Here is a 113,322-nt window from a genome sequence, read left to right on the forward strand (position 1 = left end):
GCTGGCCACCGGCGACTGGTCGAGCCTCGCCTTCGAGGTCGCGGGCATCGACGGCCTCGGGCCGCGCGCCTTCGGTCCGCTGGTGCCCAGCGGCCAGACCATGGGCCGGCTGCGCGCCGCCGAGGCGGCGCTGTGCGGCCTGCCGGCGGGCATTCCGGTGGCCATGGGCGCCATCGACCTGCTCGCCTCGATGACCGCCATCGGCGCCGAAGACCGCGGCCGCGCCGTGTCGGTGCTGGGCACGTGGTGCGTCAATGCCGTCATCGGCCCGGTGATCGAGCCGCAGCCCGAGGTCGCCGCGCTCGTCAACTTCGGCCGCACCCGCGAGCGCCTGTACATGGAGAACAGCCCCTCGTCGATGGCCAACATCGCATGGCTGGCCGGCGCGCTCGGGCTGCCCGATGCGCGCGCCGTGGTCGACCTGGCCATGGGCGTGCCGCTCGGCGCGAACGGGCTGCGCTTCCTGCCCTTCATCAACGGCGGGGGCGGCATCACGGCCGGCTTCGTCGGGCTCAAGAGCCACCACACGCCGGCCGACATGGCACGCGCCGTGGTCGATGCCGTGGCCGCGCTGCATGCGCGCCACACCGCGCGCCTGGCGTCGCAGGGCCTGCCGGTGTCGGCCTCCAGCGTGCTGGGCGGCGGTGCCAGCGATGCGCGCCTGGTGCGCCTGCTCGCGGCGCTGCTGGGCCACCCGGTCGAGCGCTGCGCCGACGACGAAACCGGCGCGCGCGGCGCCGCCCTCTATGCCGCGATGTCGCAGGACCTCGACGACGCGGGGCCTGCCAGCCCGCTGCGCGCGCCCTGCGAACTCATCGAACCCGACGCGCGCGACGCGCGGGCCCATGCCGATTTCAACGCCGAATTCAACGAACTGATCGATCGCATGTCTCCTGTCTTCAACCATCTTTCGGGCGGTGCGTCATGAGTGCCTGGCAACTGCCTTTCGTCCGTCCGGCTTCGCTGGAGGGCCGCCACTTTTCGACGGTGATCGTCGGCGCCGGCATCAACGGCGTGGGCGTGTTCCGCGACCTGTCGCTGCAGCGCGTCGATTGCCTCATCGTCGACAAGGGCGACTTCGGCGCCGGCGCCAGCAGCGCGCCCTCGCGCATGATCCACGGCGGCCTGCGCTACCTCGAAAACGGCAGCTTCTCGCTGGTGGCCGAGGCCACGCGTGAGCGCAACCTGCTGCTGCGCAACGCGCCGCACCTGGTGCAGCCGCTGAAGACCGTGGTGCCGCTGTCGAGCTTCTTCGGCGGGCTGCTGAGCAGCGCGCTCAAGTTCTTCGGCCGCACGCCGCCGCAGCGCACGCGCGGCCTGCTGGCCGTGGCCGCGGGCCTGCGCCTGTACGACCTGCTGGGCCGTCGCCAGCGCGTGATGCCGGGCCACCGCATCAGCCGCGTGCCGACCAACGACCGCCGCCTCTTCCGCGCCGCCATCCGCTGGACCGCCACCTTCTTCGACGCCTGGATCAGCCATCCCGAGTGGCTGATCCTCGAGCTGATCGGCGACGCCTGCCGCGACCAGCCGCGCTCGGCCGCCGCCAACTACTGCCGCGTGACGGGCTGCGCGGGCAACATCCTCACGCTGCGCGACGAGATCACCGGCGCGCTGGTGCGCGTCACGGCCGACACCGTGGTGAACGCCACCGGCGCCTGGCTCGACCGCAGCGCGGCCGTGCTCGGCGGCGCCGGCCCGCGCGTGATGGGCACCAAGGGCTCGCACCTCGTGCTCGACCACCCGGCGCTGCGCGATGCGCTCGAAGGCCGCATGGCCTACTTCGAGGCGGTGGACGGGCGCGTGTGCATCGTCTATCCGTTTCTCGACCGCGTGCTGGTGGGCTCCACCGACATCCCGGTGGAAGACCCCGACCAGATCGTCACCGAGCCGGCCGAGATCGACTACCTGATCGACGTGCTGCGCGAGGTGTTCCCCAACATGGCCTTCGACCGCCAGCACGTGATCTACACCTACGTCGGCGTGCGCCCGCTGGCGCGCTCCGACGCCGACAAGCCGGGCCAGATCTCGCGCGACCACTCGGTGGTGGTCGACCCGCCGAGCGCCACGCGCGACGTGCCCATCGTCGGCCTCGTGGGCGGCAAGTGGACCACCTTCCGCGCCCTGGCCGAAGAGGCCACCGACCACGTGCTGCGCCACCTGGGCCGCTCGCGCACCGCCTCGACCGAGTCGCTGCCCATCGGCGGCGGCGCCGAGCTGCCGGCCGACGCGGCCGCCACCGAGCGCTTCATCGACAAGATGACGGCCGGCTCGGGCCTGGGCCGCGCGCGCGCGCTGGGCCTGCTGCGCCGCTACGGCTCGAAGGCGCTGCCGCTGGCGCAGCGCCTCGCGGCCTCGGGCGACACGCCGCTGCGCCACGCGCCCGAGTACTCGGCGGCCGAACTCTCGTACCTGTGCATGGAGACCGGCGTCGTGCACCTGGACGACCTCGTGATCCGCCGCACGCTGCTGGCCATCCGCGGGCTGGTCACCGACGACGCGCTCGCCGAGATCGCCGGCGTGGCCGCCGAAGCCCTCGGCTGGGACGCGGCCCGCGCCCACCAGGAACTCAGCGCCTGCGCCGCCGCATTGCGCGAGCGCCACGGCGTGCGCCTGCAGCCGGTGGCGGCCCACGAGCCGGCACCTTCCGCTTTCGATGCATCATTGATGGCCAGCCCCGTCCTCGGCCCGACCTAACGTGACCCTTTCCACCGCCCCCGACACCGTGTCGACGACCTCGCTCGACCGCAACTCCGAATCGCCGCTGTGGGCGCAGTTCCGCGACGCCATCCGGCTGCAGATCCTGCAGGGCGTGCTGCCCATCGGCGCCAAGCTGCCGTCCGAGGCCGAGCTGGGCGAGCAGTTCGGCATCTCGCGCATCGTGGTGCGCGAGGCGCTCGCCGACCTGGTGCGCAACAACCTCATCTACAAGATCAAGGGCCGCGGCGCCTTCGTGTCGGCGCGCGAGCGCGACGAAGACTTCGTCTCCACCGTGCTGGGCTTTTCTGACGAGATGGAACGCAAGGGCCGCTCGGTGCGCACGCAGATCCTCGTGCAGGAACTGCGCGCCGCCACCGCGCAGGAAGCCGCCGCGCTCGGCCTCACCGAAGACGCGCAAGTGGTCGGCCTCAAGCGCCTGCGCAGCGTCGACGGCGAACTGCGCCTGCTGGTCGAGACGGCGGTGCCGGCCGACCTCGCGCCGGGCCTGCACCGCACGCGGCTGGACGACCGCTCGCTGTACGACGTGCTGCGCCGCCAGTACGGCGTGCGGCTGGTGCGCGCTGAACGCTGGATCGACGCCGTGCTGCCCGACGCCGAGACCTGCCGCCTGCTCGACCTGCCGCAGCCCGAGCCGCTGCTGCGCATCGAATCGATCGCCTACGGCGCCAACGGCCGGCCGCTGGAACACTACCGCGCGCTGCACCGCTGCAAGACCAGCCGCCTGCACGTGCAGACGACGACCTGAGCTCAGGCCTTCGCGCTGCTGCTGCTGCGTGAAGGCAAGAGAACCGAGGCGATGGCGACCATCATCAGCGCCACCGCCACCCAGTCCTGCCAGTGCACGACCTCGCCGAGCCACACGGCGCCGCTGAACACGCCGAGCACGGGGATGAACATCACGCTCAGGGTCGAGGCCACCGGCGGCAGGCCGCGTGCCAGGTAGAACCAGGCCGCGTGCGCGAAGCCGAAGATCAGCACCGCGTTGTAGGCGATCGATCCCCAGGTCACGGCGCCCGGCGAGCGCCATTGGTCGCGTTCGAACAGCAGCGACAGCACCGTCATCACCACGGCCGTCATGGCCGTCATCCAGAACGAGAGCGTGAGCGTGGGCAGGCCGATGCGCGTGTGGCGCAGCAGCTGCGTGCCCAGCGCCCAGGTGGCCGCAGCCACCAGCGCCAGCGCCACGTAGCCGGGGCGGCCGGCGAAGTCGGTGAGCTCGTGCCACAGCAGCAGCCCGACGCCGATGGCGCAGGCACCCACGCCGGTCCATGCGCGGCGCGTGAGCACGGCCGAGAACAGCAGCGCGCCGATGACCGCGGAGAACACCGGCATCGTGTAGCCCAGGATCGCGGCGCGTCCACCCGACAGCGCCTTCACCGCGAGGATGATGCAGGCGTGCCAGACGAACATGTTGGTCGCGCCCAGCCACACCAGCTCGGGCCACGCGCTGCGCGGCACGCGGAACGGCACCTTCATCACCACCAGCGCGATCGCCAGCACGGGCACGCCCAGCCAGATCGAAATCGCGCGGAAAGCCAGCGGCGGGTAGTCGGCCACGCCGAGCTTCATCACCGGCCAGTTGAAGCCCCACGCGAGGGTGAGGAGCACGAGAAGAACGAACTGGCGCGGCGTGAAGGAAGGCATGGGCCGCGATTGTGGCGCGGCCCGTGCATTCGTGCTGGCGGTGCGGCTACAGCAGGCGCTTGAGGTAGCGGCCCGTGTGGCTCGCCTCGTTCGCCGCGATGTCTTCGGGCGTGCCTTCGCCCACCACCGTGCCGCCGCCGGCGCCGCCCTCGGGGCCCATGTCGATGAGCCAGTCGGCGGTCTTGATAACGTCCAGGTTGTGCTCGATGACGACGATGGTGTTGCCCGCGTCGCGCAGCTGGTGCAGCACCTTGAGCAGCAGCTCGATGTCCGCGAAGTGCAGGCCGGTGGTCGGCTCGTCGAGGATGTACAGCGTGCGGCCCGTGTCGCGCTTGCTCAGTTCGAGTGCGAGCTTCACGCGCTGCGCCTCGCCGCCCGAGAGCGTGGTGGCCGACTGGCCGAGTTTGATGTAGCTCAGGCCCACGTCCAGCAGCGTGCGCAGCTTGCGCTCGATGGTCGGCACGGCCTTCAAAAATTCGTGCGCCACCTCGACCGTCATCTCGAGGATCTGCGCGATGTTCCGGCCCTTGTACTGGACCTCGAGCGTCTCGCGGTTGTAGCGCTGGCCATGGCAGACCTCGCAGGGCACGTACACGTCGGGCAGGAAGTGCATCTCGACCTTCACCACGCCGTCGCCCTGGCAGGCCTCGCAGCGGCCGCCGGCCACGTTGAAGCTGAAGCGGCCCGGGCCGTAGCCGCGCTCGCGCGCGGTGTTGGTCTCGGCCATCAGCTCGCGGATCGGCGTGAACAGGCCCGTGTAGGTGGCCGGGTTGCTGCGCGGCGTGCGGCCGATGGGGCTCTGGTCGACGTTGATGACCTTGTCGAAGTACTCGATGCCTTCCACCGATTCGTGCGCGGCCGGCTCTTCGTGCGCGCGGTACAGCGTGCGCGCCACGGCGGTGTAGAGCGTGTCGTTCACCAGCGTCGACTTGCCCGAGCCCGAGACGCCGGTCACGCAGGTCAAGAGGCCCACGGGGAAGGCCACGCTCACGTTCTTCAGGTTGTTGCCGGTGGCGCCGACCACGCGGATCTCCTGCAGGTCGGTCTGCGAAGCCAGATGGGCCGCCTCGCGCGCGGCGCGGCGTTCGGCCGCGGGGCTCTGCGGAAAGCGTGAGGGCTTCTTGCCTTCGTTGAAGGCCGGCTTCTTCACGGCCGGCAGCCACGCGGTGCGGTGCTTGGGCACCTCGATTTTCTTCACGCCCGAGAGGTACTGGCCGGTGAGCGAATCGGGGTTGGCCGACACCTGGGCATACGTGCCCTGGGCCATCACGCGCCCGCCGTGCACGCCGGCGCCGGGGCCCATGTCGATCACATGGTCGGCGGCGTGGATCATGTCCTCGTCGTGCTCGACCACGATCACGCTGTTGCCGATGTCGCGCAGGTGTTTGAGCGTGCCGATGAGGCGGTCGTTGTCGCGCTGGTGCAGGCCGATGCTGGGCTCGTCGAGCACGTACATCACGCCCGTGAGGCCCGAACCGATTTGCGACGCGAGGCGGATGCGTTGCGCCTCGCCGCCCGACAGGGTTTCGGCGCTGCGGTCCAGGCTCAGGTAGTTGAGGCCCACGTCGTTGAGGAATTTCAGGCGCAGGCCGATCTCGCGCACCACCTTGTCGGCGATGTCGGCCTTGGCACCGCGCAGCTTCAGCGTGCTGAACCAGGCGTAGGCGTCGCGCAGCGTCAGGTGGCTGAGTTCGAAGATGGCCATGCGCGGCGGCTCGCCGCCGTTCGCGCCCACGTGCCCGGCGTCGTCCACCAGGAACACGTTGCGCGCCTCGCGCCGCAGCCGCGAGCCGCCGCAGTCGGGGCAGGGCTGCTGGTTGCGAAAGCGCGCGAGGTCTTCGCGCACCATCACCGAGTCGGTCTCGCGGTAGCGCCGCGTCATGTTCGGGATGATCCCCTCGAAGGGGTGCTTCTTCGTGAGCTTCTTGCCCGCGAAGTTGCCCGACTCCATGGTGTAGTTGAACTTGATCTCTTCGCCGCCCGAGCCGTGCAGCAGCGTCTGCTGCACCGAGGCTGGCAGCGATTCGAAGGGCGCGTCGACGTCGAACTTGTAATGCTTGGCGACGCTCTCGACCATGCTGAAGTAGTAGCCGTTGCGGCGGTCCCAGCCCTTGATGGCGCCGCTGGCGATCGACAGCGACGGAAACGCCACCACGCGCACCGGGTCGAACACCTCGCGGTGGCCCAGGCCGTCGCAGCTCGGGCAGGCGCCCACGGGCGAGTTGAACGAGAACAGGCGCGGTTCGAGCTCCGACAGCGAGTAGTGGCAGATCGGGCAGGCGAACTTGGCGTTGAACAGGTGTTCCTTGTCGGGCGACCCCTCGGCGCCCAGCTCCAGCGCAATGGCGCGGCCCTCGGCCAGGCGCAGCGCGGCCTCGAAGCTCTCGGCCAGGCGCTGCTGCATGTCGGGGCGTGCGCGCAGGCGGTCGATGACCACGTCGATGTCGTGCTTCTCGGTCTTCTTGAGCTTGGGCAGGTCGTTGTATTCGTAGGTCTGCCCGTCGACACGAAAGCGCACGTAGCCGGCGGCCTGCATCTCGGTGAAGAGCTCGAGGAATTCGCCCTTTTTCTCGCGCGCCACGGGCGCCAGGATCATCAGCCGGGGCTCGTCGGGCAGGGCCAGCACCGCGTCGACCATCTGCGACACCGTCTGCGCCTGCAGCGGCAGGTGGTGGTCGGGGCAGAAGGGCGTGCCGGCGCGGGCGTACAAGAGGCGCAGGTAGTCGTGGATCTCGGTCACCGTGCCCACGGTGGAGCGCGGGTTGTGGCTGGTGGCCTTCTGCTCGATGCTGATGGCGGGCGACAGGCCCTCGATCACGTCGACGTCGGGCTTGTCCATGAGCTGCAGGAACTGCCGCGCATAGGCCGAGAGGCTTTCCACGTAGCGCCGCTGCCCCTCGGCATACAGCGTGTCGAACGCCAGGCTCGACTTGCCCGAGCCCGACAGGCCGGTGATCACCACCAGCTTGTTGCGCGGGATGTCGAGATCGACGTTCTTCAGGTTGTGGGTGCGCGCGCCGCGGATGCTGATGCGCTGCTGGGCGAGCAGGGCGCCAAGGTAGGCGTCACGCTCCGGGGTGTCTTCAGTGGTGGGTGAATTCAAGGGGTGCGGTCGTCCGAGGGCAACCGGACATGATAGAGGCGCCGGCTCCGCCTGTCATGACCAGGGGATGGACGGCGGCGGGCGGGCCCTCCCAGGCCGGGCCGGTTGCGGCTCAGGCAGAATGGAGGGTTCCTCTCAACCTCCTCCTTCATCTACTTATCAGGGGCAGTGCATATGGCATCGGTCAATAAAGTCATCGTCGTCGGCAACCTGGGGCGCGACCCCGAAATGCGGACCTTCCCGAGCGGCGATCAGGTCGCAAACGTCACCGTGGCCACCACCGATCGCTGGAAAGACAAGCAAAGCGGTGAGATGCGCGAAGCCACCGAATGGCACCGCATCGTGTTCAACGGCCGCCTGGCCGAAATCGCCGGCCAGTACCTGCGCAAGGGCTCGCAGGTGTACGTCGAAGGCTCGCTGCGCACGCGCAAGTGGACCGACAAGGACGGCATCGAAAAGTACACCACCGAAATCCGCGCCGACCAGATGCAAATGCTGGGCAGCCGCCAGGGCCAGGGCGGCCCGTCGGGTCCGAGCGACGACGACGGCGGCTACTCGCAAGGCGGGGGCGGCGGCGGTGGTTATTCGCAAGGTGGTGGCGGTGGCGGCGGTGGCGGTGGCGGTGGCGGTTACGCCCCGCGTGCGCCCGCAGCCGCACCGCGTGCCCCGGCACCGGCGCCGCGCCAGGCGCCGGCCAAGTCGTCGTCGGGCTTCGACGACATGGACGACGACATTCCATTCTGAAACCGGCTCCTCGAGCTTTTCAATGAAGGCCTGCCTTTTCGAAGGCAGGCCTTTTTTTTGCACTTTTTATTTCGAATTCTCTCCATGGGCGGTCGTCCCCGGGAGAGTGCTGTTTTGCCAAGGAAATGCAGCCTCCTTGTTCGTCTGGCCGTTGAGCGCAGGGGAAGCGTGTTACGTGAGCCCCTTTTCGACGGCAATGACTGTGTTCAGAGGGGCAATTCCCGGCGGCAATCAACCCATTGGCTCCGGCCGTTCTGCTGAATAGCGCCGTGCAGCAGCGCATCGCTGTCGGCCGGTTCGCCGCGATTGGTCCGCCTCGGCGCACGGAATTGGTCCTTGTCCCGCACCGTGCGGCGTCGGAGCATGCAGGCCATAGAACACCGAGACAAGCACGACATGCAGAGCGCCGCCTCCCACTGCCCGCCATCGACCGTCGCACGCGCCGAAGTCCAGGCCCTGCGGTCCTCGAAGATCCGCGAGGTCGCCAATGCGGGCATGGACCGCAAGGACATCCTGCCTTTCTGGTTCGGCGAGCCCGACGAGGAAACGCCGGACGAGATCTGTGGCGCTGCGATCGCCGCACTCGAGAACAGGCGCACCTTCTACGTCCAGACGCTGGGCGAGCCCGCGTTGCGCGAGGAGATCGCCCGGTACCTGTCGCGCTGGCATGGCCCGATCGGCGTCGAACGGGTGGCGGTGACGAGTTCGGGCACGCATGCGCTGATGCTGGCCCTGCAGGCACTGCTGAACCCCGGCGACCGCGTCGTGGCCGTGACGCCGTTGTGGCCCAACCTGGTGGAGATGCCCAAGGTGCTGGGCGCGCACGTCGAGACCGTCGCATTGCAGTTCACCGCGGCGGGGTGGGTGCTCGACGAGCAGCGCCTTCTGGAAGCGCTTCGACCGGGCACCCGCGCGCTGCTGCTGAACGCGCCCAACAACCCGACGGGCTGGACCCTTTCGCGCGAGTCGCAGGAAGCCATCCTCGCGCACTGCCGGCGCCTGGGCATCTGGATCGTCAGCGACGATGTCTACCAGCGCATCAGCTTCGATGCGCCGTGCGCGCCGTCCTTCCTGGACATCGCGAGGCCCGAGGACAGGGTCATCAGCTGCAACTCCTTCTCCAAGGCCTGGCGCATGACCGGATGGCGCCTGGGCTGGATCGTCGTGCCGCCGGCGATGCTGGGCGACATCGGCAAGCTGATCGAGTACAGCAGCACCTGCGCGCCGCCCTTCGTGCAGGCGGCGGGGGTGGTCGCCCTGGCGCGCGGGGAGGATGCCATTGCCCGGACGGTCGAGCGGCTGCGCCAGGGCAGGGACCACCTGGCGGCGCGCCTGGGGAGCGTGCCGGGGGTCGAACTCGCCGCGCCCGCCCGCGGCGCGATGTACACCTTCTTCCGTGTCGAAGGCGTGACGGACAGCCTCGCGTTCTGCAAGCAGCTCGTGGCCGAGGCCGGGCTGGGGCTGGCGCCCGGCGTGGCCTTCGGCCCCGAGGGCGAAGGCTACCTGCGCTGGTGCTATGCCAGCGGCACGGCGCGCCTGGACGACGGCGTTCGCCGCCTGGCCGCCTACCTGGAACACCACCCAACCACACGATGAGGATGCGATGAACACCCAAGACATTGCGGGCGCCCTTTGGCAAGCCATGGAGGACGGACGCCACATGCCGTCGGAATGGGCCGGGAAGTTTTCCCTGCAGCAGGGCTACGAGGTGCAGCTGGCCTTGTTGCACGAGCGCCTGGCCAGGGGCGAGCGGCAGACGGGCTGGAAGGTCGGCCTCACCGCCGAGGCCATGCGCGTGCAGCAGCAGGTGCACGAGCCCTGCTTCGGCTATCTGCTGGAAAGCGGCCGGCATGCGAGCGGCCAGGCCTATCGCTTTTCCGATCTGATCGCGCCCGGCTTCGAGAACGAGCTGTGCCTGACCATCGGCAAGACGCTGCGCGGACCCGGCGTGAGCCTGGAGGAGGTCGCTGCCGCCGTGACGCATGCGGCACCGGCCCTGGAGATCGTGGAGGTCCGCGGTCCGTTCGCCGGCAACCTGGCGCTGGCCATGGCGGACAACGCGCAGCAGAAGGCCTATGTGACGGGGGCGGCCGTGCCGCTGACGGCAGACAACCGCGACCTGGCCGGCGCCAGCGTGGCGGTGCAGGTCGACGGCGCCGTCAGCGAGACGGCCTCCGGCTCGGCGGTCATGCAGGGCGGCGGGCTGCTCTCGGTGCTGTGGCTGGCGAACAAGCTGGCCGAATTCGGGCTGGCGCTGGAGGCGGGGATGCAGGTGATGTCCGGCTCCTTCACGCGGCAGTACCGCGCCTCGCAGGGCATGCGGGTGCAATCCTCGTTCGACCGCTTCGGCACGGTCGCCGCGAACTTCATCTGAGGCAAGAGGTCTCCATGGATCTGGGAATCAAGGGCAAGACGGCGCTGGTGTGCGCCGCGAGCAAGGGGCTGGGCCGGGCGTGCGCGTTCGCACTGGCGGAAGACGGCGCATCGCTCACCATCGTGGCGCGCGGCGCACAGGCGCTCGAGGCCACCGCCGACGACATCCGCGAGGCCACCGGCGTGCACGTGCGCACGGTGGCCGCCGACGTCACCACGGTGCAGGGGCGGGCGCTCGTCCTCGAGGCCTGCCCCGCGCCGGACATCCTGGTGACCAATGCCGCAGGCCCCAAGCCGGGCGACTTCCGCCAATGGACGTGCGACGACTGGATGGTGGCGCTCAACGCCAACATGCTGACACCCATCGAGCTGATCAAGGCGACGGTGGACGGCATGATGGATCGCGGCTTCGGCCGCATCGTCAACATCACCTCGTCCTCGGTGAAGGCGCCCATCGACATCCTGGGGCTGTCCAACGGCGCGCGCAGCGGGCTCACCGGTTTCGTGGCGGGCCTGGCGCGGCGCACGGCGCATCGCAACGTCACCATCAACAACCTGCTGCCCGGCTCGTTCGCCACCGACCGCCTGCGCGCCACGGTGGAGGCTGCGGCGGTCGGGTCAGGTCGCTCGTTCGAGGCCGAGCAGGCCGAATGGCAGGGCCGCAGCCCGGCCGCGCGCTTCGGCGATCCGATGGAGTTCGGCCGCGCCTGCGCCTTCCTGTGCAGCGCCCATGCCGGCTACATCAACGCACAGAATCTGCTGCTCGACGGCGGGGCCTATCCCGGGACCTTCTAGGCGAAGCGCCAGCACCGTTCAAAAGGAACTCACTTGAGCGACCCCCAACGACAACAGGGCAGGCAGATCGTGTCTGCCACCGGCATCGAGAAACGCTTCGGCGCGCTGGACGTGCTGCGCGGCATCGACCTGTGCGCCCACGAGCACGACGTGGTCACGCTGATCGGCGCCAGCGGCTCGGGCAAGAGCACCTTCCTGCGCTGCCTCAACCTGCTCGAAGTGCCCGACGCCGGCACCGTCGCCATCGATGGCGAGGAGATCCGCATGCGCCGGTCGTCGGCAGGGCAGGCGAGTCCCGCCAGCAAGAGCCAGGTGAACCGGTTGCGCGCGGGCATCGGCATGGTGTTCCAGAACTTCAACCTGTGGAGCCACATGACCGTGCTGGAAAACGTGGCCATGCCGCCCATGAAGGTGCTGGGGCTGTCGCGCCGCGAAGCGACGGAACGGGCCGAAGCGCTGCTGGCGAAGGTCGGGCTCGGCGACCGGCTGCGGCACTACCCGGCCCACATCTCGGGCGGCCAGCAGCAGCGCTGCGCCATCGCCCGCGCGCTGGCGATGGAGCCCAAGCTGCTGCTGTTCGACGAGCCCACGTCCGCGCTCGACCCCGAGCTCGTGGGCGAGGTGCTGAAGGTGATCCGCCTGCTCGCCGAGGAGGGCCGGACCATGGTGATGGTCACCCACGAGATGGCGTTCGCACGCGAGGTCTCGACCGAGGTCGCCTTCCTGCACAAGGGAAAGATCGAGGAGCGCGGGGCCCCGGCCGACGTGTTCGGCAACCCGCGCAGCGAGCGTTGCCGCAAGTTCCTCGACAGCGTTCTGTAGCCACGACATCACGAACCAAGAACTGGAGACGAAATGAAGAAATGGTTGTTCGCAGGCCTGCTGGCCGCGTGCTCCGTCGCCGCCATGGGCCGCGAGATCAAGGCCGGGGTGCAGTGCACCTATCCGCCCTTCAACTACCGCGATGCGTCGGGCGAGCTGAAGGGTTTCGAGATCGACATCGCCCGCGAGATCGGGCGGCGGATGAACGCCAACGTGCAGTTCGTCTGCCTGGGGTTCGACGGGCTGATTCCCGCGCTGCTTTCCAGGAAGATCGACGTCGTCACGTCGAGCCTGTCGATCACCGAGGCGCGCAAGAAGAGCATCGACTTCTCCGTTCCCTACCGGGCCTCCACGGCGCGCTTCGTGGGCCGCAAGAACGGGGGGCTGCTCCCGATGAAGCCCGACAACACGCCCAACGCAGGCGCGCTCAAGGGCAAGGTGGTGGGCGTGCAGCGGGCCACCACGAACGACAGCTACCTTGCGGGCGAGTTCTCCGGCGTCGAGATCACGCGCTACGACTCGGCCGAGAACATGCTGCTGGACCTCGTGGCCGGCCGCATCGACCTCATGCTCGTGAGTCCGATGAAGGTTCGCACCGACTTCCTGGAGAAGCCGGAAGGGCGCAACTACGAGTTCGTCAGCCCCGAGATCGAGGCGCCCAAGTACCTGGGCGAAGGCGTGGCCGTCGGCTTGCCCAAGGGGGCCACGGCGCTGCGCGACGAGATCAACGCGGCGCTCAAGGGCATGTTTGCCGACGGGACCTTCAAGGCGATCAACCAGAAGTACTGGAGCTTCAGTGTGCTGCCCGCGGTCTGGCACTGACGCCGTCGCGCCACCGAATCCGCTCACTGATTGCTGACGACACCATGGACATGTTCAACGGCTGGGGGCCGACCATCGCGCAGGGCGCCTGGACGACCGTGGAGGTGGCGCTGGTGTCGTCGGTGTTCGGCATCGCGCTGGGGCTTCTGGGCGCGGCGGCGTGCCTGTCCCGCTTCAAGGCGGTGCGCTGGCTGGCCGAGGCCTACATCACGGCGATACGGGGCATCCCGCAACTGCTGCTGATCCTGATGGTGTACTTCGGCAGCACGGTGGTCTTGAGCCGGCTGCTCGCGCTGGTCAGGCCCGACGCGGGCATGGTCGAGATTCCGCCGTATCCGGCGGGTGTCTTTGCACTGGCACTGATCTTCGGCGGCTACGCCTCGGAGGTGTTCCGCGGCGCGCTCACGGCCATTCCCCGCGGGCAGGTGGAGGCCGGCATGGCCGTGGGCATGGGCACCCTGCAGATCTTCTTCGTGATCCAGTGCCCGCAGATGCTGCGGCTGGCGCTGCCGGGCCTGGGCAACATCTGGATCTCGACGCTCAAGGACACCTCGCTGATCTCCATCGTGGGGCTGAGCGAGCTGATGAAGGCCTCCGAACTGGCCACCAGCGACACACGCCGCGCCCTGTTCTTCTACCTCAGTGCCGGCGCCATCTACCTCACGCTGACCGTGCTGAGTTCGCTCGTGCTGCATCAGCTCGAGCGTCGTGGCGCCCGTGGTGAAAGGACGGCCTGACCATGGATGTCGAACTCATTGTCGAGAGCCTTCCGGTGCTCTGGCAGGGCGCGCTGCTCACGCTGGAACTCTTCGCGATCACGATGGTGCTCGCGACGCTGCTGGCGGTGCCGCTGGCCATCGTGCGCGTCCAGAAGGCCTGGTGGCTGCGCTGGCCCGTCGAGGTGTTCTCGCAGGTCTTCCGGGGCACGCCGCTGCTGGTGCAGATCTTCATCGTGTACTACGGCATTGCCCAGATCGATGCGGTGCGCGACAGCTGGGCCTGGCCCTACCTGCGCAAGCCGTACTGGTGCGCCGTCATCACCTTCGTGCTGAACACGACGGCCTACGCCGTGCACATCTTCCGCGGGGCGATCCAGGCGGTGCCGCACGGGGAGGTCGAGGCCGGCCAGGCCTTCGGGCTGTCCTTCGGTGCGCTGTACCGCCACGTCATCCTTCCGCGGGCGATGCTGCTGGCGCTGCCGGCCTATGGCAACGAGGTGATCAAGACGATCAAGCGCACGTCGCTGGCCAGCGCCATCACGCTCTCGGAGCTGACGGGCGTGGCCAACACCCTGGTGGCGCGCACCTTCGCCCCCTACGAGATCTTCATTGCGGCCGGGTTGATCTACCTTGCCTTCGCGTTCGCCGCCAACCACCTGGTGCGGCGGCTGGAGCACCGCATGTCTCGCCATCTTCGCCACTTGCCGGCGCAGCACGGCACCGGGCCCATGCCCACTTGATCCAGGAGACCGCGTGTCCACTTCTTCCGTTCCAGAGTCGGCGATGGCCGAATTCCTCGCCTTCGCCCATGGGCTGGCCGACGCCAGCGGCGCCATCCTGCGCGAGAACCTGTACAGCCGCAGGGGCTTCGAGTCCAAGGAGGACGACAGCCCCGTCACCGTCGTGGACAAGCATGTCGAGCAGACGCTGCGCACGCTGATCCGCCACCGCTATCCCTCGCACGGCATCCTCGGTGAGGAGTTCGAGGGCCAGGACCTCGATGCCGAGTACGTCTGGGTGCTCGACCCGATCGACGGCACCAAGGCCTTCATCACGGGCATTCCCATCTACGGGACGCTGATTTCGCTGGCGCGCCACGGCACGCCGATCATCGGCGTGATCGACCACCCCATCACCAACGACCGATGGGCCGGGGCGCAGGGCCAGCCGTCCACCTTCAATGGCCAGCGCATCCGCAGCCGCGAGTGCCCGTCGCTGGCCGATGCGCTGGTGTCGTGCAGCAACCCGGAGCCCTTCGGGCCGCGCGAGCGCGAGGCGTTCGAGACGCTGCGCAGCGCCGCCAAATGGTGCGTGTACGGATCGAGCTGCTATGCGTACGGCTGCATCGCCAACGGAACGATCGACATCGGCATCGACTGCGGCCGCCACCGCGAGGTCGACTACTGCGCGCTGGTGCCGGTGATCGAGGGCGCCGGCGGCGTCATCACCGATTGGGAGGGGCGTCCGCTCACCATCCATTCCGGCAATCGGCTGGTCGCGTCGGGCAACCCCCGCCGCCACGAGGAGGTCCTGCGCATGCTTGCGGGCGCCTAGCGCGGGCGACCGGGCCGTATATTCGAAGGCCGCCGCAGCCCTGTCCGGCATGGGCGGCATGGAGATCTCGTATGCCGCGGCACTTCAACTACCCGACCTGGAGTTCGCTCTCGCTGGACCGCAGCGGCTCCGATCCGCTGCACGTCCAGGTGTTCGAGCAGATCCGCCAGGCCATCGTGCAGGGGCGGATCTCCAAGAACTCGCGGCTGCCGCCCACCCGCCAGCTGGCCGCGGAACTCGGCGTGTCGCGCAACACCGTGGTCCTGGTCTACGAACGGCTGCTGGCCGAGGGCTATGTCAGCGGCCGCGTCGGGGCGGGCACCTACATTGCCGCCGTGCTGCCCGAGGAGCGCAGCGCGCCGGCCGGGGCACCGTCGAACGCCCCTGTCGCCGCGCCGGCACCCCGGCACATCTCGCGGCGCGCGCAGGCGATGTCCGAACTGGCGCTGCCGCCCGAGCGCAATGCCACGTTCGACCTCAGCCCGACCGTGCCCGCGCTCGACCAGCTGCCCTTCGAGCAGTTCGCCAAGGTCTCCTCGCAGTACTGGCGCTCGGCGCCGGCCGCGGAGCTGGGCTACGGCTCGCCGATGGGGCTGCCCGAACTGCGCCAGCAGATCGCGGACTATGTGGGCGAGGCACACGGCATTTCCTGCCTGCCGGACCAGGTGCTCGTGGTCGACGGCACGACGCAGGGCTTCGTGCTGGCAGGCCAGGTGCTGACCGACCACGGCGATCGCATCATCGTGGAAGACCCGGGCTACATCACGCGGCTTGCCGCCTTGTTGGGCTTCGGCGCGGACCTGGTGCCCGTGCCCATCGACCTGCAGGGCCTGGACAGCAGCCGGTTCGACAGCCATGCGCCCGACGCGCGGCTGATCGTGGCGTCACCCACTAACCAGTTCCCCTTCGGCAGCACGATGCCGCTGGAGCGGCGCCTCTCGCTCCTGCAGTGGGCGCACGAGCGCAATGCCTGGGTGATCGAGTACGACTTCAACAACGCCTTCCATTTCCGCGGCAGGCCGCTGCCTCCGCTGGCGGCGCTGGACCACGGGGGGCGGGTGATCTACATCGGGAACTTCAACCGTTCCATCTCGCCCGCGCTCAACCTGGCCTACCTGGTGGTCCCGCCCGACCTGGCGGACGCTTTCGCCTGCGCCACGCAGATCTTCTCGTTCAAGGCCTCCATGCCGACCCAGGGCGTGGTGGCCGACTTCATGGCGAGCGGGCAACTGGCGGCCCACATCCGGCGCATGGGCGTGCGCTATCGCGAACGCGCGCAGCTCATGGAGCACTGCTTCAGGACGCTGGTGGGGCGCGATTTCGAGCTGTCGACCACCGGCTCGGGGCTGCACCTGTCGGCCATCTCGCGCACGCCGATCGACGATGCGGCGGTCTCCCAGGCGCTGCTGGCGCACCGCATCGACGTGCCCGCGATCTCCGCCTACTGCCTGAGCGAGCAGGTCCGCACCGGCTTCGTCTTCGGGTTCGGCAACACGCCCGCCGAGCGGATCGCCCCGGCGTTGGCGCTCTTCGGCAGTGCGGTCGCGAACGCCTGAGGCTCGCTCACTGCCCTTCAATTGTTTCGAATCCGTGAACACCGCGGTTCGTTTTGCTACGGGTTTTTACCTAGATCGAGGCGCACAATTCATCTCACGGACCAGCCCTCAAAGCTGATCTGGGTGAACAGGGCCCCGAGCGAGGTGGCCGCCCTCCGAAAAAGAACAGAGGGGCGGTGACCCACCCAAGACCGGTTCGACATCCGAAGCAAGAACTTGAACTGAATTGAAGAAGGAAGAAATCCAAATGACCGCCTCGAAGATCCTCTCCGCCGTTGCTGTTGCCCTGATGGCCGTTGCCGGCGCCGCCCATGCCGAAAGCTATGAAGGCGTGCATCAACTGACCTCGGCCGCCAGCCGCGCCGATGTCGCCGCCCAAGCCGTCGTGGCCGCGCACAGCGCCAACCCCTACGCCACCGGCGCCAACGCAGGTCCCGCGCAAGTGATCGTGTCGACCGCCAGCCGCGCCGCCGTGCGTGCCGACGCTGTCGCCGCCGCACACAGCGCCGACCCGTACGCCGAAGGCGCTTCGTCGGGCGTGGCCCCGATCGTCGCCAGCACCGTCGACCGCGCTGCGGTTCGTGCCGCAGCCCGCGCTGCCGCCCACGGCGACGCACTGCCGCTGTAAGCAACAGCCAGAACGCTTCGCCGACGGGATCGGCGAGCGTTCCAGGTCTTCATGAAAGCCGGCCCTGCCAACGCAGGGCCGGCTTTTTTCATGGGCCATGACCGTGAATTCTTGGCCGAAAGTCACATTGCCTTGGCCTTGCGCATCCCTCATGATTTGGGCGCGGGAGGGATGGCCGCCAGAGCGCATGCTTTCGCATTAATGCATCGCCGTGGTGCGGACACGCGAGAATCGAGCGTCGTTCCGACCGCGAAAAAATGAAAGCACATCCGTCGCCGACCAAGCGACGACCCACTACGCATGGCCCTCACTCTCGACCCCGAAGACACGCGCGGACGCATCCACGACCTGGTGTGGAGCGGCTTCCATGCCGATGCCGACATCGGCTGGATGATCACCGACGAGTACCTCGATCCGGATGAGCTCACGCCCGAGGACCGCGCCTGGATCAAGGCCGAAACCACGCGCGCCTGCGCCGCCAAGCGCGCCGCCGAGGCGCAGTGGCCCGCGCAGACCGAGTACGACCGGCTCGAGGCCGTGTTCGCGCAGCTGCGCAGCGAGAAGATCATCGCCCTGCACCGCGCGGGCAACACGCTGTCCGACGGGCACGACGACGTGCGCGAGCAGTGGCGCGCGGCGGGCCGGCTCGAGTCGGGCATCCGCGGCTGCTGCTTCTATCACGCACAGGACCTGGACGGCGCCGTGCGCTCCGGCCGCCTGTACCTCGCCTTCAGCGGCGGCATGATCCCCGAGATCGCGCAGCGCGAAGCCAACACCGTCGTGGTCGGCCGCCGCATCGTCGAGCTGCTGCGCGACGCCGGCTTCGGCGCGCAATGGAGCGGCAACATCAACGAGCGCATCGAAGCCGACCTCGGCCAATGGCGCAAGCGAGGCCCCGCCGCGTGAGTGCGCAGGCCTGGCAGCCGCCGCGCCGCATCGACGCGATCGACTTCTGGCTGCGCTCGCGGCTGCTCGCCACGGCCCACGCCCTGCGCGAAACCCTGCGGCCCTCGGCCCGGCGCTGGCCCAGCGGCCAACACGCACTGGCCGACGCGCCGGTGCTCGCGCAGCACCGAACCCCCTTGTGGTCCGACGGCCGGGCCGATGAATTTCCGCTGGTCGCCGGCAAGGTGCACAACCTGCGCGTGGCGCGGCCGGCCTTCGACGCCATCGAGGTGCCGGCCGGCGAAGTGCTGAGCTTCTGGCGCCAGCTGGGGCGCCCGGGTGCCGGGCGCGGCTTCGTGGTCGGGCGCGAGGTGCGCGGCGGCTGCGTGGTGCCGACGCTGGCCGGCGGGCTGTGCCAGCTGTCGAACGCCCTGGCCACCGTGGCGGTGCGCGCGGGCTTCGAGCTGGTCGAGCGCCACGGCCACACGGCGCGCATCGAGCAGGCCGACACGCCGGACGGCGACGCCGTCGATGCGACGGTGTTCTGGAACTACGTCGACGTCAAGCTGCGCGCCCGGCACGCCTGGCGGCTCGAGGTGGCGCTGACTGATACGGAGCTCGTGGTGCGCATTCGTGCGCGCACGCCGCGGGCGGTGCCGGCCGAGCCCGTCACGCTGCGGCGCACGAACGACGACACGCCCACCGCGCTGCCGCTGGCGCGCGGCTGCCTGAGCTGCGACCAGACGGCGTGCTTTCGCCACCGTCCGCCGGTCGATGTCGGCGCCGAAGGGCGCACCGCCGTGCTCGTCGATGGCTGGACGCCGGAGTTCGCACGCCACCTGCGCGAGGCGCATCCGCAGACGCAGCGCATGCAGCCCGTGCCGATGCGGCTCGCGTTCTGGCGCCTGCCTGCTGCGGGCTGGCATCGTGAGCCCGCGACGAACGCAGCGGTGACCACCGCATGGGCCGCGAGCCTGCGCCGTGCCGCGTGGCAGCGGCTCTGGGCGCGGCAGGCGGGCCGGCGCCAGGCCAGCCTGATCGACGGCCAGCGCTGGCTCGCGCAGGCCTTTGCCGCGCGGCTGGTGCCTGCGCACACGCACCTGGTGGTCGAGCAGTCGCTGCTGCCGCACCTGCAGCGCCTCGGCGCGCTCGACGGGCGCCGGATCACCGTGCTGGCCAGCGCACTGCCGATGGCCGACATTGAAAAGAAGCTCGATGCCGCATCGCAGCGCTGGCCCGGCGACGCCACCTTGCGCGACTTCCGCGCCGATGCATCGCTGGTGCGCGACGAAACCTTGGCGCTCGCGCGCGCGGCAGTCGTCGTCACGCCGCATGCCGCGGTGGCGCAGGCCATGGCGCAGTACGCGCCGCAGGCCACGTTGCAGCGGCTCGACTGGGCGTTGCCGCAGGTGAAGGTCGCGCACAGCAAGTGCGAAGAACCGCCGCTCGTCGTGTTCGCCGCGAGCGCACTGGCGCGCAAGGGCGCGCGTGAACTTGCTGCCGCGCTGCAAGGCTGGCCGTGCCGCCTGCGCGTGCTGGGCGCGCCCTCGGACGACGCGCGGCTCTGGCAGGGCATCGAACCCATTGAACACATGAACTGGCAGGGCGACTGGCTGGCCGATGCCAGCGTCGTCGTGCTGCCCGCGCACGTCGAGCACGCGCCGCGCGCATTGCTGCGCGCCGTGGCGGCCGGCGTGCCCGTGGTGGCATCGACGGCCTGCGGCCTGGCCGGCGTGCCGGGCGTGCACGAGGTCGCACCCGGCGACATCGACGCACTGCGCACCGCATTGCAGCAGGCCGCCTGCCTGACCTGAACGGAGAACAACCCCCGTGGCATCGATCGAACAGGCCCGCGCGGCCCTGGCTTCCCATGGCGCGCTGGCGCCGCAATCCGCCGCCGAGCACTGGCATGGCGAGCTGGCCTTGCCCGCCGCCCTCGTCACCTTCTACGAACAGGTCGGCCCGCTCGGCGAGTGGGTCAACGAGCGCGTGGGCTACGCCGGCCTCACGGTGCCGACCACCGGCAACCCGTTCAGCATTCCCGCGCTCTCGCGCCTGTGGCAGCTGCAGGCGGGCTACCGCTGGCACGGCATCACCGGCGAGCGCATCGCCGACTGGCCCGAGCATTGGCTGGTGGTGGCCGACCAGGGCGCCGATCCGTTCATCTTCGACCTGCGCACCGGCGCGATCCAGTTCGCGATGCATGGCACGGGCGCCTGGGAGGAAGACGAACCGCTCTTCGCCGACATCTTCGAGATGGCCGCCTGCCTGGGCACCATCGGCCAGGTGTGGGACGAAGCGGGCGACGCCATCTTCACCGACGAGGACGACTGCGAGGTCGACCCGGTGCACCGCGCGCGCCTGGTCGAGCGCCTCGTGCCGCTGCTGGGGAGCGCCGCGGCGGCCGAAGGCATCGTCGACGTGTTCGGCTGGTAAGACAAAAAAGAAGACACATGAGCATCGACCTGCAGACCCTCAAATGCGGCGAGTGCGGCAGCAGCGCGCTGCGCCGCACCGGCCTGAACGAATACACCTGCGCGCACTGCGGCTCGATGTCGCTGGTGGAAGACGACGTGTCCGACCGCCTGGAGCGCGTGCTGCAGCAGGTCAAGCACCACGCAGGCCAGCAGATCGCGGCCGAACAGGCGCTTCGCCAGAAGCAGATGGTGCGCACGATCGGCTTCGTCGTGATCGGCTTTCTCGGCGTGGCGGTAGCCGTCCAGGTCGCGATGCTGCTGTTCGGTTCGGGCCAACGCAGCGATGCGCCTTCGGTGGCGCGCACGCTCGTCGAGCGCACCATCGCGACCGACGGCCTGAAGCTCTCCGAGCCGCGCCAGGTGCTGGTCGGTGAGCGGCCGAAGCTGCTGGTGCTGGCGCGCAACGAGACCGGCCGGCCGCTCGAGCGGCCTGGCCTGAAGGTGGTGTTCCACGACGGCGACACGCGGCTGAACGAGCGCAACGAATCCCTGCCGATCGACGTGCTGATGCCCGGCGAGTCCGCGTCCGTGCTGGTCGACCTGCCCTCGGGCCAGAACGTCACGCGGCAGGACGTGACGGTCGAGAAGCTGTCCGAACCGCGCAGCGCCGCCGAGGGGCCGCGCCTGGCGTTCTCGCGCGTGCGGCTGGTGCAGCAGGGCGAGCGCGTGCGCCTGGTCGGGCGCCTCGTGCATGCGGGCGCGCCCGGCACGCCGGCGTTCGGCAGCATCGAGGCACTGGTCACGCTGTACGACGACGCCGGCCAGGTGATCGGCGTCGGTCGCGGCCATGCGCCGGGGTCCGAGCTGGCGCCCGGCGCACGCACGGCGATCGATGTCGACCTCAGCCGCTTCGGCCGCGCCGCAGCCATCGCGGCCTGGGACTACCGCATCGGCTACCGCACGGTCACGCCCTCGGGCGCGCGCACGACGGTGCTGAGCGCCGACCGCGTGATCCGCACGGCCGGCGCGCCGGAGGCTTTCCACCCCGACCTGCGGCTGGGCACCGAAGACCTGCTGGCCGACGACAGCGAGCGCTTCGACCCGCGGCAGCTCGAACTGCTGCCGCTGGTGGCGGGGCGCAGCACGATCCAGCGGCCGCTGTTCATGACCGAGCTGGTGAACCGCAGCAACGACGCCATCGCCATTTCGCCCGGCGCCGTGATCTCGCGCTTCGGCGGCAGCACGGCCGACGGCACCACGCGCCTCGATGCGCTGGCCTCCCTGTACCCGGGCGAGCGCTTTCCGATCCTGCTGGAGCCCAAGGCCGTGGACCGCATCACGCAGACCCGCGTCGAGTGGAAGCCGATGCGCCGCGCCGCACTGCCCGGCCCGCGCAAGCCGCTGGAGGTGCAGGTGACGGGCACCCAGGCTGGCACCGGCAGCGTGCTGCTCAACTTCAGCCAGCGCTTCAGCTACAAGAGCGTCGAGGTCACGGGCACGGTGAAGAACCCCGGCACGGCCATCGCGGCCAAGGTGCGGCTGTGGGTGAGCCTGCGCGACCGCAACGACCAGCTGACCGGCTTCAAGCTGATCGAGAACCTGCCGGCCATCGCGCCGGGCGAGAGCGTGCCCTTCCAGGTCCACGTGACGCAGCACGGGCGCGATTTCGCGAGCGTCGCGACGCTATACCAAACCGAATAGCCCCGCGCGTGACGGCATCGGGCGGTTCGCGCCATGATCGCGCCATGATTCCGCTTTCGATCCTCGACCTTTCCCCGATCACCGAAGGCAGCGATGCCGCGCAGTCGTTCCGCAACTCGCTGTCGCTGGCGCAGCACGGCGAGAAGCTGGGCTACACGCGCTACTGGCTGGCCGAGCACCACGGCATGCCGGGCATCGCGAGCGCGGCCACGGCCGTGCTGCTGTCGCACGTGGGCGCGGGCACTTCCACCATCCGCATCGGCGCCGGCGGCGTGATGCTGCCGAACCACTCGCCGCTGGTGATCGCCGAGCAGTTCGGCACGCTGGAGTCGTTGTACCCGGGGCGCGTCGACCTGGGCCTGGGCCGCGCGCCCGGCTCCGACCAGCGCACCGCGCGCGCGCTGCGGCGCAACCTGGAGTCGGACGCCGATCAGTTCCCGCAGGACGTGATGGAGCTCATGGACTTCATGTCGAAGAACCCGCAGCAGGCCGTGCGCGCCGTGCCCGGCGCGGGGCTCGAGGTGCCGGTGTGGATCCTGGGCTCGAGCACCTTCGGCGCGCAGCTGGCGGCGCACCTGGGCCTGCCGTATGCCTTTGCCTCGCACTTCGCGCCGCAGCAGATCATGCAGGCCATCCAGATCTACCGCGAGACCTTCAAGCCTTCGGCGCAGCTGCAGAAGCCGTACGTGATGCTGGGCTTCAACGTGTTCGCGGCCGACACCGACGCCGAGGCCGAGTTCCGCGCCACCTCGTGGCAGCAGGCCTTCGTGAACCTGCGCAGCGGCCGCCCGGGGCGCCTGCCGCCGCCGGTGGAAAACTACCGCCAGAAGGTCGGGCCGGCCGAGAACGCGCTGCTCGACTCGGTGCTGTCGTGCTCGGCGGTGGGCTCGGTCGAGACCGTGAAGCAGGGCGTGGAAGCGTTCGTGGCGCGCACCGGCGCCGACGAACTCATGATCACCTCGCAGGTGTTCGACCACGCGGCCCGGCTGCGCTCGTACGAGCTGCTCGCCGAGGCCTTCGGTCAGAAGAAGTCGTAAAGCCTAGGCCCGCTTGCGGGCTTCCTCGTCCACGAGGTCTTTCTTCGAGAGCTTGCCCACGGCGGTCTTGGGCAGCTCGGCGCGGATCTCGAGCGCGCCGATCATCTCGTGCTTGCCCAGGCGGTTCTTCAGGAAGCTCTTGAGCGCGTCGAGCGTGAGCTCGTCCGCGCCGTCCTTCAGTTTCACGAAGGCCTTCGGCGACTGGCCGCGGTACTCGTCGGGCACGCCGATCACGCAGACCTCGGCCACCGACGGGTGTTCGTACACCGCCTCCTCGAGCACGCGCGGGTACACGTTGTAGCCGCCGCACAGCAGCATGTCCTTGGTGCGGTCGACGATGTACAGGTAGCCGTCGGCGTCCATCTTCGCGACGTCGCCGCTGCGGAAGTAGCCGTCGGCCGTCATCGACTCGGCGGTGGCCTTCGGGTTGTTCCAGTAGCCCTTCATGACGTTCGGGCCCTGCACGCACAGCTCGCCGGGCTCGCCGAACGCGGTCACGTCCTTCGTCGGGTCGTCCAGGCTCACGAGCTTGATGCGCACGCGCGGCAGCGGCATGCCGCACGAGCCGGCCTTGCGCACGCCGCGCGCAGGCGTGAAGGTGCCCACGGGCGAGGTCTCGGTCATGCCCCAGCCTTCGTTGAGGTGGCAGCCGGTGAGTTCGAAAAAGCGCTGCTCCACCTCCACCGGCAGCGGCGCGCCGCCCGAGCCGCAGAACTTCAGCGAACGCAGGTCCATCTCTTTCGCCTTGGGGTGCGAAAGGATGGCGGTGTACATGGTCGGCACGCCGGGGAACACGCTGATCCGGCTGGCCGCGAGCTCGTTCATCACCGCGTCGACATCGAAGCGCGTGTGCAGCACCAGCGCCGCCCCAAGGCGCACGCCCAGCAGCATCGCGGCGCTGAGCGCGAAGATGTGGAATAGCGGCAGCACGACCAGGAAGCGTTCCTTGCCTTCGTCCAGGATGGGCGGATCGCCCTTGGTCGATTCGTAGTACTGCGCGGAGGCCGACGTGAGGTTGGCGTGCGTGAGCATCGCGCCCTTGGGCAGGCCGGTGGTGCCGCCGGTGTACTGCAGCACGACGATCTCTTCGGCGAGGTCGCCCAGCGGGTAGGTCTGGTGCGTGCCTTCGCTCTTGAGCAGGTCGGTGAAGCGCACGTGGCGTGCGTCGGTGGGCACCGGTGCGATCTGGCCGGCACCCTGCAGCTGGGCCTGCACCTTGTCGCCCGCCGCGCCGTAGTCACCAAGGCTGCCGACCACCAGCGTCTTCAGGCGCGAGCTGTCGAGCAGGCGCGCCATCAGCGGGTACAGGTTCACGAGGTCGAGCGTGACGAGGATGTCGGTGCGGCTGTCCTCGATCTTGTGGGCCAGCACGCGCTCGGCGTCCAGCGGCGAGTAGTTCACCACCGTGCCGCCGGCCTTGAGCACGGCGAAGAAGGCGATCGGATAGTGCGGCGTGTTCGGCAGGTACAGGCCGACATGCACGCCCGGCTTCACGCCCAGGTCCTGCAGGCCCTTGGCGGCGCGGTCGACCGCCGCGCCGAGCTGGGCGTAGGTGAGGACCTGGCCCATGAACTCCACGGCCGAATGGTCGGGCCAGCGCGCGACCGCTTCGTCGAGCATCTGCTGCACCGGCTTGACGGGCAGCTCGGCGTCCCAGCGCATGCCGGGCGGGTAGTTGCGCGTCCAGGGGGTGGGGTCGCCAGAGAGGGAAGGGGTCGCCATGCGTGTTGTCTCCGCTGTGTTTCGGGGCACTGTAGCGCCGGCCTTTCGCATCGTGGAGTGGCGGCTGACAAGCCGGCGACACGGGTTTTCCCGATTTCCCACACGCCGGATGCCCCTGTCGCCGGGCTGGGACAATGGCGGGCTTATGGCAAAACAACGGATCGTGGTCGGGCTGAGCGGCGGGGTGGACTCCGCGGTCACCGCGCACCTGCTCAAGCAGCAGGGGCACGAGGTGGTCGGCATCTTCATGAAGAACTGGGAAGACGACGACGACAGCGAGTACTGCTCGTCGAACATCGACTTCGTGGACGCCGCCAGCGTGGCCGACGTGCTGGGCATCGAGATCGAGCACGTCAACTTCGCCGCCGACTACAAGGACCGCGTCTTCGCCGAGTTCCTGTGCGAGTACAAGGCCGGCCGCACGCCCAACCCCGACGTGCTGTGCAACGCCGAGATCAAGTTCAAGGCCTTTCTCGACCACGCCATGCGGCTGGGCGCCGAGAAGATCGCCACCGGCCACTACGCCCGCGTGCGCCTCGACGAAGCCACGGGCCGGCACGAGCTGCTCAAGGGGCTCGACAACTCGAAGGACCAGAGCTACTTCCTGCACCGCCTGAACCAGGCGCAGCTGTCGAAGACGCTGTTCCCGGTCGGCGAGCTGCACAAGACCGAGGTGCGCCGCATCGCCGAAGAAATCGGCCTGCCCAACGCGAAAAAGAAGGACTCGACCGGCATCTGCTTCATCGGCGAGCGGCCATTCCGCGACTTCCTGAACCGCTACATCTCCAAGGAGCCGGGCCCGATCAAGGACGACCGCGGCCGCAAGCTCGGCGAGCACCAGGGCCTGAGCTTCTACACGCTGGGCCAGCGCCAGGGGCTGGGCATCGGCGGCGTGAAGGAGAAGGGCGCCCAGCGCGGCGCGGGCGACCATTCGCCCTGGTTCGTCGCGCGCAAGGACGTCGAGAAGAACACGCTGTGGGTGGTGCAGGGGCACGACCATCCGTGGCTGCTGTCGTCCGAACTGAAGGCGGACGACGCGAGCTGGGTGGCCGGCGAGGCGCCCACCGCGGGCGCCTACGGTTCGAAGGCGCGCTACCGGCAGGCCGATGCAGCCTGCGAATTGGGCGAGGGCGCCAACGGCGCCTTCAGCCTGCGCTTCGGTGCGCCGCAATGGGCGGTCACGCCGGGGCAGTCGGCCGTGCTGTACGACGGCGAGCGCTGCCTCGGGGGCGGCGTCATCGTCTGAGCCGGCCTCAGCGGGGCTGCCGCACGCCGTCTTCGGTGTGGATCAGCGCGAGCGGATGCCGCTTGCCGGCCAGGTAGTCCTCGATGCAGCGCAGCAGCAGCGGGCTGCGATGGCGCGCCACGCTGGCACGGATCTCGTCCACGGTCATCCACAGCGTGCGCACGATGCCTTCGTCGAGCGCACGGCCTTCCTCGCGCGCGCCCAGTTCGCCGGTGAAGGCAAAGCGCATGTAGGTCACGTCGGGCTGCTCGGCCGAGCGCGCCATGTACACGCCGAGCAGCGCGGTCGGCGTGAAGGCGTGGGCTGTTTCCTCGAGCGTTTCGCGGATGCAGCCGTCCTCGGGCGACTCGCCGGGGTCGAGGTGGCCGGCGGGGTTGTTGAGCTTCAGGCCGTCGTCGGTCTGCTCTTCGACGAGCAGGAAGCGGCCGTCTTGCTCGATCACCGCGGCCACGGTGACATTGGGTTTCCAGCGTGTGGGCATCGTGGGCGCGAGTCTATCGGCATCTCGCCTATCGCACGATATAGCCGCTGAAGCGCCAGATGCGGTCGGCGTCGAGCCGGAAGCTCACCAACTCGCGCAGCGTGCGGTGGGGTTGATTGCCGAAGCGGGTCTCGTACTCGACGCTGACGTACTGGCCGGCCGCATCGGCGTCCGGGTCGGTCACGACCTGCCGGTGCACGGCCACCCAGGTGCGCTGCTGCGGCCCGCCGAGCGGGGCGCGGCTCCTGGCCACCTTGCTGGCGAAGTCGGTGCGGGTGATGCGCTTGCGGGTGGCGGGCGTGGCGCCGTCCCACAGCTCGCCGGCCTCGTTCCGGTCGATCATCTGGATCGCCTGCAGGCCGCCGCGCACCATGTCGCTGGCCTCGACGTCTTCGGCGAGGGCGGGGAACAGGCCGCTGCACAGCAAGAGCAGTGCGGCCAGGAGGAGCCGGGGCATGGGGAAGGGCACTTGTTCAGACGGAACAAGTTGGAGGCCGACGGGGAGGAGGGGTTCCCCGCCCGGCCTGCCGGGGCGTGCGCTCAGCGCGCGTTGGAAGCTGCAGCGGCGGGCCGCGTGTCGACCTCGATGGTTTCCAGCCGGTAGCCCAGGCCGTACACCGCCAGCAGCAGGAAGCCGTTCGACGGACGCAGCTCGAGCTTGGTGCGCAGGCGCGACACGTGGGTGTCGAGCGAGCGCGACAGCGCCTCGACCCCCAGCCCCCAGACCGCCTCGTGCAGGTGCTCGCGCGACAGCAGGCGCCCCAGGTTCTGGAACAGGAAGAGCGCGAGTTCGTACTCGCGGTTCTTCAGCTCGACCAGCTCGCCGTGGACCCGGATGGTGCGCGAGGGCGGAAAGAAGTGGTACGGGCCGAACACCATTTCGGGCTCGTTGCGCGAGGGGTAGGCGCGGCGCAGCAGCGCGTTGATGCGGGCTTCGAACTCGATCGGGCGCAGCGGCTTGGCCATGAAGTCGTCGGCGCCGACATTGAGGCCTTCGACCATGTCGCTGTCGTCGTGGCGCTCGGTCACGAACAGGATCGGCATGCGGCTCTTGTAGTCCTGCCGGATCGTCTTGACGACGTCCGGGCCGTTCATGTCCGGCAGGCGCCAGTCGAGGACCAGCAGGTCGAAGGTTTCGCGGCGCATGGCGTGCAGCAGCGCCTTGCCGGCGGCGTACGTGTGGCACTCGTGACCGAGGCTCGCCATGGATTGGTTGATCAACCGGAGTTGGTCCGGCTCGGTGTCGAGTACTGCAATGCGCATTCCATTCCCTTGTTCCGCCCTGTGTGGACCTCTATGTGTCCGCAATATGAATCGAAGTGTATCTATCTGCGTCTGAAATCATTGCTGTGAATTGCTATTAATTCACGCAAATTGATTTTATGTATGTGGTTCAATTGCCAATTGAATCCAATTGGTGTTAGTTGATTGCAATCTAGAGCCAGAGAGAGCGAAGGCGCCACAAGCGCTTCTGCGGCGGTCACCCGTGTTTCCCCCGGGGTCGGACCGGCCGCCAAATTGCTATCAATTAAGTAGCTTCATGTGCAGTGCCTGCGGGCGTTGAGCGGCAAAAAGAACGCGGCATTCTGGCGACAGGTGCGCTTGTAATCTTGCTGTAAGCTCTGCCCGCAATCCGTGCTGCCCCTTCCCCCCTGAGGAGAACTCTATGTTGATAGGCGTGCCTGCCGAGACAGCGGCTGGCGAAACCCGAGTGGCCGTTACACCCGAAACGGTGAAGAAACTGGTGGCCTCCGGGCACACCGTGCGCGTGCAGGCAGGTGCCGGCATTGCAGCCAGCGTCACCGACGCCGGCTACCAGTCGGCAGGGGCCGAGATCACCGATGCGGCTGGGGCGTTCTCCGCCGACATGGTGCTCAAGGTGCGCACGCCCAGCGACGCCGAGGCGGCGCAGTTGAAGGCCGGCGCGGTCGTCATCGGCATGCTCAATCCTTTCGACGCGGCTGGCCTGCAGCGCCTGGCCGCCGCGGGTGTCACGGGCTTCGCGCTCGAAGCCGCGCCGCGCACCACCCGTGCCCAGAGCATGGACGTGCTCAGCTCGCAGGCCAACATCGCCGGCTACAAGGCCGTGATGATCGCGGCCGACAGGTACCAGCGCTTCTTCCCCATGCTGATGACCGCCGCCGGCACCGTGAAGGCCGCGCGCGTCGTCATCCTGGGCGTCGGCGTGGCCGGCCTGCAGGCCATCGCCACGGCCAAGCGCCTGGGCGCCGTCATCGAGGCTTCGGACGTGCGTCCGAGTGTCAAGGAACAGATCGAGTCGCTGGGCGGCAAGTTCATCGACGTGCCCTACGAGACGCAGGAAGAGAAGGACGCGGCCGAAGGCGTCGGCGGCTACGCCCGCCCGATGCCCGCCAGCTGGCTCACGCGCCAGCAGGCCGAGGTCGCCAAGCGCGTCGCGCTGGCCGATGTGGTCATCAGCACCGCGCTCATCCCGGGCCGCGCCGCGCCCACCCTCGTCACCGAGGACATGGTCAAGTCGATGAAGCCGGGTTCGGTGATCGTCGACATCGCGGCCGGCAAGGGCGCCGACGGCATCGGCGGCAACTGCCCGCTGTCGGAGGCCGACAAGACCGTGGTCAAGCACGGCGTGACCATCGTCGGCGAAACCAACCTCGCGGCGCTGGTGGCGGCCGACGCGTCGGCGCTGTATGCGCGCAACGTGCTCGACTTCCTCAAGCTCGTCGTCACGAAGGAAGGCGCGCTGAAGATCGACCTCGAGGACGACATCGTCGCCGCCTGCCGCGTCACGCAGGACGGCCAGGTCACGCGCAAGTAAGAGCAGGCTGCCTTCCATGAACCGCACCATGCTCCGCGCGAAGCTGCATCGCGCCACCGTGACCGAAGCCGACCTGCACTACGAAGGCTCGTGCGGCATCGACGAGGACCTGCTCGACGCGGCCGACATGCGCGAGTACGAAAAGATCGAGCTGTACAACGTCAACAACGGCGAGCGCTTCTCGACCTACATCATCAAGGCGGCGCGCGGTTCGGGCGCCATCTCGCTCAACGGCGCGGCGGCGCGCAAGGCGCATGTGGGCGACCTGCTCATCATCTGCACCTACGCCCCCATGACCGAGGCCGAAGCCGCCGACTACAAGCCCAAGGTGGTGCTGCTTGGCGATGCCAACCGCATCAACGAAGTCAAGAAGCTCTGACAGGGCACGAAAGACCGAACGAGGAGAACACAACACCATGGAAATCGTTTCGCACACCGTCATCAACCTGACCATCTTCGTGCTGGCCATCTACGTCGGCTACCACGTGGTCTGGACCGTCACGCCCGCGCTGCACACGCCGCTCATGGCCGTGACCAACGCCATCTCGGCCATCGTGATCGTGGGCGCCATGCTGGCCGCCGCGCTCACCACCACGCCGCTGGGCAAGACCATGGGCGTGCTCGCCGTGGCGCTGGCCGCGGTGAACGTCTTCGGCGGCTTCCTGGTCACGCGCCGGATGCTCGAGATGTTCAAGAAGAAAGACAAGAAGGCCGCCCCCAAGGCCGCAGAGGGAGCCGCCAAGTGAGCATGAACCTCGTCACGCTGCTGTACCTCGTTGCCAGCGTCTGCTTCATCCAGGCCCTGAAGGGCCTGTCCCATCCCACCACCTCGATCCGCGGCAACATCTTCGGCATGACCGGCATGGCGATCGCCGTGCTGACCACCATCGCGCTGGTCCACGGACAGGCGCGCGCCCTCAACGTCGACTTCACCACCGGCATCGCCTGGGTGCTGGCCGCCGTCGTGGTCGGTGGCGGCCTCGGCGCGTTCATGGCCAACAAGGTCGAGATGACCAAGATGCCCGAGCTGGTCGCCTTCATGCACAGCATGATCGGCCTGGCCGCGGTGTTCATCGGCGTGGCCGCGGTGGCCGAGCCCTGGGCCTTCGGCATCACCGCCGCGCCCGTGGCGGCGGTCGTCGGTGCGCGCACGCCCGATGGCGCGGTCCTCTTCGAGGGCTTCGTGCGCCATGCCATTCCTTATGGCAACCGACTCGAGCTGTTCCTGGGTGCGGCCATCGGCGCCATCACCTTCAGCGGCTCGGTCATCGCCTTCGGCAAGCTCTCGGGCAAGTACAAGTTCCGCCTGTTCCAGGGCGCGCCGGTGCAGTTCTCGGGCCAGCACATGCTGAACCTGGTGCTGGGCCTGGCGACCATCGGCCTGGGCCTGGTGTTCGTGGCCACCGAAAGCTGGCCGGCGTTCTTCGCGATGCTGGCGCTGGCCTTCGTGATGGGCGTGCTCATCATCATCCCGATCGGCGGCGCCGACATGCCGGTGGTGGTGTCGATGCTCAACAGCTACTCGGGCTGGGCGGCGGCCGGCATCGGCTTCAGCCTGAACAACGCGATGCTGATCGTGGCCGGTTCGCTGGTGGGCTCTTCGGGTGCGATCCTGAGCTACATCATGTGCAAGGCCATGAACCGCTCGTTCTTCAACGTGATCCTGGGCGGCTTCGGCGGTGAGGCAACCACCGCCACCGACGGCGCCAAGGAACAGCGCCCCGTGAAGAGCGGCAGCGCGGACGATGCGGCCTACATGCTGTCCAACGCCGAGACGGTGATCATCGTTCCGGGCTACGGCCTGGCCGTGGCGCGCGCCCAGCACGCCGTGAACGAACTGGCCGAGAAGCTCACGCACAAGGGCGTCAAGGTGAAGTACGCCATCCACCCCGTGGCCGGCCGCATGCCGGGCCACATGAACGTGCTGCTGGCCGAGGCCGAGGTGCCCTACGACCAGGTGTTCGAGATGGAGGACATCAATGGCGAGTTCGCGCAGGCCGACGTGGCGATCATCCTGGGCGCCAACGACGTGGTGAACCCGGCCGCGCTCACCAAGGGCACGCCGATCTACGGCATGCCGATCCTGGAAGCCTACAAGGCCAAGACCGTCATCGTGAACAAGCGCTCCATGGCCGCCGGCTACGCGGGCCTGGACAACGAGCTCTTCTACATGGACAAGACCATGATGGTCTTTGGCGATGCGAAAAAAGTAGTGGAAGATATGGGCAAGGCCATCGAATAGGCCGAAGGTCCGTGCCCGCGATGCGGGCCTGATCGTCGCGGCGCCTCACGTGCGCCGTTTTCGTTTTTAAAAACTCATCCGACTCCGAGGAGACACATCCATGACCGAACGCCCCTGGCTCAGCAGCTACCCGCAAGGCGTGCCCGCCGACATCGACGCGTCGCACTACCCGTCGCTGGTGGCGCTCATGGAGGAGAGCTTCACCAAGTACGCCGACCGCACGGCCTACAGCTTCATGGGCAAGGACGTGAGCTACGGCGAGACCGACAAGCTCAGCAAGGCCTTCGCGGCCTACCTGCAGGGCCTGGGCCTCGTGAAGGGCGACCGCGTCGCCGCGATGATGCCCAACTGCCCGCAGTACCCGATCGCGGTGGCGGCCATCCTGCGTGCCGGCCTGATCCTGGTGAACGTGAACCCGCTGTACACGCCGCGCGAACTCGAGCACCAGCTCAAGGACTCGGGCGCCAAGGCGATCGTCATCATGGAGAACTTCGGCACCACGCTGCAGCAGTGCATCGCGAGCACGCCCATCAAGCACATCGTGCTGGCCTCCATGGGCGACCGGCTCGGCTTCCTGAAGGGCGCGCTGGTCAACTACGTGGTGCGCAACGTCAAGAAGCTGGTGCCGCACTTCAGCCTGCCGGGCGCCGTGCGCTTCAACGACGCGCTCGACAAGGGCGCGGGCGGTTCGCTCAAGCCCGTGGCCACCGGCCCCGACGACGTGGCCGTGCTGCAGTACACCGGCGGCACCACCGGCGTGTCCAAGGGCGCGGTGCTGCTGCATCGCAACGTGATCGCCAACGTGCTGCAGTCCGAAGCCTGGAACGAGCCCGTCATGGCCAAGGTGCCGGCCAACGAGCAGCCCACCAGCGTGTGCGCGCTGCCGCTGTATCACATCTTCGCGTTCACGGTCGGCATGATGCTGAGCATGCGCACGGGCGGCAAGCTGATCCTGATCCCGAACCCGCGCGACATTCCCGGCGTGCTCAAGGAACTGTCCAAGCACACCATCCACAGCTTCCCGGCCGTCAACACGCTGTTCAACGGGCTGGCGAACCATCCCGACTTCAACACCGTCAACTGGAAGAACCTGAAGGTCTCGGTCGGCGGCGGCATGGCGGTGCAGGCCGCGGTGGCCAAGCTCTGGCTCGAGAAAACCGGCTGTCCCATCTGCGAAGGCTACGGCCTCTCGGAAACCTCGCCCTCGACCACCTGCAACCCGACCAACAGCACGGCCTACACCGGCACCATCGGCCTGCCGCTGCCGAGCACCTGGCTCAAGCTGCTCGACGACGACGGCAACGAAGTGCCCACCGGCGAGCGCGGCGAGATCGCCATCAAGGGCCCGCAGGTCATGGCCGGCTACTGGCAGCGCCCCGACGAGACCGCCAAGGTCATGACGCCCGACGGCTACTTCAAGAGCGGCGACATCGGCGTGGTCGACGAGCGCGGCTACTTCAAGGTGGTCGACCGCAAGAAGGACATGATCCTGGTGTCGGGCTTCAACGTGTACCCGAACGAGATCGAGGACGTGGTGGCGATGCTGCCCGGCGTGCTCGAATGCGCCGCGGTGGGCGTGCCCGACGACAAGACCGGCGAGGCCGTGAAGCTCGTCATCGTCAAGAAGGACGAGTCGCTCACCGAAGCGCAGGTGCGCGAGTACTGCCGCGCCAACCTCACGGGCTACAAGCAGCCGCGCGTGATCGAGTTCCGCACCGACATGCCCAAGACCCCGGTGGGCAAGATCCTGCGGCGCGAGCTGCGGGATAGCAAGAAGTAGTAAGGGTTCCGCCCGGGTGGGGCCGGGGCATCGATCTTGCATATTCGCGGGTCGATGCTCAGATTCATTTACGTTCGCCTAGGCTTGCTCGTGCCGACCTTCATCGGCATGACGCTGCTGGCCTTCTTTCTCATCCGGCTGGTGCCGGGTGACCCCATCGAGACGATGGCCGGCGAGCGCGGGATCGACCCCGCGCGCCACGCCGAACTGCGCACCGCCATGGGCCTGGACAAGCCCCTGCTCGTGCAATACGGCATCTACATCGGCCGCGTGCTGCAGGGCGACCTGGGCAAGTCGCTCATCACGCAAGACACCGTGATGAGCGAGTTCCTCGCGCTCTTTCCGGCCACCGTCGAGCTCGGTGTGTGCGCGATTCTCTTCGCGCTGCTGCTCGGGCTGCCGGCCGGCATCCTCGCGGCGGTGCGACGCAACTCCATCTTCGACCACGGCGTGATGGCCACGTCGCTCACCGGCTACTCGATGCCGATCTTCTGGTGGGGCCTGCTGCTCATCCTGTTCTTCTCGGTGCAGCTGGGATGGACGCCGGTGTCGGGCCGCATCTCGGTGCAGTACTTCGTCGAGCCGCAGACCGGCTTCTTGCTGATCGACGCGCTTCGCGCCGGCGAGACCGAGGCCTTCTGGTCGGCGCTGCACCACCTCATTCTTCCGGCCATCGTGCTGGGCACCGTGCCGCTGGCCGTCATTGCGCGCATGACGCGCTCGGCCATGCTCGAGGTGCTGGGCGAGGACTACATCCGCACCGCGCGCGCCAAGGGCCTGTCGCGCTTTCGCGTGGTGGGCTTGCATGCGCTGCGCAACGCGCTGATCCCGGTCGTCACGGTGATCGGCCTGCAGATCGGCGTGCTCTTCACCGGCGCGATCCTCACCGAGACCATCTTCTCCTGGCCCGGCGTCGGCAAGTGGCTCATCGAGGCCATCGGGCGGCGCGACTACCCGGTGCTGCAGGGCGGCATGCTGCTGCTGGGCGGCATCGTGATGCTGCTCAACCTGCTGGTGGACATCGCCTACGGCGTCATCAACCCGCGGATCAGGCACTGAGTCGATGACGAGCAACACCCACGCAGTCCCCCCCGGCTCGCAGGCCTCGGCGCCTCCCGGCCCCTGGCGCGAGTTCTGGACCGCCTTCTCGGCGAACCGGGGCGCGGTCATCGGTCTCGTCACCATCGTGGTGCTGTTGCTGGTGGCGCTGTTCGCACCGTGGATCGCGCCGCATGCACCGAACGAAACCAACGCCGCCGCGTTCCTCAAGCCGCCGGCCTGGCAGGAAGGCGGCTCGTGGACCTACCTGCTGGGAACGGACGCCATCGGGCGCGACATCCTGTCGCGGCTCATGCACGGCGCGCGGCTGTCGCTGTCGATCGGCGTCGCGGTGGTGGCGTTGTCGGTGGTGGTGGGCGTGGTGCTCGGGCTCGTCGCCGGCTTCTTCCGCGGCGCGCTGGAGATCGCGATCATGCGCATGATGGACATCATCCTCACGATGCCCAGCCTGCTGATGGCTATCGTGATCGTCGCGATCCTCGGGCCGGGGCTCGTCAACGCCATGCTCGCGGTGGCCATCGTCGTGCTGCCGCACTACGTGCGCATCACGCGCGCCACGGTCATCGCCGAGGTCTCGCGCGACTACGTGACCGCGGCGCGCGTGAGCGGCGCCAGCACGCTGCGCCTGATGTTCCGCGAGGTGCTGCCCAACTGTTCGGCGCCGCTGATCGTGCAGGCCTCGCTGGGCGTCTCGACCGCCATCCTCGATGCGGCGGCGCTCGGCTTCATCGGCCTGGGCGCACAGCCGCCGTCGCCCGAGTGGGGAACGATGCTGGCCGATGCGCGCGAGTTCGTGCTGCGCGCGTGGTGGGTCGTGACCTTCCCGGGCCTCGCCATCCTTGCGGCCGTGCTGGCCTTCAACCTGCTGGGCGACGGGCTGCGCGATGCGCTCGACCCCAAGCTCAAGCGCTGACGCAAAGGAGAGCACAGATGCCTTTGCTGGACATCAAGGATCTGCACGTCGAGTTCCCCACGCAAGGCGGCGTGCTGCATGCCGTCGACGGCGTGAGCCTCACGCTCGAAGAAGGCGAGGTGCTCGGCATCGTCGGCGAATCGGGCTCGGGCAAGAGCGTCACGATGATGGCGCTCATGGGCCTCGTCGGCTTCCCGGGCCGCGTGCGCGCGGACCACATGCGCTTTGCAGGCAAGGACTTGCTCGGCATCTCCGACAAGGCGCGCCGCACGCTGGTCGGCAAGGAGGTCGCGATGATCTTCCAGGAGCCGACCACCAGCCTCAACCCCTGCTTCACCATCGGCTTCCAGCTGATGGAAACGCTGCGCCTGCACCTGAAGCTCGACAAGCGCGAAGCGAAGAAGCGCGCCACCGAACTGCTCGAGCAGGTGGGCATTCCCGCCGCCTCGTCGCGCCTGGGCAGCTACCCGCACCAGCTCTCGGGCGGCATGAACCAGCGCGTGATGATCGCCATGGCCATTGCCTGCAACCCGCGCCTGTTGATCGCCGACGAGCCGACCACCGCGCTCGACGTGACCATCCAGGCGCAGATCCTCGACCTGCTGCGCGACCTGCAGAAGGAGCGCGGCATGGCGTTGGTGCTCATCACGCACAACATGGGCGTGGTCAGCGAGATGGCGCAGCGCATCGCCGTGATGTACGCGGGGCAGGTGATGGAGCACCAGCGCGTCGACCGCTTGTTCGCATCGCCACAGCATCCCTACACCGAGGCGCTGCTCGCGGCGCTGCCCGAGCGCGCCGCGCCCGAGGGCCGGCTCGCCACCATCAGCGGCGTGGTGCCCGGCGTGCACGACCGGCCCGCGGGCTGCCTGTTCGCGCCGCGCTGCGGCTACGTCACCGAGCGCGCCTGCCAGGTGCGCCCGGCGCTGCGTGCGTGGCAGGGCGCCGAGGTGCGTTGCCACTTTCCGCTCGGCGAGCCGGGGCGCGCAGACGCCATTGCGCAAGACCCGCCGCGCGCTGCCATCGCGGAGGTGCTGCCATGAGCGACGCATCGCCACCGGAGATCGTCGCCGAGGCGCGCAACCTGCAGCGCACCTACGCCGTGCGGCGCGGGCTGTTCCGCGCGCCGGCGCAGCTGCGCGCCGTGGGCGACATCTCGTTCCGCCTCGAACGCGGGCGCACGCTCGCGGTGGTAGGCGAATCGGGCTGCGGCAAGTCGACGCTCGCGCGCATGGTCGCGCTGATCGAGAAACCCACGGCCGGGCAGCTGACGCTGATCGGCGCCGATGCCGTGAGCCCGCCGCATGAGCGCAGGCGCGAGCTGCGCCAGGCGGTGCAGCTGGTGTTCCAGAACCCGTACGGCTCGCTCAACCCGCGCAAGAAGATCTCGGCGGTGCTCGAAGACCCGCTGGCCATCAACACCACGCTGAGCAAGCCGGAGCGCGCAGAGAAAGCACGCGAGATGCTGGCCCGCGTCGGCCTGCGCCCCGAGTACGCCAACCGCTACCCGCACATGTTCTCCGGCGGCCAGCGCCAGCGCATCGCCATCGCACGCGCGCTCATGCTGTCGCCGCGCCTGCTGGTGGCCGACGAGCCGGTGTCGGCGCTCGACGTGTCGATCCAGGCGCAGGTGCTGAACCTGCTGGCCGACCTGCAGGCCGAGCTGGGGCTGGCCTACCTCTTCATCTCGCACGACCTGGGCGTGGTGCGCCACATCGCGCACGACGTGCTCGTGATGTACCTGGGCCATGCGGTGGAGCAGGGCCCCAAGTCGCGCATCTTCGCGCGGCCGCTGCATCCGTACACGCAGGCGCTGCTGGCCTCGACGCCGGGCCTGAGCAGCCAGCGCATCGTGCTCAAGGGCGAGCTGCCGTCGCCGCTGGACCCGCCTTCGGGCTGCGTCTTCAGCACGCGCTGCCCGCACGTGCAGCCGCGCTGCCGCGAGGAGCGCCCCGCGCTGCGCGCGCTCGACGAACGGCTGGTGGCCTGCCACTACGCCGAGCAGTTTCTCGATGGCGCGCCTGCCGTGCGCGCCGATGGTCCCGTGCTCGCCGCGTCCTGAAGAAGAGTGGAGTGGCGATTTTTTCAACCCTGTCTCGAGGAGTCCCCATGAAGACCCAGTCCTCCGTTTCGCGCCGCTCACAAAAGCTGGCGCTCCTGGCACCGGCAGCGCTCACGGCCCTTACCCTGGCCTGCGGCGCCGTGTCAGCCAAGACGTTGGTGTACTGCTCCGAAGGAAGCCCGGAAAACTTCTATCCGGGCATGAACACCACCGGCACGTCCTTCGACGTGACCACGCAGGTCTACAACACCATCGTCGAGTTCGAGCGCGGCGGCACCAAGGTGATGCCGGGCCTGGCCGAAAAATGGGACATCTCGGCCGACGGCACGGTCTACACCTTCCACCTGCGCAAGGGCGTGAAGTGGCACACCACGAGCAAGAGCTTCAAGCCCACGCGCGACTTCAACGCCGACGACTTCATCTTCATGCTCGAGCGCCAGTGGAAGGAGAGCGACCCCTTCTTCAAGGTCACGAGCCAGAACCACTCCTACTTCAACGACATGGGCATGCCCAAGCTGCTGAAGTCGGTGGACCGCATCGACGACCACACGGTGAAGATCACGCTCAACCAGGCCGAAGCACCGTTCCTCGCGAACCTGGCGATGCAGTACGCGGGCATCCAGTCGAAGGAGTACGCCATCGCGATGCTCAAGGCCGGCACGCCCGAGAAGGTCGACCAGGACCCGGTCGGCACCGGCCCGTTCTACCTCGTGCAGTACCAGAAGGACGCGATCATCCGCTTCAAGGCCTTCCCGCAGTACTGGGGCGGCAAGGCCAAGATCGACGACCTCGTGTTCGCAATCACGCCCGATGCCTCGGTGCGCTGGGCCAAGCTGCAAAAGGGCGAGTGCCACGTCATGCCGTACCCGAATCCGGCCGACCTCGACGCGATCCGCAAGGACCCGAACGTGCAGGTGCTGGAGCAGCCGGGACTGAACGTGGGCTACCTCTCGTACAACACGACGAAGAAGCCCTTCGACGACGTGCGCGTGCGCAAGGCCATCAACATGGCGATCAACAAGAAGGCCATCATCGACGGCGTGTACCTCACGACCGGCGTGGCCGCGAAGAACCCGATTCCGCCGACGCTGTGGTCCTACAACGATGCCGTGAAGGACGACCCGTACGACCCCGAAGCGGCCAAGAAGCTGCTGGCGCAGGCCGGCTTCCCCGACGGCTTCAGCACCGACCTGTGGGCCATGCCGGTGCAGCGCCCGTACAACCCGAACGCCAAGCGCATCGCCGAGCTGATGCAGGCCGACCTGGCCAAGATCAACGTCAAGGCCGAGATCAAGAGCTTCGAGTGGGGCGAGTACCGCAAGCGCCTGCAGGCCGGCGAGCACCAGATGGGCATGCTGGGCTGGACCGGCGACAACGGCGACCCGGACAACTTCATGTACACGCTGCTGGGCTGCGCCTCGGCCAAGTCGGCCAGCGGCAGCAACATCTCGAAGTTCTGCTACCAGCCGTATGAAGACCTCGTGGTGAAGGCCAAGAGCGCGACCAAGCAGTCGGAGCGCGATGCGCTCTACAAGAAGGCGCAGGTCATCTTCAAGGAGCAGGCGCCGTGGTTCACCATCGCGCATGCGGTGCAGCTGAAGCCGGTGCGCAAGGAGGTCGTCGACTTCAAATTGAGCCCGTTCGGCCGCCACACGTTCTACGGCGTGGACATCAAGTAAGCCATGGCCGCTGCGCCCATCGCCATCGTCGCGGCCATGCACGAGGAGCTGAGCGCGCTCCTCGCGCGCATGCCCGACGAGCAGCGCATGCGCATCGCCGGCCGCGACTTCTGGGTCGGTCACCTGCAGGGCCAGCCCGTGGTCGCGGTGCTGTCGCGCATCGGCAAGGTCGCGGCGGCGGTCACGGCCACGGTGCTGCTCGAGCGCTTCGGCGTGCGGGCGATCGTGTTCACGGGCGTGGCGGGCGGGCTGGCACCGGGCGTGAATGTCGGCGACGTGGTCGTGGCGACCGAGCTGCTGCAGCACGACATGGACGCCTCGCCGATCTTTCCGAAGTACGAGGTGCCGCTGATGGGGCGTTCGCGCTTCGCGGCCGATGCGGCCATCGGCGATGCGCTGGCGGCGGTGGCCGAAAGCACGCTGCGCGATCCGGTGGGCCTGGTGGGGCAGAAGGCGGTCGATGAGTTCCATCTGCGTTCACCGAAAGTGCATCGCGGCCTGCTGATCAGCGGCGACCGCTTCGTGTCGACCACCGCGGAGTGTGGGGCCCTGCAGCGTTCGCTGCCCGACGCGCTCGCGGTCGAGATGGAAGGCGCTGCGATGGCGCAGGCCTGCCACGACTACGGCGTGCCCTTCGCGGCGCTGCGGACCATCTCGGACCGCGCCGACGATGCCGCGCACGGCGACTTCACGCGCTTCGTGGCCGAGGTGGCGAGCCGCTACAGCCTCGCGCTCGTCGACGCCTGGCTCGCCTCCCTGCCGCGCGACGCGGCCTGAAGCACCTGCCTACGGTGCGAGCCGGCGCAGTTGCGGCAGGTCGCGCAGCAGCGGCGGGATCGACAGCGCCAGCAGCAGCGCGGCCAGCGGCACGACGCAGATGAAGCCCACGTGCTTGAAGCCCAGCGCGCCCACGGCGCCGCCGAGCACGAACATGGCGACCAGCCCGCCGCAGCGGCGCAGTCGGCTGCGGTCGTGGCGCACCGGCAGCGGCGTGGACGGCGCGCGCCGGTTCCAGTAGAGCATCTTGCCCAGCTCGATCCCCACGTCGGTGATGTTGCCGGTCATGTGGGTGGTGCGCGTGCTGCCGCCCGAGGTCTTCGATGCCACGGCGTTCTGCAGGCCCATGATGAACGACAGCAGCAGCACCGTGAGCGGCACCGCGAACGGCGTGGCCCAGGTCAGCGTGATGGCGCCGGCGAGCCCGAACGGGAACATCAGCGCGGCCTCCAGCAGCAGCGGCAGCGCATACACGCCATGCAGCCGGTGCTGCCGCGCCCAGTTCACCAACACCGCGCAGGCCGCGGCGCCGCTCACGAACGCCAGGATCGCGCCCAGCGCGTTCAGCAGCAGCGTGAGGTTGCCCAGCACCATGCCGTCCGCCAGCTGCGAGGCGAAGCCGGTCATGTGCGAGGTGTACATGTGCAGCACGAGGAAACCGCCCGCATTGATGGCGCCGGCGTTGAAGGCCAGCAGCAGTCCGAGCGCGGTGTTCGTCGACGGCGCGCGGTGGCGGTTGGTGAGAAAACGAAGTCTGCGCACGGGGGCTCTCCAGGTCAGCTGCCTGCCGACAGCCACTCTAGCACCCGATGCGCGGCGTTACTTGAGCCAGCCGCGCCGGCGGAAGTACCACATCGGCACCAGCGCGCTCGCTGCCATCAGCGCGATGGCGTAGGGGTAGCCCATGGCCCAGTCGAGTTCGGGCATGAACTTGAAGTTCATGCCGTAGATGCTCGCGATCAGCGTGGGCGGCAGCAGCGCGACGCTGGCCACCGAGAAGATCTTGATGGTCTTGTTCTGGTTGATGTTGATGAAACCGACGGTCGCATCCATCAGGAAGTTGATCTTGTCGAAGAGGAAGGCCGTGTGGTTGTCCAGCGATTCGATGTCGCGCAGGATCTGGCGCGCCTCCTCGAACTGCTCGGCGTTGAGCATCTTGCTGCGCATCATGAAGCTCACGGCGCGGCGCGTGTCCATCACGTTGCGGCGGATGCGGCCGTTCAAGTCTTCCTGCCGTGCGATGGCGCCGAGCACCTCGCCGGCCAGCTCGTCGCTGACGTTGCCCGACAGCACCTTCTTGCCCGCCACCTCGAGCTCGTCGTAGATGTTCTCCAGCGTGTCGGCCGAGTATTCGGCGTCGGCGTCGAAGAGCTTGAGCATCACTTCCTTCGCGTCTTCGATCAGCCCCGGCGCGCGGCGTGCGCGCATGCGCAGCAGGCGGAACACGGGCACGTCTTCGTCGTGGATCGAGAACAGCACGCCGCGGCTGCGCAGGTCGGTGTTGTGCTGGTTGAGGATGAAGGCGACGCGCACCGTGCGCGGGTCTTCGTCGTCGTCGATCAAGAAGTCGGAGCGGATGTGCAGCTCGCCGTTGTCTTCCTCGTAGAAGCGCGCCGACTCCTCGATGTCCTCGTCCATCGCGTCTTCGGGAATCGAGAGGCCGTAGTACTGCTTGATCCAGCGCTTTTCCTCGAGCGTGGGCGACTCGAGGTCGACCCAGATCGGCTGGAACTTGGAGAGCTCTTCGAGCGACTCGATCTCTTCCTGGACGAGGCGGCCGTTGGCGAGCGTAAAGATGTTGAGCATGGGCTCACTCCCGGGGGTGACTGAACGATGGGCGAGGGCGGGGCGCTTTCAATTCCCGCGGACCCGGCGTCAGTACATCACGCGCAGCGTCGCCAGGGAGTTGAAAGCTGCCGAGACGGGGCGGTTTCCAAGGGGAGTCTCCGGTTGCAGCGAGGCGCGATTATGTCACCGGCCACAGGGCGACAAGGCACTCGAACTGGACGGACATACAGTAAAGTCGTGCCCATGCAGACCCCTGCGTCCCCCGTTCTTTCCACCCCCCCGAAGACGCAAGCCGAGCGCCTGGCCGCGGCGCTCGCCGCGCTCAACGACGACCAGCGCGCGGCGGTCGAGCACGGCGTGGGCGCAGCGGTCGGCGCCGACCACCGGCCGCTGCTCGTGATCGCCGGTGCCGGCTCGGGCAAGACCAGCACGCTGGCGCACCGCGTGGCGCACCTGATCGCGGACGGGGTCGATCCGCAGCGCCTGCTGCTGCTCACCTTCTCGCGCCGCGCCGCGCAGGAAATGGAGCGCCGCGCGGGCCAGGTGCTGGCGCGCGTGCTGGGCCTGAAGTCGGAGCGCCCGCCGGCGCTGCCCTGGGCCGGCACCTTCCACGGCATCGGCGCGCGGCTGCTGCGCGAGTACGCCGCGCAGATCGGGCTGGACGAGAACTTCACCATCCACGACCGCGGCGACGCCGAAGACCTCATGGGGCTGGTGCGGCATGAGCTGGGCCTGTCGTCCACGGTCAACCGCTTCCCGCGCAAGGGCACCTGCCTGTCGATCTACTCGCGCTGCGTGAACACGCGCGCGCCGCTGGCCGTTGTGCTGAAAGACAGCTTTCCCTGGTGCGCCGAGTGGGAGGCCCAGCTCAAGACGCTGTTCGGCGCCTACGTCGAGGCCAAGCAGCAGCAGAACGTGCTCGACTACGACGACCTCTTGCTCTACTGGGCCGAGATGGTCGCCGAGCCCGCGCTGGCCGCGCACGTCGGCGCGCGCTTCGACCACGTGCTGGTCGACGAGTACCAGGACACCAACCTGCTGCAGGCCGAGATCCTGCGCGCGATGAAGCCCGACGGGCGCGGCGTGACGGTGGTGGGCGACGACGCGCAGTCGATCTACTCGTTCCGCGGCGCCACGGTGCGCAACATCCTCGACTTTCCGTCGCAGTTCTCGCAAGAGGCGCGCATCGTCACGCTGGAGCGCAACTACCGCTCGACGCAGCCGATCCTCGACGTGTCGAACCGCGTCATCGCGCAGGCCGCCGAGCGGCACGCCAAGACGCTGTGGACCGACAAGCCCTCGGCCGGCAAGCCGGTGCTGGTGCTCGTGCCCGACGAGGCCGGGCAGGCACGCTGGGTGGCCGACAAGATCCTGGCGCACCGCGAGGGCGGGCTGGCGCTGAAGTCGCAGGCGGTGCTGTTTCGCACTTCGTCGCACAGCGCGGCGCTGGAGCTGGAGCTGGCGCGGCGCAACATCCCGTTCGTGAAGTTCGGCGGGCTCAAGTTCCTCGAGGCCTCGCACGTGAAGGACCTGCTCGCCGTGCTGCGTTTCGCGCAGAATCCGCGCGGGCGCATGGCGGGCTTCCGGGTCACGCAGCTCATTCCCGGCGTGGGGCCGGCCACCGGCACGCGCCTGCTCGACGCGATGGACCAGGCGGGCGACCCGGCCGCGGCGGTGCGCGACTTCGTGCCGCCGTCGGCCGCGCGTGAACAGTGGGCCGACTTCGCCCAGGCCTACGCCGCCTTGCGCGCGCCGTCGCTGCAGTGGCCGGCCGACGTGGAGGTGGCCATGCAGTGGTACCAGCCGCACCTGGAGCGGCTGTACGAAGACACCTCGGGCGTGCGACGCGCCGACGTCGAGCAGCTGGCGCGGCTGGCGGCCGGCTATGGCTCGCGCGAGCGCTTTCTCACCGAGCTCACGCTCGACCCGCCCGAAGCCACCAGCGACCGGCCCGGCCCGCCCTCACTCGACGAGGACTACCTGATCCTGTCGACCATCCATTCGGCCAAGGGGCAGGAGTGGAACTCGGTGCACGTCATCAACGTGGTCGACGGCTGCATGCCGGCCGACGTGGCGCAGGGCGCGCATGAGCTGGAAGAAGAACGGCGCCTGCTCTACGTGGCGATGACGCGGGCCCGCGACCACCTGCACCTGGTGATGCCGCAGCGCTTCCACATCACGCAGCAGGCGGCGCGCGGCGACCGGCACCTGTACGCCAACCGCACCCGCTTCATCACGGAGTCCGACCTGGCGGGCTTCGAGCTGCAGACCTGGCCGCCGCCGCCGGTGCTGCCGCCCGCTGTGCCGCCGCCGGCGGCGGTGATCGACCTGCGCAACCGCATGCGCGCCGCCTGGCGCTGAACGGGCCGGCCCTTCGGGCGGGAGGGGCACTGCGCGCTGCACATGGAAACACTTGCTTCCAATGTGCCGCAACGGCATGCCACTGCACGGGGGCAGCTATGGAATCAATAGCGGATTAGGGCATGCAATACACCGGCTCGTCACTCGGGCAAGCCCCGGTATTGCAATACCGTGACAGCTTGGGCATAGTGAATCCGACCGCCCCCTTTCTTCATCTCCCTTCCTCTTCCCCCTCTCTCCCAACCTCACCTGTTTCGCCGGCCACGCTTCATCCCGGAGCGCGGTCATTTCCCCAACCGTCAATTCTCAGGAGGTCATTCATGAATTTGACGATCAGCGGTCATCACCTCGACGTCACACCTGCCTTGCGCACCTACGTCACGAGCAAGCTGGACCGGATCACGCGACATTTCGACCAGGTGGTCGATGTCAAGGTGATCCTCACGGTGGAAAAGCAGAAGGAAAAGGAACGCCGCCAAAGGGCGGAGTGCAACATTCACGTCAAGGGCAATGACATGTTCGCGGAATCGAGCCACGCTGATCTGTACGCCGCGGTTGATGAGCTGGTCGACAAGCTCGACCGCCAGGTGGTCCGCCACAAGGATCGCCTGCAGGACCACCATCACGTGGCGCCCAAGCGCGTGATGTAAACGCCGGGCCCCGCGCCCCGCATCTCAGGCCGCCTTCGGGCGGCCTTTTGTTTGTCCGACCACATTGGTGGGGCTTTGCAAGGGCCTCCAGAGGAAGCGACGCCTCACGGCAACACATGTAGACGAAAGTAATTAGGGGGACTGGGGGTTTTTACCGAGGAGGTGCATAATCGCCCCCGCTCTGACCCCACCATGAATCGCCTCGCGTCCATCCTGCCGCCCGCTCAAGTGCTCGTGAGCGTTGACGCCACCAGCAAGAAACGTGCTTTCGAAGAAGCCGGCCTGCTGTTCGAGAGCCTTCACGGTCTGGGCCGTGCCCTCATCACCGACAGCCTGTTCGCGCGCGAGCGCCTCGGCTCCACCGGCCTGGGCCACGGAGTCGCCATTCCACATGGCCGCATCAAGGGCCTCAAGGCGCCGATGGCTGCGGTGTTCCAGCTGGCGAACCCCATCGGCTTCGACGCTCCCGACGAGCAGCCCGTGGCGCTGCTGATCTTCCTGCTGGTGCCCGAAGCGGCCACGCAGAAGCACCTCGAAATCCTGTCCGAAATTGCCGAGTTGCTGAGCGACGCCGGCCTGCGCGAGCAGATCAAGTCCAGCACCGACGCCGCTGCGCTGCACGGCCTCATTGCCGGCTGGCAGTCGACCCAGGTCGCCTGAGCGCCCGTGCCGGGCCTGCCGCTGCTGATAAGCTGCGGCGACGCTTTTCTCTCCCTCCATCCTGACCAGAATGCCGGCGCCCCGCGCCGGCCGCCGCACGCATGAAGCCGACCGTCATCAGCGCCGATGCCATGTTCGAGGAGTTCCGCGGGTCGCTCCGCTGGGAATGGCTCGCGGGCCTGGGCGCCTCGGAGCGCCAGTTCGACCCCGACGTCATCAGCCGCGCACAGTCGGCCGCCGACCTGGTCGGCTACCTGAACTACATCCACCCGTACCGCGTGCAGATCCTCGGCGCGCGCGAGGTGGCCTACCTCACGCGCGGCAGCAAGGAAGACTGCGTGCGCCGCATCGGGCGCATCGTCACGCTGGAGCCGCCGATGCTGGTGCTGGCCGACGGTCAGGCCGCGCCCGACGAGCTGCTGTCGATCTGCGAGCGCGCCCAGCTGCCGCTGTTTGCCACGCGCGAGTCGTCGGCCTTCGTGATCGACCTGCTGCGCGCCTACCTGTCCAAGCACTTTGCCGAGCGCACCTCGATGCACGGCGTGTTCATGGACATCCTGGGCATGGGCGTGATGATCACGGGCGAGTCGGGCCTGGGCAAAAGCGAGCTCGGCCTGGAGCTGATCTCGCGCGGCAACGGCCTGGTGGCCGACGACGCGGTCGACCTGTACCGCATCAACCAGAACACCATCGAAGGGCGCTGCCCCGACCTGCTGCTGAACCTGTTGGAGGTGCGCGGCATCGGCCTCCTGGACATCCGCGCGATCTTCGGCGAGACGGCCGTGCGCCGGAAGATGCGCCTGAAGCTCATCGTGCACCTCGTGCGGCGCGACAGCTTCGAGCGCGACTACGAGCGCATGCCCTCGGCGCCGCTCACGCAGGACGTGCTGGGCATCCCGGTGCGCAAGGTCATCATCCAGGTGGTGGCGGGGCGCAACATCGCCGTGCTGGTGGAGGCGGCGGTGCGCAACTCGATCCTGCAGCTGCGCGGCATCGACACCTATGCCGACTTCGTGGCGCGCCACCACAAGGCGATGGAAAGCGGGCGCGACCCGGACTGAGACAGGCAAGAAAAAAGCCCTTCGAAACGAAGGGCTGCTTTCTGCTTTCGCGGGGTGGCTGGCGTCAGCGCTTCTTGACGCAGTCGCCGCACAGGCCGTACAGCGACATGGCGTGGTCCTGCAGGACCCAGCCCTTGTCCTTGGCGATCATCTGCTGGCGCCGTTCGATCTCGGCGTCGTAGAACTCCTCGACCTTGCCGCACGAGGTGCAGACCAGGTGGTCGTGGTGCGTGCCTTCGTTCAGTTCGTAGACTGCCTTGCCGCTTTCGAAGTGGCTGCGTTCCAGGATGCCGGCCTGCTCGAACTGCGTGAGCACGCGGTACACCGTGGCCAGGCCGATGTCGGAGTGTTCGTTGAGCAGCACGCGGAAGACGTCTTCCGCGGTCATGTGCCGCTGGCTGCCGGTCTGGAAGATCTCGAGGATCTTCAGCCGCGGCAAGGTGGCCTTGAGGCCGGTGTTCTTGAGTTCGTCGATGTTGGCCATGATGGTTCCTGCGCCCTGGGCTGAGGCCGGGCCTTCAGGCTCGGCCGCTACAATGTTCGATCATATCGCTACCCCCTCTTCTCCCATGCCTGCCATCCTCCAACGCCGGCCCTGGTTGCTGGTCGCTGCCATTGCGGCGACGCTCGCCCTTGGTGCCTGCAGCGGTTTCAGCGAACGCACGCGTGGCGCGCTGTCTGCCGTCACCCCCTACAAAGTCGAAGTGGTGCAGGGCAATTTCGTGTCGAAGGAACAGGTCGCGGCACTCAAGCCCGGCATGTCGCGCCAACAGGTGCGCGAGATCCTCGGCACCTCGCTGCTGAACGACGTCTTCCACGCCAACCGCTGGGACTACGTCTTCACGATCCGCCGCCAGGGCGTCGATCCGCAGGAGCGCCGCCTGACCGTGTTCTTCAACGGCGAACTCATGGACCGCTTCGAGGGCGACGAAATGCCCAGCGAAGAAGAATTCGTCGCCACGCTCGACACCCGCCGCAAGAGCGGCAAGGTGCCGCAGCTCGAGGCCACCGAAGAAGAGCTCAAGAAATTCGCGCCCAAGGCCGACAAGAAAGCCGACACCACCGGCACCCCGGCAGCCCCCATGCCCGCGCTGCCGGCCGCCTACCCCCCGCTCGAAGCCGCGCGCTGAGCGCGCGCGGCAGGGCTCCGGCGGCGGCCACCCCTCCTGCGGGCGGTGCCCGCCGGACCGGTGGGGTGGCTTTTGTCGGTGTCCATGGCTCCCGTAGGGACTTTTCAACGACCGAATCCCCGTGACTGAACCGACCACCCCCCCCACTTCCGATTCTTCTTTCGCTCCCGCGCTGCGCCGGGTGGCGATCGCCGGCGCCTCGGGCCGCATGGGCCACATGCTCATCGAAGCCGTGCGCAACGCGCCCGACTGCCGCCTGGCCGGCGCGCTCGACATCGCCGGCAGCGCCGCCCTCGGCGCCGATGCCGCGGCCTTCCTGGGCTTCACCAGCGGCGTGCCCATCGTGGCCGACCTGCGCACCGGCCTGCAGGACGCGCAGGTGCTGATCGACTTCACCCGCCCCGAAGGCACGATGGCGCACTTGGCCGTGTGTCGCGAGCTGGGCGTGCAGGCCGTGATCGGCACCACCGGCTTCAGCGATGCGCAGAAGGCCGAGATCGCCGAGATCGCCAAAGACATCGCCATCATGATGGCGCCCAACATGAGCGTGGGCGTCAACGTCACGCTCAAGCTGCTCGACATGGCCGCCCGTGCGATGGCCACCGGCTACGACATCGAGATCGTCGAGGCCCATCACCGCTTCAAGGTCGACGCGCCCTCGGGCACCGCGCTCAAGATGGGCGAGGTGATCGCCGACGCGCTGGGCCGCGACCTCAAGGACTGCGCCGTGTACGGCCGCGAAGGCATCACGGGCGAGCGCGACCCGTCGACCATCGGCTTCGCCACCATCCGCGGCGGCGACATCGTGGGCGACCACACCGTGCTGTTCGCGGGCATCGGCGAGCGCATCGAAATCTCCCACAAGTCGTCCAGCCGCGTGACCTACGCGCAGGGCGCGCTGCGTGCGGTGCGCTTCCTGAGCGGCCAGCGCAGCGGCCTGTTCGACATGTTCGACGTACTCGGCCTGCGTTAAGCCAGGCGCACAAAACCAAGGACGCGGATGAGCGTGCTCGAACTGCTGACCCACGGTGACGGCGTCAGCCGTTCGGTGGCCGCGCTGCTGCTCGCGATGTCGATCGCCAGCTGGGTCGTGATCCTCTGGAAAGCCTGGCTGCTGCGCGGCGGCACGCGCGACGTGCTGCGCAGCATCGCCGCCTTCTGGCAGTCGGCCACCCTGGTCGAGGCCGAGCAGAAGCTGCAAGCCTTCGACCGCGCCGAACTCGTGCGTCCCGCCGTGGCCGCGTTGCGCCAGGCCGCCACCGAAGCGCCCGGCGGCACGCTGGGCGCCACGGTCGACCGCAACCAGCGCCTCACGCGCGTGCTGCGTGGCGCGCTGCACGGCGCGCTGCGGCGCCTGCAAGCCGGGCAGATCCTGCTGGCCACCGTGGGCGCCACCGCGCCCTTCGTCGGCCTGCTCGGCACCGTCTGGGGCATCTATGGCGCGCTCGCGGGCATCGCGGGCCAGACCGGCGGCTTCACCATCGACAAGGTGGCCGGGCCGGTCGGCGAGGCGCTCGTCATGACGGCCTTCGGCCTCGCGGTCGCCATTCCGGCCGTGCTGGCCTACAACGTCTTCGGCCGTGTCGTGGGCCGCGTCGAGGCCGAGCTCGAAGGCTTCGCGCACGATCTGCTCGGCAGCTTCGGCGAAGCGCCGGCACCCGCTGCACCGCCGCCCGCGCGACCAATGCCCGTCTAAGGAACGACGCACACCATGGCCTTCGGACGCACCTCACTGGGCAGCAGCGCCGCAGGCGGCGGGCGGGCCATGGGCGCGGGCGGGCAGCGGCCGCTGTCCGACATCAACGTCACGCCGCTGGTCGACGTGATGCTGGTGCTGCTGGTGATCTTCATCATCACCGCACCGCTGATGGCCAGCTCGATCAAGCTCGACCTGCCGCAGACCGACGCGGGCCAGCCCAACGACACGCCGAAGTTCGTGAGCCTGTCGGTCGATGCCTCGGGCAAGGTCTTCCTGAACGACAAGCCGGTGACCGACGACGAGCTGACCGCCCAGCTCGAAAAAGCCGCCGCCGACAGCAAGGACACCGAGGTGCAATTGCGCGCCGACCAGACCGTGCCCTACGGCAAGGTGGTGGCGCTCATGGGCATCGCGAACAAGGCCGGGCTGAGCCGCATCGGGTTCGTGACCGAGGCCGAGGCGGCGCCCGCCAAGCCGCGCTGACCTTGCGGGCCCGGCCCGCTCGCCTCAGCTGAGCACCACGGGCTTCGTGTGCCAGATCTCGTGGGCGTATTCGGCGATCGTCCGGTCCGACGAGAACGCCCCCATCCCCGCCACGTTGAGGATCGCCATGCGCGTCCACGCCTCCGCGTCGCGGTACAGCGCATCGACCTCGGCCTGCTTCGCGACATAGCTCGCGTAGTCGGCCAGCAGCAGGTAGTGGTCGCCCCAGTTCACGAGCGCGTCGTAGATGCCCTGGTAGCGCGCCGGCTCGCCCGGCGAGAACGCGCCGTCGCGAATGGCATCGAGCACGCGTTTCAGTTCGGCGTTCTCCTCGTAGATCTCGCGCGGCTGGTAGCCGCGGGCGCGGATGTCGGCCACCTCGGGCGTAGTGTGGCCGAAGATGAAGATGTTCTCGGGGCCGACGTTCTCGCGCATCTCGACATTGGCGCCGTCGAGCGTGCCGATGGTGAGCGCGCCGTTGAGTGCGAACTTCATGTTGCCGGTGCCCGAGGCTTCCGTGCCCGCGGTGGAAATCTGCTCCGACAGGTCGGCCGCCGGCATGATGATCTCGGCCAGGCTCACGCTGTAGTTCGGCAGGAACACCACCTTCAGCAGCTTGCCGACACGCGCGTCGGCGTTCACGGTGGCCGCCACGTCGTTGATGAGCCGGATCACCTGCTTGGCCATCGCATAGGCCGAGGCCGCCTTGCCCGCGAACACGACCACGCGCGGCACGATGTCGGCCGGCGTGCCGCTGGCCTGCGCATCGAGGATGCGGTGATAGCGCGCGATCACGTGCAGCACGTTGAGCAGCTGCCGCTTGTACTCGTGGATGCGCTTGACCTGCACGTCGAACATCGCGTCGGTGTCCAGGTCGAGCTTCAGGTGCTCGCCGACCCAGTTGGCCAGCCGCAGCTTGTTCTCGCGCTTGGCATGGCGAAAGGCGCGCACGAAGGCGGGCTGCGCGACCATCGGGCGCAGCGCTTCGAGCTGCGACAGGTCGCGCCGCCAGCCCTTGCCGATGCGCTGGTCGAGCAGTGCGGCCAGCGGCGGGTTGGCCTGCGCGAGCCAGCGGCGCGGCGTGACGCCGTTGGTCTTGTTGTTGAAGCGCTCGGGAAAGATCTTCGCGAAGTCGGCAAAGATCGACTGCTTCATCAGCTCCGAGTGCAGCCCCGACACGCCGTTCACCGAATGGCTGGCGAGCACCGCCACGTAGGCCATGCGCACGCGGCGTTCGCCGGTCTCGTCGATCAGCGAGAGGCGGCGCACCAGCTCGACGTCCTGGCCGTGCGTCTGCGTCACGGCGGCCAGGAACTTCGCGTTGATGTCGTACAGGATCTGCAGGTGGCGCGGCAGGATGCGCCCCAGCATCTCGACCGGCCAGGTTTCCAGGGCCTCGTGCATCAGCGTGTGGTTGGTGTAGCTGAATACCTTCTGCGTGTGGCCCCAGGCCACGTCCCACGCCAGGCCGTGCTCGTCGAGCAGCAGGCGCATGAGCTCGGGCACGGCCAGCACCGGGTGCGTGTCGTTCAGGTGGATGCTGACCTTGTCGGACAGCTGGTCGAAGCTCGTGTGGTTGCGCAGGTAGCGGCGCAGCAGGTCTTGCACGCTGGCGCTGCAGAAGAAGTACTCCTGGTGCAGCCGCAGCTCGCGGCCCGAGGGCGTGGAGTCGTCGGGGTAGAGCACGCGCGAGACGTTCTCGGAGTGGTTCTTGCTCTCCACCGCCGCCATGTAGTTGCCGCGGTTGAAGGCCGACAGGTCGATCTCCTCGGTGGCGCGCGCCGACCACAGGCGCAAGGTGTTGGTGGCCTGCGTGCCGTAGCCGGGAATGATGGTGTCGTAGGCCACGGCGAGCACGTCGTGCGTGTCGACCCAGTCGGCTGCGCCGTAGGGCGCGTTCTTGCCTTCGCGCTTTTGCACGTGGCCGCCGAAGCGCACGCGGTAGTTCACCTCGGGCCGCTGGAACTCCCACGGGTTGCCGCGCGTGAGCCAGTAGTCGGGCGTTTCGACCTGCTGGCCGTCGACGATGCGCTGGCGGAACATGCCGTACTCGTAGCGGATGCCGTAGCCCATGCCGGGCACGCCGAGCGTGGCCATCGAATCGAGGAAGCAGGCCGCGAGTCGCCCCAGGCCGCCGTTGCCGAGCGCCGCATCGGGCTCGCGCTCGGCCAGTGCCGCCATGTCGACGCCGAAGTCGGCCAGCGCCTCGCGCACGGTGCCGTACAGGTCAACGGCGAGCAGCGCGTTGGTGAAGGTGCGCCCGATGAGGAACTCCATCGAGAGGTAATACACGCGCTTGAGGTCCTGCGCGTAGTTGGCGCGCGTGGTCGTCATCCAGCGCTCGACGAGCTGGTCGCGCACGGCCAGCGCGGTGGCGTGCAGCCAGTCGTCGGGGCTGGCGGCCACGGGGTCCTTGCCGACGGCGTAGATCAGCTTGTTGGCCACCGCGCGCTTGAAGGCGGCAACGTCGCGGTCGGGGTGGTCGTAGGCGAAGTCCTTGATCGTCATGGAGGCGTTCCCGGAGTGGGTGGTGGGGTGTGGGGCGGGGGCTTCAGGCCAACGCCCGTTGGTACACATCGATGTACTGCGCCGCCGCCGTGCCCCAGTCGGCCGGGCGCCGCATGGCGTTGCCGCGCACGCGGCGCCAGTCGGCGGCGCGCTCGTACAGCGCGAAGGCGCGGCGCAGGGCGCGGTCGTAGTCGGCGTCCTCGAAGCGGTCGAACACGAAGCCGGTGGCGGCGCCGCTGGCCATGTCTTCCAGCGTGCAGTCGACGACGGTGTCGGCCAGCCCGCCGACGCGGCGCACCAGCGGCAGGCTGCCGTACTTCAGTCCGTACATCTGCGTGAGGCCGCAGGGCTCGAACAGCGAAGGCACGATCGTCACGTCGCCCGCGCCGAAGAGCTGGTGCGCCAGCGTCTCGTCGTAGCCGATGGTGACGCTCACCGAGGCGGGCGCCGCCGCCGCGCGCTGGCGGAAGGCCTCTTCGAGCCAGCCTTCGCCGCTGCCCAGCAGCGCGAGCTGGCCGCCCTGCGCGAGCAGCGTGTCGAGGCCGCCGAGCACGAGGTGCAGGCCCTTCTGTTCGGTGAGCCGGCTCACCACGATGAACAGCGGCGCATCGGGGCGCTCGGCCAGTCCCAGCTGGCGCTGCAGCACCGACTTGCAACGCGCCTTGCCGGCCATGTGGCGGCCCTCGGGCGCCTGGTAGCCCTGCACCAGCGCGGCGTCGGTGGACGGGTTCCAGACCTGGTCGTCCACCGCGTTGAGGATGCCGCTGAGCACGTTGCTGCGCTGGCGCAGCAGGCCGTCGAGGCCGCAGCCCTGCTCGGGCGTCTGGATCTCGAGGGCGTAGGTGGGGCTCACGGTGGTGAGCTGGTCGGCGAAGTAGAGGCCGCCCTTCATGAAGGAGATCTGGCCGTGGTACTCCAGCCCGTTCATGTGGAAGGCCGACGCCGGCAGGCCGAGCTCGGCGAAGTGCCAGGGCGCGAACACGCCCTGGTAGGCCAGGTTGTGCACCGTGAACACGCTGCCCGTGCGCGGGCCGCCCGCGCGCCGCGCGAAGGCCAGGTAGGCGGGCGCGAGCGCCGCGTGCCAGTCGTGCGCGTGCACGATGTCGGGCCGCCAGCCGGGGTCGAGCCCCTGCGCGAGCTGCGCCGCCGCCCAGCCCAGCAGCGCGAAGCGCCGGTGGTTGTCGCCGTAGGGCTGGCGCGTGGTGTCTTCGTACGGATTGCCGGGCCGGTCGTACAGCGCGGGCGCGTCGATCACGTAGGTGGGAATCGGCGGCGCGCCGGCGATGGCGACGTGCCCGGCGCGCAGGCCGAAGCGCTCGCCCCAGGGCGCGGTGAACTCGGCCACGGGCGCCAGGTCGCGCACGCCGGCCACGATGGCGGGAAAGCCCGGCAGCAGCGCGCGCGCGTCCTGCCCCGCGGCCATGAGCGCCAGGGGCAGGGCGCCGGCGATGTCCGCCAGGCCGCCGGTCTTCAGGAGGGGAAACAGCTCGGCGCTGACCTGGAGGATGCGCATGGTGGTGCGGTCGATCAGGCGGCGGTCGCGGGCGCGGGGTCCGGTGCGAGCCGCTTGAGCATTTCGCGCGTGACCAGCACCACGCCGGTTTCCGTGCGCTCGAAGCGGGCGGCGTCGGCCTCGGCGTCTTCGCCGATCACCGTGTCGTCGGGGATCACGCAGGCGCGGTCGATCACCACGCGGTTGAGCCGGCAGCCGCGGCCCACTTCGACGTCGGGCAGCAGCACGGCCTCGTTGATCTCGCAGAAGGAGTGGATGCGCACGCCCGAGAACAGCACCGAGCTGCTCACCTTCGAGCCGGAGACGATGCAGCCGCCCGAGACGATGGTGTTGACCGTCATGCCGTGGCGGCCCTCGCGGTCGAGCACGAACTTGGCCGGCGGCAGCTGCCGCTGGTAGGTCCAGATGGGCCAGTCCGTGTCATAGATGTCGAGCTCCGGGGTGATCGAGGCCAGGTCGAGGTTGGCAGCCCAGAATGCATCAATCGTGCCCACGTCGCGCCAGTAGGCCTTGGCGTCGGGCCCGCGCGAGGCGCGCGTGACGCACGACATGCTGAACGGATGCGCCAGCGCGCGGCCCTCGGCCACGGCGCGCGGGATGATGTCCTTGCCGAAGTCGTGGCTCGAGTCGGGGTTGGCGTTGTCTTCCTCGAGCAGCCGGTACAGGTAGGCCGAGTCGAAGATGTAGATGCCCATGCTGGCCAGCGCCAGGTCGGGGTGGCCGGGCATGGCGGGCGGGTCGGCGGGCTTCTCGAGGAAGCTGGTGATCTGGCGGCCGTCGTCCACCGCCATCACGCCGAAGGCCGTGGCCTCGTGGCGCGGCACCTCGATGCAGCCGACCGTGCAGCCCAGGCCGCGCTCGGCGTGGTCCTTGAGCATGATGGAGTAGTCCATCTTGTAGATGTGGTCGCCGGCCAGCACCACCACGTAGTCGTGCGGCGTGGAGCGGGTCTGGATGATGTCCAGGTTCTGGTACACCGCGTCGGCCGTGCCGCGGTACCAGTGCTCGTCGCCCATGCGCTGCTGCGCGGGCAGCACGTCGACCATCTCGTTGAGCTCGGCGCGCAGAAAGCTCCAGCCGCGCTGCAGGTGGCGCATGAGCGAGTGCGACTTGTACTGCGTGACCACCGCCATGCGTCGGATGCCGGAGTTCAGGCAGTTGGACAGCGCGAAATCGATGATGCGGAACTTGCCGCCGAAGTACACGGCCGGCTTGGCGCGCCGGTCGGTGAGCTGCTTGAGGCGGGAGCCCCGGCCGCCGGCCAGCACCAGCGCGATGGTGCGGCGGACCAGTTGATGGGCCTGCAGGGGGGGCTGCGGGGCCTGGGTTCCCTGGGTGTTGAGCTTGTCCATCTGTGTCTCCGTTCGTTCGTTCGCTTGTTGAATTCGTCGTCGTCGTCAGAGTGTCCGCACCGAGTCTGGCACTGTGCCGTGGGCTTGGCTCCTACGTTCTTGCAAGCCAGAGGCTCGAAACCGGCACCTCCACCGCGCGGCCCAGCGGGCGGGGCGCGCAGCGCAAGGCGTCGGGGTCTTCGGCATCGGTGGCCAGGCAGCAGCGCCAGTCGCCCTCCGGCAACGTGAAGGCGACGGGGCTCGGGCCCGCATTCACCAGCACCAGCCAGGCGTCCTCGGCACTCTCGAAAAGGATCGCAAGGGCCGTGCCTGCGTGCCAGTCGGCCGGCGTCATCGGCAGGCCATCGGGGCGCAGCCAGCGCAGGCCCGGCGGTGCGCCGTCGGCCGTCGGTTCGGCCGGCCACCAGCGCGCGCTGCGCAGCGCCGGCGCCTCGCGCCGCAGCGCGGTGAGCCGCGCGACGAAGGCTGTCAGGCGCGCGCGTTCGCTGGCCGGGTCGGAGAGGCCGATCCAGCCGAGCAAGGTGGTCTCGTTGTCCTGGCAGTAGGCGTTGTTGTTGCCGCCCTGGCTGTGGCCGAGCTCGTCGCCGGCCAGCAGCATCGGCGTGCCCTGCGACAACAGGAGCGCTGCGAGCAGCGTGCGTTGCAGGCGAGCCCGCAGTGCGCGCACGGCCGGGTCGTCGCTCGGGCCTTCGACGCCGCAGTTGGTGCTCAGGTTGTGCGCATGGCCGTCGCGGTTGTCTTCGCCGTTGGCGAGGTTGTGGCGTTGCTCGTAGCTCACGAGGTCACGCAGCGTGAAGCCGTCGTGCGCGGTGATGAAGTTGACGCTCGCGGTCGGTGCGCGGCCATCGTGCGCGAAGCTCGCGCTGGAGGCCGTGAAGCGGTGCGCGAAGTCGCCCAGGCCGGCGGCGCCCTCGCGCCCCTGGCGCAGCCAGAAGCCGCGTTGCGTGTCGCGGAAGCGGTCGTTCCATTCGAGCCAGCCGGGCGGGAACTCGCCGAGCCGGTAGCCGCCGGGGCCGATGTCCCAGGGCTCGGCGATGCGCAGCGTGCGCGACAGCACCGGGTCTTGCGCCATCGCCGCGAAGAAGGGCGCGCGCGCATCGAAGCCGCGTTGTGCGTCGCGGCCCAGCACCGGGGCGAGGTCGAAGCGGAAGCCGTCGACGCCCATCTCGCAGGCCCAGAAGCGCAGGCTGTCCATCACGAGCTGCAGCACGCGCGGCTCGCCGAGGTTGAGGCAGTTGCCCGTGCCGGCCCAGTTCTCGTACAGGGCGCGGTCGTCCGGGCGCAGGTGGTAGTACAGGGCGTTGTCGATGCCGCGCAGCGAGAGCGTGGGGCCGAGTTCGTCGCTTTCGGCGCTGTGGTTGTAGACCACGTCGATCACCAGCTCCATGCCGCGCGCGTGCACCGCATCGGCCATGGCGCGGAACTCGCTGGCAGGCGTGGTGCCGGGGCGGCCGCTCCAGAAACGCGCCTCGGGGGCGAACCAGCCGATGGTGTTGTAGCCCCAGTGGTTGGTCAGGCCCTTGGCGAGCAGGCGCTGTTCGTCGGCGCGGTGCTGCACGGGCATGAGGCTGAGGGTGGTGATGCCCAGGCGTTGCAGGTGGTCGAGGAGGGCGGGTTCTGCGAGGCCTGCGTAGGTGCCTCTGAGCGGTTCGGGAACGCCTGGGTGCTGGTGGGTGAGGCTGCGGATGTGCAGCTCGTACAGGACGCGGTCTGTGGGGGGGATGTGGGCCTGGCCTGTTGTTTGGGGTGTGTTGCTGGGTGCTGTGACGCGGGCTTTGAGGGCGATGGGGGCGTTGTCTCTGTGGTCGCGTTGGGTCGGGGCTGTGGGGGCGTGGCCCAGGAAGAGATCGCTGCCGTTGTAGTGGCCGAGGATTTCTCGGGCGTAAGGGTCGAGGAGGAGCTTGGCGGGGTTGAAGCGCTTGCCCTCTTGGGGGGACCAGGGGCCGTGGACTCGGTAGCCGTAGATCAGGCCTGTTCTTGCGTTGGGAAGCAGGCCGTGCCAAATGCCGTCTGTGCACTCTGGGAGCGGTAGGCGCTGTTGTTCGCTCTTGCCTGTGCTGTCGAAGAGGCAGAGTTCTACTTTGCTGGCTGATGGCGCTGTGAGGGCGAAGTTGACGCCTTGCCCAGTGAGCGTTGCGCCTAGGGGGTAGGGGTGGCCTGGGCTCAGCATGCTTTGAACCCCTGGCGGCTTTTGCTTCCCGAGGCCGGGACTCGCCCCGGCGGGCGACTTACTTTCTTTGCTTCGCCAAAGAAAGTAAGCAAAGAAAGGCGACCCCACTGTCTGCGACCCTTCGCTTCGCTACGGGCAACCTGCGGTGCTCGCGTTTCGCGGGGTCTCGCAGAACTCGCTTCGCTCAAACAGCTGCGAGCCCTGATCCGCGAAACACTGCGCTCCTCGGCGCAGCCCGAGGGGCTTTGATATCGGGCGGGCCGTCGCTTCGCTCGGCCCGGCAGTTGCCAACAGCCGAATCCCGTGTTCATGCTCGTGTTGGTGCTCGTAAGCACATCTGCACCCGCGCGTGCGCTTGCGCTCATGTTCCAACCAACGTCGCGACCAATCCCCGCCGCAGCAGGCGCAAAGCGCCTGCTGCGGCCCACTGGCCGAGCGAAGCGATGGCCCGTTGGTATCCAAATCCCTTCTGTATGCGCCGAGGAGCGCAGCGTTTCGCGGATCAGGGCTCGCCCTTGTTTGAGCGAAGCGAGTTTGGGCGAGACCCCGCGAAACGTGAGCACCGCAGGTTGCCCGTAGCGAAGCGGAGGGACGCAGACAGCAGGGTCGCCTTTCTTTTGCCTACGTTTCTTTGGCGAAGCAAAGAAAAGTAGGTCGGCCGCCGGGCCGAGACCCGGCCCCGGAACAAAAACCAGCCCAGAGCGTTTCAAGCCAACACCCACATCAAAGTAGCGAGCGGCGGCAAGCTGACAACAACCGAATCCGCCTTCCCATGCCACCCCATCGGAGAACTCTCGACAACCCCGTTCCCAACCCCACTCCCCCCATACACAACCCCATCCGTATTGATGACCTCCCGGTAAGAACCAGCCACAGGCACCCCCAACCGATACCCAAGCCGAGGCACAGGCGTGAAGTTGCAAACCACCACAACAACCCCCCCATCCCGAGCCCGCCGAACAAACGCAAACACCGACTGCGCCACATCGTCATGCACCAGCCACTCGAACCCAGCCCCCTCGTGGTCCAGCTCATGCAAAGCAGGAAAGTGCCGATACACATTGTTCAGATCGCGCACCAACCGCCGCACCCCTTGATGCCCCGCATGCTCGAGCAAATGCCAGTCCAACCCGCGATCCGCATTCCACTCCGCGTACTGCGCAAACTCCCCTCCCATGAACAGCAGCTTCTTCCCCGGATAAGCCCAGAGGTACCCATACAGATTGCGCAACCCCGCGAACTTCTGCCACTCGTCTCCAGGCATACGCCCGATCATCGACCCCTTGCCGTGCACCACTTCGTCATGCGACAGCGGCAACACGAAGTTCTCGCTGTGCGCGTACATCAGCCCGAAGGTGATCTGCTGGTGATGGTGCTTGCGGTAGACCGGATCGGTCCCCGCATACGCCAGCGTGTCGTTCATCCACCCCATGTTCCACTTGTAGTGAAACCCCAGCCCGCCGTCTTCCGGCGGCTGCGTCACACCGGGAAAGCTCGTCGACTCTTCCGCGATGGTCACAGCCCCCGGACGCTCCACGCCCACCACGCGGTTCATGCGGCGCAGGAAATCGATGGCCTCCAGGTTCTCGCGCCCGCCCTGCGCATTCGGCACCCACTCGCCGGCCTTGCGGCTGTAGTCGCGGTACAGCATCGACGCCACCGCATCCACGCGCAGGCCGTCCACGCCGTAGCGCTCCAGCCAGTACAGCGCATTGCCGACGAGGTAGTTGCGCACCTCCGTGCGCGCGTAGTTGAAGATCAGCGTCTGCCAGTCGTTGTGGAAACCCTCGCGCGGATCGGCGTACTCGTACAGCGCGGTGCCGTCGAAGTTGCCCAGGCCGTGCGCGTCGGTCGGAAAGTGCGCGGGCACCCAGTCGAGGATCACGCCCAGCCCCGCGGCATGCGCGGCTTCGACGAAATGGCGGAAGTCGCCGGGCGTGCCGAAGCGCGAGGTCGGCGCATACAGGCCGATGGGCTGGTAGCCCCACGAGCCGTCGAAGGGGTGCTCGGTGATGGGCAGCAACTCTATGTGCGTGAAGCCCATGTCGCGCACATAGGGCACGAGCGTGTCGGCCAGCTCGCGGTAGTCCAGCCATTCCTGGCCATGGTGCTTGCGGCGCCACGAGCCCAGGTGCACTTCGTAGATGCTGATCGGCGCCTGGTGCGCGTTGGCCTCGGCGCGCCCGGCGGGCATCGGCACGGGCGCGGGCAGCGGCGCCACGACGCAGGCGGTGCCGGGGCGCAACTGCGACGAGAACGCGAAGGGGTCGGCCTTGCGCAGCACCTCGCCGCGCGCTGAAAGGATCTCGAACTCGTAGCTGTCGCCGGTCGCCACGTGCGGCGCGAAGATCTCCCACACGCCGCACTCGCGGCGCAGCCGCATCATGTGGCGCCGGCCGTCCCAGTTGTTGAAGTCGCCGACCACCGACACGCGCCGCGCATTCGGCGCCCAGACGGCAAAGGCCACGCCCTTCACGCCGTCGATCTCGCGCAGGTGCGCGCCCAGGCGCTCCCAGGGCCGCAGGTGCGTGCCCTCGGCCAGCAGCCACACGTCGGTCTCGCCGAGCACGAACGGAAAGCGGTAGGGGTCTTCGAGCCGCGAGGCGTGCCCGGTCTCCCAGTCGACCTGGAACGAGTAGCCCATGCGCGCCTCGGCCGCGGGCACGAGGCCGCTGAACAGGTCGGAGCCTTCGTGCCGCGCAAGGATCGACAGCGGCCAGCCGGTGCGCGAATGCACCACGGCCACCTGCCGCGCGCCGGGCATCAGCGCGCGCACCTCGAGGCCGTCGGCGGTCTCGTGGGGGCCGAGCACGGCGAACGGATCGCCATGCTCGGCGCGCATCAGCGCCTGGATGTCGGCAGCTTGGAGAAAAGGAGAAGGTGGCATGGGGTTCAGCGTCCTCCTGCTTCGGCAGGCGTGCCGAAGCACACGCCATAAGGCGCCAATGTCAGCAGGGGCTTTGGAGCGGCGGTGACGGTCGCGGTCGGCGCGAGCGGGTGGCCGGCCAGCGGCACCAGCGGCTCGGGCAGCGGAATCGACACCGGTTCGCTCCCCGTATTGAAGATCGCATGCAGCACCGCGTCCCCCTCGCTTCGCACGATGTGCAGCAGCGGCGCGGGCGCATCGACGAACGCCAGCGCGCCCGTGCGCAGCAGCGGCTGCGTGCGCCGCCAGTGCAGCAGCGCGCGGCTGAAGGCGAGCATCGAGCCGGGGTCGGCCTCCTGCTGCTCGACGGCCAGCGGCAGGTGGGCGCCGTCCACCGGCAGCCAGGGCGTGCCGGTGCTGAAGCCGGCATTCGGCGCGTCGGCGGTCCAGGGCATCGGTGTGCGGCAGCCGTCGCGGCCCTTGAACTCGGGCCAGAAGGCACGGCCGTAGGGGTCTTGCAGCAATTCGAAGGGCACCTCGGCCTCGGGCAGGCCGAGCTCTTCGCCCTGGTAGAGGCTGGCGCTGCCGCGCAGCGCCAGCAGCAGCGCCAGCCAGAGCCGGTCGCGGCGCGTGTCGGGTGCCTGGCCGTCGTTCCAGCGCGTGGCGACGCGCGGCACGTCGTGGTTCGACACCGCCCAGCAGCCCCAGCCGCCCGTCACGGCCAGTGCGGTGTCGAGCGACTCGACCTGGTGGCGCAGGTGCTTCGGGCTGTGGTCGGCCGTGAGCAGGCTGAAGCTGTAGGCCAGGTGCAGGCGCTTGCCGCGTTCGGTGTACTGCGCCATGACCGGGGGCGCGTTCTCGTCGCCGACCTCGCCCAGCGCGACCGCGCCGTAGCCGTCGAGCAGCTGGCGCAGGCGCTCGAGGAACACGAGGTTCTCGGGCTGGCTCTTGTCGTACAGGTGGACCTGCATCGCATACGGGTTGTCGGCGCGCACGGTGCTGACCTCGCCCATCGACTCGACCGTGGCCGGCGGGTTGTCGCGCAGCAGCGCGTCGTGGAACTGGTGGTTGCAGGCGTCGAAGCGGAAGCCGTCCACGCCGCGTTCGCACCAGAAGCGCACCTCGCCGAGCAGCGCGTCCTGGACTTCGGCGCAATGGAAGTTGAGGTCGGGCTGCTCGGCCAGGAAGCTGTGCAGGTAGTACTGCCGCCGGCGCGAGTCCCACTGCCAGGCCGAACCGCCGAAGACCGAGAGCCAGTTGGTGGGCGGCGTGCCGTCGGGTTGGGGGTCGGCCCACACGTACCAGTCGGCCTTGGGGTTGTCGCGCGAGCTGCGGCTTTCGGCGAACCAGGCGTGCTGGTCGGAGGTGTGCGAGAGCACCTGGTCGATGATGAGCTTCAGGCCCAGCGCGTGCATGCGTGCGCGCATGGCGTCGAAGTCGGCCAGCGTGCCGAACAGCGGATCGACGGCGCGGTAGTCGGCCACGTCGTAGCCGAAGTCCTTCATGGGGGAGCGGAAGAAGGGCGAGACCCAGACCGCGTCGACGCCCAGGCGGGCGACGTGGTCGAGCTTCGACGTGATGCCGGGCAGGTCGCCGACGCCGTCGCCGTTGCTGTCCATGAAGCTGCGCGGATAGATCTGGTAGATCACCGCGCCCCGCCACCATTCGCCGTTGCTGCCGCTCATGCCTGCCCCTGTGGTCGAAATTCATTGTGGCATGCGAAATCCGGGCCAGCGGTACGCTGTTGCAGGCGGGCGCCGCGCGGAAGTGGGTAAATTCAGCAGGGCGGGGCGCTGCCGCCCCGACCCCCGACCGATGACCACCGACGACACCGCTTTCTCCCCTTCCGCTCCTTCCGCCGCACCCATCGGCCTCGCCGCGCTCGAACGCCGGCTCGCCCAGGACCTCGACTACCTCGGCTGGCCCGCCCGCGCCTGGGTGCCGCCGCGCCAGGTCGACGGCGAACCCGTGCTCGACGTGGCCATCATCGGTGGCGGCCAGGCCGGGCTGGCCGCGGCGGGCGCGCTGGCGCAGCAGGGCATCCGCGCCGTGGTCTTCGATCGCGCGCCGGCCGGGCGCGAAGGCCCCTGGGCCACCACGGCGCGCATGGAAACCCTGCGCTCGCCCAAGGAACTCACGGGCCCGGCGCTGGGGCTGCCCTCGCTGACCTTCCGCGCCTGGTTCGAGGCCCAGTTCGGCACCGAGGCCTGGGCCGCGATGGACAAGATCCCGCGCCTGCAGTGGATGGACTACCTGGTCTGGTACCGACGCGTGATGGGCGTGGACGTGCGCAACGACACCGCTGTTACTGGCTTGCAACCGCTGCCCGACGCCAGCGCCGTGCGCCTGGACCTGCGCACGCCCGAGGGCGAACGCCGTGTGCTGGCGCGCCGCGTCGTGCTGGCCACCGGCCGCGACGGCCTGGGCGGCCCGGCCGTGCCGGCGTTCGTGGACGGCCTGCCGCGCGTCAAGTGGGCGCATTCCTCCGACGAGATGGACTACGGGCGCCTGAAGGGCCTGCGCGTGGGCGTGGTCGGCGCGGGCTCCTCGGCCATGGACAGCGCCGCCACCGCGCTCGAGGCCGGCGCACACAGCGTCGAGCTGCTGATCCGACGGCCCGACCTGCCGCGCGTCAACAAGGGCAAGGGCGCCGGCGTGCCGGGGCTCACGCAGGGGCACTACGACCTGCCCGACGAACTGAAATGGCGCATCCGCCACTACATCAACGTGCTGAACGTGCCGCCGCCGCACGGCAGCACGCTGCGGGTGTCGCGGCACGCCAACGCCTTTTTCAACTTCGGCTGCCCCATCCTGGCCGTGGCGCCGCAGGGCGAAGCGCTGCGTGTCACCACGCCCAAGGGCGACTTCGAGTTCGACTTTTTGATTGTGTCGACCGGTTTCCAGGTCGACTGGGCCGCCCGCCCCGAATTCGCGGGCATCGCCGCGCACATTCGTACCTGGAAAGACCGTTTCACGCCCGCGCCCGGCGACGAAGACCGCGAACTGGCCGATTCGCCCGACCTCGGGCCGGCCTTCGAATTCCAGGAAAACGCGCCCGGCGCCTGCCCGGGCCTCGCGCGCATCCACTGCTTCTGCTATCCGGCGGCGCTGTCGCACGGCACGGTGTCGGGCGACATCCCGGCCATCAGCGACGGCGCGCGGCGCCTGGCGGCAGGGCTGGCCAGCCTGTTCTACCGGGAAGATGCGGCCCACCACTGGGCGAATCTGCAGGCCTACAGCGAGCCGGAACTGTTCGGCGACGAGTGGACGCCTGCCCCGCCGCCGCAGGAAAGGGCCTGATTCCGGCATGGGGCCCGGGGGACGATCACGCACGGCGCGATAATCCGCCTTCCCGGCCGCCGTCGAGCCGGGCCCTGCCGAGATGTCATGAACCCCAGCTACAAACCCAGCGACGTCGAGTCCGCTGCCCAGGCGCAATGGCGCGCCGCCGATGTCTACCGTGTCACCGAGGACGCGAGCCGCAAGAAGTACTACGCCTGCTCGATGCTGCCGTACCCCAGCGGCAAGCTGCACATGGGCCACGTGCGCAACTACACGATCAACGACATGCTCACGCGCTACCTGCGCATGAGCGGCTACAACGTGCTGATGCCCATGGGCTGGGACGCCTTCGGCCTGCCGGCCGAGAACGCGGCGCTGAAGAACGGCGTGCCGCCGGCCAAGTGGACCTACGAGAACATCGCCTACATGAAGGGCCAGCTCCAGGCCATGGGCCTGGCCATCGACTGGAGCCGCGAGATCGCCACCTGCGATCCGAGCTACTACAAGTGGAACCAGTGGCTGTTCCTGAAGATGCTCGAAAAGGGCATCGCCTACCGCAAGACCCAGGTCGTGAACTGGGACCCGGTCGACCAGACCGTGCTGGCCAACGAACAGGTGATCGACGGCAAGGGCTGGCGCACCGGCGCCACGGTCGAGCGCCGCGAGATCCCCGGCTACTACCTGAAGATCAGCGACTACGCCGAAGAACTGCTCGAGCACACCCAGCACAAGCTGCCGGGCTGGCCCGAGCGCGTCAAGCTGATGCAGGAAAACTGGATCGGCAAGAGCGAAGGCCTGCGCTTCGCGTTCACGCATGACATCCGGGACGCGGGCGGCAAGCTCATCCAGGACGGCCGCATGTACGTGTTCACCACGCGTGCCGACACCATCATGGGTGTCACCTTCTGCGCCGTCGCGCCCGAGCACCCGCTGGCCGCGCACGCCGCCACGCTCGACCCCAAGGTCGCGGCCTTCATCGAAGAGTGCAAGGGCGGCGGCACGACCGAGGCCGAGCTCGCCACGCAAGAGAAGAAGGGCGTGCCCACGGGCCTGACCGTGAAGCACCCGATCACCGAGGAGCAGGTGCCGGTGTGGGTGGGCAACTACGTGCTCATCGGCTACGGCGACGGCGCCGTGATGGGCGTGCCCGCGCACGACGAGCGCGACTTCGCCTTCGCCAACAAGTACGGCATCGAGATCATCCAGGTCGTGCTGGTCGACGATGAGCCGCACTTCGACTATCACAAGTGGCAGGACTGGTACGGCGACAAGCAGCGCGGCGTGACCATCAACTCCGACAACTTCAGCGGCATGACCTACAAGGAGGCCGTGGCCGCCGTGGCGCATGCGCTGGGCCAGAAGGACCTGGGCGAGCTGCAGACCACCTGGCGCCTGCGCGACTGGGGCGTGAGCCGCCAGCGCTACTGGGGCACGCCGATCCCGATCATCCATTGCGAAGAACACGGCGCGGTGCCGGTCCCCGAAAAGGACCTGCCCGTGGTGCTGCCGACCGACTGCGTGCCCGACGGCTCGGGCAACCCGCTGGCCAAGCACGAAGGCTTCCACGCCGGCGTGGTGTGCCCGGTGTGCGGCAAGGCCGCGCGGCGCGAGACCGACACGATGGACACCTTCGTCGATTCGTCGTGGTACTTCATGCGCTACTGCGACCCGACCAACGACAAAGCCATGGTCGCCGAGGGCGCCGACTACTGGATGCCGATGGACCAGTACATCGGCGGCATCGAGCACGCGATTCTTCACCTGCTGTACGCGCGCTTCTGGACCAAGGTCATGCGCGACCTGGGCCTGGTGAAGGCCGACGAGCCCTTCGCCAAGCTGCTCACGCAGGGCATGGTGCTCAACCACATCTTCTACAAGCGCAACGAGAAGGGCGGCAAGGACTACTTCCCGCCGCTCGAAGTCACGGCGGTGCTCGACGCACAGGGCCGCATCACCGGCGGCACGCTGGCCGACGGCACGAAGGTCGAGTACGGCGGCGTGGGCAAGATGGGCAAGAGCGAACGCAACGGCGTCGACCCGCAGGACCTGATCGAGAAGTACGGCGCCGACACCGCGCGCCTGTACACCATGTTCACCGCGCCGCCCGAAGCCACGCTCGAGTGGAACGACGCGGCCGTCGAAGGCAGCTACCGTTTCCTGCGCCGCGTGTGGAACTACGGCGTGGCCCAGGCCGACGTGGCGCCCGTGGCGCTCGCCGGCCAGAGCTTCGGCAAGCCCGCCCAGGCGCTGCGCCGCGAGGTGCACACCGTGCTGCGCCAGATCGACTACGACTACCAGCGCATGCAATACAACACGGTGGTGTCGGGCGCGATGAAGCTGCTCAACGCGCTCGAGGGCTTCAAGTCCGACGGCAGCGCGGGCGATGCGGCCGCCGCGCGCGAGGGCTTCGGCATCCTGCTGCGCTGCCTGTACCCGGCCACGCCGCACATCGCGCACCAGCTGTGGCAGCAGCTCGGCTACGACAAGGCATCGGGCGACCTGCTCGACGCGCCCTGGCCCGTGGTCGACGTGGCCGCGCTGGCGCAGGACGAGGTCGAGCTCATGCTGCAGGTCAACGGCAAGCTGCGCGGCAAGCTGCTGGTGCCCGCCGGTGCCTCGAAGGACGAGATCGAGCGGCTGGCGCTCGCCTGCGACGACTTCGTCAACTTCGCCGAAGGCGCGCCGGCCAAGCGCGTGATCGTGGTGCCCGGGCGCCTGGTCAACGTGGTCATCTGAACCCGACACTGCAGAACGACGGAAACGACAGACGCATGAACATTCGCAATGCCTCGCAGCCGCGCCGCGGCTTTCTCCTGGGCCTCGGCGTGGCAGGCGCTTCGCTGGCCCTGTCCGGCTGCGGCTTCGCGCTGCGCAAGGCGCCGAACTTCGCGTTCAAGACGCTGTCGCTCGAAGGCAATACGGCGCTCATCAACCAGCTGCGGCGCGAGCTGCGCGCGGCCGGCAACGTGACGCTGGTGCCCAAGGAAGAGGCCAGCACCGCCGACGCCGTGCTGGTCGTGCTGGGCGAGGACCGCGACCGCTTCGTGATCTCGACCAACTCCGCCGGCCTGCTGCGCGAGCTGCAGCTGCGCCTGCGCGTGCGCTTCAGCCTGCGCACGCCGGGCGGCAAGGAATTGCTGCCCGCGTCCGAGGTCTCGCAGACGCGCGACCTGAGCTTCAACGAAACCAACGCGCTGGCCAAGGAAGGCGAGGCCGACCTGCTGTTCCGCGACATGCAGGCCGACATCGCGCAGCAGCTGATGCGCCGGCTGGCGGCGGTGCAGTCCCTGTAAGCGTCGCTTCCGTTCTTTCAATGCAACTTGCCAGTGCCCAGCTCGGCGCCCACCTGCAAAAGGGCCTGAAGCCGCTTTACACGATCCACGGCGACGAGCCGCTGCTCGCGCAGGAGGCGGCCGACGCCATCCGCGCCGCCGCGCGCGCCCAGGGCCACACCGAGCGCAGCTCGTACACCGTGGCCGGCGCGCACTTCGACTGGAGCGCGGTGCTCGCGGCCGGGGGCTCGCTCTCGCTGTTCGCCGACAAGCAGATCGTCGAGATCCGCATTCCTTCGGGCAAGCCCGGCAAGGACGGCAGCGTCGCCCTGCAGCAGCTGGCCGAGGGCGCGCCCGGCAACGACAGCACGCTCACGCTGGTGATGCTGCCGCGCCTGGACAAGGCCACGCGCACCGGCGCGTGGTTCTCGGCGCTGGAGAACAACGGCGTGAGCATCCAGGTCGACCCGATCGAGCGCGCCGCGCTACCGCAATGGATCGCCCAGCGTCTGGGGCTGCAGAACCAGCGCGTGATGCCCGGCGACGAAGGCCAGCGCACGCTGCAGTTCTTTGCCGACCGTGTCGAAGGCAACCTGCTCGCCGCGCACCAGGAAATCCAGAAGCTCGCGCTGCTGCACCCGGCGGGCGAGCTGAGCTGGGAGCAGGTCGAGGGCGCCGTCAACAACGTGGCGCGCTACGACGTGTTCAAGCTCTCCGAGGCCGTGCTGGCCGGCAACCCGCAGCGCGTGGCGCGCATGCTCGACGGCCTGCAGGCCGAGGGCGAGGCCGAGGTGCTGGTGCACTACACGATCGCCGAGGACATCCGCGCCCTCAAGCGCGTGAAGGACGCCATGGCCGCCGGCCGTCCGCTGCCGATGGCGCTGCGCGAGAACCGCATCTGGGGCCCGCGCGAGCGCGCCTTCGAACGCGTGCTGCCGCGCCTGGACGACCGCATGCTGACCCGGCTGCTGCGCGCAGCCCACCTGGTCGACGGCATCTGCAAGGGCCTGAAGCAGCCCGACTGGCCCGCCAGCGGCTGGCAGGCGCTGCAGCGGCTGGCGCTGATGCTGTGCCGGGCCTGCAGCACGGCCGCGGCGCCGCGCCGGGCCTGACGCCCCCGCCGTCGATCGCCATCAAAAGGCCCGCGTCAGCCGGGCCGAAGGTCCGCGTGGGAAAATGCGCGCCATGAACGCGTTCAACGTCAGCGAGCACATGCAGACCCTCGGTCTGCAAGCCAAAGCCGCTGCATTCCTCATGGCCCGTGCGGATGCAGCTACCAAAAACAGAGCACTGAAAGCGCTGGCCCGGCGCCTGCGCGAAGCCGGCCCCGCGCTGGCCGTCGCCAATCAAAAGGACCTGGAGCGCGCCACGGCCGCCGGCCTGTCGGCCCCGATGGTCGACCGGCTCAAGCTCACGCCCAAGGTCCTCGACACCGTGGCCGAGGGCTGCGAGCAGCTCGCCGGCATGGCCGACGTGATCGGCGAGATCATCGGCATGAAGCAGCAGCCCAGCGGCATCCGCGTGGGCCAGATGCGCGTGCCGATCGGCGTCTTCGGCATGATCTACGAGAGCCGTCCCAACGTGACCATCGAGGCCGCGAGCCTGGCGATCAAGAGCGGCAACGCCGCCATCCTGCGCGGCGGCTCGGAGGCCATCGACTCGAACAAGGCACTGGCGCTGCTGGTGTCCGAGGCGCTGGCCGAAGCCGGCCTGCCGGTCGATGCGGTGCAGCTGGTGCAGACCACCGACCGCGAGGCCGTGGGCCAGCTCATCGCCATGCCCGAATTCGTCGACGTGATCATTCCGCGCGGCGGCAAGGGCCTGATCGAGCGCATCAGCCGCGACGCCAAGGTGCCCGTCATCAAGCACCTGGACGGCAACTGCCACGTCTACGTGGACGACACGGCCGAGTTCGACATGGCGCTGCGCATCGTCGACAACGCCAAGACCCAGAAGTACAGCCCCTGCAACGCCGCCGAAGGCCTGCTGGTGGCGGCCTCGGTGGCCGACCACTTCCTGCCCGAGATCGCCGCCATCTTCGCCGCCAAGGGCGTCGAGATGCGCTGCGACCCGGCCGCCGCCGCGATCCTGCGCGCCAGCGAGGCGCACCATCCGCAGGCGAAGGTGATCGATGCGGTCGAGTCCGACTGGTCCGAGGAGTACCTGGCCGCCGTCATCAGCATCAAGGTGGTGGCGGGGCTGGACGAGGCCATTGCGCACATCAACCGCTACTCGAGCCACCACACCGACGCCATCGTCACGCGCGACCACATCAATGCCCAGCGCTTCCTGCGCGAGGTCGATTCGGCCAGCGTGATGGTGAATGCGAGCACGCGCTTCGCGGACGGTTTCGAGTACGGGCTGGGCGCCGAAATCGGCATCAGCACCGACAAGTTCCACGCGCGCGGCCCGGTCGGCATCGAAGGCCTGACCTCGCTCAAGTACGTGGTGCTGGGGCAGGGCGAAGTCCGCGGTTAATCGGGGTCCGAAGGGCCGGGGCCATCGGGCCGGCGGCGCGGCGAGGCCCGTGCCGCGGTGTTCTTGCAACGTGTGTTGTGGATTGGGGTGCTTTGTTCTCTTTGGCAGCTTGTCATCGGGCGCGCCATCCCCAAATCCTACAATTCCACTCCACCTTTAAGCACAAAACCAACAAGGCCGCTGCATGGTTCCGCATCTCGTCACTGCCCTGACCGGCCCGATCAACGAACTGGAGCAGCGGGTGCTCGACTCGATGCCCGCCATCGAGCGCTGGTTCCGCCTCGAGTGGATGGAGCACACGCCGCCGTTCTACAGCGCCGTCGACATCCGCAACGCGGGCTTCAAGCTCGCTCCGGTCGACACCAACCTGTTCCCCGGTGGCTGGAACAACCTCACCAAGGAAATGCTGCCGCTGGCGGTGCAGGCCGCGCAGGCGGCCATCGAGAAGATCTGTCCGGAGGCGCGCAACCTGCTCGTCATTCCTGAAAACCACTCGAAAAACACCTTTTATCTCGCCAACGTCGCGCAACTGGTGCGCATCTTCCACATGGCGGGCCTCAATGTGCGCATCGGCTCGATCGATCCGGCCATCAAGTCGCCCAAGAAGATCGAGCTGCCCAACGGCGAGACCGTGACGCTCGAACCGGTGGTGCGTTCCAAGCGCCGCCTGGGCCTGAAGAACTTCGATCCCTGCACAATTTTGCTCAACAACGAGCTTTCTGCGGGAACGCCTGGCATCCTCGAAGACCTGCACGAGCAGTACCTGCTGCCGCCGCTGCACGCGGGCTGGTCGGTGCGCCGCAAGAGCAACCACCTGCACAGCTACGAAGAGCTGTGCAAGCGCTTCGGCAAGCTGCTGGGCATCGACCCCTGGCTGATCAACCCGATCTACGCGCGCGCCGAAGGCGTCGACGTGGCCGAGGGCCGCGGCATCGACGTGCTCACCAGCCATGTCGACGCGGTGCTCACCAAGGTGCGCCGCAAGTACAAGGAATACGGCATCAACGAGAAGCCCTTCGTGGTCGTCAAGGGCGGCCACAGCGGCAGCGGCAGCCCGGGCGTCGTGACCGTGCGCGACGCGAAGGAGGTCGAGGCGCTGATCGGCAAGTCGCGCACCGCCACCTCGTCGCCCGCCAAGACCAGCGCCGGGCGCGACCTGCGCGAGCCCACCGAGCTGATCGTGCAGGAAGGCGTGCTGACCAACGAGCGCGTGCACAACGGCGTGGCCGAGCCGGTGGTCTACATGATGGACCGCTACGTGGTGGGCGGTTTCTACCGCGTGCACGCCGAGCGCGCCGCCGATGAGAACCTCAAGCAGCCGGGCGCCAGCTACGTGCCGCTGGCCTTCTCGGAAAGCGCGCAGCTGCCACAGCCGGGCGCCAAGCCCGGCGCCAGCGCCCCCAACCGTTTTTACATGTATGGCGTGGTGGGCCGTTTGGCCATGGTCGCGGCCAGTTACGAGATGGAAGCGACCGACCCGGACGCCGAAATCTACGAATGAGCGGCGGGGGCGGGTTGCGGCGTCGGCGGGCAACGGCAAAATAGCGGCCCCACAGCAACGGAACCAAAAGGGCGGAGGGATGCGCGGTACGGCCGCGGCACCCCGGCGTGACTGACGCGTCGATCATTGCGAGCCAACCTTTTCCCATCGACCCCCGTGTCAGCCCCCAAAAACATCTCTGCCGGCCTCATCGTCGGCGCCATCGGCGTCGTCTATGGCGACATCGGCACCAGCGTTCTCTATGCGGTCAAGGAAGTCTTCGGTCACGGCCATGTGCCGTTCACCGTGGAGAACGTCTACGGCATCCTGTCGATGTTCTTCTGGACTCTCACGGTCATCGTCTCGATCAAGTACGTCGTGCTCGTGCTGCGCGCCGACAACGAAGGCGAGGGCGGCCTAGTCGCGATGCTCGCGCTGGCCTCCCAGGCGGTGGCCGACAAGCCCAGGCTGCGCCAGCTGCTCCTGATCGTCGGCATCTTCGGCACCTCGCTGTTCTACGGCGACGGCGTGATCACGCCGGCCATCTCGGTGCTCTCGGCGGTCGAGGGCCTGGAGGTGGTGTCGCCGCACTTCAAGCACTACGTGATCCCGATCACGCTGGTCGTGCTGTTCTGCCTGTTCGCGGTGCAAAAGCGCGGCACGGCGGGCATCGGCAAGTTCTTCGGCCCCGTCACGCTGGCATGGTTCGCGGCCATCGCCGTGCTGGGCGTGTGGCAGATCGCGCACCACCCCGAGATCATCAAGGCGCTGAGCCCCTGGTATGCGCTGAAGTTCATCTGGGACAACCCGGGCACCAGCTTCATCCTGCTGGGCGCGATGGTGCTGTGCGTGACCGGTGCCGAGGCGCTGTACGCCGACCTGGGCCACTTCGGCAAGAAGCCGATCCGCATCGCGTGGTTCTCGGTCGTCATGCCGGCGCTCACGCTCAACTACCTGGGCCAGGGCGCGCTGCTGCTGGAGAACCCCGAGGCCGTGAAGAACCCGTTCTTCATGATGGCGCCTGAATGGGCGCTCATTCCGCTGGTGCTGCTGGCCACGCTCTCGACGGTGATCGCCTCGCAGGCGCTCATCACCGGCGCCTTCAGCGTCACGCGCCAGGTGATCCAGCTGGGCTACCTGCCGCGCCTGAACATCGAGCACACCAGCGTGCGCACGGCCGGCCAGATCTACATTCCGCTGGTCAACTGGGGCCTGTTCGTGGCCATCGTGATGGCGGTCGTGATGTTCCGCACCTCGAGCAGCCTGGCCGCGGCCTACGGCATCGCCGTGACCACCGACATGCTGATCACCACGATCCTGACCTTCTTCGTGATCCGCTACGCGTGGAAGCTGCCGCTGGCGCTGTGCATCGCCTCGACCGCGATCTTCTTCGTGGTCGACTTCCTGTTCTTCGCCTCGAACCTGCTCAAGCTGTTCGAAGGCGGCTGGTTCCCGCTCTTGATCGGCGGTGCCGTGTTCACGCTGATGGTCACCTGGAAGGAAGGCCGCCGCCTCATGGGCGAGGCGCAGCACGCCGACGCGATCGACCTGAAGTCCTTCCTCGGCTCGGTGTTCATGAGCCCGCCCGCGCGCGTCGACGGCACGGCCGTGTTCCTCACGGCCGAACCGGGCGTGGTGCCCAACGCGCTGCTGCACAACCTCAAGCACAACAAGGTGCTGCACGAGCAGAACATGTTCGTCACCGTGCGCAACCACGAGGTGCCCTGGATTCCGATGGACAAGCGCATCGAGATCGAGGCGCTGGGCAACCACTGCTGGCAGGTGATCGTGCACTACGGCTTCAAGAACGACATCGACCTGCCGCGCGCGCTCGACAACGCGCGCATGCGCGGCTGCCAGCTCGAGCCGATGACGACCAGCTACTTCCTCTCGCGCGACGTCGTGATCCCCACGCTGGGCAGCGGCATGGCGCCGTGGCGCGAGAAGCTGTTCGCGCAGATGCACCACAACGCGAGCGGCGCGGCGGCCTTCCTGGGCCTGCCCAACAACGCGGTCGTCGAGCTGGGCTCGAAGATCGAGATCTGAGGCCCGCGGCGCCAGGCCGCGCGCCCCGGCAGAATCGCGGCATGCGATTCTTCAAGGACCTGAGCCTTTCGGCCTTCACCGCGGGCTTCGTCGCCGTGCTCGTGGGCTTCACGAGTTCGGTGGCCATCGTGTTCCAGGCCGCCCAGGCCTTCGGCGCCACGCCCGAGATGGCGGCCTCGTGGATGTGGGCGCTGGGCATCGGCATGGGGCTGGCTTCGGCGCTGCCCTCGCTGTGGTGGCGCAAGCCCGTCATGATTGCCTGGAGCACCCCCGGCGCGGCCGTGCTGGCCGTGGCCGGCGCGGGCTACGGCATGGGCGAGGCGGTGGGCGCCTTCATCGTCTGCGCGGTGCTGATCGTGCTCGCGGGCGCCACGGGCTGGTTCGAGCGCGTGATGAACAAGATCCCGATGGCCATCGCCTCGGCGTTGCTGGCCGGCGTGCTCGCGCGCTTCGGCATTTCGGCCTTCACGGCGGCGCAGACCGCGCTGCCGCTGGTGCTGCTGATGCTCGGCACCTACCTCGTGGGCAAGCGCCTGCTGCCGCGCTATGCGGTGCCGCTCACGCTGCTGGTGGCCATCGCCTTCACGGCCGCGCGCGGCGAGCTGGCGTGGTCGGCCGTGCACTTCTCGCTCACCTGGCCGGTGTTCACGGTGCCGGTGTTCACCTGGCAAGCCATCGTGAGCCTGGCGCTGCCGCTGTTCGTCGTGACCATGGCCTCGCAGAACCTGCCCGGCGTGGCGGCGATCCGCGCCAGCGGCTACAGCGACCTGCCGGTCAGCAAGCTCATCACGATCAGTGGCCTCGCCACGCTGGTGCTCGCGCCCTTCGGCGCCTTCGCGCTCAACCTCAGCGCCATCACGGCCGCCATGTGCATGGGCCGCGAGGCGCACGAAGACCCGGCGCGGCGCTACACGGCGGCCGTGAGCTGCGGCGCCATCTACGTGGTGATCGGCCTGTTTGGCGCGGCCGTCACGGGCCTGCTCACGGCCTTTCCCAAGGAGCTGGTCGCGGCCATCGCCGGGTTGGCGCTGCTGGGCACCATCGGCGGCGGGCTGGCGGCAGCGGTGCGCGACGAGGCGCACCGCGAGGCCGCGCTCATCACCTTCCTGGTCACGCTCTCGGGCGTGACGCTGGCCGGCATCGGCTCCGCCTTCTGGGGCGTGGTGGCCGGCGCGGTGGCGCTGGCGGTGCAGCAGGTCGGCCGCGCACGGGTGCAGCTGCCCATTGAAAAAGCCCCCGCCGGCAAGGACATCGCCGCTTCCGGCAACATGCCGCCAGAAACTCCCTCCACAGCCGCCGCTCCCGGCGCCGGAAAGAACGCCTGATGAAAAACATCCTCTTCGTCGCCGACCCGCTCGATCACTTCAAGATCTACAAGGACACGACCTTCTCGATGATGCGCGAGGCCCAGCGCCGCGGCCACCGCATCGCGGCCTGCCTGCCGCAGGACATCCAGTGGACCTCCGGCGGGCGCGTCTCGGCGGTGGTGCAGCAGATCACGCTGACGGGTGACCCGAAGGACTGGTACCGCGTCGACATCATCGAGTCGAAGGCGCTGAAGGACTTCGACGCGGTGCTCATGCGCAAGGACCCGCCCTTCGACGCCGAGTACATCTACTCGACGCACCTGCTGCAGCAGGCCGAGCGCGAGGGCGCGAAGGTGGTCAACTCGCCGCGCGCGCTGCGCGACCACCCCGAGAAGCTCGCGATCATGGAGTTTCCGCAGTTCGTCACGCCCACGCTGGTCACGCGCAGCGCGCAGGCCGTGCGCGACTTCCATGCCGAGCACGGCGACATCATCCTCAAGCCGCTCGACGGCATGGGCGGCATGGGCATCTTCCGCGTCAAGCAGGACGCGCTGAACCTCGGCTCCATCGTGGAGACGCTCAACAAGGACGGCGCCGAAACCATCATGGTGCAGCGCTTCGTGCCCGAGGTGACGCAGGGCGACAAGCGCATCCTGATCATCGCGGGCGAGCCGGCGCCCTTCGTGCTGGCGCGCATTCCGCAGGGCACCGAGGTGCGCGGCAACCTCGCGGCCGGCGGCAAGGGCGTGGCCCAGCCGCTCACGGCGCGCAACCGCGAGATCGCCGAAGCGATCGGCAAGGTGCTCGCGCCGCGCGGGCTGCTCCTGATCGGGCTCGACGTGATCGGCGACTCGGTCACCGAGATCAACGTGACCAGCCCGACCTGCTTTCAGGAAATCACCGAGCAGACCGGCTTCGACGTGCCGAAGATGTTCGTCGATGCGCTCGAGGCGCACCTGGCCTCGGCCTGATCAGAAGTCGACCGACGCCGACAGCGTGAAGGTGCGCGGCGCACCGAGCACCAGGTAGCCGTTGTTCGGGTAGCCGCCCACCGAGGCCCAGTAGTTCCGGTTGGTCAGGTTGTCGATGCGCGCGCGCAGCGTCACCAGCTTGCCGGCCACCTCGGTGAGGTAGCGCGCGCCGACATCGAAGCGCGTCCAGCCGGGCACGCGCAGCGTGTTGGCGGCGTCGGCGTAGCTCGGGCCCGTGGCCACCACGCGGCCGTCCAGCGACAGGCCGCGCACGCCCGGCACGTCCCATTCCACGCCCAGGGTGCCTTGCGTCTTCGCGATGCCGATGACGCGGCGGCCGTCGGTCGTGGCGTCGCCCGTGGCGCGCTGCTTGGCGTCCAGGAAGGTGATGCCGCCCATCAGGCGCACGCCCTTGGCCGCTTCGCCGAAGGCGGTCAGCTCCAGGCCTTGGTGGCGGTCGCGGCCTTCGGCCACGTAGTAGCCGGCGCTGTTGACGAGCGCGCGCGGCTTGTCGGTCGTGAAGAAGGCCAGGCCGCCGCCGATGCGGCCGCCGTCGAACTTGATGCCGATCTCTTTCTGTTTCGACACATAGGGCGACAGCTGCGTGCCCGCGTTGCGCACGGCGCCGCCGGTCGACACCGTGGGTGCGGTGTCGCCCTTGCTCAGGCCCTCGATGTAGTTCGCGTACAGCGACACCTGCGGCTGCAGCTTGAACACGAAGCCGGCCATCGGGCTGGTGCGGCTCTTCTCGTACGCGGTGGGCTTGCCGGTGTCGTAGGCGAAGTCGGTGCTCTCCAGCTTCTGGCGCCGCACACCGAGCGTGAGCTGCGCGCGGTCGTCCAGGAACGACAGCGTGTCGCCGATCGCCAGGCTGCTCAGGCGCGTCTGCGTCAGCAGCGCGGGGTTGTCCATGTCGTTGCCGCGGAACGCGCTCGCCGTGTAGGCCGGGATCGGGTAGCCGACGGGCGCGTACAGGTTGCTCTTCAGGTTGTTGAAGAAGTCCCACTTGTAGGCGTTCTTCTCCTTGAGCTGGTAGTACGAGTACGAGGCCACCACCGTGTGGTTCACCGGACCGGTCGTGAACTTGCCGCGCACGCCGGCTTCGGCCGTGCGGGTGTTGTCCTGGCGCTGGTTCTCGAAGCGCGACATGTTGCCCGCGCCGAGGTTGTTCGTGAGCGTGAGGCCGGCGAGCGAGTTGCCTTCATGGCTCTTGCGCGCGCCACCGGCGACCCAGGCCGTCACGCTGTCGGTGATGTCGTATTCGCCGCGCAGCGAGCCGAAGGTGTCGCGCTCGTTGGAGTAGGTCCAGGGCTGCGCGTAGTTGAGCTGGTTGTCGGGGGCCGACGGCACGCGCGTCACGCCGGCGCCGAGCGTCACGTTCGGGCGCGTGCGCGAGAGGCGGTGTTCCTGGTGGCCGAGGTCCGCCGAGATGCGCGCGTTGCGGCTGCGCCAGTCGAAGCCGACCGAGGCCACGTCGAGCTTCACCTGCTCGGCGTTCACGCCGGTGCCGCCGTCGCGGTGCGCCGCGTTCAGGCGCACGCCCAGGTTCTGGTCGGGCCCGAAGCGGCGTGCGATGTCGGTCGACACATAGCTTTGCGAGCCGCTGGCCGTGCCGAGCGTGACCTGCGTCAGCGGGTCGTTCGGTGCGCGCTTGGGCAGCAGGTTGATGTTGCCGCCGATGCCGCCGCCCGTGGGCGTGGCGCCGTTCAGGAACGCGCTTGCGCCGCGCAGCACCTCGACGCGCTCGAACAGCTCCGACGAGATGTACTGGCGCGGCAGCAGGCCGTACAGGCCGTTGTAGGCGATGTCGTCCGAATTCACCACGAAGCCGCGAATGAAGTACGACTCCTGGAAGTTGCCGAAGCCGCGCGCCACGCGCACCGACGGGTCGTTCTGCAGCACGTCGGCAACGCTCTTGGCCTGCTGGTTCTGGATCAGCTCGTGCGTGTAGCTGGTGCTGGAGAAAGGCGAATCCATCATGTCCTGGTTGCCCAGGATGCCCACGCGCCCGCCGCGCGCCACCTGCCCGCCCGCGAAGGGCTTGGTCAGGCCTTCGGCCGAGGCGTCGGCGCTGGCTTCGACGGTGACGGTGCTCAGCGTGCCGCTGGCGGGAGCCGCCGGTTCGGCGGCTGGCGTCTGGGCCAGGGCCGTCAGGGCGTGAAGGGCCAGCAGCGAGGCGGCCACGGTCGGGCGGAGGAAGAAGGGAGAGGCGGGCATGAAAGAGCGACCGTATGCAAATGAGAACAGTTATTGTTCATTGTTTGCACTCACTCATCGATACTTTCTTGCGCTGTTGCAAAAAAGTGTCAGCCAAAAGACTGAGTTTTGGGCCTCAGCGTGGCATCCGTTGGCCGTCCACGAACACATGCAACTCGCCCGAGGTGAAGGGCGTCCACGTCTCGTTGGTGGTGAGCGGCGCCGTCACCACCACGGCCACGCGGTCGGTGGGCGTGGTGTGCTGGGCGAAGTCGATTTCCAGGTCTTCGTCGGACAGCTGCGCCGTCACGAAAGGGTGGCGGCGTTCCACGTACCAGAGGTTGGTGGAGGCATGCGCCCACAGCGCCTGCCCGTTCGACAGCATGAAGTTGAAGGTGCCGTGCGCCGCGAGCTGCGGCGCCAGTTCGCGCAGCGTGAGCGTGAGCTCCTCGACGCTGGGCACGCCCGCGTGCGACTTGGCCAGCTCCTGCATGATCCAGCAGAAGGCGTGCTCGCTGTCGGTGTTGCCCACCGGGTGGAAGTTGCCGTGCAGGCGCGGGCGGAAGTCCTTCAGGTCGCCGTTGTGGGCGAACACCCAGTAGCGGCCCCACAGCTCGCGCACGAAGGGGTGGCAGTTCTGCAGGTTGACCTCGCCCTGCGTCGCCTTGCGGATGTGCGCGATGACGTTGCGGCTTTGAATCGGGTAGCGCCGGATCAGCTCCGCCACCGGCGACTCGCAAGCGGGCTGGTGGTCGACGAAGTGGCGCAGCCCGCGGTCCTCGAAGAACGCGATGCCCCAGCCGTCGGCATGGTGGTCGGTGCGGCCACCGCGCTGCGCGAACCCCGTGAAGCTGAAGGTCACGTCGGTCGGCGTGTTGCAGTTCATCCCTAGCAATTGGCACATGGCTGTGATTAGACCGCGATTCAGGATTTGGAGGAGGAGGCGGGCAGCCGCAGCCACCCGAGCACGCGCTCGGTGCCCAGCTGCGTGCGCCCTTCAGCGAGTACCAGCGGCAGGCGTTCGCGCGAGGTGCCGAAGGGCCCGGGGTTCTGCTGCACGATCTCGACCGCGTCGGCGTCCACGCGCGACACGATCGCCACATGGCCGTAGGGATTGAAGAGCCACGGCGCGAACACCACGATGTCGCCCACCGCCGGCGCACTCGCGCCGCCGTTGCGGTGCTGCACCAGGTTGCGCGCGGCGTTCAACGCACCGTCCGCCACAGCCGCGTCGAAGAAGGCCTTGGCATGGCCGCGCGCCTCGGGCATGCGGTGCTGGTGCCGCTCGTAGTAGTAGCGCTTGACGAACTCCACGCACTGCCAGCGCAGGCCGATGTTGTAGCCGTCGGGCGCGAGGCTGCGGCCGTCGACGTGGTTGATGGCGCCGTTGTAGTACACCGGCACGCCCTCGAACTGGTCGATCACCTCGCCGGGCGCATGCGTCGGGTTGACGTTGAAGCGGTTCGCGGCCCACAGGCCGAGCAAGGCGACGAGGACGAGGGCAGAGAGAACGACGACGGTGCGGCGGTTGATGAAGCGGGGCATGGACGGTGAAGCAGGACGCGCGGCCACGGGCCGGCAGCGACGAGCTTAGTCCATGCCGCCGCCTCAGAGCCCGTGCAACGCCGCCATCTCGCCAATCAATTCACGCTGGAACGCATCGAAGCGCGCCGACGGTTGCTGCAGCCCGAAGAAGTCGCTGAACGGGTCTTCCACCTCGGTGCGGTGCCCCGACAGTTCTTCCACCACCGCCAGTCCGCAGAAGGGCACGCAGGCTTCCGAGTAGCCGCCTTCGTGCACCACCACCACGCGCCCGTCGCAGTGCTTGGCGGCCAGCGCGTTGACCTGCCGCATCATCTGGCGGAACGACTCGGGGTGCAGCTGCATGCGCGCCAGCGGGTCGACGCCGTTGGCGTCCAGCCCGCTCGCCACCACGATCAGCTCGGGCCGGTAGCGGTCGATCACCGGCGTCACGATGCGCTCGAAGGCATGCATGTAGGCCGCGTGCCCGCCGCCGGGCTGCAGCGGGATGTTGACGTTGAAGCCCAGCCCCGCGCCCGTGCCGCGGTCTTCGGCGCCGCTGTAGCCGGGCGGGAAGCAGTTCTCCTGGTACAGCGACAGCGTGAGCACGTCGGGGCGGTCGTAGAAGATCTCCTGCGTGCCGTTGCCGTGGTGCACGTCCCAGTCGATCACGGCCACGCGGCCCAGGCCGTGGCGCGCCTTCATGGTCTCGATGGCCACCGCGATGTTGTTGAACAGGCAAAAGCCCATGCTGTGCTCGCGCAGGCAGTGGTGGCCCGGCGGGCGTGTGAGCGCAAAGGCGTTGCGGTGGCGGCCCTGCAGCACGCTGTCCATCGCGGCAATGGCCAGGCCACTCGAGAGCTTCGCGATCTCGTAGCTGCCCGGGCCGAAGGGCGCGACCTCGCCCAGGTCGCCGCCGCCGGCGTCGCTGGCGGCCTTGAACTTCTGCAGGTAGCTGGCGGGGTGCACGCGCTGCAGGTCTTCTTCGCTGGCCATCGGCGCGCTCAGCACGTCGAGCTGCGCGCTCAGGCCCGACACGTCCATCAGCGACTTGATGCGGCGCTTGGAGTCGGGCGACTCGGCCATGCCGCTGCCGGCCATGGGCTGCACCCAGCCGCCCACCGGCAGGAACAGGGCATGCAGCCCGCCGGGCACGTGCCAGAAGGTGCGTTCGTCGTGAAAGAAGGCGGTGGTCTTCATGCGGTGCGTCCTTGGGTGGAGGGAGGAAGGGGAGAAGAAAGGGTGGTCTCGTCGCGCGGCGGTGGATGGCGCTGCACGCTCAGGCCGCGCCAGCCCCAGCGTTCGCGCGCCAGCCCCCAAAGGCCGCGCGGTGCCAGCAGCATGACCGCAATGGCGATGCAGCCCATCGCGATCAGGTACCAGCCGCCCGACATCGCGAACCAGGTGTTGAACAGCTCGCGCAGCCCGAAGTAGATGACGGTGCCGATCAGCGGCCCCTCGATGGTGCCGATGCCGCCGATGATCACGATGAACATCGCCGTCACCACCCAGTTGATGTCGAAGGCCGAGTCGGGCGAGACGAACATCGTCCCCATGAAGTGCGCCCCGCCGGCCAGCCCGAAGCCCAGCCCCGACAGCACGAAGGCGATGAAGCGGTTGCGCCACACGTTCACGCCGATGCTGGTGGCGGCCAGTTCGTTGTCGCGCACCGCCATCAGCCCCAGGCCGAAGGGCGAGCGCATCAGCAGGTACACGCCGGCCACCGCTGCCAGGCCGATGGCGCCCGAGATCCAGAACGCGTTCTGCTGGAAGGTCTCGGCCTCCACCAGCCGCACCGCCTGCAGCGGCACGCCCGATTCGCCGCCGAACAGCGGGAACTTGGCGACCAGCAGTCGCACGATCTCGGCCAGCACCCACATGCCGATCGAGAAGTAGGCATCGCGCAGGCGGAACATCAGCGGCGCCACCACGGCGGCCAGCAGCGCGCCGCCCAGGCCCGCCACCGGCACCATCCAGTAGGGCGGGATGCCCAGCCGGTCGGAGGCCACGAACAGCAGGTAGGCGCCGATGCCGGCAAAGGCCTGGTGGCCCATCGATACCAGCCCGGTGTAGCCGGCCAGCAGGTTCCACATCTGGGCCATGGCCAGCGTGATCAGCACCTCGCTGAGCAGGCGCAGCAGGCCGCCGTCGGCCACGGTGGGCGCGAAGGCGATGGCAAGGGCCGCGGCGGTGAAACCGATCCAGGGGGCGAGGGACGGAGGACGCATCGAAGTCATCTCAGGTGCGTGCGCCAGCGATGCCGTTGGGGCGCACCATCAGGACCGCGAAGAACAGCAGGTGGGCGTACAGCGCGCCCGCGTTGGAATCGAGCCGCTGGCCCACCAGCTGCGCCACGCCCAGCGCGATGCCGCCGACCAGCGCCCAGCGGAACGAGCCCAGGCCGCCGATGATCACGACCTCGAACGCGCCCAGCAGCCGCTCCACGCCCGAGAAGGGCGTGAACGAGGTGCGCAGCGCCAGCAGCAGCCCCGCCACCGAGGCGAAGGCCAGCGACAGCCCCATCACCACCGCATACACATGGCGCGGGCGCACGCCCATCGTGCGCACGATCTCGCGGTGGTCCGAGGTGGCGCGCACCACCAGCCCGAAGCGCGAGTGCTGCAGCAGCCACTGCAGCGCGCCGAAGGCCAGCACCGCGAGCACCAGCACCAGCACCGGGTACCAGCCGATGCGCAGCCCGCCGATCTCGAAGCCCGCCGTGGCCAGCGCGCCGCCGTCCAGCGCGCGCGGGTCGGCGCCGAACAGCTCGACCATCAGGTTGCGCAGCACCACCGCGATGCCGAAGGTGACCAGCACCGGCGTGAGCGGATCGTCGGTGGCCACCGCGCGGTTCAGCAGCAGCCGCTGCAGCAGGTAGCCCATGCCGAAGGCCGCCAGCGCCACCGGCGCGATGAAGAAGAGCGGCGACACGCCGGGAAACTGCGTGGCCAGGAAGACCGCGAAGTACGCCGCCAGCACCACGAACTCGCCATGCGCGAGGTTGACCATGCGCATCACGCCGAAGACCAGCGCCAGCCCGAGGCCGAAGAGCGCATAGAGGCCGCCGAGCAGCACGCCGTTGATGAGGGTTTCGAGCCAGGCCATGGTGGTGTTCAGTGTCCGAAGTAGGCGTTGGCGATCTGCGCGGCGCTGAAGTCCGATGCGCGGCCCGCCAGCGTGACGCGCCCCTTGAGCAGGCAGTACACGCGCTGCGCGATGCGGCAGGCGCGCGTCACGTCCTGCTCCACGACCAGCAGCGCCGTGCCTTGCGCGCGGATGTCGCCGAAGGCGCGGTAGATCTGCTCGATGACCACGGGCGCCAGGCCCAGCGAGATCTCGTCGCACAGCATCAGGCGCGGGTTGGCCATGAGCGCGCGGCCGATGCTCACCATCTGCTGCTGCCCACCCGACAGCTGCGTGGCCGGCCGGTGGCGAAACTCCTGCAGGATGGGGAACAGCGCGTAGACGGTGGGCAGCGTCCAGTGGCCGGTACGGCCGCACAGCGCGCCCATGCGCAGGTTCTCTTCCACGGTGAGCGAGGGGAACAGCATCCGCCCCTCGGGCACCAGCGCGATGCCGCGGCGTGCGATGCGCTCGGCCGGCTCGGCTTCGATGGCCTGGCCGTCGAAGCGGATGGCGCCGCGGCTGCGTGAGCCCAGCCCGGCAATGGCGCGGATCAGCGTCGACTTGCCCGCGCCGTTGGCGCCAATGAGCGCGGTGGCTTCGCCTTCCGCCACGTCGAGCGACAGGTCGAACAGCGCCTGCAGGTCGCCGTAGTGGCTGCACAGGTCGCGCACTTCAAGCAGCGGCATGGGTGCTCTCCTGCAAAGTGTCTTCGTCGCCCACGCCCATGTAGACCTCGCGCACCTCGCGGCTGGCCATGGCGGCGGCGGGTGTGTCTTCCAGCAGTTTGCGGCCGAAGTTCAGCACCATGATCCGGTCGGCCACGGCCATCAAGGCCTGCGCGATGTGCTCGATCCAGATCATCGCCACGTCCTGTTTGAGCTCGAGCACCAGCGCCACCAGCACCTGCACCTCGGCCTCGGTGAGGCCGCCGGCGATCTCGTCGAGCAGCAGCAGGTGCGGCCGCGCCGCCAGGCCTTTGGCCAACTCGAGGCGCTTGCGGTCCAGCAGCGGCAGGCGGCCGGCCGGCACGTCGGCGCGGTCGGCGAGCCCGGTGCGCTCCAGCACGGCCCAGGCCTGGCGCGCGGCTTGTGCGCGCGGCAGCCGCGCGGCGAAGGTGGCGGCGGCCAGTGCGTTCTCGTAGGCGCTCAAATGCGCGAAGGGCTGCGGGATCTGGAAGGCGCGCGCCACGCCCAGCCGCGCCCGCGCATCGGCGCGCAGCCCGACGAGTTCGCGGCCTTCGAGGCGGATGCTGCCGGCATCGGGCACGGCCACGCCGGTGATCAGGTTGAACAGCGAGCTCTTGCCCGCGCCGTTCGGCCCGACCACGCCCAGGCACTCGCCGCGCGCGAGCGAGAGCGCCACCTGGTCGGCCACGACGATCTCGCCGTAGCGCTTGCACAGGCCGTCGATGACGAGGCAATCGCTCATGCAGCTTTCAGCTGCGACAGCAGCTTGAGCTCGTCTTCCACCGGAATCTGTTTCGCGGTGCTGTTGTGCGTAATGACCAGCTCGTACGGGAACTTGCTGCCCGCCTTGGTCTTGCGCCACTGGCCCGCCACCATCGGCGTGACGGCCACGCTCTTGATCGGGCTGCCCTTGAAGTCGATGCGTCCCACCACCGAATCCAGCTGCAGGTTGGCCAGCGCATCGCGCACGGCCTTCTTGTCCTTCGGGTTGGTGGCGTTCTTCAATGCGGCAATGCCGACCTCGAACAGCGCATGGCCGTAGCCGATGGGCTGCGTCCATTGCTTGCCGGTGGTGGCCTCCCAGTCGGCCGCCAGCGCCTTGGCGCTCTGGCCCGTCAGCGACGACTTGAACGGGAAGTTGGGCGTCCACCAGACCTCGGTCGACATGCCGTTGCCCGCGGCGCCCAGCGACTCCACTGCGCTGGGGAACAGGAACGACGCGGCCATCGTCACCACCTCGGGCCGGTAGCCTGCCTGCTGCGCCTGCTTCCAGAAGGTGGCGAAGTGGTTGGCGTAGGCAAAGCCCGAGACGATGTTCGCGCGCGCCGCCTTGAAGCTGGAAACCTGGTTGCTGAAGTCGTCGGTCGCGATCTTGAAGAAGCCGCCGTTGGTCTCCTTGTAGCCGCGCTGCCTGGCGCCGCCCGGGATGCCCGTGGCCGGATCGGCGAAGGCGTGGCCCGGGCCGTTGTCGATGTACAGCGTGCCCAGCGTGCGCTCCACCTTCAGCGGCTCCCACATGCCGAAGAAGTTCTTCAGCACGTCGTCGGCGCCCCAGAAGAAATGGAAGGAGAACGGAAAGCCCTTCTGCGGCGTCGAGCCGCGCCCGAAGGTGATGGCCTGCCACGGGCCCATGGTCGAGACCATCGGCACGCCGTTGACGTCGCACAGCTGGCCGGCGGCCAATGCGGCGTCGCTGTCCTGCACCAGCAGCAGGTCGACCTTCTCGCGCAGCAGAAGCTCGCTGGACATGGTGGCGCCGCGGTTGGCGTCGGACTGCGTGTCGCGCACCACGATCTCCACCTTGTAGGTCGTGCCGCCGATGGTCAGGCCGTCTTTCAGCGTGGCGCGCACGCGCTCCAGGCTCCACGGGTCGGCCTCGCCGAAGTTGGCGCGAACGCCCGACAGCGTGGTGAGGTAGCCGATCTTGATCGTCTTCGATTGCGCATGCGTCAGCGCAGGCACGCCGGCCAGCGCGGCCGCGCCGCCGCCGATGACGAGTTGGCGGCGCGTGAGGGCGCCGGAGGCTGCGGGGAAAAGGTCGGCGGACATGGAGGTTCTCCTTGGCGGATGAAGGATGGACAGGTCCGCATCCTCTCTCTGCGCGCCGCCGCGGCGTTATCGAAAACTGGCAAAACGCGGGCCCGTGCCCGCGGATGTCATTCGGGCCGCAGGTTGACCGACTTGGCGATGGCGCGGTAGCGCTCCATGTCGGCCTGGTAGCCGCGGCGCAGCTCGGCCAACGTCTGTTCGGGCGCCACCTTGCTGCCGCCGAGTTCCAGCGCGCGGCGCAGCTCGGGCTTGAGCATCATCTGGTTGAAGGCCGTGTGCAGCCGCTGCTGCGCCTCCTCGGGCACGCGGTGCGACACCTGGATGCCTGCCCACAGGCTGTAGACGAAGTCGTCCAGCCCCTTGCTGTTGCGGATCAGCGGAATGGCCGTGAAGCGCTCGTGCGGCGCCGAGGCCGCGATGCCCAGCGCCTTGACCTTGCCGGCGTCCAGCAGGTCGGGCACGTTGCCGGCCAGCGGCGCAAACACCAGGTCGATCTGCCCGCCCAGCAGGTCGTTCACCAGCGGCGCGAAGCCCTTGTAGGGCACGTGCAGCATCTTGGTGCCCGTCTGCTGCATGAAGCGCTCGCCCAGCAGGTGGTAGAGCGATCCGGGGCCGATGCTGCCGTAGCTCAGCTCCTTCGTATCGGGACGGCGCAAGAGCGCGATGAGTTCGTCGACGCTACCCGCGCCCAGGTCCTTGCGCGCCAGCAGCACCATCGAGGTGACGGCCATCACGCCGATGGGCCGGAAGTCTTCGGCCTTGTAGCGCGCGCTGCCGAGCGTGAGCGGCGTGAGCATCAGCTCCATCGGCGAACCCACGAGCAGCGCCGAGCCGTCGGCCGGCGCGTTGGCCGCCTTCATCACGCCGAGCGAGCCGCTGGCGCCGGGCACGTTGTCGACGATGGCCGGCTGGCCCAGCAGCCGCGACAGCTCGGGCGCGGCCAGCCGCGCGTTGATGTCGGAGCCGCCGCCCGCCGGGTAGGGCACGATCAGGTTCAGGGTCTTGCCCCCCAGGCCCTGCGCCAGGGCGGGCAGGGCGATGGGGGACAGGCCGGCGGCCAGGCCGGCAGCAATCAGCGAACGTCTGCGCATGGGTTCTCTCCTCGGGTTGTGTGAGATGTGTCGGAGTACGGGAAACAGGGGGGCTTGTTGTTGCTACGGCTGCAGCAGCAGCGGCGACTGCAGGTTCGCGAAGGGCACGGCCTGGTGCCAGCCGTGCGCCATGCGCAGCACGTCGAGGTCCGCGCCGGGGCGGCCGATGAGCTGCAGGCCCATCGGCAGGCCGCGCGTGCCCTCGGCCTGCGAGAAGCCGGCCGGGATCGCCATCGCGGGCAGGCCGGCGAGCGAGGGGCCGATGGTCACTTCCATCCAGCGGTGGTAGGTGTCCATGGCGCGACCGCCGACCTCGCGCGGCCAGTGCACGTCCACCGGCAGCGGGAACACCTGCGCGGCCGGCAGCACCAGGAAGTCGAAGCGTTCGAAGAGCTGCAGCAGCGCGGCATGCCACTGCGTGCGCGTGACGGCCGCCTCATGCAGCGCGGCGGTGCTCAGGCGTTCGCCCTGCTCGATCTCCCAGCAAGCCTCGGGCTTGAGCTGCGCGCGCGTGGCCGGGTCGGCATGCAGCCCGCGCAGCGCGCCGGCCACGATGAAGCCGCGCAGGCGCAGCCAGGCGGTCCACAGGGCGTTGAAGTCGAAGGCGGGCACGGCGGGTGCGACGCTGCAGCCCAGCGTGTCGAAATGCCGCAGCGCCGATTCGCACAGCGCCATCACGCCCGGGTCCATCGGCAGGTGGCCGCCGAGGTCGCCGAGCCAGGCGATGCGCTTGCCGCGCAACTCTGCATCGAGCGGTTGCGCGAAGGCCTCGCCGTCACCGGCCAGGCTCAGCGGCGAGCGCGCGTCGTAGCCGGCCTGCACCGACAGCAGCCAGGCCACGTCCTCGGGCGTGCGGCCCATCGGCCCTTCGCAGCCCAGCTGCTGGAAGAACAGCTCCGGCCCCGGCCCGGTGGGCACGCGGCCCAGCGACGGGCGCAGGCCGTAGACGTGGTTCCAGGCCGCGGGGTTGCGCAGCGAGCCCATCATGTCGCTGCCGTCGGCCACCGGCAGCATGTGCAGCGCGAGCGCCACCGCGGCGCCGCCGCTGCTGCCGCCGGCCGCGTGGTCGAGGTTCCATGCGTTGCGCGTGGTGCCGAACACCGTGTTGTAGGTGTGCGAGCCCAGGCCGAACTCGGGCGTGTTGCTGCGACCCACGAACACGGCGCCGGCGCGGCGCAGGCGCTCGACCATGATCGCGTCGTGCGGCGTGACCTGCTTCGCGAACACGGGGCTGCCCATGGTGGTCGGCAGGCCGGCGGTGGCGACGAAATCCTTCGGCGCCATCGGGAAGCCGTGCAGCCGGCCCACCGCGTCGCCGCGCGCGCGTTGGGCATCGCAGGCATCGGCCTGGCGCAGCATCTCCTCGGGCGGTTGCAGCGACACCAACGCGTTGACCTGCGGGTTGAAGCGGTCGATGCACGCAAGGCAGGTCTGCATCAGTTCGCGGCACGAGAGCTCGCGGCGTTGCAGGGCGGCGGCGAGCGAACGGGCGCTGGGAAGGGGTGGCAGCGTGGCGGACATATGGCGGTCAACGATAGCGACCGCCTCCGCAAGCAGGTATCAAAAAACGGCAAAACTGACGCCCCGAAAACCGAGGGATTCCCCTCGACCCGTGCACCGGATCAGTGCCTCGTGAGCGCCGCGCCGCGCAGCGTCTGCGAGGGCAGTTCGCCGAACTGGCGCCGGTAGTCCGTCGCGAACTGGCTCAGGTGCCAGAAGCCCCAGTGCGCCGCGATGTCCTGCACCGAGCGCGACTCGGGCCGCTTCAGTGCGCGGCGCACGCCGTTCAGGCGCAGCGCCCGCAGGTAGCGCGCGGGGCTCAGGCCCAGCGTTTCCTGGAAGCAGTAGTTCAGCTTGCGCTGGCTCGCGCCGATGCGGCTGCACACCTGCAGCATCGACAGCGGCTCGTCGGGCCGCGACATCATCAGCTCGCAGGCGCGGCGCACCACGCGGCGGTGCGCCTCGGTGGAACGCAGCTCGCGCAGGTCGACGTCTTCAGGCAAGGCGTTGAGCCACGCCAGCAGCACGTCGTCGCGCAGCTGCACCGTGGCGACGGGGTCGTCGAGCAGGCCGGGCATCGCGTCGAGCGCGCTGAAGGCGCCGCGCAGGGTGCCGCGCAGCGACTGCATGGTGGGGTCGTCGAAGTGCAGCACCACGCGCCGTTCGAGCCAGGCCGGCGGCGCGCGGTCGTTCAGGCGTTCGGTGAGCGACTGCAGCAGCGCGTTGTCGACCACGATGCCCGTCAGCTCGAAGCCCGGCGGGCTGCACAGGTCGAGCTCGTCGCAGCGCCCGACCATCACCGACTCGGTGTCCAGCCGCTGGCCCGAGAAGCGCGCCTCGCCGTCCTGCCGGCAGGTGAGGGCGAAGCCGCAGCAGTCGGGGTTCATCTCGCCGTGCTGGCGCAGCGCGCGGTTGGTGGTCTCGCGCACCAGCCGCAGGCCGGGCAGTTGCACGTGGTCGAGAAAGCCGGCGAAGCTGCCGCCCGAGAGCATGTCGCACGCCAGGTGCCAGCCGTTCTGGCCGCTGGCGTAGGCGTCGATGTCGTGCGTGGACAGGGTCCAGCGCGTCGCGACGATGGGGGCGGGGGCAGGAAGAACGGAGGCGGTCTGGCTGGTCATGGCGGTCCGGCGAAGCGGTGGCAGGGGTGCGAAGACCCGTGCCGGAAGCAATCTCCAGACCAGATTGTTTCGTTGACAACGATCTTAAAGTGACAGGGCAAACCCCTAAGCCACCCGACCGTGGCCTATTCGAGCTCGCCGCTGGGCTCGAAGCCGGTGGTGCTGTCGAACAGCTTCTGCACGATGGTCTGCAGCACCTGGCGCTCGTCGGCCGTGAGCTGCGAAAACAGGCGCTGCGCGGTGTCGTGCGCCAGCGGCACCATGTCGCGGTACAGCGCCAGGCCTTCTTCCTCGAGCGACACGATGACCTTGCGGCGGTCGTCGGCCGAAGGGTGCATGTTGGCCAGGCCCAGGTCCACCAGCCGGTGCTGCGCGCGGCTCACGCGGGCCTTGTCCATGCTCGTCTTCTGTGCAATTTCGAGCGCCGAGAGCGCACCGTACTTGCCCAGCACCACGACGATGCGCCACTCCGGAATCTGCAGCGAGAAGCGGCTGGCAATCGACTGGCCCACCGTCTGGCTCACGCGGTTGGCGACCACCGAGAGCTGAAAGGGCAGGAAGGTCTCGAGGTCGAAGGCCGGGGCGCTCGCGGCATTGCTGCGTGCCTTGGGCAGGGGCTTGGCGCTGGGCCGGGAAGGGGTGCGTGAACGGGGCACGGTGAGGTCGTGGCGTGGAGGCGTCGTGAAAGAAGATCGGCGCGGACAGTATAGGAAGGCCTTTGCGCGTCACGCACGAGGCCGCGCGAGGTTTGCCAGTTTTCGATAACGCGGCAAGGGGCTCGCTCCCTATCGTGCAGGGCATGGACTACCCCGAACTCGCACTGCACATCGCCGGCCAATGGCGCACGCAGACCGCCGGCGGCCGCCGCGCGGTCGTCAATCCCGCCACCGAAGCCACCATCGCGCAGCTGCCGCTGGCCGGCCGCGACGAACTCGCCGAAGCGGCCGCGTCCGCGCGCCGCGGCTTCGTGCAGTGGCGCGCCAAGAGCGCACTCGAACGCTGCAACATCCTGCGCGCCGCCGCGCAGAACATCCGCGCGCAAGCGAAGACGATTGCGCACGTGCTCACCCTCGAGCAAGGCAAGCCACTGGCCGAGTCGCTGCGCGAGGTCACGCTGTCGGCGGACATCATCGACTTCCAGGCCGAGGAGGCCAAGCGCCTGTACGGGCGCCTCGTGCCGCCGCGCGTCGAGGGCATCCTCTCGCAGTCGGTGATGCGCCAGCCCGTGGGGCCGGTGGCGGCCTTCACGCCGTGGAACTTTCCGGCCAACCTGCCCGCGCGCAAGCTCGCGAGCGCACTGGCCGCAGGTTGCAGCGTGGTCATCAAGCCGGCGGAAGAAACGCCGGGCACCTGCATGCTGCTGGTGCGCGCCTTTCTCGATGCAGGCGTGCCGCCCGACGCACTCAACATGGTGTGCGGCGATCCGGCCGAGGTGTCGTCCTTCCTCATCGACCATCCGGCGATCGCCAAGGTGTCGTTCACCGGTTCGGTGGCCGTGGGCAAGCTGCTGGGCGAGCAGGCGGCGCGGCATGTGAAGCGCTTCACCGGCGAACTGGGCGGCCACGCGCCGGTGATCGTGTGCGACGACGCCGACTTTCCCTTCGCGCTCAAGCAGTCGCTGGCCGCCAAGTTCCGCAACGCGGGCCAAGTGTGCGCGTCGCCGATCCGCTTCTACGTGCCGCGCGCGCGCTTCGGCGAATGGAGCGAGGCCTTCGTCCAGGCCGCGCGCGCACTGCGCCTGGGCGAGGGCACCGACCCCGCCACGCAGATGGGCCCGCTCGCGCACGCGCGCCGCATCGAGGACATGCAGCGCTTTGTCGACGACGCCGTGGAGCGCGGCGCGCAGCTGCTGTGCGGCGGCCACCGCGTGCAGCGCCCCGGCTTCTTCTTCGAGCCCACCGTGATCGCGAACGCACCCGCCGACAGCCGCGTGATGCGCCAGGAGCCCTTCGGCCCCATCGCCGTGCTGCAGCCCTACGACACGCTCGACGAAGCCATCGCCCAGGCCAACGCCTTGCCCTACGGCCTGGGCGCCTACGCCTTCACGCGCGACCTGCACACCGCGCACCGCCTGGGCGACGCGCTCGAGGCCGGCATGGTCGGCATCAACCACTTCGGCGTCTCGCAGCCAGAGATGCCCTTCGGCGGCTGGAAGGAAAGCGGCATCGGCCAGGAGATGGGCGCCGAGGGCCTGCTGCACTACACCGAGGTCAAGACCCTCACCGTCGGCGTGCCGTCCTGAGCACACACCCCATACTTCCGGAGACCTGCATGACAACGAAAGAAGCCGCCGCCGTGGCGGCGCTCAAGCAAGACAACGCCCAGTACCTGTGGCACCCCATGGCGCATCCGCAGGCGATGCAGAAGACCAAGCCCGACATCATTGCGCGCGGCCAGGGCTGCTGGATCTGGGACGTCGACGGCCACAAGATGCTCGACGGCGTCGGCGGCCTGTGGGCCGCGAACCTGGGCCACAGCAACAAGCCCGTGCGCGACGCCATCGTCGCGCAGCTGGACGAGCTGCCCTTCTACAACGTGTTCCGCGGCACCACGCACCCGCGCGCCATCGAGCTGTCGGCGCGCCTGGTCAAGACCATGGAACCCGACGGCGTGGCCGCCGTGTTCTTCAGCAACGGCGGCTCCGACGCGGTGGAGGGCGCGCTCAAGCTCGCGCGCCAGTACTGGAAGCTCAAGGGCCAGGCCGACCGCTTCAAGTTCATTGCGCTGCGCCAGGGCTACCACGGCGTGCACTTCGGCGGCATGAGCGTGAACGGCAACCTGAACTTCCGCCGCGCCTACGAGCCGCTGCTGCCGGGCTGCTTTCACGTCGACACGCCGTGGCTGTACCGCAACCCCTACACGCAGGACCCGGAAGAACTCGGCGAGATCTGCGCCACGCTGCTGGAGCGCGAGATCCAGTTCCAGGGGCCCGACACCGTGGCCGCCTTCATCGCCGAGCCGATCCAGGGCGCGGGCGGCGTGATCGTGCCGCCGCCCAACTACTGGCCGCGCGTGCGCGAGATCTGCGACAAGTACGGCGTGCTGCTCATCGCCGACGAGGTCGTCACCGGCTTCGGCCGTGGCGGCGCCATGTTCGGCACGCGGCTGTGGAACGTGAAGGCCGACCTGTGGTGCCTGGCCAAGGGCATCTCGTCGGGCTACGTGCCGCTGGGCGCCACCGCCATCGGCAACAAGGTGGCCGAGGTCTTCCTCAACGACCCCACGGGCCAGGCCGCGGTGGGCCACGGCTACACCTACAGCGCGCACCCGGTGGCGGCAGCCGCCGCACTCGCCACGCTGGACCAGATCGAGGCGCTCGACGTGCCTGGCAACGCGGCGCGCGTGGGCGCGCATTTCCAGGCGCGCGTGCGGCCCTTCGTCGACAAGTTCAGCTTCGTCGGCGACGTGCGCGGCATGGGCCTCATGCTGGGCATCGAGATGGTGGCCGACAAGGCCACGCGCGCCACGCTGCCGCGCGGCAACCCGATCGCCGCGAAGGTGGCGCAGGCGGCCTACCAACGCGGGCTGATGGTGCGCATCTCGGGGCCGAACCTCATCCTCTCGCCGCCGCTGGTCATCACGCGCGAGGAGGTCGACTTCATGGTCGATGCGCTCGAAGGTGCGTTCGCCGACGTGGAAGCGACGCTGTGAGCCGAGCGCCCACGATCCTGCTGATCGGCACCGCCGACACCAAGAGCGCCGAGCTGCTGTTCATGCGCGAGTGCATCGAGGCCGGCGGTGGCCGCGTCGTCGTGATGGACGTGGGCGTGCTCGACGGCGCGCCCTTCACGCCCGACATTCCCAACACCGAAGTGGCCGCCGCCGCCGGAAAGACCGTCGCCGAAGTAGCGGCCAGCGGCGACGAGAACAGCGCCATGACGCTGATGGCGCGCGGCGCCGCCAGGCTCGCCGCGCGCTGGCAGGCCGAGGGCCGCATCGACGGTCTGCTCGCACTGGGCGGCACCATGGGCACCGACCTGGCGCTCGACGTGGCGCAGGCGCTGCCGCTGGGCGTGCCGAAGGTGCTGGTGTCGACCATCGCCTACTCGCACCTGCTGCCGCCCGAGCGCATTCCGCCCGACCTCATCATGGTGCTGTGGGCCGGCGGGCTCTACGGCCTCAACAGCCTGTGCCGCTCGGCCCTGAGCCAGGCCGCGGGTGCGGTGCTCGGCGCCTGCCGCCAGGCCTGCGTGCCGGCCTTCGAGAAGCCGCTGGTGGGCATGACCTCGCTGGGCTCCAGCGCGCTCACCTACATGAAGACGCTCAAGCCCGCGCTCGAAGCGCGCGGCTACGAAGTCGCCGTGTTCCACACCACTGGCATGGGCGGGCGCGCCTTCGAGGCGCTGGCCGCCGAGGGCCGCTTCTGCGCGGTGATGGACTTCAGCCTGCAGGAGCTGGCCAACCAGCTCGGCGGCTCGTGCGTGACGGCCGGGCCTGATCGCCTGCTCGGCGCCGGCCGCGCGGGCACGCCGCAGATCGTCGCGCCCGGCGCCATCGACATGCTCGACTATCCGGCCTGGCAGTCCACGCCCGAAGGCCTGGAAGGCCGGCCCACGCACATCCACAACCGGCTGCTGGCCTCGGCGCTGAGCGCGCCCGCGTTCCGCCGTGGCGTGGCCGCCGAGATTGCGCGCCGCCTCGCGCGCGCCGAGGGCGCCACCTGCCTGCTGATGCCGCTGCAAGGCATCGAAGGCTGGGACCGGCCCGGCGAGCCGCTGCACGACCCCGAAGGCCTCGCCGCTTTCACCGAAGCGCTGCGCGGCAGCGTCGACCCGGCGCGGCTTGTCGAGCTCGACGCGCACATCAACGACAGCGCCTTCTGCGACGCCGCATTGCGCGTGTTCGACGCCTGGGTGGCCGACGGCACCGTACCCGCAGGGAGCCGAGCATGAGCCCCGCCGCACAAGCCCTCGTGCTCGACTTCGGCGGCGTCATCAGCCGCACGCTGTTCGAGACCCACGCGCTCACCGAAGAAGCGCTGTCGCTGCCGCGCGGCACGCTCACCTGGCGCGGTCCCTTCGACCTCGCGAGCGATCCGCTGTGGCGCGACATGCAGGCCGACAAGCTCTCGGAGCGCGACTACTGGATGGCACGCACGCGCGAAGTGGGCGCGCTGGTCGGCGAACGCTGGGACCGCATGGAGACCTTCGTGCAGCGCGCGCGCGGCGCCGACCCCGAGGCCGCCATCCGCCCCGAGGCGCTCGCGGCCATCGAGGCGGCGCGGCGCGCCGGTTGTCGGCTCGCCATCCTGTCGAACGAGCTCGACCTGTTCTACGGCGCGGGCTTTCGCCAGCGCCTGCCCTTCATGAGCGCCTTCGACGTGGTGGTGGACGCCACGCACACCGGCATCCTCAAGCCCGATGCGCGCGCCTACCAGCAGTGCCTGGACCAGCTCGGCCTGCCCGCCGAGGCCTGCGTGTTCGTCGACGACCAGCTGCGCAACATCGCCGGCGCGCAGCGCGTGGGCCTTCGCACGGTGCACTTCGACGTGATGCATCCGGGCGCGAGCTATGCGCAGGCGCTCTCGATGCTGGGCGTTTCTTCCTCTCTTTCTTCCTGACCGAGTTCCCGATGACCCCGACCTTCGAACCCACCGTGCCGCGCGAGCGCGTGCAGGCCCTGATGCAGGCCGAACAGGCGCGCTATGCGCGCACCCACGCGCGCAGCGGCGAACGCTTTGCCCAGGGCCAGCAGGCCTGGCTCTACGGCGCGCCCTCGCACTGGATGCGCCGCTGGATCGGCGGCTGGCCGCTGTACGTGCAGGACGCGCAGCTGCCTTACGGCGCGCGCTTTGTCGACGTGGACGGCAACGGCTATGCCGACTTCTGCCTGGGCGACACCGGCGGCATGTGCGGCCACGGCCATCCGGCGGTGGTCGAGGCGCTGACGCGGCAGGCGCGCGTCGGCAGCTCGCTGATGCTGCCGACTGACGACGCGGCCTGGGTCGGCGAAGAGCTGTCGCGCCGCTTCGGCCTGCCGTACTGGAACCTCACGACCTCGGCCTCGGACGCCAACCGCGCCTGCATCCGCCTGGCGCGCATGGTCACGGGCCGGCCGCGCGTGCTGGTGTTCTCGGGCTGTTACCACGGCTCGGTGGAAGAGGCACATGTGGAGCTGCGCGACGGCGCCGTCGCGATGCGCAACGACATCCACCCCAACGGATTTCCGCACGACCAGCTGTCGGCCGTGGTCGAGTTCAACGACGTGCCCGCGCTGGAGCGCGCGCTGCGCGCCGGCGACGTGGCCTGCGTGCTGGCCGAGCCGGCCATGACCAACTACGGAATGATCGCGCCCGCGCCCGGCTTTCACGACGCGCTGCGCCGCCTCACGCGCGAGACCGGCACGCTGCTGGTCATCGACGAGACGCACACCATCTCGAGCGGCCCCGGCGGCTACACGCGCCAGCACGGGCTCGACCCCGACATGTTCGTGATCGGCAAGGCCATCGCCGGCGGCATTCCCGCCGCGGCCTTCGGCCTCAGCGTCGAGACCGCCGAGCGCGTCTGGCAGGTGCTGCCCAAGCTGCACCCCACGAAGCGCCAGTCGGCGCATGCCGGCTTCGGCGGCACGCTGGCGGGCAACGCGCTCACCGTGGCCGTGATGCGCGCGGTGCTCTCGCAGGTGCTCACGCCCGAGGCCTTCGATCGCATGCTGGTGCTGGCGCAGCGCCTGGCCGAAGGCGTCAACGCCAGCATCGCCGCCGCGGGATTGCCGTGGCATGCGACGCAGGTCGGTGCGCGCGTGGAGACGCTCTTTTGCGCCGACGCGCCGCGCAACGCGAGCGACGTGCGCCGCACGCGCGACGGCGAGCTCGAGGCGCTGCTGCACCTGTACATGATGAACCGCGGCGTGCTCATCACGCCCTTCCACAACATGATGCTGTGCTGCCCCGGCACCACCGAGCGCGAGGTCGACGAGCACAACGCGGCCTTCGCCGAGTTCGTGCGGGAGTGCAAGGGATGAGCACGCCCGATCTCTTCGGCCTGCAGGGCAAGGTCGCGCTGGTCACGGGCGGCGGGCGCGGCATCGGCGCGGCCATCGCGCAGGTGTTCGCCGAAGCCGGTGCCTCGGTGCTCATCGCCAACCGCACCGGCAGCGCGGGCGAGGCCGTGGCGGCGGAGCTGCGTGCGCGAGGCTTCGCGGCGCAGGCGATGGCCTGCGACATCGGCCGGCGCGACGAGGCCGAGCGCGCGGTGGCCGAGGCGGTGCGCGTGTTCGGCGCGCTCGACATCGTGGTCCACAACGCGGCCGTGAATCCGTGGGCCGCCATCGATGCGATGACCGACGAGCAGTTGGAGCACACGCTGGCCGTCAACCTCAAGGCCTGCTTCTGGCTCACGCAGGCCGCTGTGCCGCACTTGCGCGCGCGCGGCGGCGGGCGGCTGCTCGTCACCTCGTCGGTGACCGGGCCGCGCGTGGCCATGCCGGGCAGCGCGCACTACGCGGCCAGCAAGGCCGGCGTGAACGGCTTCATCCGCACCGCAGCGCTGGAGTACGCCCGCGAGGGCATCACCGTGAACGGCGTGGAGCCAGGCTACATCGCCAAGCAGGGCGGTTCGCTGCTGTCCGACCCCGCGAAGGCCGCGCGCATCGCGCGCCACATCCCGGCCGGCGAACTGGGCCGGCCCGAAGACATCGCCTACGCGATGCGCTTCCTGGCGAGCCCGGCGGCGCGCTACATCACGGGGCAGACGATCGTGGTCGATGGCGGCTCGACGCTGCCTGAAAGCCCGTTCTTCGCGGAGCAGCCCACATGAGCGCGCGCCTGCACGGCAAGGCCTGCCTCATCGTCGGTGCAGCGACGGGCATCGGCGCCGCCGTGGCCGCGCGCTTCGCGGCCGAGGGCGCGCGCGTTGCGGTGGCCGGCTGGCCGCGTCCGCAGCCGGTGGGCGAGGGCCCGGCCTTCGATTGCGACGTGACCGACGACGCGGCGGTGCGCGCCACCGTGGCCGCGGTGCAGGCCGCGTTCGGGCGCATCGACGTGCTGGTGAACTGCGCCGGCATCGTGCGCAATGACGACGCGGCCGACATCGACGACGGCGACTGGCACCGCCTGCACGAGGTCAACCTCGGCGGCACCATGCGCTGCCAGCGCGCCGTGCTGCCCGGCATGGTGGCGCAGGGCGGCGGCGCCATCGTCAACATCGCCTCGGTCGCGGCGTTCAACGCCGGCGCCGGCATGGCCAGCTATGCGTCCAGCAAGGCCGGCGTGGTCGCGCTCACGCGCTCGGCCGCGCAGGCCTACGGCCCGCAGGGCGTGCGCGTGAACGCGCTGTGCCCCGGCTGGGTCGACACGCCGATGAGTCGCCAGGAGATGCGCGACCTGGCCGCCGAACGCGGCATCGACGAAGACGCCGCGCGCGCGCAGACGGTGGCGCGCATCGCGCTGGGCCGCATGGCCACGCCCGAGGAGATGGCCGCCGCCTGCCTGTTCCTGGCCAGCGACGAAGCTTCGTTCGTGACCGGCGCGGCGCTGGTGGCCGATGGCGGGGCGCGGGTGCCGGCCGCCGCACGCGCCGTGTAAGCGCCGAGAGACGCCACGCCTGCCCGGGCGTATGCTTGCGCGCCGCGGAGGGTTTTCAAAGATGCTTCCCATCGTCGTTGCGCTCATGGCGACCGTCATCCTGCTGGTCTGGATGGGGTTCTTCATGATGGGCTCGCTGCCCTTGCTCGTGCTCTCGCACGACACCCCGCTGGATTCGCGCTTCATCCGCGGCCTGTTCAACGTGTACTACGTGGCCGTGGTGCTCACCGCGAGCGCGGCGGCGCTCAGCTATGCGTGGTGCGGCAAGCCCTTCTTCGCGGTCGGCATGGCCCTCATTGCCGGCCTGGCCTTCGCGCTGCGCCGCTGGCTCATCATTCCTCGCATGGACCTGCTGCGCCACACGATCCCGGCCACGGACACGTCGATCGTGCAGTTCCGCAAGCTCCACATCGCGGGCATGGTGCTGAACGTGATGCAGCTGGGCACGGTGGCCTGGGCGCTCACGCAGCTGGGGCTGTGAGCGGGGCCGGCCTCTGTCTCTAACGCAGGAAGCGCCCTTCCTTCGTCACCCGCACCATCTCGATGAAGCGCGAGCCCGTGTTGCTGGCACCCGTGAAGTCGATCTCCATGTTGCCGATGCGCAGCTTCATCGCCTTCAGCGTGGCGTGCAGCTTCGCGCGCGTGAGGTCGCGGCCGGTGCGGCGCAGGGCCTCGATCATCACGAGCGCGTTCACATAGCCCTCGTAGCTCAGGTAGCCGATGTCGACCTTCGCACGCTCGGCCAGCTGGCGGAACTCGCGCGCGGTGGCGTCGACCTCGCTCCAGGGGTAGGGCACGATCTGCGAGATGGCCAGGCCGCTGGTCTTGTCGCCGACGAGCTTGGCCGTGACGTCGCCCGGCACGATCGACATGCCGTAGAACATCTGGCGACCGCCGGCGGCCCAGGCGCTCTTCATGACCTCGCCGCCGATGCCGCCGCCCAGGTACATGAGCACGGCCTGCGCCTGGCTGTCGGCCAGCGCCTTGCCCGCGGCCTCGTTGGTCGTGCCGTCGCCCTTCACGGGCACCGCCGCCACGGGCTTGAGCTTGAGCGTGTCGAGCGCCGCCTCGACCAGCCGCGCCACTTCGGCGCCGCCGGGGTTGTCCAGGTAGGCCACGGCGATGCGCGAGACGCCGATGGTGCTCAGGTGCTGCACCAGCGCCTGCGCCTCGCGCGCGAAGGTGGCGCGCACGAAGTAGCCTGCGCCCGCGACCTTCTCGCGCGCCGAGTCCGACACCGCATAACCGCCCACCATCGGCGCGCCGCTCTGCCCCAGCACCTTGGCCGCGGCGGCCGTGGTGCCGGAGCCCACGCAGCCGAAGAAGGCGAAGGCGCGGTGCTCGGCGAGCAGCTTCTCGTAGTTGGCCACGGCCTTCTCGGGCTTGAGCTCGTCGTCGAGCGAGACCAGCCTGAGCTTGCGGCCCGCGAGCCCGCCCTGCGCATTGACCGCGTCGAAGGCCAGCCCGGCGCCGGCCATCACGACCTTGATCGGCACGCCCAGCGGCCCGCTCAGGATGCCGGTGTGGCCGAGGACGATCTCGCCGTCGCTGACGCCGTTCTCGGCGGCCAGGGCGGTGGAAGGCAAGGAAAGGAGGGGGCCGAGTCCGGCCGTCGCCGCGGCCGAGGCGGCGAGAAAACGTCTGCGATGCATGGAACCGATTCCGCTTTTAGATACAACTGATAACAATTGAAAGCGAAAGCGAGTCCCCGCGCCGCCGGGGTTTACCCCCTGTGTTGCGCCGTGTCCTCGCCGGGTGGCTCGCGCAGCTGCCAGGCCGCGCAGACGGCCAGCGCGCACAGGCCGGCCAGCATCAGGAACACCTCGTCGAAGGCGGCCAGCCGCGCGGGCGTGCTCACCGGGTTGGCGAGCGAGTCGCCGTGCGCCGCCAGGCGCCATTCGAGAATGATGGCGCACAGGCTCACGCCCACGGCGCCGCCGAGCATGCGCACGAAGCTGATCGCGCTGGCGCCCTGCGGGATGAGCGGCTTGGCCAGCGGGCGCATCGACCCGAGGTTGAGCGAGGGCAGGATGAAGCCCAGCCCGATGCGCCCGACGATCGCGAACACCACCAGCAGCCACAGCGGGCTGTCCAGCCGCAGCACGGCCATGAGCGCGAACGACACCGCCAGCAGCGCCAGGCCGATGCTCACCAGGAGCCAGGTCGGTTGCTTGTCGGCCAGCCGGCCCACGCCCGCGATGGTGAAGGCCAGCACGATGCCGGCCGGCAGCAGGGTGGTGCCCACGTGCGAGGCCGACAGGTGCAACCCCACCTGCATGTACACCGGCAGCAGGTAGGTCGAGCCGAACAGCGCGGTGCCGTAGATGAAGGCGACCAGGCTGCCCATGGCGAACTGGCGGTAGCGAAAGAGCGCGAGGTTCATGAGCGGCGCGCCGCCCGAGGCCATGAGCCGGCGCTGCCACCACACGAAGGCGGCAAAGGCGATGAGCGCGCCGGCCAGCAGCAGCGCGGCCTGCAGCGGCGAATCGCCGCGCAGCTCGACCAGTCCGTTCAGCAGGCACAGCGTGCCCACGGTGCCCAGCGCCAGGCCGCGCGCATCGAGCCCGCTGCCGCGCGTCGCGGCCACGCCGCCGGGCGCGGTCTTGGGCACGAACTTGTGGGCCAGCCAGATCGAGGCCAGGCAGAAGGGCACCACCATGAAGAAGATCGAGCGCCAGCCGAACAGGTCGACCAGCACGCCGCCGATGCTCGGCCCGATGGCCGGCGCCAGCACCACGCCCATGCCGAAGATGCCGCTGGCGCGGCCCTGCTCGTGCGGCTCGAAGGCGCGCAGGATGATGATGGCCGGAATGGGCTGCACCACGCCCGCCGCCAGCCCCTCGGCCACGCGCGCCAGCAGCACCAGCGGGTAGTGGTTGGCCACGCCGCCCACGATGCCGCCGGCCAGCAGCAGGAGCATGGTGCCGACGTAGGTGCGGCGGTAGCCGTAGCGCGACAGCAGCCAGGGCGTGGTGAGCATCGACACCGTCATGGCCACCATGAAGCCCGAGCTCACCCACTGCGCGCGCTCCTGGCCCAGCGCGAAGTGGTGGCTCATGTCGGGGATCGCCACGTTGACGATGGTCGAGGACATGATGGACGCCATCGTCCCCACCATGACCGACAGCAGCAGGTACCAGCGGTAGCGCTCGCCGTAGCGGGCGCGCAGGACACCCATGGAGGGCGGCGTGTCAGGGGTTTGTGGGGAGGTCATGGGGCGGCGCAGGGACGGTCGCGGGTCCGTCGTCCTACAAGCATATCGGTGTTTGCGGCGTCGACCGCGCGCGGGCCGGTCGCACAATGCGGCGGCTGTCCCCTGTGCGTCAAGTCGTCATCAAAAGAACAAACAAGCCATGAACCCGTCGATCCAAGAACCCGTCAATGAACCGGCCGACCCCGCCGTGCCCGACGCCGCTCCCACGCTCGCGGCCGAACTCGCCGCGCCCACCGTCAGCCGCGCCTACCGCTGCCAGTGCGGGCGCCCCGTGTTCCTGCGCAACAGCGAGTGCCTGGCCTGCCACACGCCGCTGGGCTACGTGATCGACCGGCTCGGCGTGGTGCCGCTGGCGCCGGCCGAAGGCGAGGGCGCGCTGCCCGACACCTTCACCGTCTTCGGCGACCCGCACGGCGCCACCTACCGCCGCTGCGCCAACCTCATGACGCCGGCCGCCTGCAACTGGATGGTGGCGCAGCCGCGCGAGGGCGAGGCCATTCCCGCCGACACGCAGGGCCTGGCGCCCGGCTACTGCCTGGCCTGCAGCGTCACGCGCACCATTCCCGACCTGTCGGTGGAGGCCAACGGCGAACTCTGGCGCAAGCTCGAGATGCCCAAGCGCCGCCTGATCTCGCAGCTGCTCGCGCTCGGCCTGCCGGTGGTGAGCCGCCATGCCGATCCGGTGCACGGGCTGGCCTTCGACTTTCTCAGCAACATGCCGGGCGCCCCGCACGTGATGACGGGCCACGAGCACGGCTTGATCACCCTCAACGCCGAGGAGGCCGAAGACGCCGTGCGCGAGCGCATCCGCGCCGAGATGCACGAGCCCTACCGCACGCTGCTGGGCCACTTCCGCCACGAGATCGGCCACTACTACTGGGACCTGCTGGTGCTGCCCACGCGCTGGATCGACGACTTCCGCGTGCTCTTCGGCGACGAGCGCGCCGACTACGGCGCCGCGCTGCAGCAGCACTACGAGCAGGGCCCGCCGCCCGACTGGGCGCAGCGCTTCGTCAGCAGCTACGCGAGCATGCACCCGTGGGAAGACTGGGCCGAGACCTGGGCCCACTACCTGCACATGGCCGACACGGCGGACACGGCGATGAGCTTCGGCATCGACGCGAGCAATGTGGAGCTGCAGAGCGATTTGTTCACCGCCGCCGACCTGTGGCAGCCCGACCATCCCGATGCCGCGAAATTCCTCGACTTCATCAACGGCTGGGTGCTGCTGACCAGCATGCTCAACGAGCTGTCGCGCAGCATGGGCCAGCCCGACTACTACCCCTTCGTGCTGCCGCGCGCGGCGGTGGGCAAGCTGCAGTTCATCCACGGCGTGGTCACCGCGCAGCGCAGCGGCACGGCGCCGACGATGGTGACGGCGGGGGATGTGGCGGAAGCCGCGACGGAAGCTGCCGAGCCTGCACAGGTGCAGTCGCAGTCCCAGTCGCAGGGCGACGTCGCTCAGTCCTGAAGCGGCGGCTTTCCTGCGGCGCAGCGCGCGCAGATGCAGGCCTGGCCGCGCAGCGCCGGCGGCAGCGTGTCGAGTGGCGCCAGCGAAAAATCGGCGGCCATGCACCAGCAGGGCGGCTGCGCCTGCCCGGTCTCGCGCTCGACCTCCATCGCGCAGCGGTTCGCCTCGCCGCACAGCGGACAGCGCGCGGTGTCGATGACCACCGTCATGCGAGCGCGAAGGCCGGCAGCTTCTTCGGCACCGCCACGTTGCGCAGCGTCGCATACACCGGCAGGCCGTCGCGGTAGGCGGGGTAGTCCTCGCCCGCGATCAGCGGCAGCAGGTAGCGGCGGCACTTCTCGGTGATGCCGTAGCCGTCGTCCGAAATGAAATCGCGCGGCATCGGCTTCTCGACATTGGCCACCGCTTCGAGCGGCGCCGCGCCCAGCGTGTAGGCATAGGGCACGTCGCTCGTGCGCTCGATGGTCGGCATCACCGCGTTGCGGCCTTCGAGCGCCAGCTCGACCGCGCGCTGGCCCAGCTCGTAGGCCTGCTTCACATCGGTGGCCGAGGCGATGTGGCGCGCCGCGCGCTGCAGGTAGTCGGCCACCGCCCAGTGGAACTTGTGGCCCAGCGCCTCCTTCACCATCTGCGCGACCACCGGCGCCGCGCCGCCGAGTTGCGCATGGCCGAAGGCATCGCGCGCGCCCTGCTCGGCCAGGAAGGTGCCGTCGGGGTGGTGGCAGCCTTCGGACACCACCACCGAGCAGTAGCCGTGCTGCTGCACCATGGCATCGACGCGCGCCAGGAAGCGGGCCGCATCGAATTCGATCTCGGGGAACAGCACCACCACCGGAATGCCATGGTCGGCCACCAGCCCGCCGGCCGCGGCGATCCAGCCGGCGTGGCGGCCCATCACCTCGAGCACGAACACCTTGGTGGAGGTGGCGGCCATCGAGCGCACGTCGAACGAGGCTTCGAGCGTGGACACCGCCACGTACTTCGCCACCGAGCCGAAGCCCGGGCAGCAGTCGGTCAGCGGCAGGTCGTTGTCGATGGTCTTGGGCACGTGGATGGCCTGCAGCGGGTAGCCCATCGACTGCGACAGCTGGCTTACCTTGAAGCAGGTGTCGGCCGAGTCGCCGCCGCCGTTGTAGAAGAAGTAGCCGATGCCGTGCGCCTTGAACACCTCGATCAGGCGCTCGTATTCACGACGGTTCTTCTCGAGCGACTTGAGCTTGTAGCGGCACGAGCCGAACGCGCCCGAGGGCGTGGTGCGCAGCGCCGCAATGGCCTCGGCCGGCTCGGCGCTAGTGTCGATCAGGTCCTCGGTGAGCGCGCCGAGGATGCCGTTGCGTCCGGCATAGAGCGTGCCGATGCGGTCCGGGTGCTGGCGCGCCGTCTCGATCACGCCGCAGGCCGAGGCGTTGATGACCGAGGTGACGCCGCCCGACTGGGCGTAGAAGGCGTTGAGGATGGGCATGCGCGGCATTCTCCCGCAGCCCTTTCCATGGCGCCAGTGGTGCCAAATGCGGGGTGCTTCAGCGCCCGCCGAGGCCCATCGCGCGCGTGATCACCTCTTTCATGATCTCGTTGGTGCCGCCGTAGATGCGCTGCACGCGCGCGTCGGCGTACGCGCGGGTGATCGGGTACTCCCACATGAAGCCGTAGCCGCCGTGCAGCTGCACGCACTCGTCCATCACCTTGCACTGCAGGTCGCTGGTCCAGTACTTGGCCATGCTCGCGGTGGCGGTGTCGAGCTTCTCGGCCATCAGCAGCTCGATGCACTTGTCGACGAACACCTGCGCCACCTGCACCTCGGTCTGCAGCTCGGCCAGCGTGTAGCGCGTGTTCTGGTAGTTGCCCACGGGCTGGCCGAACACCTTGCGCTCCTTCACGTAGGCCACGGTGTGGTCGATGGCGGCCTGCGACGCCGCCACCGCGCTGATCGCGATCTGCAGCCGCTCCCAGGGCAGCTGCTCCATCAGGCAGACGAAGCCGCGGTTGACCTCGCCCAGCAGCGCCTCGGCCGGCAGGCGCACGTCGTTGAAGAACAGCTCGGACGTGTCCTGCGCCTTCAGGCCCAGCTTCTTCAGGCGCTTGCCCTTCTCGAAGCCCGGCATGCCGCGCTCGACGAGGAACAGGCTGGTGCCCTTCGCGCCGGCGGCCGGGTCGGTCTTGGCGACCACGATCACCAGGTCGGCGTGCCAGCCGTTGGTGATGAAGGTCTTGCTGCCGTTGAGCAGGTAGCTGCCGTCGGCCTGGCGGATGGCGCTGGTCTTCACCGCCTGCAGGTCGCTGCCCGCACCGGGCTCGCTCATGGCGATGGCGCCGACCATCTCGCCGCTGGCGAGCTTGGGCAGGTAGTGCTGCTTCTGCGCCTCGGTGCCGTAGCGCAGGATGTACGGCGCCACGATCTCGTTGTGCAGGCCGAAGCCGATGCCCGTGAAGCCGCGCGCCCACAGCTCCTCGAACTGGATCACCGAATAGAGCAGGTCGGCGCCCGCGCCGCCGTAGGTGTCGGGCAGCGCCATGCACAGGAAGCCGTTCTCGCCGGCCTTGGACCAGACGGCGCGGTCGACGTAGCCCTGCTCTTCCCAGTCGTCGTGGAAGGGCGCGATCTCCTTGTCCATGAAGCGACGGAAGCTGTCGCGGAAGGCCTCGTGGTCGGCGGTGAAGAGGGTGCGTTCGATGGTCATGGGGACGTCAGCGGGTTTCGAAGACAGGGGGGCGCTTCTGCAGGAAGGCGCTCACGCCTTCACGGAAGCTGGGGCGGTCGATGAGCGCGCGCTGGCGCTCGCTCTCGTAGTGCAGTTGTTCCTTCAGCGAGTGGTGCTCCGAGGCGTCGAAGGCCTCGCGGGCTTCGAGCACCGCGTGCGCCGGCAGGCGCGCCAGGCGCTGCGCGATGGCGCGGGCTTCGTCCATCAGTTGCTCGTCGTCGGCGCAGGCCCAGATCAGGCCCCACTGCACGGCGCGTCCGGCGCTCAGGCGCTCGTCGAGCAGCGCCATGCCCATCGCGCGCGCACGGCCGGCGCGGCGCGGAATGGCCCAGGTGCAGCCCAGGTCGGGCACGATGCCCAGCTTGGGCAGGAAGGGCAGGTAGAAGTAGGCGCTGCGCGCCGCGATGGTCACGTCGGCCGCGAGCGCCAGGCCCACGCCCGCACCGGCCGCCGGGCCGTTGACGGCTGCCACCACCGGCACCGGCAGCGTGCGCAGCGTCTCGATGAGCGGGTTGCTGAGCTTCTGCATCCACTCGGCGGTCTGGTCGCCGAGCGTCTGGCCGGGCTCGCCGGGCGGCGTCATTGCGCTCAGGTCGGCGCCCACGCAGAAAGCCTTGCCGCGCCCGTGAGGATCACGGCGCGCACCGTGCGGTCGTCGCGGATGCGCTCGAGCGCGTCGCGCAGTTCGACCTGCAGGTCTTTCGCGATCGGGTTCAGCTTGTGCGGCAGGTTCAGCGTGAGCGTGGCGATGCCGTCGGCCTGCTCGCACAGGATGCAGGGTTGGGGTGTGGGTTGCGGCGCGGTCATGCGAGCGCTGCGCCAGAAGTGGTGGTCATGGGCGTGTCCCTTTCAAAGCCAAGAAGGAAAACGGACGCCCAAAGCAAAAAGCCGCCTGTCGTCACGGCGGCGCGCGGTGCTGCTCCCTGCGGGGGCGGTCCATGGCATCGAGGTTCGATGCCACGGCGCCCGCGGTCAAGCCGGGGACAACCCGTGCAGCGCCAGTCGCCAAGGCGACCGCGCGCGAGCCCGTGCGCGCGAGGCGGGGTTCGGCAGCGCGGCGGGCTGCGCGTCCGACACCGAGATGCACGACGACTCCAGCGCCGACACCAGCACGCGCCGGTGCTCGGTGCTTTCGAAGCGCTCGCCCGGCCCGAGCACGATGTCGCGCGGGTCGCGGTCGAGCGTGATCCACACCGCGCCACTGCGGCACTCGATGCCCACGCCCGCGCCGTCGGGCACGGCGAAGACGGCGCGGCTGGGCAGGCTCACGTGGAAGCGTGAGCTCGACGAGGAGAAAAAGGTGGAAGGGGACCGGTCGGTGGTGCTCATGGGAACCTCCATTGCATTCGTGATGCGAATGAATATAGTGAGCCGAACCCTCTCTTACACGCGGTCATTCGGAACTCGTTGCATGCCTCCAGAGAATGCGAAAACCCCTGCCGGCGAGCTCCCGCCGCTCGAACTGCTGCGCAGCTTCGAGGCCGCCGCGCGCCGGCTCAGCTTCACGCTGGCGGCGGGCGAGCTGCACCTCACGCAGTCGGCCGTGAGCCGGCAGATCCAGCAGCTCGAAGCCAGCCTGGGCGTGCTGCTGTTCGAGCGCCGCCACCGTGCGCTCGCGCTCACCGAGGCCGGCGGCGTGCTGCAGCGCGCCGTCACCGACAGCCTGGAGCGCCTGCGCGACGCCACCGCGCGCGTGCGCGCCAGCGCCGCGCCGCGGCAGGTGTCGATCACCACCACGCCGGGCTTCGCGTCGCTGTGGCTCATTCCGAAACTGGCGCGCTTCACCAGCACGCATCCGCAGGTCGACGTGCGCGTGTCGGCCACGCTCGACGTGCTCGACCTGGACGTGAGCCGGCTGGACCTTGCGGTGCGCTTCGTGCCCATCGGCCGCGGCGTGGGCCCGGCGCTGTTCGAGGAGTCGGTGATCCCGCTGTGCGCGCCGCAGGTGGCCGCGTCGCTGCGCGAGCTGTCCGATTTTTCCAAGCTCACGCTGCTGACCATCGAATACCCGGACCACAGCGAAGCCCCGACCGCCGACTGGGAGCCGTGGCTCAAGGTGATGGTGCTGGAAGACCTGCGCATGAAGAGCACGCTGCGCTTCTCGCAGTACGCCGACGCGGTGGCCGCCGCGGTGGCGGGGCAGGGCGTGGTCATCGGGCGCCTGCCGCTGCTGCGCGAACTGGTGCGCGACGGCCGGCTCGTGGCGCCGCTCGGCCAGGGCGTGGCATCGCACCGCGGCTACTTCATCGAGATGTCGCGGCGCGCCGCGGGCAACCGCGACGCGCAGGACTTCGCGCAATGGCTGCGCGACGAGGCGGAGGCCGCGCAGCGGAGCTGACTCAACCTGGCAGCAGCACCTTGTTGACGACGTGGATCACGCCGTTCGACTGGTAGACATTGGCGATCGTCACCGCCGCCGTGCCGCCCTTGGCGTCGGTCACCCACACCGTGCCGCCGCTCATTGTCGCCGTGAGCGTGCCGCCGCTGGCGGTCTTGAGCAGCGCCTTGCCGCCGCCCGCGTTGATCGCGCTCGTCAGCGCCGCGCTGTCCATGCGACCGGGCACCACGTGGTAGGTCAGCACCTTGGTGAGCGTGGCCTTGTTCTCGGGCTTGAGCAGCGTGTCGACCGTGCCGGCCGGCAGCGCCGCGAACGAGGCGTTGGTGGGCGCGAACACCGTGAACGGACCCGGGCTCTTGAGCGTGGCCACGAGGTCGGCCGCCTTCACCGCGGCGACCAGCGTCGTGTGGTCCTTCGAATTCACCGCGTTGTCGACGATGTCCTTCGTCGGGTACATCGGCGCGCCGCCGACCATCGGGGTGGCGGCACTGTTGCTGCTGGCGTTGCTCATGCCACTGCCGGCGCACGCGCCGAGCAGGACCGACACGCCGAGGGCGATCACGAGTTTTTTCATGGATGTCTCCTGGAAGGAAAGGCTCTGTGGAAACCGCCAACAGCTCGGAGGCGCGATGCGCTTGAGATGCCATACGGCGCGATGCGCGAAGCGGATTCAACCGATGTGCCCTGTCAGCTTTGCGCCACAGCGCGCCGCGCCGGGCTTGCGCACGGCGAAGGCCCTCGCCAGAATCCGCCCTTCCTTTTTCAGCGACCGTTTTTCCAGACACCGCGCACGGCGACGATCAACCTCCCGGGCGAGAACACCATTCAATGAACCGTTCACTGAACACCTGACGCACACCGACCGCCCCGGCCGGATGTGCACCTTCGCATCCGCCGCGGCCGAATCGACAAGGGCCCCGCGCGCAACTGCATTCGCCGGGGCCTTTTTGTTTTTTCGGAGTGTGTGCACATGAGTGCTCAACGAAAGGCCCGCGACGACGACAAGCGTCTGGGCCGGTTCTACTTTGCGGTGCCCGCGTCGGCACCGCGCAATCCCGTGGTGGCCGCGATGGCGCGCCGCGAATCCAGCCAGGGCGCAGGCCGCCACCTGCGCACCCACCGCGCCGAGCGGCGCGCGCAGAAGGTGGCGCTGCAGAAAGCCGCGCGCGACTTCGGGCGGAGGGCCGACGATGCGTGACGACATGGACAAGGTGATCGTCGAGCGTCCGCGCGGCGGCTGGCGCGTGCAGGGCGATGGCCGCCCGTGGCGCAACAGCCCCGAGCGCGGTTCGCACCTGGGCATGAAGCGCGGCCTGCAGCATCCGAAGTGGCTGAGCGAAAACCTCCAGCCGCTCAAGCGCTGGCTGCACAAGCAGGTGCACCGGCCGTGGGACAAGGTGTACGCCGAACTGTGCAGCGGCATCGATCGCCGCAGCACGGTGCAGGCGCACATCTTCCTGCACGTCGACGACTTCGTGGCGCGCGACGCGGTGCTGTGCGACGGCGAGGTGCGGGTGCGGCCCTACCGCTGGGGAGACCGGCCCGGCGTGCCGCTGCACGAAGCGCCGGGTGTCGAGCTGTTCGTGCATCCGGTCACCGGCATCCTGCTGCCGAACCGGCGCCTGCGCGAAGCGCGCGCGGCGCGCCGTGTGGACCGGGCCGCGCGGCGCGGCGACACGCCGCATGCGGTCTACCACGTGATCGACGAGACGACGCAGTGGCACTGCGTCGAGGGCTGCTGGTTCGAGGTCGTGCTGGCGAAGTTTCCTGAGCGCGCAAGCGCGACGCAGCCGGAACCCAAGTGCTACGACGTGCTGCGCCGTTGCATGGTCACGCGCTGCGGTGCGGCGCGACGCTCAGCGCCGGGCCTGCCCACGCACTTCGACATGTATGGGCGTCACGATGTCTATGCCGTTGCCAAGCGGCAGCTGAGCCGGCGCGAGGTGCGGGCGCGGTTGGGGGATGCGGTGTGAGGCCGCGTGTCGGCGATCAGGGCGTGGGACGCACTGGCACCTTCGCCCGCGGCAGCAGCAGAAACGCCAGCGTCCCCGCCGCCAGCATCCCGCTCACCGTGAGGAACACCGCGCGGAACGGCTCGCTGCCCTGGGCCACGGCCCAGGAGGCGGCGACGCCGGTGGTCCATTGCATCAGCGAGACGCCCAGGAACATCGCCATGTTGAGCAGCGCCATCGCGCGGCCCGTGACGGCCGCCGGGTAGGCGTTCTTGGTGTACGCGTACAGCAGCACGCTGTAGCCCGACAGCATGCCGTAGACGATCGGCAGGCCGATGTCGATGGCGCGCGACTGCGTGAGGGCCATGGCGGCGAACATCGCCGCGCCGGCGAAGGCGCAGCGCATCATCCAGCGCGTGCGGCGCGCACCGCCGGGGTCGAGGCGGCCGAACAGCATGGGGCTGGCCATGCCGGCGACGGTCATCACCAGCGCCACGTTGCCGCTGGCCACGAGCGAGAGGCCGTGGCGGTCGTGCAGCACGGGGCCGAGCCACAGGCCGCGCAGCGTGATGAAGGCCGCATACGACACGCAGGCGAAGCACAGCAGCCCGAGCGTGTGCGGCATGGCGAACAACGGCAGCAGGTCGCGCACGGCCTGGCGCAGCGACTGGCGCTCGGGCGCGGGGTCGTCCGATGCGATCGTCGTGCGCGCGGGCTCGTGCACGCGCCAGAAGATGACGATCCACGAGAGCACGGCGAAGGCGGTCAGCGCGGCATAGCCGGCGCGCCACGACGCGGCCTCGATCAGCAGCGCCAGCGGCGTGCCGGTGAACAGGATGCCCATGCCCGCGAGGCTCATCACCAGCCCCGACATGGCGGTGAAGCGCGCGGCGTCGAAGTGCCGCGCGATGAACACGGTGCAGGCCAGGAAGGCCGGCGCGCAGCCCACGCCGATCAGTGCCTGCCCCAGCAGCAGCGCGCCGAAGCCCGGTGCCACGGTGCACAGCGCGGCGCCCGCGATGGCCAGCGGAAAGGCGGTGAGCACGGTGCGGCGCACGCCGAAGTGGTCGATCGACACGCCCATCGCGAGCTGCATGATGCCGAAGGTGAAATGGAAGGTGCCGGCCCAGGTGCCCAGCGCCTGCGGCGTGAGGCCGAAGTGCTGCGTGAGCGGCGTGGCCATCATGGCGCCGACGGTGCGAAAGGCCTGGCTCAGCGCGAAGGCGGTGGCCAGTGCGACCAGCATGGCCGCGGCCGAGGTCGACCCGCGGGTCGGAGGCGGCGAAGCCGCGTGCTTGTTCATCGGGAGAAACGCAGACCGGAGAGAGAGAAGAGAGGGCGGCGTCGATGCTACCGGCATGTCGCGCCCCATGCAGAACGGCGCCCGAGGGCGCCGTTCGTTGCGTGTCTCCGAGGCGTCAGCGCCGGCGGTGGCCGGCACTGCGCAAGGCGCGCGTCAGGCCGCGGCCTTGACCTTCAGGCGCCAGGCGTGCAGCAGCGGCTCGGTGTAGCCGCTGGGCTGCTCGATGCCCTTGAACACGAGGTCTTGCGCGGCCTTGTAGGCGGGGGAGGTGTCGAAGTGGCCGGCCATCGGTTGGTACAGCGCGTCGCCGGCGTTCTGCTCGTCGACCACCTTGGCCATGCGCTGGAAGGCCTCGTCGACCTGCGCCTTCGTGACCACGCCGTGCAGCAGCCAGTTGGCGATGTGCTGGCTGGAGATGCGCAGCGTGGCGCGGTCTTCCATGAGGCCGACGTTGTGGATGTCGGGCACCTTCGAGCAGCCCACGCCCTGGTCGACCCAGCGCACCACGTAGCCCAGGATGCCCTGCACGTTGTTGTCGATTTCCTGCTGCTTCTCGGCGTCGGTCCACTTGGCCTGCGCAGCGATCGGCACCTGCAGCAGCGCGTTCAGGATGTTCTCGCGCTCGCCGTCGGCGTCAATCTTCTCGAGCTCTTGCTGCACCGCGGTCACGCTGACCTGGTGGTAGTGCAGCGCGTGCAGCGTGGCGGCGGTGGGCGAGGGCACCCAGGCGGTGTTGGCGCCGGCCTTGGGGTGGGCGATCTTCTGCTCGAGCATGGCGGCCATCAGGTCGGGCATGGCCCACATGCCCTTGCCGATCTGCGCCTTGCCGCGCAGGCCGCAGTTCAGGCCGACGAGCACGTTGTTCTTTTCGTAGGCGCCGATCCAGGCGCTGGACTTCATGTCGCCCTTGCGGATCATCGGGCCGCCCTGCATGGCGGTGTGCATCTCGTCGCCGGTGCGGTCCAGGAAGCCGGTGTTGATGAAGGCCACGCGCGCGGCGGCCTCGGCGATGCAGGCCTGCAGGTTCACGCTGGTGCGGCGCTCCTCGTCCATGATGCCGAGCTTGACGGTGTTGGCGGGCAGGCCGAGCAGCTGCTCGACGCGGCCGAACAGCTCGCTGGCGAAGGCGACTTCGGCCGGGCCGTGCATCTTGGGCTTGACGATGTAGATGCTGCCGGTGCGCGAGTTGCCCTTGCGCTTGACGTCGATCATGGCGATGGTGGTGGTGACCACGGCGTCCAGGATGCCTTCGGGGATTTCCTTGCCGCCTTCGTACAGGATGGCCGGGTTGGTCATCAGGTGGCCCACGTTGCGCAGGAACATGAGCGAGCGGCCGTGCAGCTTCAGCGGCTGGCCGTTGGCGCCGGTGTACTCGCGGTCGGCATTCAGGCCGCGCGTGAAGGTCTTGCCGCCCTTGGCGACTTCTTCGGTGAGCGTGCCCTGCACGATGCCCAGCCAGTTGGCGTACGCGACGACCTTGTCGGCCGCGTCGACCACGGCCACCGAGTCTTCCAGGTCGAGGATGGTCGAGAGCGCGGCTTCGAGCACGAGGTCGCTCACGCCGGCCGCATCGCTCTTGCCGATGGCGGTGCTGCGGTCGATGCGGATGTCCAGGTGGATGCCGTTGTGCTTGAGCAGCACCGACGACGGCGCGGCGGCGTCGCCCTGGTAGCCGACGAACTGCGACGCATCGGCCAGGCCGGTGGTGCTGCCCTGCAGCGCGACGACCAGCTGGCCGTCCTTCACGCTGTAGCCGGTGGCGTTCTTGTGCGAGCCGTTGGCCAGCGGGGCGGCCTGGTCGAGCACGTTGCGTGCGAACTCGATGACCTTGGCGCCGCGCACGGGGTTGTAGCCCTTGCCCTTTTCGGCGCCGCCGGTTTCGGGGATGGCGTCGGTGCCGTACAGCGCGTCGTACAGCGAACCCCAGCGCGCGTTGGCGGCGTTCAGGGCGTAGCGCGCGTTCAGGATCGGCACCACCAGCTGCGGGCCGGCCTGCAGCGCGAGTTCGGAGTCGACGTTGGCCGTGGTGGCCTTCACGCCCTTGGGCTGAGGCAGCAGGTAGCCGATCTTTTCCAGGAAGGCGCGGTAGGCCGGCATGTCGGCGATCGGGCCGGGGTTCTTCTTGTGCCAGGCGTCGAGCTCGCTCTGCAGGCGGTCGCGCTCGGCGAGCAGGGCGACGTTCTTGGGCGCGAGGTCGTGGACGATGGCGTCGAAGCCCTTCCAGAACACGTCGCTGGCCACGCCGCTGGCGGGCAGGACCTTCTCTTCGACGAAGCGGTGCAGTTCGGTCGCGACCTGGAGTCGGTGGGCGGTGGTGCGGTCGGTCATGTGTTTCTCCTTGGGGAACGCAATGCAAAAAACAGGAAATCGGGGGGCGGCGCAGCAGTGGGGCGCACTTGCCCCAGGTGAAGCCATGGGAGAACTGTATTCGATACTTTGCGGGCGAGTAAGAGCCGAAAGTGAGATTTATCTGTGACAAAAATGAAGGTAATCGACCCAGGCCCCAGCCTCGCTTCAAAGGGTAGGCCCTGAGGTCGGGCCGGTGGCAGCTGTATATATTTAACTTCTTAAATAATCAGCTCCCGCCGCAATGATCCTCCTGGCTTCCAACGAAAACCCGCTCGGCATGCCCGAGTCGGCCCGCCGCGCCGCCGCCGCCGCCCTCGAAGGTGCGGGCAACTACCCCGACAGCAACGGCACCGCGCTCAAGCAGGCGCTGGCCGCGCGGCTGGACGTGCCGCCCGAGTGGCTCACGCTGGGCAGCGGGTCGAGCGAAATCCTCGAGCTCGCGGCGCAGGTCAGCCTCAAGCCGGGCGAGAACGTCGTCTATTCGCAGTACGGCTTCATCGTCTATGCGGCAGCCACGGCGCACGCCCACGCGCGCGCCACCGTCGTGCCTTCGCGCGATTTCGGCCACGACCTGGACGCGATGCGCGCCGCCATCGGCGACGACACCAAGCTGGTCTTCGTCGCCAACCCGAACAACCCGACCGGCACCTTCATCGATGCTGCGCCGCTGCGCGAGTTTCTGCAATCGGTGCCCGCGCACGTGACGGTGCTGCTCGACGAGGCCTACACCGAGTACCTGGCGCCCGCGCAGCGCTACGACAGCATCGAATGGGTGCGCCGCCTGCCCAACCTGATCGTGGCGCGGACCTTCTCCAAGGCCTTCGGCCTGGCG

Annotated in this window: 97 protein-coding genes and 2 pseudogenes (2 of these 99 cut by a window edge); 61 read left to right on the forward strand and 38 right to left on the reverse strand. The window is 69.1% G+C overall.

Annotated features, from left to right (window positions below):
* The 3 genes in view from AC57B8_RS11635 to AC57B8_RS11645 are tightly spaced (at most 1 nt apart) and all read left to right on the forward strand, a layout consistent with a single transcriptional unit that may run on beyond the window.
* A protein-coding gene (locus AC57B8_RS11635) for an FGGY family carbohydrate kinase (protein WP_496479682.1) crosses the window boundary here: on the forward strand, positions 1-928 show its 3' portion. Its footprint begins 566 nt before the window's first position; the window shows 928 of its 1,494 coding nt (coding positions 567-1,494); its start codon lies off the left edge, out of view; its stop codon occupies positions 926-928.
* Complete coding sequence (locus tag AC57B8_RS11640) at positions 925-2,694, forward strand: glycerol-3-phosphate dehydrogenase/oxidase (protein WP_159273567.1); 1,770 nt, start codon at positions 925-927, stop codon at positions 2,692-2,694. The genes AC57B8_RS11635 and AC57B8_RS11640 overlap by 4 nt, the downstream gene beginning before the upstream one ends.
* Position 2,695: 1 nt before the next feature.
* Positions 2,696-3,463 carry a GntR family transcriptional regulator gene (locus tag AC57B8_RS11645; protein ID WP_172438465.1) on the forward strand — a complete coding sequence of 256 codons (768 nt, stop codon included), beginning with the start codon at positions 2,696-2,698 and terminating at the stop codon, positions 3,461-3,463.
* Positions 3,464-3,465: 2 nt separating this feature from the next.
* On the opposite strand, the gene AC57B8_RS11650 is transcribed toward AC57B8_RS11645, so the two are convergent.
* On the reverse strand, positions 3,466-4,362 hold the full coding sequence (locus AC57B8_RS11650; protein WP_095743280.1) for a DMT family transporter: 897 nt from the start codon (positions 4,360-4,362) through the stop codon (positions 3,466-3,468).
* Between the two features lie 46 nt (positions 4,363-4,408).
* The gene (gene uvrA / locus AC57B8_RS11655; RefSeq protein WP_496479683.1) at positions 4,409-7,465 is read right to left on the reverse strand and encodes an excinuclease ABC subunit UvrA; all 3,057 of its coding nucleotides are present in this window, start codon (positions 7,463-7,465) and stop codon (positions 4,409-4,411) included.
* Positions 7,466-7,639: 174 nt separating this feature from the next.
* Between uvrA and ssb the strand changes: the two genes are divergently transcribed.
* The 16 genes from ssb to AC57B8_RS11735 all read left to right on the forward strand — a co-directional run bounded on the left by ssb (position 7,640) and on the right by AC57B8_RS11735 (position 23,518).
* Positions 7,640-8,209: a single-stranded DNA-binding protein gene (ssb, locus tag AC57B8_RS11660; protein ID WP_492686667.1), complete on the forward strand. Its 570-nt coding sequence runs from the start codon at positions 7,640-7,642 to the stop codon at positions 8,207-8,209.
* 396 nt (positions 8,210-8,605) lie between these two features.
* Complete coding sequence (locus tag AC57B8_RS11665) at positions 8,606-9,805, forward strand: pyridoxal phosphate-dependent aminotransferase (protein ID WP_496479684.1); 1,200 nt, start codon at positions 8,606-8,608, stop codon at positions 9,803-9,805.
* Positions 9,806-9,812: 7 nt separating this feature from the next.
* Positions 9,813-10,583, forward strand: coding sequence for a 2-keto-4-pentenoate hydratase (locus AC57B8_RS11670; RefSeq protein WP_496479685.1), 771 nt, complete (start codon positions 9,813-9,815; stop codon positions 10,581-10,583).
* Positions 10,584-10,597: 14 nt separating this feature from the next.
* Positions 10,598-11,377, forward strand: coding sequence for an SDR family oxidoreductase (locus AC57B8_RS11675; RefSeq protein WP_496479686.1), 780 nt, complete (start codon positions 10,598-10,600; stop codon positions 11,375-11,377).
* 33 nt (positions 11,378-11,410) lie between these two features.
* Entirely contained in the window at positions 11,411-12,199 is a 789-nt protein-coding gene (locus AC57B8_RS11680; RefSeq protein WP_070063414.1) for an ABC transporter ATP-binding protein, read from the forward strand.
* 33 nt (positions 12,200-12,232) lie between these two features.
* Complete coding sequence (locus AC57B8_RS11685) at positions 12,233-13,021, forward strand: transporter substrate-binding domain-containing protein (protein ID WP_495273076.1); 789 nt, start codon at positions 12,233-12,235, stop codon at positions 13,019-13,021.
* Between the two features lie 44 nt (positions 13,022-13,065).
* Positions 13,066-13,758 (forward strand): ABC transporter permease, encoded by a 693-nt coding sequence (locus AC57B8_RS11690; protein WP_062480466.1) that lies wholly within the window; start codon positions 13,066-13,068, stop codon positions 13,756-13,758.
* A 2-nt stretch (positions 13,759-13,760) separates the two neighbouring features.
* The gene (locus tag AC57B8_RS11695; protein ID WP_062480468.1) at positions 13,761-14,480 is read left to right on the forward strand and encodes an ABC transporter permease; all 720 of its coding nucleotides are present in this window, start codon (positions 13,761-13,763) and stop codon (positions 14,478-14,480) included.
* Between the two features lie 13 nt (positions 14,481-14,493).
* Complete coding sequence (locus AC57B8_RS11700; protein ID WP_218005417.1) at positions 14,494-15,294, forward strand: inositol monophosphatase family protein; 801 nt, start codon at positions 14,494-14,496, stop codon at positions 15,292-15,294.
* Positions 15,295-15,365: 71 nt separating this feature from the next.
* Positions 15,366-16,850 (forward strand): MocR-like pyridoxine biosynthesis transcription factor PdxR, encoded by a 1,485-nt coding sequence (gene pdxR / locus AC57B8_RS11705; protein ID WP_495273077.1) that lies wholly within the window; start codon positions 15,366-15,368, stop codon positions 16,848-16,850.
* Positions 16,851-17,097: 247 nt separating this feature from the next.
* Positions 17,098-17,478, forward strand: coding sequence for a hypothetical protein (locus AC57B8_RS11710; protein WP_062480474.1), 381 nt, complete (start codon positions 17,098-17,100; stop codon positions 17,476-17,478).
* 300 nt (positions 17,479-17,778) lie between these two features.
* Complete coding sequence (locus tag AC57B8_RS11715) at positions 17,779-18,384, forward strand: DUF6891 domain-containing protein (RefSeq protein ID WP_062480476.1); 606 nt, start codon at positions 17,779-17,781, stop codon at positions 18,382-18,384.
* Entirely contained in the window at positions 18,381-20,177 is a 1,797-nt protein-coding gene (locus AC57B8_RS11720; RefSeq protein ID WP_496479687.1) for a VanW family protein, read from the forward strand. The genes AC57B8_RS11715 and AC57B8_RS11720 overlap by 4 nt, the downstream gene beginning before the upstream one ends.
* A 16-nt stretch (positions 20,178-20,193) precedes the next feature.
* Positions 20,194-20,799, forward strand: a complete 606-nt coding sequence (locus AC57B8_RS11725; RefSeq protein WP_496479688.1) for a hypothetical protein — start codon at positions 20,194-20,196, stop codon at positions 20,797-20,799.
* A 17-nt stretch (positions 20,800-20,816) separates the two neighbouring features.
* A complete protein-coding gene (locus AC57B8_RS11730; RefSeq protein WP_496479689.1) occupies positions 20,817-22,481 on the forward strand; it encodes an FxLYD domain-containing protein in 1,665 nt (554 codons plus the stop codon).
* 44 nt (positions 22,482-22,525) lie between these two features.
* Complete coding sequence (locus AC57B8_RS11735; protein ID WP_390347148.1) at positions 22,526-23,518, forward strand: LLM class flavin-dependent oxidoreductase; 993 nt, start codon at positions 22,526-22,528, stop codon at positions 23,516-23,518.
* 3 nt (positions 23,519-23,521) lie between these two features.
* Here AC57B8_RS11735 and AC57B8_RS11740 read toward each other — a convergent pair whose 3' ends face one another.
* Positions 23,522-25,240 carry a long-chain-fatty-acid--CoA ligase gene (locus tag AC57B8_RS11740; RefSeq protein ID WP_496479690.1) on the reverse strand — a complete coding sequence of 573 codons (1,719 nt, stop codon included), beginning with the start codon at positions 25,238-25,240 and terminating at the stop codon, positions 23,522-23,524.
* A gap of 145 nt (positions 25,241-25,385) precedes the next feature.
* Here AC57B8_RS11740 and mnmA point away from each other — a divergent pair, with 145 nt between their 5' ends.
* Positions 25,386-26,486, forward strand: coding sequence for a tRNA 2-thiouridine(34) synthase MnmA (gene mnmA / locus AC57B8_RS11745; protein WP_496479691.1), 1,101 nt, complete (start codon positions 25,386-25,388; stop codon positions 26,484-26,486).
* 7 nt (positions 26,487-26,493) lie between these two features.
* On the opposite strand, the gene AC57B8_RS11750 is transcribed toward mnmA, so the two are convergent.
* The 3 genes from AC57B8_RS11750 to AC57B8_RS11760 form a co-directional block, all read right to left on the reverse strand.
* Entirely contained in the window at positions 26,494-26,967 is a 474-nt protein-coding gene (locus AC57B8_RS11750) for an NUDIX domain-containing protein (RefSeq protein ID WP_492698942.1), read from the reverse strand.
* Between the two features lie 28 nt (positions 26,968-26,995).
* Positions 26,996-27,424 carry a DUF4019 domain-containing protein gene (locus tag AC57B8_RS11755; protein WP_496479692.1) on the reverse strand — a complete coding sequence of 143 codons (429 nt, stop codon included), beginning with the start codon at positions 27,422-27,424 and terminating at the stop codon, positions 26,996-26,998.
* A gap of 83 nt (positions 27,425-27,507) precedes the next feature.
* Positions 27,508-28,230 (reverse strand): response regulator transcription factor, encoded by a 723-nt coding sequence (locus AC57B8_RS11760; RefSeq protein WP_369630987.1) that lies wholly within the window; start codon positions 28,228-28,230, stop codon positions 27,508-27,510.
* A 403-nt stretch (positions 28,231-28,633) separates the two neighbouring features.
* Between AC57B8_RS11760 and AC57B8_RS11765 the strand changes: the two genes are divergently transcribed.
* The 11 genes from AC57B8_RS11765 to AC57B8_RS11815 all read left to right on the forward strand — a co-directional run bounded on the left by AC57B8_RS11765 (position 28,634) and on the right by AC57B8_RS11815 (position 40,276).
* Positions 28,634-29,764 carry a Re/Si-specific NAD(P)(+) transhydrogenase subunit alpha gene (locus tag AC57B8_RS11765; protein ID WP_496479693.1) on the forward strand — a complete coding sequence of 377 codons (1,131 nt, stop codon included), beginning with the start codon at positions 28,634-28,636 and terminating at the stop codon, positions 29,762-29,764.
* 16 nt (positions 29,765-29,780) lie between these two features.
* Positions 29,781-30,143 carry an aspartate 1-decarboxylase gene (gene panD, locus AC57B8_RS11770; protein ID WP_062481508.1) on the forward strand — a complete coding sequence of 121 codons (363 nt, stop codon included), beginning with the start codon at positions 29,781-29,783 and terminating at the stop codon, positions 30,141-30,143.
* A gap of 37 nt (positions 30,144-30,180) precedes the next feature.
* Positions 30,181-30,510, forward strand: coding sequence for an NAD(P) transhydrogenase subunit alpha part 2 (locus AC57B8_RS11775; protein WP_062481510.1), 330 nt, complete (start codon positions 30,181-30,183; stop codon positions 30,508-30,510).
* Positions 30,507-32,006: an NAD(P)(+) transhydrogenase (Re/Si-specific) subunit beta gene (locus tag AC57B8_RS11780; protein ID WP_354345439.1), complete on the forward strand. Its 1,500-nt coding sequence runs from the start codon at positions 30,507-30,509 to the stop codon at positions 32,004-32,006. Before AC57B8_RS11775 ends, AC57B8_RS11780 begins: the two co-directional genes overlap by 4 nt.
* Before the next feature lie 100 nt (positions 32,007-32,106).
* Positions 32,107-33,786, forward strand: a complete 1,680-nt coding sequence (locus tag AC57B8_RS11785) for a long-chain-fatty-acid--CoA ligase (RefSeq protein ID WP_070063399.1) — start codon at positions 32,107-32,109, stop codon at positions 33,784-33,786.
* A 54-nt stretch (positions 33,787-33,840) separates the two neighbouring features.
* Positions 33,841-34,845 carry an ABC transporter permease subunit gene (locus AC57B8_RS11790; RefSeq protein ID WP_095743299.1) on the forward strand — a complete coding sequence of 335 codons (1,005 nt, stop codon included), beginning with the start codon at positions 33,841-33,843 and terminating at the stop codon, positions 34,843-34,845.
* A 4-nt stretch (positions 34,846-34,849) separates the two neighbouring features.
* The gene (locus AC57B8_RS11795; RefSeq protein ID WP_095949747.1) at positions 34,850-35,758 is read left to right on the forward strand and encodes an ABC transporter permease subunit; all 909 of its coding nucleotides are present in this window, start codon (positions 34,850-34,852) and stop codon (positions 35,756-35,758) included.
* A 17-nt stretch (positions 35,759-35,775) separates the two neighbouring features.
* Entirely contained in the window at positions 35,776-36,801 is a 1,026-nt protein-coding gene (locus AC57B8_RS11800) for an ABC transporter ATP-binding protein (protein WP_496479694.1), read from the forward strand.
* Positions 36,798-37,820 (forward strand): peptide ABC transporter ATP-binding protein, encoded by a 1,023-nt coding sequence (locus AC57B8_RS11805; RefSeq protein ID WP_062481037.1) that lies wholly within the window; start codon positions 36,798-36,800, stop codon positions 37,818-37,820. The genes AC57B8_RS11800 and AC57B8_RS11805 overlap by 4 nt, the downstream gene beginning before the upstream one ends.
* 47 nt (positions 37,821-37,867) lie before the next feature.
* Positions 37,868-39,499: an ABC transporter substrate-binding protein gene (locus tag AC57B8_RS11810; RefSeq protein WP_070063394.1), complete on the forward strand. Its 1,632-nt coding sequence runs from the start codon at positions 37,868-37,870 to the stop codon at positions 39,497-39,499.
* Positions 39,500-39,502: 3 nt separating this feature from the next.
* Complete coding sequence (locus AC57B8_RS11815) at positions 39,503-40,276, forward strand: 5'-methylthioadenosine/adenosylhomocysteine nucleosidase (protein WP_062481039.1); 774 nt, start codon at positions 39,503-39,505, stop codon at positions 40,274-40,276.
* Between the two features lie 9 nt (positions 40,277-40,285).
* On the opposite strand, the gene AC57B8_RS11820 is transcribed toward AC57B8_RS11815, so the two are convergent.
* Together AC57B8_RS11820 and corA are read right to left on the reverse strand one after the other, a co-directional pair.
* On the reverse strand, positions 40,286-41,038 hold the full coding sequence (locus AC57B8_RS11820) for a YoaK family protein (RefSeq protein ID WP_496479695.1): 753 nt from the start codon (positions 41,036-41,038) through the stop codon (positions 40,286-40,288).
* Between the two features lie 57 nt (positions 41,039-41,095).
* Positions 41,096-42,082, reverse strand: a complete 987-nt coding sequence (gene corA / locus AC57B8_RS11825; protein ID WP_056584267.1) for a magnesium/cobalt transporter CorA — start codon at positions 42,080-42,082, stop codon at positions 41,096-41,098.
* A gap of 225 nt (positions 42,083-42,307) precedes the next feature.
* Between corA and AC57B8_RS11830 the strand changes: the two genes are divergently transcribed.
* From AC57B8_RS11830 to hprK, 4 genes are all read left to right on the forward strand, one after another.
* Complete coding sequence (locus tag AC57B8_RS11830) at positions 42,308-44,425, forward strand: ATP-dependent helicase (RefSeq protein WP_496479696.1); 2,118 nt, start codon at positions 42,308-42,310, stop codon at positions 44,423-44,425.
* 320 nt (positions 44,426-44,745) lie between these two features.
* Positions 44,746-45,075 carry a ribosome hibernation-promoting factor, HPF/YfiA family gene (gene hpf / locus AC57B8_RS11835; protein ID WP_013538898.1) on the forward strand — a complete coding sequence of 110 codons (330 nt, stop codon included), beginning with the start codon at positions 44,746-44,748 and terminating at the stop codon, positions 45,073-45,075.
* 192 nt (positions 45,076-45,267) lie between these two features.
* On the forward strand, positions 45,268-45,735 hold the full coding sequence (locus tag AC57B8_RS11840) for a PTS sugar transporter subunit IIA (protein ID WP_042581318.1): 468 nt from the start codon (positions 45,268-45,270) through the stop codon (positions 45,733-45,735).
* 101 nt (positions 45,736-45,836) lie between these two features.
* Positions 45,837-46,796, forward strand: coding sequence for an HPr(Ser) kinase/phosphatase (gene hprK, locus AC57B8_RS11845; RefSeq protein ID WP_062481041.1), 960 nt, complete (start codon positions 45,837-45,839; stop codon positions 46,794-46,796).
* A 64-nt stretch (positions 46,797-46,860) separates the two neighbouring features.
* Here hprK and fur read toward each other — a convergent pair whose 3' ends face one another.
* A complete protein-coding gene (fur, locus tag AC57B8_RS11850) occupies positions 46,861-47,280 on the reverse strand; it encodes a ferric iron uptake transcriptional regulator (RefSeq protein WP_062481042.1) in 420 nt (139 codons plus the stop codon).
* An 85-nt stretch (positions 47,281-47,365) separates the two neighbouring features.
* On the opposite strand from fur, the gene AC57B8_RS11855 reads away from it, so the two are divergent.
* The 4 genes from AC57B8_RS11855 (at position 47,366) to AC57B8_RS11870 (ending at position 50,108) form a co-directional block, all read left to right on the forward strand.
* Positions 47,366-47,926, forward strand: a complete 561-nt coding sequence (locus AC57B8_RS11855) for an outer membrane protein assembly factor BamE (protein WP_062481043.1) — start codon at positions 47,366-47,368, stop codon at positions 47,924-47,926.
* Positions 47,927-48,098: 172 nt separating this feature from the next.
* Positions 48,099-48,899 carry a 4-hydroxy-tetrahydrodipicolinate reductase gene (gene dapB, locus AC57B8_RS11860; protein WP_492734538.1) on the forward strand — a complete coding sequence of 267 codons (801 nt, stop codon included), beginning with the start codon at positions 48,099-48,101 and terminating at the stop codon, positions 48,897-48,899.
* A gap of 27 nt (positions 48,900-48,926) precedes the next feature.
* Positions 48,927-49,622, forward strand: a complete 696-nt coding sequence (locus tag AC57B8_RS11865) for a MotA/TolQ/ExbB proton channel family protein (protein WP_095743304.1) — start codon at positions 48,927-48,929, stop codon at positions 49,620-49,622.
* A gap of 15 nt (positions 49,623-49,637) precedes the next feature.
* Positions 49,638-50,108 (forward strand): ExbD/TolR family protein, encoded by a 471-nt coding sequence (locus AC57B8_RS11870; RefSeq protein ID WP_095743305.1) that lies wholly within the window; start codon positions 49,638-49,640, stop codon positions 50,106-50,108.
* Positions 50,109-50,132: 24 nt separating this feature from the next.
* On the opposite strand, the gene AC57B8_RS11875 is transcribed toward AC57B8_RS11870, so the two are convergent.
* The 6 genes from AC57B8_RS11875 to AC57B8_RS11900 form a co-directional block, all read right to left on the reverse strand.
* The gene (locus tag AC57B8_RS11875) at positions 50,133-52,616 is read right to left on the reverse strand and encodes a glycogen/starch/alpha-glucan phosphorylase (RefSeq protein ID WP_496479697.1); all 2,484 of its coding nucleotides are present in this window, start codon (positions 52,614-52,616) and stop codon (positions 50,133-50,135) included.
* 43 nt (positions 52,617-52,659) lie between these two features.
* On the reverse strand, positions 52,660-54,129 hold the full coding sequence (gene glgA, locus AC57B8_RS11880; protein WP_496479698.1) for a glycogen synthase GlgA: 1,470 nt from the start codon (positions 54,127-54,129) through the stop codon (positions 52,660-52,662).
* Between the two features lie 14 nt (positions 54,130-54,143).
* Complete coding sequence (glgC, locus tag AC57B8_RS11885; RefSeq protein WP_496479699.1) at positions 54,144-55,481, reverse strand: glucose-1-phosphate adenylyltransferase; 1,338 nt, start codon at positions 55,479-55,481, stop codon at positions 54,144-54,146.
* Positions 55,482-55,572: 91 nt separating this feature from the next.
* On the reverse strand, positions 55,573-57,651 hold the full coding sequence (glgX, locus tag AC57B8_RS11890; RefSeq protein WP_496479700.1) for a glycogen debranching protein GlgX: 2,079 nt from the start codon (positions 57,649-57,651) through the stop codon (positions 55,573-55,575).
* Positions 57,652-58,357: 706 nt separating this feature from the next.
* Complete coding sequence (gene glgB / locus AC57B8_RS11895; protein ID WP_496479701.1) at positions 58,358-60,538, reverse strand: 1,4-alpha-glucan branching protein GlgB; 2,181 nt, start codon at positions 60,536-60,538, stop codon at positions 58,358-58,360.
* A gap of 5 nt (positions 60,539-60,543) precedes the next feature.
* On the reverse strand, positions 60,544-62,202 hold the full coding sequence (locus AC57B8_RS11900) for an alpha-amylase family glycosyl hydrolase (RefSeq protein WP_496479702.1): 1,659 nt from the start codon (positions 62,200-62,202) through the stop codon (positions 60,544-60,546).
* A 130-nt stretch (positions 62,203-62,332) separates the two neighbouring features.
* On the opposite strand from AC57B8_RS11900, the gene AC57B8_RS11905 reads away from it, so the two are divergent.
* The 9 genes from AC57B8_RS11905 (at position 62,333) to gshB (ending at position 75,353) form a co-directional block, all read left to right on the forward strand.
* Complete coding sequence (locus tag AC57B8_RS11905; RefSeq protein ID WP_496479703.1) at positions 62,333-63,817, forward strand: FAD-dependent oxidoreductase; 1,485 nt, start codon at positions 62,333-62,335, stop codon at positions 63,815-63,817.
* A gap of 87 nt (positions 63,818-63,904) precedes the next feature.
* A complete protein-coding gene (gene leuS, locus AC57B8_RS11910) occupies positions 63,905-66,535 on the forward strand; it encodes a leucine--tRNA ligase (RefSeq protein ID WP_496479704.1) in 2,631 nt (876 codons plus the stop codon).
* A 35-nt stretch (positions 66,536-66,570) separates the two neighbouring features.
* Positions 66,571-67,092 carry an LPS-assembly lipoprotein LptE gene (locus AC57B8_RS11915; RefSeq protein WP_062477729.1) on the forward strand — a complete coding sequence of 174 codons (522 nt, stop codon included), beginning with the start codon at positions 66,571-66,573 and terminating at the stop codon, positions 67,090-67,092.
* 20 nt (positions 67,093-67,112) lie between these two features.
* Positions 67,113-68,183, forward strand: a complete 1,071-nt coding sequence (gene holA, locus AC57B8_RS11920; protein ID WP_062477727.1) for a DNA polymerase III subunit delta — start codon at positions 67,113-67,115, stop codon at positions 68,181-68,183.
* A 73-nt stretch (positions 68,184-68,256) separates the two neighbouring features.
* Positions 68,257-69,549: a glutamate-5-semialdehyde dehydrogenase gene (locus tag AC57B8_RS11925; protein ID WP_493195438.1), complete on the forward strand. Its 1,293-nt coding sequence runs from the start codon at positions 68,257-68,259 to the stop codon at positions 69,547-69,549.
* A gap of 184 nt (positions 69,550-69,733) precedes the next feature.
* On the forward strand, positions 69,734-71,050 hold the full coding sequence (gene gshA, locus AC57B8_RS11930; RefSeq protein ID WP_062477724.1) for a glutamate--cysteine ligase: 1,317 nt from the start codon (positions 69,734-69,736) through the stop codon (positions 71,048-71,050).
* Positions 71,051-71,206: 156 nt separating this feature from the next.
* Positions 71,207-73,075: a potassium transporter Kup gene (locus tag AC57B8_RS11935; protein WP_062477721.1), complete on the forward strand. Its 1,869-nt coding sequence runs from the start codon at positions 71,207-71,209 to the stop codon at positions 73,073-73,075.
* Between the two features lie 41 nt (positions 73,076-73,116).
* Positions 73,117-74,400, forward strand: a complete 1,284-nt coding sequence (locus AC57B8_RS11940; RefSeq protein ID WP_496479705.1) for a benzoate/H(+) symporter BenE family transporter — start codon at positions 73,117-73,119, stop codon at positions 74,398-74,400.
* A complete protein-coding gene (gene gshB, locus AC57B8_RS11945; protein ID WP_496479706.1) occupies positions 74,400-75,353 on the forward strand; it encodes a glutathione synthase in 954 nt (317 codons plus the stop codon). The genes AC57B8_RS11940 and gshB overlap by 1 nt, the downstream gene beginning before the upstream one ends.
* Here the strand turns inward: gshB and AC57B8_RS11950 are convergent, their stop codons facing one another.
* The 13 genes from AC57B8_RS11950 to AC57B8_RS12010 all read right to left on the reverse strand — a co-directional run bounded on the left by AC57B8_RS11950 (position 75,354) and on the right by AC57B8_RS12010 (position 89,296).
* Entirely contained in the window at positions 75,354-77,570 is a 2,217-nt protein-coding gene (locus AC57B8_RS11950; protein ID WP_496479707.1) for a TonB-dependent receptor, read from the reverse strand.
* A 115-nt stretch (positions 77,571-77,685) separates the two neighbouring features.
* Positions 77,686-78,453: a class II glutamine amidotransferase gene (locus tag AC57B8_RS11955; protein ID WP_056584331.1), complete on the reverse strand. Its 768-nt coding sequence runs from the start codon at positions 78,451-78,453 to the stop codon at positions 77,686-77,688.
* A gap of 20 nt (positions 78,454-78,473) precedes the next feature.
* Positions 78,474-79,094 carry a CHAP domain-containing protein gene (locus tag AC57B8_RS11960; RefSeq protein ID WP_496479708.1) on the reverse strand — a complete coding sequence of 207 codons (621 nt, stop codon included), beginning with the start codon at positions 79,092-79,094 and terminating at the stop codon, positions 78,474-78,476.
* 63 nt (positions 79,095-79,157) lie between these two features.
* A complete protein-coding gene (locus tag AC57B8_RS11965; protein WP_496479709.1) occupies positions 79,158-80,270 on the reverse strand; it encodes a class II histone deacetylase in 1,113 nt (370 codons plus the stop codon).
* Positions 80,267-81,298, reverse strand: a complete 1,032-nt coding sequence (locus AC57B8_RS11970; RefSeq protein ID WP_496479710.1) for a branched-chain amino acid ABC transporter permease — start codon at positions 81,296-81,298, stop codon at positions 80,267-80,269. Before AC57B8_RS11970 ends, AC57B8_RS11965 begins: the two co-directional genes overlap by 4 nt.
* A 10-nt stretch (positions 81,299-81,308) precedes the next feature.
* Entirely contained in the window at positions 81,309-82,175 is an 867-nt protein-coding gene (locus AC57B8_RS11975) for a branched-chain amino acid ABC transporter permease (RefSeq protein WP_062477701.1), read from the reverse strand.
* Between the two features lie 8 nt (positions 82,176-82,183).
* A complete protein-coding gene (locus tag AC57B8_RS11980) occupies positions 82,184-82,882 on the reverse strand; it encodes an ATP-binding cassette domain-containing protein (RefSeq protein ID WP_495302213.1) in 699 nt (232 codons plus the stop codon).
* Positions 82,869-83,624: an ABC transporter ATP-binding protein gene (locus AC57B8_RS11985; RefSeq protein ID WP_062477694.1), complete on the reverse strand. Its 756-nt coding sequence runs from the start codon at positions 83,622-83,624 to the stop codon at positions 82,869-82,871. Before AC57B8_RS11985 ends, AC57B8_RS11980 begins: the two co-directional genes overlap by 14 nt.
* Entirely contained in the window at positions 83,621-84,931 is a 1,311-nt protein-coding gene (locus tag AC57B8_RS11990) for an ABC transporter substrate-binding protein (RefSeq protein ID WP_496479711.1), read from the reverse strand. Before AC57B8_RS11990 ends, AC57B8_RS11985 begins: the two co-directional genes overlap by 4 nt.
* Positions 84,932-85,038: 107 nt before the next feature.
* Positions 85,039-86,022: a Bug family tripartite tricarboxylate transporter substrate binding protein gene (locus AC57B8_RS11995; protein ID WP_496479712.1), complete on the reverse strand. Its 984-nt coding sequence runs from the start codon at positions 86,020-86,022 to the stop codon at positions 85,039-85,041.
* Positions 86,023-86,085: 63 nt separating this feature from the next.
* Complete coding sequence (locus AC57B8_RS12000; RefSeq protein ID WP_496479713.1) at positions 86,086-87,543, reverse strand: amidase; 1,458 nt, start codon at positions 87,541-87,543, stop codon at positions 86,086-86,088.
* A 101-nt stretch (positions 87,544-87,644) separates the two neighbouring features.
* Positions 87,645-88,640 carry a helix-turn-helix domain-containing protein gene (locus AC57B8_RS12005; protein WP_496479714.1) on the reverse strand — a complete coding sequence of 332 codons (996 nt, stop codon included), beginning with the start codon at positions 88,638-88,640 and terminating at the stop codon, positions 87,645-87,647.
* Positions 88,641-88,765: 125 nt separating this feature from the next.
* Positions 88,766-89,296 carry a MarR family winged helix-turn-helix transcriptional regulator gene (locus AC57B8_RS12010; protein ID WP_159278771.1) on the reverse strand — a complete coding sequence of 177 codons (531 nt, stop codon included), beginning with the start codon at positions 89,294-89,296 and terminating at the stop codon, positions 88,766-88,768.
* 143 nt (positions 89,297-89,439) lie between these two features.
* On the opposite strand from AC57B8_RS12010, the gene AC57B8_RS12015 reads away from it, so the two are divergent.
* The 8 genes from AC57B8_RS12015 (at position 89,440) to AC57B8_RS12050 (ending at position 97,645) form a co-directional block, all read left to right on the forward strand.
* Positions 89,440-90,882 (forward strand): NAD-dependent succinate-semialdehyde dehydrogenase, encoded by a 1,443-nt coding sequence (locus tag AC57B8_RS12015; protein WP_496479715.1) that lies wholly within the window; start codon positions 89,440-89,442, stop codon positions 90,880-90,882.
* 29 nt (positions 90,883-90,911) lie between these two features.
* The gene (locus tag AC57B8_RS12020; RefSeq protein WP_496479716.1) at positions 90,912-92,291 is read left to right on the forward strand and encodes an aminotransferase class III-fold pyridoxal phosphate-dependent enzyme; all 1,380 of its coding nucleotides are present in this window, start codon (positions 90,912-90,914) and stop codon (positions 92,289-92,291) included.
* Positions 92,288-93,532, forward strand: coding sequence for a Tm-1-like ATP-binding domain-containing protein (locus AC57B8_RS12025; RefSeq protein WP_496479717.1), 1,245 nt, complete (start codon positions 92,288-92,290; stop codon positions 93,530-93,532). Before AC57B8_RS12020 ends, AC57B8_RS12025 begins: the two co-directional genes overlap by 4 nt.
* On the forward strand, positions 93,529-94,200 hold the full coding sequence (locus AC57B8_RS12030; RefSeq protein ID WP_496479718.1) for an HAD-IA family hydrolase: 672 nt from the start codon (positions 93,529-93,531) through the stop codon (positions 94,198-94,200). The genes AC57B8_RS12025 and AC57B8_RS12030 overlap by 4 nt, the downstream gene beginning before the upstream one ends.
* An 11-nt stretch (positions 94,201-94,211) precedes the next feature.
* Complete coding sequence (locus AC57B8_RS12035; RefSeq protein ID WP_496479719.1) at positions 94,212-95,603, forward strand: transaminase; 1,392 nt, start codon at positions 94,212-94,214, stop codon at positions 95,601-95,603.
* Positions 95,600-96,397, forward strand: coding sequence for an SDR family oxidoreductase (locus AC57B8_RS12040; protein WP_159278765.1), 798 nt, complete (start codon positions 95,600-95,602; stop codon positions 96,395-96,397). Before AC57B8_RS12035 ends, AC57B8_RS12040 begins: the two co-directional genes overlap by 4 nt.
* Positions 96,394-97,164 (forward strand): SDR family NAD(P)-dependent oxidoreductase, encoded by a 771-nt coding sequence (locus AC57B8_RS12045; RefSeq protein ID WP_496479720.1) that lies wholly within the window; start codon positions 96,394-96,396, stop codon positions 97,162-97,164. The genes AC57B8_RS12040 and AC57B8_RS12045 overlap by 4 nt, the downstream gene beginning before the upstream one ends.
* Positions 97,165-97,225: 61 nt before the next feature.
* On the forward strand, positions 97,226-97,645 hold the full coding sequence (locus AC57B8_RS12050; RefSeq protein WP_369644955.1) for a hypothetical protein: 420 nt from the start codon (positions 97,226-97,228) through the stop codon (positions 97,643-97,645).
* A gap of 19 nt (positions 97,646-97,664) precedes the next feature.
* Here AC57B8_RS12050 and AC57B8_RS12055 read toward each other — a convergent pair whose 3' ends face one another.
* Positions 97,665-98,750, reverse strand: a complete 1,086-nt coding sequence (locus AC57B8_RS12055) for an ABC transporter substrate-binding protein (protein WP_496479721.1) — start codon at positions 98,748-98,750, stop codon at positions 97,665-97,667.
* Between the two features lie 137 nt (positions 98,751-98,887).
* Entirely contained in the window at positions 98,888-100,378 is a 1,491-nt protein-coding gene (locus AC57B8_RS12060; protein WP_496479722.1) for a DHA2 family efflux MFS transporter permease subunit, read from the reverse strand.
* 139 nt (positions 100,379-100,517) lie between these two features.
* On the opposite strand from AC57B8_RS12060, the gene AC57B8_RS12065 reads away from it, so the two are divergent.
* On the forward strand, positions 100,518-101,849 hold the full coding sequence (locus AC57B8_RS12065; RefSeq protein ID WP_496479723.1) for a zinc-binding metallopeptidase family protein: 1,332 nt from the start codon (positions 100,518-100,520) through the stop codon (positions 101,847-101,849).
* Here the strand turns inward: AC57B8_RS12065 and AC57B8_RS12070 are convergent.
* The 5 genes and pseudogenes from AC57B8_RS12070 to AC57B8_RS12090 all read right to left on the reverse strand — a co-directional run bounded on the left by AC57B8_RS12070 (position 101,840) and on the right by AC57B8_RS12090 (position 105,877).
* Entirely contained in the window at positions 101,840-102,058 is a 219-nt protein-coding gene (locus AC57B8_RS12070; RefSeq protein WP_159273620.1) for a cysteine-rich CWC family protein, read from the reverse strand. The genes AC57B8_RS12065 and AC57B8_RS12070 overlap by 10 nt on opposite strands.
* The gene (locus AC57B8_RS12075) at positions 102,055-103,311 is read right to left on the reverse strand and encodes a 6-phosphofructokinase (protein ID WP_095949760.1); all 1,257 of its coding nucleotides are present in this window, start codon (positions 103,309-103,311) and stop codon (positions 102,055-102,057) included. The genes AC57B8_RS12070 and AC57B8_RS12075 overlap by 4 nt, the downstream gene beginning before the upstream one ends.
* Before the next feature lie 58 nt (positions 103,312-103,369).
* A complete protein-coding gene (locus AC57B8_RS12080; protein WP_307636079.1) occupies positions 103,370-104,527 on the reverse strand; it encodes an acyl-CoA dehydrogenase family protein in 1,158 nt (385 codons plus the stop codon).
* A gap of 7 nt (positions 104,528-104,534) precedes the next feature.
* Positions 104,535-105,355 (reverse strand): annotated as a pseudogene (locus tag AC57B8_RS12085) (enoyl-CoA hydratase-related protein).
* A 165-nt stretch (positions 105,356-105,520) separates the two neighbouring features.
* The gene (locus tag AC57B8_RS12090) at positions 105,521-105,877 is read right to left on the reverse strand and encodes a DUF2917 domain-containing protein (RefSeq protein WP_496479724.1); all 357 of its coding nucleotides are present in this window, start codon (positions 105,875-105,877) and stop codon (positions 105,521-105,523) included.
* A gap of 82 nt (positions 105,878-105,959) precedes the next feature.
* Here AC57B8_RS12090 and AC57B8_RS12095 point away from each other — a divergent pair, with 82 nt between their 5' ends.
* Entirely contained in the window at positions 105,960-106,886 is a 927-nt protein-coding gene (locus tag AC57B8_RS12095; RefSeq protein ID WP_062479753.1) for a LysR substrate-binding domain-containing protein, read from the forward strand.
* 1 nt (position 106,887) lies between these two features.
* On the opposite strand, the gene AC57B8_RS12100 is transcribed toward AC57B8_RS12095, so the two are convergent.
* Positions 106,888-107,460: a fasciclin domain-containing protein gene (locus AC57B8_RS12100; protein ID WP_095743341.1), complete on the reverse strand. Its 573-nt coding sequence runs from the start codon at positions 107,458-107,460 to the stop codon at positions 106,888-106,890.
* 396 nt (positions 107,461-107,856) lie between these two features.
* On the opposite strand from AC57B8_RS12100, the gene AC57B8_RS12105 reads away from it, so the two are divergent.
* Positions 107,857-108,084: a hypothetical protein gene (locus AC57B8_RS12105; protein ID WP_062479749.1), complete on the forward strand. Its 228-nt coding sequence runs from the start codon at positions 107,857-107,859 to the stop codon at positions 108,082-108,084.
* The gene (locus AC57B8_RS12110; protein WP_496479725.1) at positions 108,077-108,859 is read left to right on the forward strand and encodes a hypothetical protein; all 783 of its coding nucleotides are present in this window, start codon (positions 108,077-108,079) and stop codon (positions 108,857-108,859) included. The genes AC57B8_RS12105 and AC57B8_RS12110 overlap by 8 nt, the downstream gene beginning before the upstream one ends.
* Before the next feature lie 16 nt (positions 108,860-108,875).
* On the opposite strand, the gene AC57B8_RS12115 is transcribed toward AC57B8_RS12110, so the two are convergent.
* On the reverse strand, positions 108,876-110,141 hold the full coding sequence (locus tag AC57B8_RS12115; protein ID WP_496479726.1) for an MFS transporter: 1,266 nt from the start codon (positions 110,139-110,141) through the stop codon (positions 108,876-108,878).
* 153 nt (positions 110,142-110,294) lie between these two features.
* Positions 110,295-112,469 (reverse strand): malate synthase G, encoded by a 2,175-nt coding sequence (locus tag AC57B8_RS12120; protein ID WP_307636070.1) that lies wholly within the window; start codon positions 112,467-112,469, stop codon positions 110,295-110,297.
* Positions 112,470-112,725: 256 nt separating this feature from the next.
* Here AC57B8_RS12120 and hisC point away from each other — a divergent pair.
* Positions 112,726-113,322 (forward strand): annotated as a pseudogene (gene hisC, locus AC57B8_RS12125) (histidinol-phosphate transaminase); its annotated part runs 387 nt beyond the window's last position; the annotation flags it as partial.

The organism is Variovorax sp. BGA-UO-ETr-C22, assembly GCF_059567965.1.

What these genes read in the sequence shown, in the direction of transcription:
- AC57B8_RS11650 (WP_095743280.1), bottom strand. Translation starts at nt 4,362, where the DNA reads ATGCCTTCCTTCACGCCGCGCCAGTTCGTTCTTCTCGTGCTCCTCACC.
- AC57B8_RS11965 (WP_496479709.1), bottom strand. Translation starts at nt 80,270, where the DNA reads ATGAAGACCACCGCCTTCTTTCACGACGAACGCACCTTCTGGCACGTG.
- AC57B8_RS12105 (WP_062479749.1), top strand. Translation starts at nt 107,857, where the DNA reads ATGAGTGCTCAACGAAAGGCCCGCGACGACGACAAGCGTCTGGGCCGG.
- AC57B8_RS11940 (WP_496479705.1), top strand. Translation starts at nt 73,117, where the DNA reads ATGCGATTCTTCAAGGACCTGAGCCTTTCGGCCTTCACCGCGGGCTTC.
- AC57B8_RS11855 (WP_062481043.1), top strand. Translation starts at nt 47,366, where the DNA reads ATGCCTGCCATCCTCCAACGCCGGCCCTGGTTGCTGGTCGCTGCCATT.
- AC57B8_RS11795 (WP_095949747.1), top strand. Translation starts at nt 34,850, where the DNA reads ATGACGAGCAACACCCACGCAGTCCCCCCCGGCTCGCAGGCCTCGGCG.
- AC57B8_RS12035 (WP_496479719.1), top strand. Translation starts at nt 94,212, where the DNA reads ATGACCCCGACCTTCGAACCCACCGTGCCGCGCGAGCGCGTGCAGGCC.
- AC57B8_RS11665 (WP_496479684.1), top strand. Translation starts at nt 8,606, where the DNA reads ATGCAGAGCGCCGCCTCCCACTGCCCGCCATCGACCGTCGCACGCGCC.
- AC57B8_RS12075 (WP_095949760.1), bottom strand. Translation starts at nt 103,311, where the DNA reads ATGCCCATCCTCAACGCCTTCTACGCCCAGTCGGGCGGCGTCACCTCG.
- AC57B8_RS11870 (WP_095743305.1), top strand. Translation starts at nt 49,638, where the DNA reads ATGGCCTTCGGACGCACCTCACTGGGCAGCAGCGCCGCAGGCGGCGGG.
- AC57B8_RS12065 (WP_496479723.1), top strand. Translation starts at nt 100,518, where the DNA reads ATGAACCCGTCGATCCAAGAACCCGTCAATGAACCGGCCGACCCCGCC.
- AC57B8_RS11875 (WP_496479697.1), bottom strand. Translation starts at nt 52,616, where the DNA reads ATGACGATCAAGGACTTCGCCTACGACCACCCCGACCGCGACGTTGCC.
- AC57B8_RS11805 (WP_062481037.1), top strand. Translation starts at nt 36,798, where the DNA reads ATGAGCGACGCATCGCCACCGGAGATCGTCGCCGAGGCGCGCAACCTG.
- AC57B8_RS11675 (WP_496479686.1), top strand. Translation starts at nt 10,598, where the DNA reads ATGGATCTGGGAATCAAGGGCAAGACGGCGCTGGTGTGCGCCGCGAGC.
- AC57B8_RS11915 (WP_062477729.1), top strand. Translation starts at nt 66,571, where the DNA reads ATGAACATTCGCAATGCCTCGCAGCCGCGCCGCGGCTTTCTCCTGGGC.
- fur (WP_062481042.1), bottom strand. Translation starts at nt 47,280, where the DNA reads ATGGCCAACATCGACGAACTCAAGAACACCGGCCTCAAGGCCACCTTG.
- AC57B8_RS11685 (WP_495273076.1), top strand. Translation starts at nt 12,233, where the DNA reads ATGAAGAAATGGTTGTTCGCAGGCCTGCTGGCCGCGTGCTCCGTCGCC.
- AC57B8_RS11710 (WP_062480474.1), top strand. Translation starts at nt 17,098, where the DNA reads ATGACCGCCTCGAAGATCCTCTCCGCCGTTGCTGTTGCCCTGATGGCC.
- AC57B8_RS11785 (WP_070063399.1), top strand. Translation starts at nt 32,107, where the DNA reads ATGACCGAACGCCCCTGGCTCAGCAGCTACCCGCAAGGCGTGCCCGCC.
- AC57B8_RS11905 (WP_496479703.1), top strand. Translation starts at nt 62,333, where the DNA reads ATGACCACCGACGACACCGCTTTCTCCCCTTCCGCTCCTTCCGCCGCA.
- AC57B8_RS11730 (WP_496479689.1), top strand. Translation starts at nt 20,817, where the DNA reads ATGAGCATCGACCTGCAGACCCTCAAATGCGGCGAGTGCGGCAGCAGC.
- AC57B8_RS11955 (WP_056584331.1), bottom strand. Translation starts at nt 78,453, where the DNA reads ATGTGCCAATTGCTAGGGATGAACTGCAACACGCCGACCGACGTGACC.
- AC57B8_RS12110 (WP_496479725.1), top strand. Translation starts at nt 108,077, where the DNA reads ATGCGTGACGACATGGACAAGGTGATCGTCGAGCGTCCGCGCGGCGGC.
- hprK (WP_062481041.1), top strand. Translation starts at nt 45,837, where the DNA reads ATGAAGCCGACCGTCATCAGCGCCGATGCCATGTTCGAGGAGTTCCGC.
- AC57B8_RS12000 (WP_496479713.1), bottom strand. Translation starts at nt 87,543, where the DNA reads ATGTCCGCCACGCTGCCACCCCTTCCCAGCGCCCGTTCGCTCGCCGCC.
- AC57B8_RS11980 (WP_495302213.1), bottom strand. Translation starts at nt 82,882, where the DNA reads ATGCCGCTGCTTGAAGTGCGCGACCTGTGCAGCCACTACGGCGACCTG.
- AC57B8_RS12045 (WP_496479720.1), top strand. Translation starts at nt 96,394, where the DNA reads ATGAGCGCGCGCCTGCACGGCAAGGCCTGCCTCATCGTCGGTGCAGCG.
- glgB (WP_496479701.1), bottom strand. Translation starts at nt 60,538, where the DNA reads ATGCCACCTTCTCCTTTTCTCCAAGCTGCCGACATCCAGGCGCTGATG.
- AC57B8_RS11960 (WP_496479708.1), bottom strand. Translation starts at nt 79,094, where the DNA reads ATGCCCCGCTTCATCAACCGCCGCACCGTCGTCGTTCTCTCTGCCCTC.
- AC57B8_RS11990 (WP_496479711.1), bottom strand. Translation starts at nt 84,931, where the DNA reads ATGTCCGCCGACCTTTTCCCCGCAGCCTCCGGCGCCCTCACGCGCCGC.
- glgC (WP_496479699.1), bottom strand. Translation starts at nt 55,481, where the DNA reads ATGGACAAGCTCAACACCCAGGGAACCCAGGCCCCGCAGCCCCCCCTG.
- AC57B8_RS11740 (WP_496479690.1), bottom strand. Translation starts at nt 25,240, where the DNA reads ATGGCGACCCCTTCCCTCTCTGGCGACCCCACCCCCTGGACGCGCAAC.
- gshB (WP_496479706.1), top strand. Translation starts at nt 74,400, where the DNA reads ATGAAAAACATCCTCTTCGTCGCCGACCCGCTCGATCACTTCAAGATC.
- glgX (WP_496479700.1), bottom strand. Translation starts at nt 57,651, where the DNA reads ATGCTGAGCCCAGGCCACCCCTACCCCCTAGGCGCAACGCTCACTGGG.
- AC57B8_RS11750 (WP_492698942.1), bottom strand. Translation starts at nt 26,967, where the DNA reads ATGCCCACACGCTGGAAACCCAATGTCACCGTGGCCGCGGTGATCGAG.
- AC57B8_RS12120 (WP_307636070.1), bottom strand. Translation starts at nt 112,469, where the DNA reads ATGACCGACCGCACCACCGCCCACCGACTCCAGGTCGCGACCGAACTG.
- AC57B8_RS11830 (WP_496479696.1), top strand. Translation starts at nt 42,308, where the DNA reads ATGCAGACCCCTGCGTCCCCCGTTCTTTCCACCCCCCCGAAGACGCAA.
- leuS (WP_496479704.1), top strand. Translation starts at nt 63,905, where the DNA reads ATGAACCCCAGCTACAAACCCAGCGACGTCGAGTCCGCTGCCCAGGCG.
- AC57B8_RS11900 (WP_496479702.1), bottom strand. Translation starts at nt 62,202, where the DNA reads ATGAGCGGCAGCAACGGCGAATGGTGGCGGGGCGCGGTGATCTACCAG.
- AC57B8_RS12080 (WP_307636079.1), bottom strand. Translation starts at nt 104,527, where the DNA reads ATGACCATCGAACGCACCCTCTTCACCGCCGACCACGAGGCCTTCCGC.
- AC57B8_RS12095 (WP_062479753.1), top strand. Translation starts at nt 105,960, where the DNA reads ATGCCTCCAGAGAATGCGAAAACCCCTGCCGGCGAGCTCCCGCCGCTC.
- AC57B8_RS11815 (WP_062481039.1), top strand. Translation starts at nt 39,503, where the DNA reads ATGGCCGCTGCGCCCATCGCCATCGTCGCGGCCATGCACGAGGAGCTG.
- AC57B8_RS11690 (WP_062480466.1), top strand. Translation starts at nt 13,066, where the DNA reads ATGGACATGTTCAACGGCTGGGGGCCGACCATCGCGCAGGGCGCCTGG.
- AC57B8_RS11760 (WP_369630987.1), bottom strand. Translation starts at nt 28,230, where the DNA reads ATGCGCATTGCAGTACTCGACACCGAGCCGGACCAACTCCGGTTGATC.
- AC57B8_RS11975 (WP_062477701.1), bottom strand. Translation starts at nt 82,175, where the DNA reads ATGGCCTGGCTCGAAACCCTCATCAACGGCGTGCTGCTCGGCGGCCTC.
- AC57B8_RS12015 (WP_496479715.1), top strand. Translation starts at nt 89,440, where the DNA reads ATGGACTACCCCGAACTCGCACTGCACATCGCCGGCCAATGGCGCACG.
- glgA (WP_496479698.1), bottom strand. Translation starts at nt 54,129, where the DNA reads ATGCGCATCCTCCAGGTCAGCGCCGAGCTGTTTCCCCTCCTGAAGACC.
- AC57B8_RS11640 (WP_159273567.1), top strand. Translation starts at nt 925, where the DNA reads ATGAGTGCCTGGCAACTGCCTTTCGTCCGTCCGGCTTCGCTGGAGGGC.
- AC57B8_RS11775 (WP_062481510.1), top strand. Translation starts at nt 30,181, where the DNA reads ATGGAAATCGTTTCGCACACCGTCATCAACCTGACCATCTTCGTGCTG.
- AC57B8_RS11840 (WP_042581318.1), top strand. Translation starts at nt 45,268, where the DNA reads ATGAATCGCCTCGCGTCCATCCTGCCGCCCGCTCAAGTGCTCGTGAGC.
- AC57B8_RS11695 (WP_062480468.1), top strand. Translation starts at nt 13,761, where the DNA reads ATGGATGTCGAACTCATTGTCGAGAGCCTTCCGGTGCTCTGGCAGGGC.
- AC57B8_RS12005 (WP_496479714.1), bottom strand. Translation starts at nt 88,640, where the DNA reads ATGACCAGCCAGACCGCCTCCGTTCTTCCTGCCCCCGCCCCCATCGTC.
- AC57B8_RS12100 (WP_095743341.1), bottom strand. Translation starts at nt 107,460, where the DNA reads ATGAAAAAACTCGTGATCGCCCTCGGCGTGTCGGTCCTGCTCGGCGCG.
- AC57B8_RS12060 (WP_496479722.1), bottom strand. Translation starts at nt 100,378, where the DNA reads ATGACCTCCCCACAAACCCCTGACACGCCGCCCTCCATGGGTGTCCTG.
- AC57B8_RS11985 (WP_062477694.1), bottom strand. Translation starts at nt 83,624, where the DNA reads ATGAGCGATTGCCTCGTCATCGACGGCCTGTGCAAGCGCTACGGCGAG.
- panD (WP_062481508.1), top strand. Translation starts at nt 29,781, where the DNA reads ATGAACCGCACCATGCTCCGCGCGAAGCTGCATCGCGCCACCGTGACC.
- holA (WP_062477727.1), top strand. Translation starts at nt 67,113, where the DNA reads ATGCAACTTGCCAGTGCCCAGCTCGGCGCCCACCTGCAAAAGGGCCTG.
- pdxR (WP_495273077.1), top strand. Translation starts at nt 15,366, where the DNA reads ATGCCGCGGCACTTCAACTACCCGACCTGGAGTTCGCTCTCGCTGGAC.
- AC57B8_RS11865 (WP_095743304.1), top strand. Translation starts at nt 48,927, where the DNA reads ATGAGCGTGCTCGAACTGCTGACCCACGGTGACGGCGTCAGCCGTTCG.
- AC57B8_RS11735 (WP_390347148.1), top strand. Translation starts at nt 22,526, where the DNA reads ATGATTCCGCTTTCGATCCTCGACCTTTCCCCGATCACCGAAGGCAGC.
- AC57B8_RS12050 (WP_369644955.1), top strand. Translation starts at nt 97,226, where the DNA reads ATGCTTCCCATCGTCGTTGCGCTCATGGCGACCGTCATCCTGCTGGTC.
- AC57B8_RS11755 (WP_496479692.1), bottom strand. Translation starts at nt 27,424, where the DNA reads ATGCCCCGGCTCCTCCTGGCCGCACTGCTCTTGCTGTGCAGCGGCCTG.
- mnmA (WP_496479691.1), top strand. Translation starts at nt 25,386, where the DNA reads ATGGCAAAACAACGGATCGTGGTCGGGCTGAGCGGCGGGGTGGACTCC.
- AC57B8_RS12020 (WP_496479716.1), top strand. Translation starts at nt 90,912, where the DNA reads ATGACAACGAAAGAAGCCGCCGCCGTGGCGGCGCTCAAGCAAGACAAC.
- corA (WP_056584267.1), bottom strand. Translation starts at nt 42,082, where the DNA reads ATGCTCAACATCTTTACGCTCGCCAACGGCCGCCTCGTCCAGGAAGAG.
- AC57B8_RS11670 (WP_496479685.1), top strand. Translation starts at nt 9,813, where the DNA reads ATGAACACCCAAGACATTGCGGGCGCCCTTTGGCAAGCCATGGAGGAC.
- hpf (WP_013538898.1), top strand. Translation starts at nt 44,746, where the DNA reads ATGAATTTGACGATCAGCGGTCATCACCTCGACGTCACACCTGCCTTG.
- AC57B8_RS11970 (WP_496479710.1), bottom strand. Translation starts at nt 81,298, where the DNA reads ATGCGTCCTCCGTCCCTCGCCCCCTGGATCGGTTTCACCGCCGCGGCC.
- AC57B8_RS11810 (WP_070063394.1), top strand. Translation starts at nt 37,868, where the DNA reads ATGAAGACCCAGTCCTCCGTTTCGCGCCGCTCACAAAAGCTGGCGCTC.
- AC57B8_RS12090 (WP_496479724.1), bottom strand. Translation starts at nt 105,877, where the DNA reads ATGAGCACCACCGACCGGTCCCCTTCCACCTTTTTCTCCTCGTCGAGC.
- ssb (WP_492686667.1), top strand. Translation starts at nt 7,640, where the DNA reads ATGGCATCGGTCAATAAAGTCATCGTCGTCGGCAACCTGGGGCGCGAC.
- AC57B8_RS12030 (WP_496479718.1), top strand. Translation starts at nt 93,529, where the DNA reads ATGAGCCCCGCCGCACAAGCCCTCGTGCTCGACTTCGGCGGCGTCATC.
- AC57B8_RS11765 (WP_496479693.1), top strand. Translation starts at nt 28,634, where the DNA reads ATGTTGATAGGCGTGCCTGCCGAGACAGCGGCTGGCGAAACCCGAGTG.
- AC57B8_RS11790 (WP_095743299.1), top strand. Translation starts at nt 33,841, where the DNA reads ATGCTCAGATTCATTTACGTTCGCCTAGGCTTGCTCGTGCCGACCTTC.
- AC57B8_RS12040 (WP_159278765.1), top strand. Translation starts at nt 95,600, where the DNA reads ATGAGCACGCCCGATCTCTTCGGCCTGCAGGGCAAGGTCGCGCTGGTC.
- AC57B8_RS11950 (WP_496479707.1), bottom strand. Translation starts at nt 77,570, where the DNA reads ATGCCCGCCTCTCCCTTCTTCCTCCGCCCGACCGTGGCCGCCTCGCTG.
- AC57B8_RS11715 (WP_062480476.1), top strand. Translation starts at nt 17,779, where the DNA reads ATGGCCCTCACTCTCGACCCCGAAGACACGCGCGGACGCATCCACGAC.
- AC57B8_RS11995 (WP_496479712.1), bottom strand. Translation starts at nt 86,022, where the DNA reads ATGCGCAGACGTTCGCTGATTGCTGCCGGCCTGGCCGCCGGCCTGTCC.
- gshA (WP_062477724.1), top strand. Translation starts at nt 69,734, where the DNA reads ATGGTTCCGCATCTCGTCACTGCCCTGACCGGCCCGATCAACGAACTG.
- AC57B8_RS12070 (WP_159273620.1), bottom strand. Translation starts at nt 102,058, where the DNA reads ATGACGGTGGTCATCGACACCGCGCGCTGTCCGCTGTGCGGCGAGGCG.
- AC57B8_RS12115 (WP_496479726.1), bottom strand. Translation starts at nt 110,141, where the DNA reads ATGAACAAGCACGCGGCTTCGCCGCCTCCGACCCGCGGGTCGACCTCG.
- AC57B8_RS11925 (WP_493195438.1), top strand. Translation starts at nt 68,257, where the DNA reads ATGAACGCGTTCAACGTCAGCGAGCACATGCAGACCCTCGGTCTGCAA.
- AC57B8_RS11800 (WP_496479694.1), top strand. Translation starts at nt 35,776, where the DNA reads ATGCCTTTGCTGGACATCAAGGATCTGCACGTCGAGTTCCCCACGCAA.